The 115343-nt window shown below is 41.3% G+C and carries 121 protein-coding genes and 8 pseudogenes (2 of these 129 only partly in view); 37 read left to right on the top strand and 92 right to left on the bottom strand.

The features are described from left to right. The 4 genes in view from C6W21_RS14540 to C6W21_RS14525 are tightly spaced (at most 41 nt apart) and all read right to left on the bottom strand, a layout consistent with a single transcriptional unit that may run on beyond the window. Positions 1-454, bottom strand: partial view of a LysM peptidoglycan-binding domain-containing protein gene (locus C6W21_RS14540; RefSeq protein ID WP_106050925.1) — the 5' portion only. It extends 215 nt beyond the left edge of the window; the window shows 454 of its 669 coding nt (coding positions 1-454); it begins with the start codon at positions 452-454; its stop codon lies beyond the left edge, outside the window. Then, on the bottom strand, positions 447-4613 hold the full coding sequence (locus C6W21_RS14535; RefSeq protein WP_411266032.1) for a transglycosylase SLT domain-containing protein: 4167 nt from the start codon (positions 4611-4613) through the stop codon (positions 447-449). Before C6W21_RS14535 ends, C6W21_RS14540 begins: the two co-directional genes overlap by 8 nt. Continuing rightward, a complete protein-coding gene (locus C6W21_RS14530; RefSeq protein ID WP_095285871.1) occupies positions 4614-4751 on the bottom strand; it encodes a hypothetical protein in 138 nt (45 codons plus the stop codon). A 41-nt stretch (positions 4752-4792) separates the two neighbouring features. Beyond that, a complete protein-coding gene (locus tag C6W21_RS14525; RefSeq protein WP_012011040.1) occupies positions 4793-5233 on the bottom strand; it encodes a phage tail assembly chaperone in 441 nt (146 codons plus the stop codon). Positions 5234-5384: 151 nt separating this feature from the next. Here C6W21_RS14525 and C6W21_RS14520 point away from each other — a divergent pair, with 151 nt between their 5' ends. Continuing rightward, a complete protein-coding gene (locus C6W21_RS14520; protein WP_081311383.1) occupies positions 5385-5474 on the top strand; it encodes a putative holin-like toxin in 90 nt (29 codons plus the stop codon). A 287-nt stretch (positions 5475-5761) separates the two neighbouring features. Here C6W21_RS14520 and C6W21_RS14515 read toward each other — a convergent pair whose 3' ends face one another. The 18 genes from C6W21_RS14515 to C6W21_RS14435 all read right to left on the bottom strand — a co-directional run bounded on the left by C6W21_RS14515 (position 5762) and on the right by C6W21_RS14435 (position 17031). After that, positions 5762-6205: a phage tail tube protein gene (locus tag C6W21_RS14515; RefSeq protein WP_003213309.1), complete on the bottom strand. Its 444-nt coding sequence runs from the start codon at positions 6203-6205 to the stop codon at positions 5762-5764. A gap of 1 nt (position 6206) precedes the next feature. Next, positions 6207-7553: a phage tail sheath family protein gene (locus tag C6W21_RS14510; protein WP_106050924.1), complete on the bottom strand. Its 1347-nt coding sequence runs from the start codon at positions 7551-7553 to the stop codon at positions 6207-6209. A 3-nt stretch (positions 7554-7556) separates the two neighbouring features. Continuing rightward, positions 7557-7769, bottom strand: a complete 213-nt coding sequence (locus C6W21_RS14505; RefSeq protein ID WP_106050923.1) for a YqzN/YkzM domain-containing protein — start codon at positions 7767-7769, stop codon at positions 7557-7559. Then, positions 7756-8211, bottom strand: coding sequence for a phage tail terminator family protein (locus tag C6W21_RS14500; RefSeq protein WP_106050922.1), 456 nt, complete (start codon positions 8209-8211; stop codon positions 7756-7758). Before C6W21_RS14500 ends, C6W21_RS14505 begins: the two co-directional genes overlap by 14 nt. Before the next feature lie 4 nt (positions 8212-8215). Next, a complete protein-coding gene (locus C6W21_RS14495) occupies positions 8216-8713 on the bottom strand; it encodes an HK97 gp10 family phage protein (protein WP_106050921.1) in 498 nt (165 codons plus the stop codon). Next, positions 8710-9066 carry a YqbH/XkdH family protein gene (locus C6W21_RS14490; protein ID WP_106050920.1) on the bottom strand — a complete coding sequence of 119 codons (357 nt, stop codon included), beginning with the start codon at positions 9064-9066 and terminating at the stop codon, positions 8710-8712. The genes C6W21_RS14495 and C6W21_RS14490 overlap by 4 nt, the downstream gene beginning before the upstream one ends. Further along, complete coding sequence (gene yqbG / locus C6W21_RS14485) at positions 9063-9446, bottom strand: protein YqbG (RefSeq protein WP_106050919.1); 384 nt, start codon at positions 9444-9446, stop codon at positions 9063-9065. Before yqbG ends, C6W21_RS14490 begins: the two co-directional genes overlap by 4 nt. Positions 9447-9459: 13 nt before the next feature. After that, positions 9460-10383 carry a phage major capsid protein gene (locus tag C6W21_RS14480; protein WP_106050918.1) on the bottom strand — a complete coding sequence of 308 codons (924 nt, stop codon included), beginning with the start codon at positions 10381-10383 and terminating at the stop codon, positions 9460-9462. A 22-nt stretch (positions 10384-10405) separates the two neighbouring features. Continuing rightward, positions 10406-11494 (bottom strand): XkdF-like putative serine protease domain-containing protein, encoded by a 1089-nt coding sequence (locus tag C6W21_RS14475; protein WP_106050917.1) that lies wholly within the window; start codon positions 11492-11494, stop codon positions 10406-10408. A gap of 38 nt (positions 11495-11532) precedes the next feature. Beyond that, a complete protein-coding gene (locus C6W21_RS14470) occupies positions 11533-12990 on the bottom strand; it encodes a phage portal protein (protein WP_106050916.1) in 1458 nt (485 codons plus the stop codon). After that, positions 12987-14300 (bottom strand): PBSX family phage terminase large subunit, encoded by a 1314-nt coding sequence (locus tag C6W21_RS14465; RefSeq protein ID WP_106050915.1) that lies wholly within the window; start codon positions 14298-14300, stop codon positions 12987-12989. The genes C6W21_RS14470 and C6W21_RS14465 overlap by 4 nt, the downstream gene beginning before the upstream one ends. Further along, on the bottom strand, positions 14297-14941 hold the full coding sequence (gene terS / locus C6W21_RS14460; protein ID WP_106050914.1) for a phage terminase small subunit: 645 nt from the start codon (positions 14939-14941) through the stop codon (positions 14297-14299). The genes C6W21_RS14465 and terS overlap by 4 nt, the downstream gene beginning before the upstream one ends. 152 nt (positions 14942-15093) lie before the next feature. Then, a complete protein-coding gene (locus C6W21_RS14455; RefSeq protein ID WP_106050913.1) occupies positions 15094-15612 on the bottom strand; it encodes a sigma-70 family RNA polymerase sigma factor in 519 nt (172 codons plus the stop codon). Between the two features lie 131 nt (positions 15613-15743). Further along, positions 15744-15950: an XtrA/YqaO family protein gene (locus C6W21_RS14450; RefSeq protein ID WP_106050912.1), complete on the bottom strand. Its 207-nt coding sequence runs from the start codon at positions 15948-15950 to the stop codon at positions 15744-15746. Then, the gene (locus C6W21_RS14445; RefSeq protein WP_106050911.1) at positions 15947-16348 is read right to left on the bottom strand and encodes a RusA family crossover junction endodeoxyribonuclease; all 402 of its coding nucleotides are present in this window, start codon (positions 16346-16348) and stop codon (positions 15947-15949) included. Before C6W21_RS14445 ends, C6W21_RS14450 begins: the two co-directional genes overlap by 4 nt. Before the next feature lie 50 nt (positions 16349-16398). Further along, a complete protein-coding gene (locus C6W21_RS14440; RefSeq protein WP_223249588.1) occupies positions 16399-16641 on the bottom strand; it encodes a hypothetical protein in 243 nt (80 codons plus the stop codon). Then, entirely contained in the window at positions 16619-16771 is a 153-nt protein-coding gene (locus C6W21_RS19080) for a hypothetical protein (RefSeq protein WP_189318195.1), read from the bottom strand. Before C6W21_RS19080 ends, C6W21_RS14440 begins: the two co-directional genes overlap by 23 nt. After that, positions 16768-17031 carry a helix-turn-helix transcriptional regulator gene (locus C6W21_RS14435; protein WP_106050910.1) on the bottom strand — a complete coding sequence of 88 codons (264 nt, stop codon included), beginning with the start codon at positions 17029-17031 and terminating at the stop codon, positions 16768-16770. The genes C6W21_RS19080 and C6W21_RS14435 overlap by 4 nt, the downstream gene beginning before the upstream one ends. A 159-nt stretch (positions 17032-17190) precedes the next feature. Between C6W21_RS14435 and C6W21_RS14430 the strand changes: the two genes are divergently transcribed. Then, complete coding sequence (locus C6W21_RS14430; RefSeq protein ID WP_106050909.1) at positions 17191-17568, top strand: helix-turn-helix domain-containing protein; 378 nt, start codon at positions 17191-17193, stop codon at positions 17566-17568. A gap of 234 nt (positions 17569-17802) precedes the next feature. Next, complete coding sequence (bioB, locus tag C6W21_RS14425; protein WP_106050908.1) at positions 17803-18798, top strand: biotin synthase BioB; 996 nt, start codon at positions 17803-17805, stop codon at positions 18796-18798. A 40-nt stretch (positions 18799-18838) separates the two neighbouring features. On the opposite strand, the gene C6W21_RS14420 is transcribed toward bioB, so the two are convergent. From C6W21_RS14420 to C6W21_RS14405, 4 genes are all read right to left on the bottom strand, one after another. Continuing rightward, positions 18839-19312 carry a hypothetical protein gene (locus C6W21_RS14420; RefSeq protein ID WP_003212767.1) on the bottom strand — a complete coding sequence of 158 codons (474 nt, stop codon included), beginning with the start codon at positions 19310-19312 and terminating at the stop codon, positions 18839-18841. A gap of 172 nt (positions 19313-19484) precedes the next feature. Beyond that, the gene (locus tag C6W21_RS14415) at positions 19485-20318 is read right to left on the bottom strand and encodes an undecaprenyl-diphosphate phosphatase (RefSeq protein ID WP_106050987.1); all 834 of its coding nucleotides are present in this window, start codon (positions 20316-20318) and stop codon (positions 19485-19487) included. A gap of 127 nt (positions 20319-20445) precedes the next feature. Next, positions 20446-21588 (bottom strand): AI-2E family transporter, encoded by a 1143-nt coding sequence (locus C6W21_RS14410; protein WP_106050907.1) that lies wholly within the window; start codon positions 21586-21588, stop codon positions 20446-20448. Positions 21589-21651: 63 nt separating this feature from the next. Beyond that, positions 21652-22044: a DoxX family protein gene (locus C6W21_RS14405; protein WP_106050906.1), complete on the bottom strand. Its 393-nt coding sequence runs from the start codon at positions 22042-22044 to the stop codon at positions 21652-21654. Positions 22045-22245: 201 nt separating this feature from the next. Here C6W21_RS14405 and C6W21_RS14395 point away from each other — a divergent pair, with 201 nt between their 5' ends. Then, positions 22246-23250, top strand: coding sequence for a Gfo/Idh/MocA family protein (locus C6W21_RS14395; protein WP_106050905.1), 1005 nt, complete (start codon positions 22246-22248; stop codon positions 23248-23250). 59 nt (positions 23251-23309) lie between these two features. Here the strand turns inward: C6W21_RS14395 and C6W21_RS14390 are convergent, their stop codons facing one another. From C6W21_RS14390 to C6W21_RS19475, 9 genes and pseudogenes are all read right to left on the bottom strand, one after another. Beyond that, entirely contained in the window at positions 23310-23834 is a 525-nt protein-coding gene (locus tag C6W21_RS14390; RefSeq protein ID WP_106050904.1) for a type 1 glutamine amidotransferase domain-containing protein, read from the bottom strand. Positions 23835-23924: 90 nt separating this feature from the next. Continuing rightward, the gene (locus tag C6W21_RS19510; RefSeq protein ID WP_411266041.1) at positions 23925-24878 is read right to left on the bottom strand and encodes a methyl-accepting chemotaxis protein; all 954 of its coding nucleotides are present in this window, start codon (positions 24876-24878) and stop codon (positions 23925-23927) included. After that, a pseudogene (locus C6W21_RS19505) lies at positions 24873-25913 on the bottom strand (HAMP domain-containing protein); the annotation flags it as partial. The gene C6W21_RS19510 and the pseudogene C6W21_RS19505, both read right to left, overlap by 6 nt. Positions 25914-26078: 165 nt before the next feature. Further along, on the bottom strand, positions 26079-27026 hold the full coding sequence (locus tag C6W21_RS19500; RefSeq protein WP_411266040.1) for a methyl-accepting chemotaxis protein: 948 nt from the start codon (positions 27024-27026) through the stop codon (positions 26079-26081). Continuing rightward, a pseudogene (locus tag C6W21_RS19495) lies at positions 27018-27914 on the bottom strand (HAMP domain-containing protein); the annotation flags it as partial. The pseudogene C6W21_RS19495 and the gene C6W21_RS19500, both read right to left, overlap by 9 nt. A gap of 317 nt (positions 27915-28231) precedes the next feature. Next, entirely contained in the window at positions 28232-29182 is a 951-nt protein-coding gene (locus C6W21_RS19490; protein WP_411266039.1) for a methyl-accepting chemotaxis protein, read from the bottom strand. Then, a pseudogene (locus C6W21_RS19485) lies at positions 29174-30067 on the bottom strand (HAMP domain-containing protein); the annotation flags it as partial. The pseudogene C6W21_RS19485 and the gene C6W21_RS19490, both read right to left, overlap by 9 nt. 283 nt (positions 30068-30350) lie before the next feature. After that, positions 30351-31178, bottom strand: coding sequence for a methyl-accepting chemotaxis protein (locus C6W21_RS19480; RefSeq protein WP_411266038.1), 828 nt, complete (start codon positions 31176-31178; stop codon positions 30351-30353). A 114-nt stretch (positions 31179-31292) separates the two neighbouring features. Further along, a pseudogene (locus tag C6W21_RS19475) lies at positions 31293-32159 on the bottom strand (cache domain-containing protein); the annotation flags it as partial. Positions 32160-32498: 339 nt separating this feature from the next. Here C6W21_RS19475 and C6W21_RS14365 point away from each other — a divergent pair. Continuing rightward, entirely contained in the window at positions 32499-33239 is a 741-nt protein-coding gene (locus C6W21_RS14365) for a protein-glutamine gamma-glutamyltransferase (protein ID WP_106050899.1), read from the top strand. 21 nt (positions 33240-33260) lie between these two features. Here the strand turns inward: C6W21_RS14365 and C6W21_RS19275 are convergent. The 6 genes and pseudogenes from C6W21_RS19275 to C6W21_RS14335 form a co-directional block, all read right to left on the bottom strand. Then, positions 33261-33508: pseudogene (locus C6W21_RS19275) on the bottom strand (hypothetical protein). 24 nt (positions 33509-33532) lie between these two features. Next, on the bottom strand, positions 33533-34564 hold the full coding sequence (locus tag C6W21_RS14355; RefSeq protein WP_106050897.1) for a nitronate monooxygenase: 1032 nt from the start codon (positions 34562-34564) through the stop codon (positions 33533-33535). Between the two features lie 17 nt (positions 34565-34581). Beyond that, entirely contained in the window at positions 34582-34983 is a 402-nt protein-coding gene (locus C6W21_RS14350) for a secondary thiamine-phosphate synthase enzyme YjbQ (protein WP_106056551.1), read from the bottom strand. 135 nt (positions 34984-35118) lie between these two features. Further along, complete coding sequence (locus C6W21_RS14345) at positions 35119-36411, bottom strand: hemolysin family protein (RefSeq protein WP_106050895.1); 1293 nt, start codon at positions 36409-36411, stop codon at positions 35119-35121. Positions 36412-36459: 48 nt separating this feature from the next. Further along, positions 36460-37134 (bottom strand): zinc metallopeptidase, encoded by a 675-nt coding sequence (locus tag C6W21_RS14340; RefSeq protein ID WP_034660681.1) that lies wholly within the window; start codon positions 37132-37134, stop codon positions 36460-36462. A gap of 81 nt (positions 37135-37215) precedes the next feature. Then, positions 37216-37440: a YuzI family membrane protein gene (locus C6W21_RS14335; RefSeq protein WP_106050986.1), complete on the bottom strand. Its 225-nt coding sequence runs from the start codon at positions 37438-37440 to the stop codon at positions 37216-37218. Between the two features lie 126 nt (positions 37441-37566). Here C6W21_RS14335 and C6W21_RS14330 point away from each other — a divergent pair, with 126 nt between their 5' ends. Further along, positions 37567-38553 (top strand): potassium channel family protein, encoded by a 987-nt coding sequence (locus tag C6W21_RS14330; protein ID WP_106050894.1) that lies wholly within the window; start codon positions 37567-37569, stop codon positions 38551-38553. Here C6W21_RS14330 and C6W21_RS14325 read toward each other — a convergent pair. From C6W21_RS14325 to C6W21_RS14305, 5 genes are all read right to left on the bottom strand, one after another. Beyond that, positions 38550-38951 carry a YugN-like family protein gene (locus C6W21_RS14325; protein ID WP_012011078.1) on the bottom strand — a complete coding sequence of 134 codons (402 nt, stop codon included), beginning with the start codon at positions 38949-38951 and terminating at the stop codon, positions 38550-38552. The genes C6W21_RS14330 and C6W21_RS14325 overlap by 4 nt on opposite strands. A 32-nt stretch (positions 38952-38983) precedes the next feature. Beyond that, a complete protein-coding gene (locus C6W21_RS14320) occupies positions 38984-39202 on the bottom strand; it encodes a spore germination protein (RefSeq protein WP_106050892.1) in 219 nt (72 codons plus the stop codon). Positions 39203-39314: 112 nt separating this feature from the next. Further along, the gene (locus C6W21_RS14315) at positions 39315-40670 is read right to left on the bottom strand and encodes a glucose-6-phosphate isomerase (protein WP_106056549.1); all 1356 of its coding nucleotides are present in this window, start codon (positions 40668-40670) and stop codon (positions 39315-39317) included. Positions 40671-40796: 126 nt separating this feature from the next. Beyond that, positions 40797-41969, bottom strand: coding sequence for an iron-containing alcohol dehydrogenase (locus C6W21_RS14310; protein ID WP_106056547.1), 1173 nt, complete (start codon positions 41967-41969; stop codon positions 40797-40799). Positions 41970-42089: 120 nt separating this feature from the next. Beyond that, positions 42090-43253 (bottom strand): iron-containing alcohol dehydrogenase, encoded by a 1164-nt coding sequence (locus C6W21_RS14305; RefSeq protein WP_106056545.1) that lies wholly within the window; start codon positions 43251-43253, stop codon positions 42090-42092. A gap of 144 nt (positions 43254-43397) precedes the next feature. On the opposite strand from C6W21_RS14305, the gene C6W21_RS14300 reads away from it, so the two are divergent. Continuing rightward, a complete protein-coding gene (locus C6W21_RS14300; protein WP_106056544.1) occupies positions 43398-43634 on the top strand; it encodes a DUF378 domain-containing protein in 237 nt (78 codons plus the stop codon). A 266-nt stretch (positions 43635-43900) separates the two neighbouring features. Here the strand turns inward: C6W21_RS14300 and yugI are convergent, their stop codons facing one another. The 3 genes from yugI to C6W21_RS14285 form a co-directional block, all read right to left on the bottom strand. After that, positions 43901-44293: a S1 domain-containing post-transcriptional regulator GSP13 gene (gene yugI / locus C6W21_RS14295; protein WP_007500519.1), complete on the bottom strand. Its 393-nt coding sequence runs from the start codon at positions 44291-44293 to the stop codon at positions 43901-43903. Positions 44294-44491: 198 nt separating this feature from the next. Further along, entirely contained in the window at positions 44492-45685 is a 1194-nt protein-coding gene (locus C6W21_RS14290) for an aminotransferase (protein WP_106056542.1), read from the bottom strand. Beyond that, positions 45686-46186, bottom strand: coding sequence for an Lrp/AsnC family transcriptional regulator (locus C6W21_RS14285; protein ID WP_003213765.1), 501 nt, complete (start codon positions 46184-46186; stop codon positions 45686-45688). A 176-nt stretch (positions 46187-46362) separates the two neighbouring features. On the opposite strand from C6W21_RS14285, the gene C6W21_RS14280 reads away from it, so the two are divergent. Beyond that, the gene (locus C6W21_RS14280; protein ID WP_106050887.1) at positions 46363-47187 is read left to right on the top strand and encodes an alpha/beta fold hydrolase; all 825 of its coding nucleotides are present in this window, start codon (positions 46363-46365) and stop codon (positions 47185-47187) included. Here the strand turns inward: C6W21_RS14280 and C6W21_RS14275 are convergent. After that, positions 47184-47444, bottom strand: a complete 261-nt coding sequence (locus C6W21_RS14275; protein WP_106050886.1) for a YugE family protein — start codon at positions 47442-47444, stop codon at positions 47184-47186. The genes C6W21_RS14280 and C6W21_RS14275 overlap by 4 nt on opposite strands. Positions 47445-47527: 83 nt before the next feature. Between C6W21_RS14275 and C6W21_RS14270 the strand changes: the two genes are divergently transcribed. Both C6W21_RS14270 and C6W21_RS14265 read left to right on the top strand, forming a co-directional pair. Next, positions 47528-48703, top strand: coding sequence for a MalY/PatB family protein (locus C6W21_RS14270; protein WP_106056540.1), 1176 nt, complete (start codon positions 47528-47530; stop codon positions 48701-48703). 133 nt (positions 48704-48836) lie between these two features. Continuing rightward, positions 48837-50129 (top strand): ATP-binding protein, encoded by a 1293-nt coding sequence (locus C6W21_RS14265; protein ID WP_106043640.1) that lies wholly within the window; start codon positions 48837-48839, stop codon positions 50127-50129. Here C6W21_RS14265 and C6W21_RS14260 read toward each other — a convergent pair whose 3' ends face one another. After that, positions 50130-50309 carry a hypothetical protein gene (locus C6W21_RS14260; RefSeq protein WP_034659795.1) on the bottom strand — a complete coding sequence of 60 codons (180 nt, stop codon included), beginning with the start codon at positions 50307-50309 and terminating at the stop codon, positions 50130-50132. It lies immediately after the preceding gene. Between the two features lie 90 nt (positions 50310-50399). On the opposite strand from C6W21_RS14260, the gene kapB reads away from it, so the two are divergent. Continuing rightward, positions 50400-50792 (top strand): kinase-associated lipoprotein KapB, encoded by a 393-nt coding sequence (gene kapB / locus C6W21_RS14255; RefSeq protein ID WP_034659797.1) that lies wholly within the window; start codon positions 50400-50402, stop codon positions 50790-50792. On the opposite strand, the gene kapD is transcribed toward kapB, so the two are convergent. Continuing rightward, the gene (gene kapD / locus C6W21_RS14250; protein ID WP_106030428.1) at positions 50789-51406 is read right to left on the bottom strand and encodes a 3'-5' exonuclease KapD; all 618 of its coding nucleotides are present in this window, start codon (positions 51404-51406) and stop codon (positions 50789-50791) included. The two genes, kapB and kapD, sit on opposite strands and share 4 nt — an antisense overlap. 218 nt (positions 51407-51624) lie before the next feature. Between kapD and C6W21_RS14245 the strand changes: the two genes are divergently transcribed. The 3 genes from C6W21_RS14245 (at position 51625) to C6W21_RS14235 (ending at position 55242) form a co-directional block, all read left to right on the top strand. Continuing rightward, complete coding sequence (locus C6W21_RS14245) at positions 51625-52803, top strand: MFS transporter (RefSeq protein ID WP_317615083.1); 1179 nt, start codon at positions 51625-51627, stop codon at positions 52801-52803. 108 nt (positions 52804-52911) lie between these two features. Next, positions 52912-54813, top strand: a complete 1902-nt coding sequence (locus tag C6W21_RS14240) for a transglycosylase domain-containing protein (protein WP_106050880.1) — start codon at positions 52912-52914, stop codon at positions 54811-54813. Between the two features lie 18 nt (positions 54814-54831). After that, the gene (locus C6W21_RS14235) at positions 54832-55242 is read left to right on the top strand and encodes a thiol-disulfide oxidoreductase DCC family protein (protein ID WP_106050879.1); all 411 of its coding nucleotides are present in this window, start codon (positions 54832-54834) and stop codon (positions 55240-55242) included. A 244-nt stretch (positions 55243-55486) separates the two neighbouring features. Here C6W21_RS14235 and C6W21_RS14225 read toward each other — a convergent pair whose 3' ends face one another. Further along, positions 55487-56044, bottom strand: a complete 558-nt coding sequence (locus tag C6W21_RS14225; RefSeq protein ID WP_106050878.1) for a YufK family protein — start codon at positions 56042-56044, stop codon at positions 55487-55489. Positions 56045-56229: 185 nt separating this feature from the next. On the opposite strand from C6W21_RS14225, the gene malK reads away from it, so the two are divergent. From malK to C6W21_RS14190, 7 genes are all read left to right on the top strand, one after another. Then, positions 56230-57831 (top strand): malate sensor histidine kinase MalK, encoded by a 1602-nt coding sequence (gene malK / locus C6W21_RS14220; protein ID WP_106050877.1) that lies wholly within the window; start codon positions 56230-56232, stop codon positions 57829-57831. Next, the gene (locus tag C6W21_RS14215) at positions 57824-58531 is read left to right on the top strand and encodes a response regulator (protein ID WP_034659808.1); all 708 of its coding nucleotides are present in this window, start codon (positions 57824-57826) and stop codon (positions 58529-58531) included. Before malK ends, C6W21_RS14215 begins: the two co-directional genes overlap by 8 nt. 394 nt (positions 58532-58925) lie before the next feature. Beyond that, positions 58926-60008, top strand: coding sequence for a BMP family lipoprotein (locus tag C6W21_RS14210; RefSeq protein ID WP_034659810.1), 1083 nt, complete (start codon positions 58926-58928; stop codon positions 60006-60008). A gap of 159 nt (positions 60009-60167) precedes the next feature. Next, complete coding sequence (locus tag C6W21_RS14205) at positions 60168-61703, top strand: ABC transporter ATP-binding protein (protein ID WP_106050876.1); 1536 nt, start codon at positions 60168-60170, stop codon at positions 61701-61703. Next, positions 61696-62742 carry an ABC transporter permease gene (locus tag C6W21_RS14200; protein WP_106050875.1) on the top strand — a complete coding sequence of 349 codons (1047 nt, stop codon included), beginning with the start codon at positions 61696-61698 and terminating at the stop codon, positions 62740-62742. The genes C6W21_RS14205 and C6W21_RS14200 overlap by 8 nt, the downstream gene beginning before the upstream one ends. Beyond that, a complete protein-coding gene (locus C6W21_RS14195; RefSeq protein WP_060597207.1) occupies positions 62743-63702 on the top strand; it encodes an ABC transporter permease in 960 nt (319 codons plus the stop codon). Positions 63703-63876: 174 nt separating this feature from the next. Beyond that, positions 63877-65214: a 2-hydroxycarboxylate transporter family protein gene (locus C6W21_RS14190; protein ID WP_003213451.1), complete on the top strand. Its 1338-nt coding sequence runs from the start codon at positions 63877-63879 to the stop codon at positions 65212-65214. Positions 65215-65284: 70 nt separating this feature from the next. Here C6W21_RS14190 and C6W21_RS14185 read toward each other — a convergent pair whose 3' ends face one another. Continuing rightward, positions 65285-65494, bottom strand: coding sequence for a hypothetical protein (locus C6W21_RS14185; protein ID WP_106050874.1), 210 nt, complete (start codon positions 65492-65494; stop codon positions 65285-65287). Between the two features lie 219 nt (positions 65495-65713). On the opposite strand from C6W21_RS14185, the gene C6W21_RS14180 reads away from it, so the two are divergent. Genes C6W21_RS14180 through mnhG form a run of 7 tightly spaced genes read left to right on the top strand, consistent with a single transcriptional unit; the run spans position 65714 to position 71484 of the window. Then, positions 65714-68119 carry a Na+/H+ antiporter subunit A gene (locus C6W21_RS14180; RefSeq protein ID WP_106050873.1) on the top strand — a complete coding sequence of 802 codons (2406 nt, stop codon included), beginning with the start codon at positions 65714-65716 and terminating at the stop codon, positions 68117-68119. After that, positions 68116-68547, top strand: coding sequence for a Na(+)/H(+) antiporter subunit B (locus C6W21_RS14175; protein ID WP_106043633.1), 432 nt, complete (start codon positions 68116-68118; stop codon positions 68545-68547). The genes C6W21_RS14180 and C6W21_RS14175 overlap by 4 nt, the downstream gene beginning before the upstream one ends. Beyond that, entirely contained in the window at positions 68547-68888 is a 342-nt protein-coding gene (locus C6W21_RS14170) for a Na(+)/H(+) antiporter subunit C (RefSeq protein ID WP_066030469.1), read from the top strand. Before C6W21_RS14175 ends, C6W21_RS14170 begins: the two co-directional genes overlap by 1 nt. After that, entirely contained in the window at positions 68881-70359 is a 1479-nt protein-coding gene (locus C6W21_RS14165) for a Na+/H+ antiporter subunit D (protein WP_106050872.1), read from the top strand. The genes C6W21_RS14170 and C6W21_RS14165 overlap by 8 nt, the downstream gene beginning before the upstream one ends. A gap of 6 nt (positions 70360-70365) precedes the next feature. Further along, the gene (locus tag C6W21_RS14160) at positions 70366-70845 is read left to right on the top strand and encodes a Na+/H+ antiporter subunit E (protein WP_106050871.1); all 480 of its coding nucleotides are present in this window, start codon (positions 70366-70368) and stop codon (positions 70843-70845) included. Next, positions 70842-71126 carry a Na(+)/H(+) antiporter subunit F1 gene (locus C6W21_RS14155; protein ID WP_223249599.1) on the top strand — a complete coding sequence of 95 codons (285 nt, stop codon included), beginning with the start codon at positions 70842-70844 and terminating at the stop codon, positions 71124-71126. The genes C6W21_RS14160 and C6W21_RS14155 overlap by 4 nt, the downstream gene beginning before the upstream one ends. Next, positions 71110-71484, top strand: coding sequence for a monovalent cation/H(+) antiporter subunit G (mnhG, locus tag C6W21_RS14150; protein WP_106050869.1), 375 nt, complete (start codon positions 71110-71112; stop codon positions 71482-71484). Before C6W21_RS14155 ends, mnhG begins: the two co-directional genes overlap by 17 nt. Before the next feature lie 98 nt (positions 71485-71582). Here mnhG and C6W21_RS14145 read toward each other — a convergent pair whose 3' ends face one another. The 6 genes and pseudogenes from C6W21_RS14145 to degQ all read right to left on the bottom strand — a co-directional run bounded on the left by C6W21_RS14145 (position 71583) and on the right by degQ (position 76453). Continuing rightward, positions 71583-71972 carry a hotdog fold thioesterase gene (locus tag C6W21_RS14145; RefSeq protein WP_034659822.1) on the bottom strand — a complete coding sequence of 130 codons (390 nt, stop codon included), beginning with the start codon at positions 71970-71972 and terminating at the stop codon, positions 71583-71585. Between the two features lie 23 nt (positions 71973-71995). Beyond that, a complete protein-coding gene (comA, locus tag C6W21_RS14140; RefSeq protein WP_058013793.1) occupies positions 71996-72637 on the bottom strand; it encodes a two-component system response regulator ComA in 642 nt (213 codons plus the stop codon). An 80-nt stretch (positions 72638-72717) separates the two neighbouring features. Then, positions 72718-75026: pseudogene (locus C6W21_RS14135) on the bottom strand (sensor histidine kinase). A 56-nt stretch (positions 75027-75082) separates the two neighbouring features. Continuing rightward, positions 75083-75250 (bottom strand): competence pheromone ComX, encoded by a 168-nt coding sequence (gene comX, locus C6W21_RS14130; RefSeq protein ID WP_081311380.1) that lies wholly within the window; start codon positions 75248-75250, stop codon positions 75083-75085. Then, positions 75247-76161: a polyprenyl synthetase family protein gene (locus tag C6W21_RS14125; protein WP_106050867.1), complete on the bottom strand. Its 915-nt coding sequence runs from the start codon at positions 76159-76161 to the stop codon at positions 75247-75249. Before C6W21_RS14125 ends, comX begins: the two co-directional genes overlap by 4 nt. A 151-nt stretch (positions 76162-76312) precedes the next feature. Continuing rightward, positions 76313-76453, bottom strand: a complete 141-nt coding sequence (gene degQ / locus C6W21_RS14120) for a degradation enzyme regulation protein DegQ (RefSeq protein ID WP_003213123.1) — start codon at positions 76451-76453, stop codon at positions 76313-76315. A gap of 505 nt (positions 76454-76958) precedes the next feature. Between degQ and C6W21_RS14115 the strand changes: the two genes are divergently transcribed. Further along, on the top strand, positions 76959-77312 hold the full coding sequence (locus C6W21_RS14115; RefSeq protein WP_106050866.1) for a YuzC family spore coat inner layer protein: 354 nt from the start codon (positions 76959-76961) through the stop codon (positions 77310-77312). Positions 77313-77343: 31 nt separating this feature from the next. Here the strand turns inward: C6W21_RS14115 and C6W21_RS14110 are convergent, their stop codons facing one another. The 9 genes and pseudogenes from C6W21_RS14110 to C6W21_RS14070 form a co-directional block, all read right to left on the bottom strand. Continuing rightward, positions 77344-78570 (bottom strand): EAL and HDOD domain-containing protein, encoded by a 1227-nt coding sequence (locus C6W21_RS14110; RefSeq protein ID WP_106050865.1) that lies wholly within the window; start codon positions 78568-78570, stop codon positions 77344-77346. 141 nt (positions 78571-78711) lie between these two features. Beyond that, positions 78712-80181, bottom strand: a complete 1470-nt coding sequence (locus tag C6W21_RS14105) for a nicotinate phosphoribosyltransferase (RefSeq protein ID WP_003212630.1) — start codon at positions 80179-80181, stop codon at positions 78712-78714. A 16-nt stretch (positions 80182-80197) separates the two neighbouring features. After that, positions 80198-80749 (bottom strand): cysteine hydrolase family protein, encoded by a 552-nt coding sequence (locus tag C6W21_RS14100; RefSeq protein ID WP_106050864.1) that lies wholly within the window; start codon positions 80747-80749, stop codon positions 80198-80200. Between the two features lie 60 nt (positions 80750-80809). Next, complete coding sequence (locus C6W21_RS14095; RefSeq protein WP_106050863.1) at positions 80810-81217, bottom strand: YueI family protein; 408 nt, start codon at positions 81215-81217, stop codon at positions 80810-80812. A gap of 27 nt (positions 81218-81244) precedes the next feature. Beyond that, positions 81245-81493, bottom strand: a complete 249-nt coding sequence (locus C6W21_RS14090) for a YueH family protein (protein ID WP_034660684.1) — start codon at positions 81491-81493, stop codon at positions 81245-81247. Between the two features lie 160 nt (positions 81494-81653). After that, positions 81654-81807 (bottom strand): annotated as a pseudogene (locus tag C6W21_RS14085) (spore germination protein); the annotation flags it as partial. Positions 81808-81906: 99 nt separating this feature from the next. Next, positions 81907-82128, bottom strand: coding sequence for a spore germination protein (locus tag C6W21_RS14080; protein WP_106050862.1), 222 nt, complete (start codon positions 82126-82128; stop codon positions 81907-81909). Positions 82129-82194: 66 nt separating this feature from the next. Then, complete coding sequence (locus C6W21_RS14075; protein ID WP_106050861.1) at positions 82195-83298, bottom strand: AI-2E family transporter; 1104 nt, start codon at positions 83296-83298, stop codon at positions 82195-82197. A 184-nt stretch (positions 83299-83482) separates the two neighbouring features. Beyond that, entirely contained in the window at positions 83483-83719 is a 237-nt protein-coding gene (locus tag C6W21_RS14070) for a YuzF family protein (protein WP_003213721.1), read from the bottom strand. A gap of 182 nt (positions 83720-83901) precedes the next feature. Between C6W21_RS14070 and C6W21_RS14065 the strand changes: the two genes are divergently transcribed. Further along, positions 83902-85389, top strand: a complete 1488-nt coding sequence (locus C6W21_RS14065) for an esterase/lipase family protein (protein WP_106056538.1) — start codon at positions 83902-83904, stop codon at positions 85387-85389. Here C6W21_RS14065 and C6W21_RS14060 read toward each other — a convergent pair. The 8 genes from C6W21_RS14060 to C6W21_RS14025 form a co-directional block, all read right to left on the bottom strand. Next, the gene (locus tag C6W21_RS14060) at positions 85386-85919 is read right to left on the bottom strand and encodes an HD domain-containing protein (protein ID WP_060597222.1); all 534 of its coding nucleotides are present in this window, start codon (positions 85917-85919) and stop codon (positions 85386-85388) included. The two genes, C6W21_RS14065 and C6W21_RS14060, sit on opposite strands and share 4 nt — an antisense overlap. Positions 85920-86064: 145 nt before the next feature. After that, a complete protein-coding gene (locus C6W21_RS14055) occupies positions 86065-86808 on the bottom strand; it encodes a (S)-benzoin forming benzil reductase (RefSeq protein ID WP_189318204.1) in 744 nt (247 codons plus the stop codon). Positions 86809-86906: 98 nt separating this feature from the next. Further along, complete coding sequence (gene essA / locus C6W21_RS14050; RefSeq protein ID WP_106050858.1) at positions 86907-87392, bottom strand: type VII secretion protein EssA; 486 nt, start codon at positions 87390-87392, stop codon at positions 86907-86909. After that, the gene (gene esaA, locus C6W21_RS14045) at positions 87382-90291 is read right to left on the bottom strand and encodes a type VII secretion protein EsaA (RefSeq protein WP_106050857.1); all 2910 of its coding nucleotides are present in this window, start codon (positions 90289-90291) and stop codon (positions 87382-87384) included. Before esaA ends, essA begins: the two co-directional genes overlap by 11 nt. Then, entirely contained in the window at positions 90288-94763 is a 4476-nt protein-coding gene (essC, locus tag C6W21_RS14040) for a type VII secretion protein EssC (RefSeq protein WP_106056536.1), read from the bottom strand. Before essC ends, esaA begins: the two co-directional genes overlap by 4 nt. 51 nt (positions 94764-94814) lie before the next feature. Next, positions 94815-96119, bottom strand: a complete 1305-nt coding sequence (essB, locus tag C6W21_RS14035) for a type VII secretion protein EssB (RefSeq protein WP_106056534.1) — start codon at positions 96117-96119, stop codon at positions 94815-94817. Positions 96120-96133: 14 nt separating this feature from the next. Then, positions 96134-96373, bottom strand: coding sequence for an ESX secretion system protein YukD (gene yukD, locus C6W21_RS14030; protein WP_003213579.1), 240 nt, complete (start codon positions 96371-96373; stop codon positions 96134-96136). Positions 96374-96468: 95 nt separating this feature from the next. Next, complete coding sequence (locus tag C6W21_RS14025; protein WP_003213769.1) at positions 96469-96762, bottom strand: WXG100 family type VII secretion target; 294 nt, start codon at positions 96760-96762, stop codon at positions 96469-96471. Positions 96763-97168: 406 nt separating this feature from the next. Between C6W21_RS14025 and adeR the strand changes: the two genes are divergently transcribed. The 3 genes from adeR to C6W21_RS14010 all read left to right on the top strand — a co-directional run bounded on the left by adeR (position 97169) and on the right by C6W21_RS14010 (position 100357). Then, the gene (gene adeR / locus C6W21_RS14020) at positions 97169-98398 is read left to right on the top strand and encodes a sporulation transcriptional activator AdeR (protein WP_106050854.1); all 1230 of its coding nucleotides are present in this window, start codon (positions 97169-97171) and stop codon (positions 98396-98398) included. A gap of 110 nt (positions 98399-98508) precedes the next feature. Next, complete coding sequence (gene ald, locus C6W21_RS14015) at positions 98509-99645, top strand: alanine dehydrogenase (protein WP_106056532.1); 1137 nt, start codon at positions 98509-98511, stop codon at positions 99643-99645. Positions 99646-99757: 112 nt separating this feature from the next. After that, complete coding sequence (locus C6W21_RS14010) at positions 99758-100357, top strand: biotin transporter BioY (protein ID WP_411266031.1); 600 nt, start codon at positions 99758-99760, stop codon at positions 100355-100357. A gap of 67 nt (positions 100358-100424) precedes the next feature. Here the strand turns inward: C6W21_RS14010 and C6W21_RS14005 are convergent, their stop codons facing one another. From C6W21_RS14005 to C6W21_RS13995, 3 genes are all read right to left on the bottom strand, one after another. Next, on the bottom strand, positions 100425-101201 hold the full coding sequence (locus C6W21_RS14005; protein ID WP_106056530.1) for a sporulation protein: 777 nt from the start codon (positions 101199-101201) through the stop codon (positions 100425-100427). A gap of 158 nt (positions 101202-101359) precedes the next feature. Beyond that, positions 101360-102688, bottom strand: a complete 1329-nt coding sequence (locus tag C6W21_RS14000) for a Na+/H+ antiporter family protein (protein ID WP_106050851.1) — start codon at positions 102686-102688, stop codon at positions 101360-101362. Between the two features lie 141 nt (positions 102689-102829). After that, on the bottom strand, positions 102830-104320 hold the full coding sequence (locus C6W21_RS13995) for a leucyl aminopeptidase (RefSeq protein WP_106050850.1): 1491 nt from the start codon (positions 104318-104320) through the stop codon (positions 102830-102832). 326 nt (positions 104321-104646) lie between these two features. On the opposite strand from C6W21_RS13995, the gene C6W21_RS13985 reads away from it, so the two are divergent. Continuing rightward, positions 104647-105123 (top strand): divergent PAP2 family protein, encoded by a 477-nt coding sequence (locus C6W21_RS13985; protein WP_106050848.1) that lies wholly within the window; start codon positions 104647-104649, stop codon positions 105121-105123. Between the two features lie 40 nt (positions 105124-105163). On the opposite strand, the gene C6W21_RS13980 is transcribed toward C6W21_RS13985, so the two are convergent. The 4 genes from C6W21_RS13980 to C6W21_RS13970 all read right to left on the bottom strand — a co-directional run bounded on the left by C6W21_RS13980 (position 105164) and on the right by C6W21_RS13970 (position 107779). Beyond that, a complete protein-coding gene (locus tag C6W21_RS13980) occupies positions 105164-105808 on the bottom strand; it encodes a 3D domain-containing protein (RefSeq protein WP_106050847.1) in 645 nt (214 codons plus the stop codon). Between the two features lie 99 nt (positions 105809-105907). Beyond that, positions 105908-106228 (bottom strand): YuiB family protein, encoded by a 321-nt coding sequence (locus C6W21_RS13975; RefSeq protein WP_039181171.1) that lies wholly within the window; start codon positions 106226-106228, stop codon positions 105908-105910. Between the two features lie 81 nt (positions 106229-106309). After that, complete coding sequence (locus C6W21_RS19075; protein WP_008346797.1) at positions 106310-106435, bottom strand: YuiA family protein; 126 nt, start codon at positions 106433-106435, stop codon at positions 106310-106312. A 126-nt stretch (positions 106436-106561) separates the two neighbouring features. Beyond that, positions 106562-107779: an NAD(P)/FAD-dependent oxidoreductase gene (locus C6W21_RS13970; protein WP_161808666.1), complete on the bottom strand. Its 1218-nt coding sequence runs from the start codon at positions 107777-107779 to the stop codon at positions 106562-106564. Positions 107780-108170: 391 nt separating this feature from the next. On the opposite strand from C6W21_RS13970, the gene yumC reads away from it, so the two are divergent. Beyond that, positions 108171-109169: a ferredoxin--NADP reductase 2 gene (yumC, locus tag C6W21_RS13965; protein WP_106056528.1), complete on the top strand. Its 999-nt coding sequence runs from the start codon at positions 108171-108173 to the stop codon at positions 109167-109169. A gap of 46 nt (positions 109170-109215) precedes the next feature. Here the strand turns inward: yumC and C6W21_RS13960 are convergent, their stop codons facing one another. The 5 genes from C6W21_RS13960 to C6W21_RS13945 all read right to left on the bottom strand — a co-directional run bounded on the left by C6W21_RS13960 (position 109216) and on the right by C6W21_RS13945 (position 112180). Next, the gene (locus C6W21_RS13960) at positions 109216-109422 is read right to left on the bottom strand and encodes a hypothetical protein (RefSeq protein WP_106050846.1); all 207 of its coding nucleotides are present in this window, start codon (positions 109420-109422) and stop codon (positions 109216-109218) included. A 428-nt stretch (positions 109423-109850) separates the two neighbouring features. Further along, a complete protein-coding gene (locus C6W21_RS19070) occupies positions 109851-110027 on the bottom strand; it encodes a hypothetical protein (RefSeq protein WP_189318194.1) in 177 nt (58 codons plus the stop codon). Between the two features lie 356 nt (positions 110028-110383). Continuing rightward, positions 110384-110746: an iron-sulfur cluster insertion protein ErpA gene (gene erpA / locus C6W21_RS13955; RefSeq protein ID WP_106050845.1), complete on the bottom strand. Its 363-nt coding sequence runs from the start codon at positions 110744-110746 to the stop codon at positions 110384-110386. A 73-nt stretch (positions 110747-110819) separates the two neighbouring features. Further along, positions 110820-111674 carry a diaminopimelate epimerase gene (gene dapF / locus C6W21_RS13950; RefSeq protein ID WP_106050844.1) on the bottom strand — a complete coding sequence of 285 codons (855 nt, stop codon included), beginning with the start codon at positions 111672-111674 and terminating at the stop codon, positions 110820-110822. 269 nt (positions 111675-111943) lie between these two features. Further along, positions 111944-112180: a YuzB family protein gene (locus C6W21_RS13945; RefSeq protein WP_106050843.1), complete on the bottom strand. Its 237-nt coding sequence runs from the start codon at positions 112178-112180 to the stop codon at positions 111944-111946. A gap of 255 nt (positions 112181-112435) precedes the next feature. Between C6W21_RS13945 and C6W21_RS13940 the strand changes: the two genes are divergently transcribed. After that, entirely contained in the window at positions 112436-113503 is a 1068-nt protein-coding gene (locus C6W21_RS13940) for an NAD(P)/FAD-dependent oxidoreductase (protein WP_106050842.1), read from the top strand. Between the two features lie 50 nt (positions 113504-113553). On the opposite strand, the gene C6W21_RS13935 is transcribed toward C6W21_RS13940, so the two are convergent. Both C6W21_RS13935 and C6W21_RS13930 read right to left on the bottom strand, forming a co-directional pair. Then, on the bottom strand, positions 113554-113784 hold the full coding sequence (locus C6W21_RS13935; RefSeq protein ID WP_106050841.1) for a WYL domain-containing protein: 231 nt from the start codon (positions 113782-113784) through the stop codon (positions 113554-113556). 101 nt (positions 113785-113885) lie between these two features. After that, on the bottom strand, positions 113886-114215 hold the full coding sequence (locus tag C6W21_RS13930; RefSeq protein ID WP_106050840.1) for a YuzD family protein: 330 nt from the start codon (positions 114213-114215) through the stop codon (positions 113886-113888). Positions 114216-114336: 121 nt separating this feature from the next. Here C6W21_RS13930 and C6W21_RS13925 point away from each other — a divergent pair. Continuing rightward, positions 114337-114636, top strand: a pseudogene (locus tag C6W21_RS13925) (NifU family protein). 50 nt (positions 114637-114686) lie between these two features. Here the strand turns inward: C6W21_RS13925 and C6W21_RS13920 are convergent. After that, a protein-coding gene (locus tag C6W21_RS13920) for an alpha/beta hydrolase family protein (protein ID WP_106056526.1) crosses the window boundary here: on the bottom strand, positions 114687-115343 show its 3' end. Its footprint extends 1314 nt past the window's final position; the window shows 657 of its 1971 coding nt (coding positions 1315-1971); its start codon lies off the right edge, out of view; its stop codon occupies positions 114687-114689.

Below are 115343 nucleotides of genomic sequence, written 5' to 3'. Positions count from 1 at the left end.
TCGTTTGTTTTGCTTTTTTCTTTCGTTTGATTTTCCTAGGCGATGCGGTTATATATTCCTTTAACTCAATCGTAAACTCACGATCCCCAATATCATATGACCCTTCTTTGTGGGTGAAGCTTTCAATGCTGCACGTCATATTGATTTTTGTCCCAGTTACAATCAGCCGCACAGACTTCTTTGAACGCATCATTCGTTCAATTTTCGCTATCGCATTCTCTGGTGATGGAATGCTTTTATATTCAGCAATTGGCGAATATTTCTTAGGAAATAATGAAGTGAATGATACTTGCTTAGCCGATGGGACATCAATAAAGGTCAGTTCTCCAAAAGAGGCGACCTTTACCGTTTCATTTTGTACGTTGTTTGTGATTTCAAGTTCGGATGGAAGGACAGGGAATCGCAACTTGTCCTTTCCTTGGGAAATCCACAATTGATACACTGATTTACCCATCGATCACGACCCCCTTCGTCCCTGTATGAAGCTCTACTTCCAGTTCATCTACGAGCATTTGTCTAATTTTTTCAACAAGCGATTGCTGATCTTGTCCATTATGGAAATGCTGATCCCCATTGAATTGAATGGTGATTTGCTTATTACCTGACGCTGTTGTACTACTAGAAGACTGAGCTGAGGTGACTTGCTGCATCTGTGATTCTGGTAAAGGAGCAGGCGCATTTGCTGGATCATATACTTGCATTCCAAGTGCCTTGGCTGCCTGCGTTAATAAATACCTTCCGCGAATACCTCTTTCTTCAGGAATAATCCATTCGCGTTTGTTTCCTTCACCGACTCTAGCTACCTGCTCCTGAGTAATCAGTCCACCATTTGCGTATCCCTTATAAGGCCCGCCTCTTCTCATACTTCGTAATCCTGGTGTGTTAAAGACTGTTCCATATCTGCCCTTAATGTAGTTAATGGCTGCTACGGCATTATGAATTGGGTTCCAAATGTCATTCATGCCTTTGCCTTTATTAGAATTAAACGTCGGTCCAATGGTCTGCATTAACCCTTTAGAAGGCGTTCCCTTCTTGGCGTTGGAATCCCATAAGTTGATTGCTCGCGGATTTCCATTTGATTCATGCTGTGCAATGGTCATAAGACCTGGAAGCCAGTTCATAGATGTGCCAGTTGCCATCAAAGCTGCCATGAGCCATTGCTGAACACTAAGACCTGAAGCTCCCATACCACTGAAGGCACCAATTAATGAACCAGCCTGATTTTCAGCAAACTTTTTCACATCAACTGAGTCGAGCCCTTTGACGACACCAATCGATGCAAATTTCCCAAGACTCATCATGACACGTGAAGGTGAATGAATATCTAATTCCTCTCTAAACGCCTGCTCTACTTTCTTCGCCATTTCTTTGGCGGCTTGTGTGACTTCACTTGCTTTCGAACGCATGCCGCTATTGAAGGCATCTATCATTCCTGAGCCCCAGCTTGGTGATTCTTGTTTTGCTTGCAGAAATGGTTGTTTGATGTGCTGATCTACGTATTGGCTTGTACCAATTGATGTGGCATTTTGACCTGTGGCAAAACCACTAACCGTTCCAGAGCCCCAAGTTGGTGATGCTGTCATCACTTGTTGGTATGGTGCTTTTACACGACTTTGCAAAAAGCTGTCTGTTCCTGTTGATGTCATCTGCTGACCATTCGCAAAAGCAACAACTGTTTGCTGACCATACTTACCTGAGTCTGAGGTCAATTGACCAAAAGGCTGCTGAATATTCTTTTGTTTCCATTGATCTAGTGAAATCACTTTTTGATTTAATCCTTGTTCAAAATCGTTATTAAATTGCTCGCCTATGCTAGAGGCTTGAATGTTCCCAGTCATCGAGACCGATCCGTCTATTGAACCGCCAGAAGATGATGAAGCTACAGCTGGAGAAGCTGGAGAAGCTGGAGAGCTTGATACTTGATTTCCTGCTGCTCCGCTTGGCATAACAGACATTCCAAGATGAGAAGCAGCCTGGGCAAGCAGCATCTTCCCTCGCCCTCGGTTATTTTGTGTTGGAATAACAAATTCGTTACCAGCTTCTCCGACCCATGATAAGGTTGGCTGGGTGATATAGCCGCCTGTGGCATTGTTATCAGGTTTTTTCTTCCCAACAATCCAATTTATGACTACATCTACAATACCGCCTGCTTTGTCAAAAATCTTTTTAACCCAACCAAATGCTGCAGAAAACCCATTACTAATGGATTCTGCTACTTTTACAATCGGCTTTTGAATGTTGTCCTCAAACCATTTGGATAATCCATCCCATATATCTGTCACGACTTTATACGCTTCTTCAAACTTTTTCCCGATGCTATCTTTAATAGTTCCTACTGTATCTACAAGTGGATTCCACACATTTTCCATAAACCAAGACGATACAGCTCCAAAGATTGATTGTATCGTTTTCCATGCATTTGATAATGCTGTCCAAATCCCTGTAGCGACTGTAACGACTGTGCTGCTTAGCGGTGTCCAAACGTTTTCGATAAACCAGCCTGCAACTGCACTAAATGTTTCTTGAATCCATGTCCAGGCATTCACTAGGCTCGACCAGATGGTCGTTGCTACCGTAACGACTGTGTCGCTTAGTGGTGTCCAAACGTTTTCGATAAACCAGCCCGCAACTGCACTGAATGTTTCTTGAATCCATGTCCAGGCATTGACTAGACTTGACCAGATGGTCGTTGCTACCGTAACGACTGTGTCGCTTAGTGGTGTCCAAACGTTTTCGATAAACCAGCCTGCAACTGCACTGAATGTTTCTTGAATCCATGTCCAGGCATTGACCAGACTTGACCAGATGGTCGTTGCTACTGTGACAACTGTACCGCTTAATGGCGTCCAGACATTTTCGATAAACCAGTCCGCGACCGTTGACCAAACTTCAACAATTTGATCTTTAATTTCTATGGCTTTTTGGCCGATCTTTTCAAATCCGCCTCCATCAAACCATTTTCCAATCGTTTCACCGATAGATTCGCCACCCATACTTCCAGCGATGCCACCTACTAGACCGCCGATGGCTGTACCTATCCCTGGAACTACGCTTCCAATAGCTGCACCTGCTGCTGCACCTGCCATCCCGCCGGCGATTCCGCCTCCAGTCGTACCGATCTTTTCACCAGCATTCTCTTTGTTCATACCGATTAGATTTGTTGCACTAAGTATACTTCCTAGAATAGGTACTTTCTTTAATAACTTGCCGCTCCCTTTACCTATATTTTTCACTGCATCCCCTAATCCACTTAACCCCTTGCTACCTTTCACTAAACCCGTAAGTCCGCCAACTGAAGCTGCGATACCCGCACCTTTCTTTAGTCCACTAGGGATTTTTCCAAATAATTTACCTGCATTTGTTTTCAGTTTCCCTAATTTACTTGGAGGCCTTCTATTCATTTCGGTTCTTGTTGTGGCATTTGGATTTGTAGATTGTCTTGGTGATTGACCATTTCTATTTTTAGTTTTAGTAGATCCTCCCCTGCTTAAACCTCTTGCACAACAGGGGCAACAGCTATTGCGAAACAAGCCTTTTCCACCTCGCGGCTGAGGTTTCGTTTTGGGAGCTGGATTTGATGGTGTTGATGTTGGTGCTGTTGTTGGTGCTGTTGTTGGTGCCGTTGTTGGCGCCGTTGTTGGTGCCGTTGTTGGTGCCGTTGTTGGCGCTGGAGTGGCACTTTCACTTGATTGATCACTTGCACCAAAGAGACGATCTAATCCAGTCTTCACCAATTGATCTAGTTTTTTTTCAGGATTAAATTTAATCTTTTCTTTAATTCTTCCGATCACATCTTGTTTGTAATCTTCCATTTTATTTTCAACCCAAGGAAGTGCTTTTTCGTCCCAAAATTTTCTAGGACTCAATTTTTCCTTCACTTTGTCTGCAACGTCACCTGCATATTTTTGAATTTCATTTAATCCTTTATTGGCAAGGTTTTGAAGCCAACTCTGTTTAGGTTCATCTGTTTTCACTGACGGACTAACAGCCTCAGGCTCTTTTTTTATGTTTTGTTCTTTCACAACCGACTCTGACTGATCTCGTTTTTTCAACTTACTCTTTGCATTGTCTTGAACCGACACTCTGATTTCGTGTTTAGACATTGTCAAGCTTTTAAGTGTCTTTTTGATTCGTTGAATTGCAGCGGTCGCTTGGTCAACCATGTTTAATCTCATATAGTACGTTCTGTTCATGAGCTGAAAAATAGATTTTTTAATCGATGACATTTTACCTGACAATTGATCGTTTAGTTGAAACGTCAGCAGAATGGGGCTTGTCCCCGCTTGTTTTAAACGATTTATGCTGGATGTAATAACATCTAGTCCCTTTGCTTGAATGGTTATGACCAGATGATTTGGGAGCATATTTAACTGATTGTTTAATGCTTTTAAATCACGATAGATTCCCTGATCCAGTCTCATGGAAAATACTGAAATTTTTCGAAGCGATAAAGTGAGATTTCTTAAATTCTTTTCATCCATTTCCAAGCTTATTTTTACCGGTTTTCTAAATGGTTTGAGCTGCTTCTCAAACGTTTGAAATCGTTTTTGAATGCGCATAAGCTTCTTCGATACTTTGTCCTCTAATTCAAATCGTGCAGTGAGTTTCGCCAATTATTTCCCTCCTTTCTTTGCTTCTTTTTCTAGCATGTCTAGCTTGTAGCTGATGAGTCCGAATAGGAATGCTTTGAACGGTCTTGGTGATTCGTATAAATCTAGGAGTTCAGATGGGGAGTAGTGAAGCTCGTGCATGGCGTAATATAAAAACACCGCTTCTTTATCCCCATCCTTTATTAGTTTTTTGCTGCTTCTTCTAAATCTTCAATTTCATCTTCGAATCCATTGATTTCGATGGCTTTGTTTAACCAGTTTGCATATTCACCGCCAACTGACAGAACACGTTTTGCTACTTCAACTGGATCTTGTGTGCTGTAGGCTTCCCTTAATTCTTTTGAGCGGAAATCTGGATAAATGGTTGATTCAATCGCAATTCGTGCGTAGAAGCGCTGACTGTCTAAGTCCTTTACGCGGCCTCTGCCTTTGACATTTTTGAAGGTCGTATTTTCTTTTTCCAGTTCATCAATGCGTTCAGTTGTAATGGCTTTAAAGACAAAAGGAATGACATTCCCTTTTTTATCAACAAAACGCTTAGAGATCGGTACTTTGACCTCTTCCGCTTCTACTGTTTGTCCTGGCATAAAAAATGAAAGATCAAATGTTTGTTTTTCGCTCATGTTTAAAAACTCCCTTTGTTATGTTTTTTTAATGCAAAAAAGCACATCCATTTTTTGAATGTGCTTTCCAATCTTTTCATGTATAATTTAGGTTGTACAATTGAACGGCTTGCTCAAGGGTGTCTGGCTCATCCCCGATAGGAAGGGGGTGATGCTCATGTCAACATTTCAAGCGCTTATGTTAATGCTTGCATTCGGGTCATTTATCGTTGCCCTGTTGACGTATATAGACAAAAAATAGACTCCCCCTTGAGCTTTGGTAGGTAAAAGGGAAAGTCTATCCTGAACATCCTATTCGATTAGCCAGCCCCTTGAGGGCCAAATTGTACATTGCCGGGATGTTGACGCATCCTGGCTTCTTTTTATTTTATGCAAAGTACTTTGCATGTAAACATATTTCTAAGAAACTTTTTGGGGTTACACAGTAACTCTTTTGTAGCTACTCTGTAACTATGAAAAATTATACCATATCGTCGAATAAAATAAAAACAACATATATTTTCGTCATTCGTAATGCCTTTTTCTTAATTAGAAAGAATTCTTCAGCTTTTCAGGCAGATCAAAGTCTTCAAATGTAAACGGAACTTCTTCTTCAAGTGCCTCTGAATCGACATCCAGTCCAGCGATTTTAGCTGAATCAAAGTTGACATCAAATAATGTCACACGCTCAGTGCCTCGGCCTGATGACTTATCGTCAATTACAGCCTGAAGAGTGAAATATGGGTCTTCCCCTTTTTTCACATAGTTGAGCATTAATTGAACGAAACGTGAAGTGACTTTATAGAATGTTGCTGTTCCTGTTCCGTTTGCCCCTGTTGTTTTATGACCAGTCATTCGGCGGCCCATTACGTTGACTTCTGATTTGTTTTTCTCCACGTTTGCTTCAAACGTTTTGATAAAGGCAAGCTCCTCACCTTCTAAGAAAAGACGACCCTCTTTACCTGAAATTGTATTTTGCGCTTTAAAAGCCATCTTACTTCACCTCCACATTGAAATAGAATTTTTCTGCTGCATCTACTGGTTGAACAGCTAGATCGATGATAAATCCATCACGATCTTCATTGAGACCGATCACGATATCTGTTTCTGAGTTAAAGCCTGTAATGCCGCTGCCATCTTGAAGCTGTGTGAGATACTGTGTAATCAGTGTTTTCACAAGCTGCACCCCATCATCAGATGCTGGAATGTCATTGCCATTGGCTTTGCGTAATTTAATCAGATTTTTTAATTCGAACGTCAAATCATTGTTGATTGCATCAAGCACACGAATGATTTTGTTTTTCGCCATTTGCTGATTCTTTTCAGCTGTAAAGCTTGTCAAGGAGTTAATATCTTTTTCAACACTCACCGTACGATCTCTCGCATCAAAGGTGAAGAGGAACTCCCCTTGTGATAAACGGTATTCTACTTGATCATTATCAAGGCGTTCTAATGTATCCACTGCTCCTTCGTATTCAACAAATGTCAGTGACTGATTGAAGTTTGCTCCTGCACTTGCCCCTGCGACCCATGCTGTTGCTTGAGCAGGCGTTAGTTCTGTTCCGTCTTCCAGCACAACACCGCTTGTCACATTGATGATGCCTTCTTGGTCAGCTGCATAGTTGGCCACAACTCCTTGCACCTTACGTCCTTGCTTATCACGTAAACGCTCGATAAAGGAAGCGAATGTTGCTTTTAATTGCTCACTATTATCGATTGGGAGCGCAATGACATCAAAGTATTCTGTTTCAGCCGCTTCTAGGAAAGCTGTATAATCTGCGACACTTGCCACACCGTTTTTCCCGCCGCTTAGTGCCACACCAGCTGTAATGACTGCTTCACCTTTACCAGAAAATTGAACATATTTGTTTTTCACAAGATCTTTGACATCCGTGACAACCTGCTTATCGACAATATCTGTTCCAAGATAGGTGATGACGTCACGCTTTGTGCTGTCGAGTACATTTTCTGCCACTTGGATGGTGATCTCATTTCCTTTTAGACCGCCATAATTTGCTGTGACCACAAAGTTTTCTGCGATTTCAGCTTTGGCTGTCTCTCCTTCATTTAGGCGGTAAAGCAAGACAGTTTGTGCTTTTTTCTTTGCTTCACGGAACAGAAGAAGCGACTTGTCATCAATATTGAGTCCAACCTTTTTATTTAAGTCTTCCATATTTGAAACGGAAATAAAGGTTTTTGGTTCTCCCCAGCTCATCACAAGAGGAAGTGCCACCGTACCTCGATCGCCTAAAGTAATTCGCTGCTCTGCTGTTGTTTTAAAATTAAAGTAAATGCCAGGACGCTTTTTCTCTGTACCTGGTGTAAATGTGCCTCCGTTCATCCTTTAAACCTCCTTGGACAAAAAAGCATCAATGTGCTTTTTCGCTTCTGTTTTTGTAATTGGTTGATGTTTGATATAAAAAAGAGCACCTTCAAGGATTTCTGGTTTAACCCCAAAAAGATCCTTACTGTGCTCCTTTAAGGCTTCAAATGAAAAGCCAAATTCTTTTTCTTCGCCAGCTGTTTGAGCGAGCTGTGCTTTTTTAGTCTTGCTCACGTTTGATCACCCCATCTGAAAAGTTGATATCTTCAAGGCTTGCTTGTTTGTCTCGGTTGTACCAATAACTGCTATCCCACGTCAGGACAATCGCTGCTACGCCCTGATCTATCATTCTTGTTTCCACTCTTTTTATGCGGACATAATCATCAAGCACCTTTCCATCTTCACTCATCACCTGAATCATTTGACGATCAGCAAGCAATGCATCAACAATTGTTTCTGCCGCGTCATGCGCTTTTTCTGAATCCATATGAAACACTTTCACTTGCAGCGAATAAGATTTCATAAAAGTAGATACCGTATCTGGACCGCTGATGACTGTTACGGGCGGCACATAAACGGATGGTACTTGAAAACGCTCTGGCAAAAGTCGATCATACATTGTCACAGGAAAGTATGTGTAAATATAATGCATGATTGCCCCGACTTCTTGATTCATTTCATCACCTCCCAAAATGTCGATCGAACCAGCTTTGAAGCTTTCGATCCAGCGACTGTTCAAACATTTGCTCATAGAGCATGACAGCATGATCCCAGTAGCCATTTCCATCTATCCATTGTGAGGCAAGCATCATCCCTGTCTTTGCATTCGGATCATATTCAAAGCGGCTGCCAGCCCATCTGCCGGGCACCCATCTTCGCTCTCCACTTGAAGAAGTAGCATGTCCGTCATTGACATAGGAGGCATATTCAAGCTGCGTCCCCACTTCAAGTGTGAGACCGCCTCTTGAAATCAGAAAATGATTCTCCTTGTCTCCTTGCGTAAAGGAGCTTAGAAGCCGGCCTGTATCGACAGCATTCTTCTTGATTAACTCATCCTGAATGATGTCCAAAAGCTCTAGACCCATGTCCTCTAGCCAATCTTGATATTCTGCCTTTAAGCCGCCGGCACACGCTGTTTCCAGCTGTGAAAGCAGCCGGTCAAGACCATCAATTTTCATAGATTTTCCTTCCTGACTGCCATCACTTCAATGTGATGATTTTTCACTGTTTTAGGCTGCTGTAATTTAAATGAGATGCCGTTCCACACCATTTTGTCATGTAGGCGAACATCACTTGCTAAAGGAAAATGGACAAGATAGGATTGATAAATGACTGTATTCGGCTCTTCTTGCACGAGTGACTGATTTTTTTCTATGACATAACAAGCAAGATCTGTCAGGCTGGGCGCATCGGGATAAGAAAGGGTCGTTTGTAAATCACCAGCTGGAACCCCGAATTTCCCGCGGGACGCCTCTTGATGGTCAAGGTGAAAAAGATCACAGCGATCAGTTAAGAGAGATTGATAGCTCATAATGATCTCACCTTTAATTTGGTACTTCCGCCAGTTAATGATGGTTCAATGTAATCGACAAGCAGGGCATATACATAAGGTTTGCCTTTCACTTGATCAGCTGCCTTCGCATATGAATAATCACCCATTTTTTCTGACGTAAAGCCTTTCATCATAGATTCGTCATCATTCAGCATGGCAAAATATTGGGCCATTTTTAATAATGCGATTCTTGCTTTTTCAGGAAGGGGCTGATATTTTTCGCTTGAGAAATCATGACCTACGATCTGAAATACCGCAGCTTCTGCTTCGATAATATCTGCTGTCAGTCTTTCTACAGATCGACTTTTCACACGCTCAAATACAGAATAGGCTTGCAGTTCTTCAGCAGAAATAATCATAGCCTGCCGTCACCTACTCTTTCACTTTCATCACTTTTGCTACAGCATCCTCTTCCTCAAATTTGCTGTCTAGCTTCGCTGTCAGGACAATAATAAATTTACGGCTGCGAATATCTTTTTCTACTTCAATTCGAATATTACGAGAAAAACCTACAATAATATTTTTAGGGTGTGTCAGCAAAATATCTGATACGTCTGTTCCCGCTTCGTCATATGGCTGCATATTGGCTAGACCTTTGACCGGCACACCGAATGCAGAAGAAAGTCCGCCTTGAATGACCGCATCCCCGAGACTTGTCTGACGGTTTGCTACTTGATCCTTCCACTCAACCTCTAAACTTGGGGATGTGTAGAAACGGAAATCCTGAGGTACACGTAAGTATTTTGACGGCATCGCTTTATAGGCTTGTTTAAACATTTGGCGGCTAATTTCCGCTCCATTTGCATCGACAATATGAGATACTGCTTGTTTTCTCACGCCATCTATTTGAGCTAAAAATGGATCTGATGAAGTCGTATCCCCATTGACGATGAGCTCTTCAATATCGACCGCCGCTCGTTCAGCCAGCATTTGCATAATCGTCTGCTGGATTCCGTCTTTTTCAATATTGTTTTCAATGCTGTCGTAGGTCATATGAATCTCTGCAATGACCTCTTTCGCATTTAGCTGGACAGTGCTTGTCGCTGGGACAACACGGTCTTTCGCATCAAGCGCTTGGCCTTCCTCTGCCGGGCGCAAAATACGCTGGCCAAAGCCGATTTTTTCGATTTTTTGTGAATCACTTTCCATCGGAATGATGCGTGCATCATTTAAAACGGTTGGTGTGTTTTGCATCATTCTAATGAATGTGTTGGATTGGGTTGCGTTCATGAGACCGCCGGTTTTTAAGCTGGCAAGTGTCATTTCAGCCTTGCGAATCAACTCTTGATTTCTCACACTGTTTCCTCCTTATTTAGGCTTATAGTAAGCCATCCCATATGGGTTTTGTCGTGTCGTTTTGGGTATCATGGATTGTTTGTTTTGACATACCCCGCGCCTTTTCAAGCATGTGAATTCGCTCTGAAATAGGCAAAAGCTGCTGCTGAAGCACTTCCTGCATCGCTGCTTTTTCTCTGCTGGCTGATTTCTCTAAGAAAGAGAGCTGATGACGAATCGGTGCAACGACTTGCTCGAGCACTTTTTGGACAGGTTCTTCCTCAGTTTGATCTGTTTCCTGTTGTTCAGCCTGCTGTAAGACGTTTTCGATGGCCATTTTTGCTTTTTCGAGCTCTCGTACTTGATCCGTCGTTAAAGCGGCATCTTCCTTTTGTACGGCTGCTGGCCTTTCACCAATCGTTTGAAGTACATCCTCTGTCTTCAGGATGTCTTGCATGATTGGAATGAGCTGTTCTAAGGCAGCTCTTACATCCGCCTCATCACCATCACTTGACTGTAAGGTTTCCAGCAGATGGTCTAAAACGTTCCAAAATGGTTGTGACATGTTTGCACCTTCCTCTTTTAAAAAGAAATTTTTCAGCAAAGAAAAAAGCCCTCTCTCATTCGTGCCTTGAGATAGAAGCTCATCTTGTTCTTCTATGGCGACGATGTCCGCCGTTCCAGCCATTGAATAGCCTGTAATGTGGCCCTTCTGAATTTGGTCCCAAATCTCTTGGGAAGCCTTTGTCACAAGCACCCACGATCCTTTTCGAATCAGCTCCCCGCCTACCTCTACATCAGCCGGAGCAATATACGATTCAACCACTTCGCCAACACCATCCTGAAAATCATGCTGCTTGTCAATATGGCGGGCATCCTTCATAAAGCCGTGTGCCGCTCTTTCAATTTCCTTGGCTGTCATAAAATCTTGATGTGCATCAGGCGTATTCGGCTCATACACGACACCGTACACGAGGCGATGAGCATCTTCAGCCTTTGTCAGGACATTGACCTCCTTTTGAAAGTCAGGCCGCTTTTTCTTTGCTTTCATCAAAAAGAATTTCTTCTTGTTCGCTGCTCTGTCCACGTAGGAAACATGCGTAATTTTAGCGTTTTTTAGTTCTCTTGGCATATGTTCACCCCCTTTCAAAAAAGCTCACGCGCTTCTGTTTATTTCGTCAGCTGGTCAGGCTCTGATTGAGGCTGTTCTTCAGCTGATTTCATGCGGTTTTCTAAAGGTCGGTGATAGAGTTCCTCAGGCCATTCCTCTAGCGTTTTTCCGAGAATTCGTCCTGCTAGATCGCGCAAATCGTTAGGTGACACTGCCCCAGCCTGAATAAATGGCGTCAGAACCTTGGCGATCTCTAATGGGTCTCTAAAATCAGGGCCATTTAATAGAAATCGGACATGCCAAATATCAAGATCCGGCAGGAAAAGAGTATTGAGTTTTCCTGTGATGAGATACCGTTCCGGCTGAAATACCTGCTCTTCTGTTGTTTTACGCGCTGTATCTGCTGTCGCTTTGTTATAGTCTTGAGACTCACCTGTGTAAATTGGCGGCAGGCGAAACGCAGAGCGGATTTTGTTTCTTGTTTTTTCATCGTATTCTAAAAAGAGCGCATCTTCTTGCAGGATCTCAGCTAGGGATTTAAAGTTCACTTTGACATTTGAGACATCTTCTTCTCCCGTTAACCCTTTTTCTGTCGGTAGACCTTCAACTTCAAGCAATAGAAACTTATGTGCATGATCAGATCCTTCAATATCGTCCATATAATCTTGAAGCTGCTGATAGGATGACTCTGACAGCATGCCATTTTCGACAATGATGGCACCTGGTACATGCCGTCCTTGTTTAAAATAAAGATAGTTCAGCTCTTCTGCCTTGCGTGCTCCGTACATATTGACGATGTTGCCAATCCAGCGGGGAATCCCATACGTTCCACTGCCAATTTTAAAATGAATCACTTCTGTTGCGCGAAGTGCCTCTGGTGTGGTGTCATCGTATTTGCCTGTTTCACAATGCAAAATGCGCGGGTCACCATACTCCTTGAAGAAGACTTTCTTTTCGTTGATGACCTGCACATATTTTCGGAATCGTTTCTTTCGATTCATTGTCTTCATTTCGCCGTTTTCTGTGTACCTGAATTCGACGTCGACTGGCTCACTAAGCTTGCAAATGCGGATATGAAGCGCATCTAAATACTCAATTCCTGCCGGCTTTCCTTGTCCATCTCGCAGCACCTCTAAAAAACCATTGCCCGTTTTCTCTCGGTCTTCGAGGACATAGCCTAGAACCACATCGGCAGACTCATCATAGTTCATGTACTTCGTAAACTCTTCAAGTCTTGTCCATTCCTTCTCTGCGGCTTTCTTTTTTGACGGTTTTACACCTTCTGCATTAAAGTCAAAGGCATATTCCACCCCAAACCCAAAGCCTAAAATATTGGTTTTGTACGCATCAATACACTGCTGAAGAATGGTTGAATATTCTGCCATGCTTTTTAATTCATTGATGTTGTAAGGCGGGGGAACAATGTCATCTTTTTCATAGGAAAATTCATCTGCATACATTTGTTTTGTATGATCAGACATGTTTGCCTTCATAATCGTTGCTTTCAATTGTTTCATTGTATGGACCTCCTCTCTCTGTTTGGACGGACACGCTCAGAGGCGGTCTGTTTTAAATCCGTCACTTCATAATCATCCAGCGCATACCAGATGGCTGATAATGTGTGCGGATCGATTTGAAATGCATCTTCCTCTAAACGGCCATCCTTATCTGCCTTATAGGTCAGTGATTGAAGTTCATAGATTGTGTACGGACAAGCATCAGAGCAAATGATTTTCTTAAACCGTTTGATCTTTTTTGTATATTGCAAACGTGAGCCTTGAAACTTATGTGCTGCCACCATTTGAAATCCACGCTGCCGAAAATAGTGAATGGTTTTAGGCTCGGCTGCATCAGCTTTGATGAGTTCCTTTGATTCAATGAACTCTATTAGGTCGACGGCTGTTTCATCATCTGTTTTTCCGCGGTCGTAATATTCCCAGTAAATATATAAGTACTTTTTTTCATGATCAACGGCTAATCGAATGAGCGCATTGTACGATTCAACAAATCCAAAATCCATGCCTGCTCGTTTCAGCGGCCGGTCAATCTGCTGAATCGCTTCTAATACGTCAGAATGGTTTCTTACCTCAAATTGAGGAAAAACCTTTGTGCCATTGATGCCGAAATAGCCCTTCCTCGCAATTCGATAGAGGTCTGGGTCGTATTCTTTCAGCTCATCCAGCTGCTTCACATAGCTTTTAGGGAGAAATAGGTTATCTTCCGCTGTGGAGTGATGGTAGTACGTATCCTTGATGACCACGGTTCGCTTTTTATATAAGGTCTCGTCATCTAGGACAAATCGCTTCAGCTGTTCATCTCGAAAGAAATGTCTGTACGTCCAATTATCTTGACCAACAGGATTGGTCGATAACATCATATAAAGCGGTAAGGACGGATGCCTCAGCCTTCCAAGCAGCTCTTTAAAGCCTTCATAAGAAACCTCTGAACACTCCTCAATCCAAATGATCGAGATGTTGTTGATCGATTTCAATTTCTCAGGCTTGTCCAGCCCTTTGAATAAGATGCTGCTGCCATTTCGAAACGTCAAGGCAAGCGGCGAACTACGGCACTTCACCACATGGTCGATGCCAAGATCGCTGACGATCTCTTGTAATAGAGAAAATGTTGATTCGCGGTGCGTATCATATACTTCTCGAATGACAAGTGCTGTCCGCTTTTCTTCCAGCAGCTTTAAGATGAGCTTTAACGCAATGTGATAGCTTTTGGAGGAGCCGTAGCCGCCTACTAAAAATTGAAACTTTTGATTCCAATCGAATAGAAAGTGTTCAAAATGAGGATTGACTTCTTTTTCAATCAATGGCGTCATGAGTTATCCTCTTTCCGCTTAATCATGATGTGAAGATCTTCCTCTTTTTCTTCACGCACTGCTTTTTTTGTTTTTTCGATGGTCAGTTCAATTTGCTTCAGCCTTAATCTTCGTTCATCCTTCGCATGTGCGAGCTCTTCAAACTGTTTAATGAGACGCCTGAGTTCTCCCATTGCACGGGATTGGGCATTTAAAAACGTGGCATGCCGGTCCCATGAAAATTGAAACGAATATTCTTCTGTGCTGATTTCTGGTTCTGGCTGAATTCCTTCTACTGTTTCTTCTAACGAAGAAGGCATGTATGCTGCCTTTTTCAGCTCTTTGATCATGTCCTCTTGATCTGACACATACATGATTCGCTGCGCCCGAATAATGGCAGCATATTGAATTTGAATTTGATCCCAGATTAAATCAAGCGATGTACGCCCGTCCATTTTCTCCATGATTTCAATCGTTTCATCTGAAAGAAATTGATTGAAAATCGAGTGTGCCTGCTTTGACGAAGTTTTTTGTCTTTGCCATCCGTATCGTCTTTTCCATGATTTCACGGTATGGATCGAGACATTGTAATGATCAGCAATTTGCTGGTACGTCATCCCTTTCAGATAATCCTGCTTGGCCTCTATCCGTTTATCTTTCATTTACATTCACCTGCCGCCTCCTTTTAATTCGAACGATTCCCTGTGAAGGAATCATTTGTGTAGGGCTAGCAAACATCCGTTTGGTCTTTCTAACTATAGGTGGCAACTGTAAGACAAGCGCTGCTCCATTTATTTTGTAAAAGAAAAAACGCCTATTCAGCTGCTTCGAATAGGCGTTCTTGTACTTTTTTGGACATCTTTGCCCGAGCTCTTTCCATATGTTTTTGGACAGTTCCCTTTTTGACATCCAGCATGACCGCAATCTCGCTAAACGATAATCCTTGTGTTGTGTGCATAAAGAACACGTCCTTTTCTCGATCTGTTAAAACGGACAAGGCTTCGTCAATTCGTTTCTTGTCCCGCTCACTGACTTCTCTTTCATTTTCTTGGATGAGGGTATATTCATGTGATAAAGCCTCTAACACTTCTGGATTTGCCAGGATGGTGCGCTGATAGACTGAACGTCTGTCTAATCCTCTGCGTGCGCCTGGCTGCCTGCCGATTTGAAGCCATTCCACGACGTATTCGAGATCGCTGACCATACTGGCGATAATTTTCTTATCATGCTTCTCTTGATCTGACAGCTGTTTGTCTTCTTTTTCTCTATATGGTTCATATCTTTTTCTAGCATCCTTTAATGCTCGTTTATATTCAATGAGTAAATCTTGCATGTTCGCTCTCTCCCTTTTTTAAGAAAATAAAAAACGGACACCAATCAGTCCCCTTTTCATAGGGTCTTGATCAGTGTCCGCAGGCTTTCCGTCTTGGACGTATTGTATTGTGTTGTGATCTGCTCAGCGATCTAGCTGATTTTAAAACCAATCTCATGATCTACTCTGGCAAAGTGACCTTTTGCCGTTTGAATAATGGTTTTTCCATGTTCAGGTACATCTATCTGATAAGCCGTTCCTACATTCCCATCTAACACGATGACTTGAATTTTTCCTCTTTCCATCTCACCGACGAATGTCTGGTTTTCTTGAATGAATAATTGTTTTGGCTCGTTCATATGCTTGTCTCCTTATTTGGTGAAGACTTCGTGCCATCACCTATCGTATTTAAAATGATTTCAATTCTTGGACGCATACTATAAAACTGGGAAACTCTTAAATCGACAATCTGTAGAGGGACTTTATCCGCAATGGAATGAAGTGCTTCTTGAATATGTTGTAGTCTTGGCTGAAAGATGCTGACGTGCACTGGACGTATCAAACCTTTTTCTGCGTATGTACGCTTGTTTTGACAGTCAGCTATGTCAAGCGGCATGTCGTCAAATAAGCGAATCTCAAGTGATAGTGCGCCTTTTATTTTGTGCGGGCATTGCGCTTTTGCAGCTGCTCGTATTCTTTTTATCAATCTATCTTTTGTTAACAAAAACTCTGCATCAATGATGAAATGGATGACCATGTTATGAGCTCCCGTCATCCTTTTCCCACTGACGGATGTCTTGTTCGTTTTTACTCGCTTTGAGCAAGCATTTGAGGATTGTCACGATTTGCTTCCATCGTTTCACGTCGCCTTGATTCCTCCTTTTTTGCTTCAGCGAATTTTTCCGCCAAGAGGGTCATGTATGTTTGCTTCCCTTCTGCTGTGGAAAAAACAAACACCGGTTTCTGATGATGAAAGGTGATCCAGCCGCCAGCTTGGACTAAACAAAGCTGCGCTTCCTTTCTGGCATCAAACGTCATCTGATGTTTCATCTTCTTCAAATCCCTCCTGACTGTCCTCAATCTCTGTTTGATATCCATAACGCTTCATGTCATATGACCAGTAGCTTTTTGGATATCCAAAGTCATTCATCTGCGCTACCATTGGATGTTCGATATTCATTTTGTTCGTCTCCCCTTTTCTAAGAGATGCTCTTCCTTTAAAGTGTTACTCATTTTGTGTAACTTTTGGTCAAAAAAAAGCTCTTGAACACCCCTATTCAGCAGATCTGCAATATGCTTTGCTATTTCTAAGCTAGGCTTCGTTCTGCCCATTTCTATATTTGCATAGCCGCTCGTGTACTTATATCCTAACTTTTTCGCCATATAGGTTTGTGTTTTTCCTTGTAAAATGCGTTCTTCTCGTAAATTTTCAAGTTTCATCTTTCCACCTCTTACTCAATATGTGTAAGTTATATTCATTATGATAATATACACGAAACGAGTAAGTCAATCACTTTTTTATTCTTTTTGTGTAATTAATTATCTTTTCCGTGTAATTCATGATAAAATTTACTCATAACATGAAAAAAGGTGTTTCCAATGGATAATTTGACTGGAAAGATTTTAACTGAATTAAGAGAGAAGCATGGATGGAGCAAGTCAACAGTTGCTAAAAAGCTCGGATTAAAGGCGATGTCCACCTATGCAAATTGGGAATATGGCTTGAGAAAGCCCGACGGTGAAATGATTGTGAAAATCGCCGAGTTATATGGGGTCTCAACGGATTATCTTCTCACAGGTAAGGACAAAGGCGGAACTGATGACGACCTTGCAGACGATCCTGATTTGCAAATTGCGTTTAAAGCTGCCTCCGATTTTTCCGAAGAAGCACGAAGACAAACCATCGATTTCATTAATTACATTAGAGAAAAAGAGAAGCAAAAAGGCCGTCAGCCAAAACAGCGTGACGACGATTGATGATCTCTTTTCATAAAGCTTTACATTGCTGGGATGAGCCCAGCTTTTTTTTATGCCTCTTTTTCCCCTAAAAAAGAAGTGTTACCGATGAAATAATTAATGAAAGCTCGTACGATGACTTCATGATCATCGCCTTTTTGGTATATTTATAAACTTCATTTATCCAATGCTTGCCAACGACAATCCCTTATGTTAACTTTTAATAAAAATAAGTTAACATAAGGAGAGCTTATGATGGGAAAACAAATATCTTTGTCTTGGGAAGCGATAGCGGAGAAAGCGCTGAAAAATGAACCGATCACCATGCAAGAAGGTCTAGACATTCTTGCAGCTGACGATAGAGAATTATTATCTATCATGCATGCAGCCTATCAAGTACGATTTCATTTTTTTCAAAACAAGGTGAAATTAAATATGATTTTTAACGCAAAAAGCGGTTATTGCCCTGAAAACTGTGGTTATTGTTCACAGTCGATCATTTCAAAAGCACCTGTTGAAAGATATACAATGCTTGATCAAAAAACGATTGTGGCTGGCGCGCGTGAGGCGCTCAAGAGAAAAGCGGGGACTTATTGTATTGTGGCAAGCGGGAGAGCGCCTTCTCATAGGGAATTAGATGAAGTCACGGCAGCAGTAAAAGAGATCACTGAGACCATGCCTTTGAAGGTGTGTGCATGTCTTGGGTTATTAAATGAAGACAAAGCGAAGCGGCTGAAGGAAGCGGGTGTGCATCGGTATAATCACAATATCAATACACATCAAGAGCATCATGCTCACATTACGACAACTCATACATATCATGATCGTTTGTCGACCCTTGAGGAGGTCAAACAGTCGGGCATGTCACCTTGCTCAGGGGTTATTATTGGGATGGGTGAAACCAACCAGCAAATTGTTGAAATGGCTTTTGCGCTCAGAGCCATTGATGCGGATTCCATTCCAGTCAACTTTCTTCATGCAATCGAGGGAACACCGCTTGAGCATCAAGAACGAACACATCCGATCAAAGCATTGAAAGTGTTGGCACTCATGAGGTTTGTCAATCCAACTAAGGAAATTCGAGTATCTGGAGGCAGAGAGTTCAATTTACGGACGCTTCAGCCGCTTGCCCTTTATGCGGCAAATTCCATTTTCGTAGGCGATTATTTAACAACAAAAGGCCAGCAAGTCCAAACGGATCATCACATCATTGAAGATTTAGGTTTTGAAATAGAAGAATGTGCGTTATAAAAAAGTCTGCCGATTCACCGGCAGACTTTTGACAATAAGATTAGAATCTTTTATGGAAATCGACAGTGCCGCTTCCTTCCTCACGGTCAAAGCTGCCAACAAATGTCCAGTTAATATAGCCGCCGTCACCATTATTGACGAACGTACCATCTTCAAATACCCAAATACCAAACGTAATACCATCATATTCAACACTATCATAGTAGACAACATTGTTCAGTCCGCTAAAGTCATGATCTTGGCTTAAGTTTTGGACAACAACGTTGTAGTTTTGACCTGCTTCATAGAAGGCACTGTACGCCGCATTTTTTACGAATCCATCACGATTTTGAGATGATTTTACTGCTTGTTCAATTTTATCGGCAATGGCTACTGGATCAATAGAGACACTTCCATCAACACCTGTTGTCGTAGCAGCTTCAGCCGTTTGACCAAAAGTCGTAAGAGATAGAGGGGCAGCAACCATTGACGTAGCGATCACAGAACTAACAAAAAATTTGCTTGTTTTTCTCATTATTTCTAACTCCTCCTTTAATTGGTATGTTTATGTACTACCCCTCCCTCTGTCTCTTAAACACTAATTTATGAAAAAAACTTCTTTTTCTACCAATTAAGAGGGTGATTTTACTGTTTAAAAGAGCTGAAACAACAAAAAAACTACTCTTCTAAAAGAGTAGTTTACAGCATTACATGAACAGGATAAATAAAATCACACCTAGGATAATTCGGTATATCGCAAAAGGCACCAGTTTGATTTTATTGATCAGTTTTAGGAAGAATCGAACAACAAAGAGAGCCACAACAAATGCACTCACAAAGCCGACGATAAAGAATGGCAGCATGTCTGTTGTTAAATATTCGGCATTTTTCACAAGTGTTAACAAGCTTGCCCCCGCCATAATCGGCATTGCCATAATAAATGTAAAGTCAGCCGCAGCACGGTGATTCAACCCAAGAATAACCCCGCCTGCGATCGTCGAACCTGAGCGAGAGAAGCCTGGCCATAATGCCAAACATTGAAACAGTCCGATATAAAGCGCCTGTTTGTACGTCATGTTATCGACAGAGCTTGTTTCTGTTTTACGTTGATTGATCCAGTCAGCGACAAGCATCAGCACTGCACCTAAAATCAAACCGACAGCGACTGTTCTCACGTCAAACAAGTATTTATCAATATAGTCTTCAAATAAGAATCCTAAAATGACGGCTGGGACGAGTCCTACTGCAATTTGAGCAATGGTCAGCTTATGCCCGCTGCGCTTCTGTTCTTCGGTGATATTTTTCTTTAAGCCTAACAAGTTCAAAATACGATCCTTGAACACAATCATCACAGCTAAAATAGAACCTAACTGAATCACGACTTTAAATGTGTTTGCCGCCTCTGGCGTAATGATTTCCTTTGATTTTAACCATAGATCATCGACAATGATCATATGACCTGTAGATGAGACAGGTGCATACTCTGTTAATCCTTCGACAATTCCTAAAACCAGTGCCACGAATAAATCCCATAGATTCATGATTTTCTTTCCTTTCAATTCTGATCTTTTGAACAGGCCAACCATCTATGTCCACATAAAGACAAGCTTCCTTCATCGAAAGCTCGTCTTTATGATACTATATTTTTTTCAAAAAAAGATTATGACATTAAACCTTTTCTTCTTTATACAAATTGGATCGCATTTTGAACCAATCAAATAAGTGGGTCGTGATAACTTTCAGAACGGCGTACGTCGGAATAGCGACAATGATGCCGATCACGCTGAAAAGTTTACCGGCTGTTAAAAGAACAAAAATGATGGTAACCGGATGGATATGAAGGTTTTTCCCCATAACCTGCGGAGAAATGAATTTCCCTTCAATCAGCTGGACAACCGTCCAAACAATGATCAATTTTAACAGCATAATTGGTGACGTGACAAGGGCAATCACAATCGCTGGTGTAATGGCAATCGTTGGACCCAGATAAGGAACGACACTTGTACATGAGGCAATGAGGGCCAGCAGTAAGGCATAGTCTAAACCGATAATCATGTATCCAATTAAGAGAAGAATACCAATACAGAAGCTGACAATGATCTGTCCTAGAATATATGAGCTCAGGCGATGATTCATTTCATGCAGCACGATATGTGTATGCTCTCTTAGATTATTCGGAATAAATTTCAGGAAATAATCAGGTAATTTTTTGCCGTCTTTTAATAGGTAAAATAGAATGAATGGGACTGTGACAATCGAGATGATGATTTCAGTCAGCGCACCCAAAAATGTCCCTACACCGGTGAAGGTGCTTTCCAAAAGACTTGTCGCTTGGCTTGACGCTTTACTGACTAATTCAGACACATTAAAGTTCATCGTATTTTGCACTTGATTAATGAAGTTGCTGCCTGTTAATTGTCTAATTTGATCTTCTACCGTATCGACGTATTTCGGAAGGTTATGAAACAGACTCATGGTTTGTGCTTGTAAAAAAGGAATAATGGACACAATGGTCACTGTAATCACGCCAATAATGACAAGATATAAAAGCAAAATCGAATAGATCCGCTTGACTTTAAACCTCTCTAACAAGTTGACAACCGGATTTAATAAATAATACACAACCCCCGTTAAAATAATCGGTAAGGCGATGGTTTTGACGAGTACAATGAGCGGTGTGAAAATAAAAGATGTTTTCATGAAAACAAGGATATTCAATCCGATTAATAGCAGGACGAGTAAAAAGAGAACAAACTTGTTATCAAGAAAAAAATTTCTAAATCGACTGCTCCACATTTGCATAGAATTCATATCGTTCCTCCAAACTCGGGCTATTTTATTTAAATTGTACACTACTTGATCATGATATGGTGATCATTGTTTCAGCTTTTTTTCCCATTTCGCAATGGACATCGCCCATAAAATCAGAATCGGCTGTCCAATAAGCCTTATCCATAGAAAGGCCTGCTCTGTGCTTTCTTGACCTGGAAATGGAATTCCCTCTCGCGCCGCAAAGAGGTTTGCAGGGAAAATGAGTACAAGATAGACAGCCATGATTTTCGCTGCTGCAATCCTGATATTTGGCAGAAGCAGCAAAACAGCCAGCAGCCATTCAAGGCATGCAGTCGCATAGACCATCACATATGGAAATGGCCAGCCTGGCATCATACGGGCAAAGCCGCTCGGCTCTATCACATGAAAAATACCGGCTGCTATGAATAAAAGCGCAAAGACGTATGTACTTCCTATATGCAGGGTGCGCTTCATGTTCATTTCCTCCTCCCCCTTCTATCAGAGTATTACCCGAATGAAGGAAGAAACTACCCACTTTTCGTACATTTATATCCTTTATGTAAGACGCATCAGCCTATATAAAGGTTTCATCCGTTCTTCAATAAAAAGAATGTTCTTTCATACAAACGCTTTCAAAGGATGTATAATCAGAGAAAAGCAGAAGGAGGGAATGACATGATTCGATTTGCTGTCATCGGAACGAACTGGATTACAGATCGATTCTTACAGACCGGTGAAGGAGTAGCTGATTTTACATGTACAGCCGTTTATTCACGGTCCGCTGAAAAAGGCCAGGCATTTGCCGAAAAATACGGGATTGATACAGTTTTTACGAACTTACATCAAATGGCGGAAAGTGATGCGTTTGATGCCGTGTATATTGCGAGTCCAAATGCCCTTCATAAGGAGCAGGCCATGTTGATGATGGAGCACCAAAAGCACGTTTTATGCGAAAAACCATTCGCCTCTCATCGAAAAGAAGTGGAAGAGATGATTGCTGCAGCGAAAAAACATCAAGTGTGTTTGATGGAAGCGATGAAAACGACATTTCTGCCAAACTTCCTTCAAATTAAACAGCATCTTGATCAGCTCGGGCCCATTCGGCAAGTGGTCGCTCATTACTGTAAATATTCCTCAAGATACGATGCCTACCGAAATGGCGAGATTCCAAATGCGTTTAAGCCTGAATTATCCAATGGTTCTTTAATGGATATCGGTGTGTATCTTGTCTACCCGGCGATCTATTTATTTGGTCTGCCGAATCAAATCACCGCGAGAGGCTATAAGCTTTCTTCTGGTGTAGATGGGAGCGGCTCTGTCCTTTTACAATATGACGGGCATCAAGCACTTCTTTTTCATTCTAAAATTTCAACGTCTCATTTATCTGCGGAAATTCAAGGAGAGGATGCCACGATGGTGATTGATCAATTCCACCGTCCTTCGCGTATCACGATCCATGATCGTCATGGACACCAAACCGATCTCTCTCTCAAAGATGATCAGCCAGCCATGTATTATGAAATCTGTCATTTTATTGAGTGTATTCAGCAAGGAATGGGTCAGTCTCCGGTCAATACATTTGCCTTATCTGTCCAAACCATGTCCGTCATGGACGAGGCGAGAAAACAAATGGGCGTAATGTATCCTGCCGACAGACAAAATGAATGGGGCATGAAATGATGAACAAAGGGCGAACATGATGTGTAAGTTCGCCCTTTGTTTCGTTTTGGTTCAATTGTTTAAATTGCCGCTAACACATCCGCAAATGCTTTCACATATGGAGGAAGATCCGGCGGACGTCTGCTCGAGACGAGGTGACCATCTGTGACGACTGCTTCGTCAAACCAGTCCGCTCCAGCATTTGTCATATCATCTTTAATACCAGGCGTGCTTGTCACTTTTTTGCCTTGCAGGATTCCTGCTGAAATCAGCACCCAGCCGGCATGGCAAATTTGCCCAATTGGTTTCGCCTTTGCATCAAATGTACGAACGATGTCTAATACTTCTGGATAACGGCGCAGTTTATCTGGCGCCCATCCTCCAGGGACAAGCACAGCATCATATTCATCCGCTTGAATGGAATAAAAATCTGTATCAGATACGGCCGGCACACCGTATTTTCCGATGTACTCATGGTTTGCTTTTTCTCCTACAAGATGGACAGTTGCTCCTTCTTCTCTTAAACGCAAAACCGGATACCATAGCTCTAAATCTTCAAAATCATCACTGACAAACGCAATGACCTTCTTATCTAATAAACGCATAACATCTCTCCTATTCTTTCGATTTCCTCTATTGTACGAGATGACCTCTTAAAAAGAAAAGCGGTTCCCCTTGAGGAGAACCACTTGATCTTATTCGCTGATCTTGAATTTTTTAATTAAATCACGTAATTCTTCCGCCATTTGGGAAAGAGTCGTAGATGAAGAACTAATCTCTTCCATAGAAGCAAGCTGCTCTTCAGCAGATGCGGCGATATCTTGGATGCTTGCTGAACTCTCTCGTGATACATCTGCAATGTCATTCACTGCTTTAGAAATTTGCTCGGATCCTTTTGAAAGCTCGCGTACTGTTGTATTCATTTCATTGATTCTTGTTGCGATTTCCGCTGTTTGCAGATTAATTTGTGAGAAGCTTTCTTTCGTTTGATCTGTAATGGAAAGACCATTCTTCACTTCTTCATTCACTGATTTGAACATATTTTGAGATGTTTCGATTTCAGATACGATTTCTTTCACAAGCTTTTCAATCTCTTTTGCTGAATCTGATGATTGAACTGCAAGTTTACGCACTTCTTCTGCGACAACAGAGAAGCCTCTGCCTGACTCACCTGCACGTGCTGCTTCAATGGCAGCATTGAGTGCAAGTAAATTCGTTTGATCCGCAATGCCATTAATCACGCCTAGGATGTTTGTGATATCTTTTGATTTATGCTCCAGCCCGTTGATCACCCCTTCAGCTTCTTTCACTGAATGGTCGATCGTCTTCATTTGGCCAACGGTTTGCTCCACAAGCTGTCCGCCTGATTCCGCAACTGTTTTTGATTGAATAGATGACGCTGTGATGACATCAGACGTTTTTGCGACTTCGTTCAATCCTTCGTTCATTTGTTTTAAATGAGACGCACTTTGTTCCACCATTTCGCTTTGATTTTCGTTGCCGTTTGAGAATGATTCAATAGATGATGTAATATGTTCGGTTGCTTTTGTTGTTTGACCTGCACTTGCCGTCAGTTCTTCAGATGAAGAAGCCACGTTTTCTACAGATGTTTGTACAGCTTGAATAACACCTCTTAATGACTCACTCATTTCATTAAAGCTTGTGCCTAACTGTCCAATTTCATCTTTTGACCGGACATCAATTTTTTCTGTTAAATCTCCCTCACTGATCTTCTTTGAAGAAGAAACAAGTATAGAAAGTGGTTTTGTAATGGAACGGATGATCAAGAAGATCAAAATCCCGCCAATGATGAGCGCGCCAGCTAAAATAATAGCGGCCATGTTAAAGACTGGCTGTGCAGCTTCTTCTACTTCCGTTACAAACATCGTACCGACAATTTTCCAGCCAGTCGCTTTGTTTGTGGTGAACTCCATTTGCTTTTCTTTTCCTTCAAACATATAACTCATAGAACCTTCATCTTGTGAATAAAGCTTTTCTAACCATTCACCAGATAATTTTGTTCCAGCTTTTTTCGTTGGATGGGCAACAAAGGTACGATCCGGACTTCCGATAAAGGCATAGCCTTGTTTCCCAATGTTTATACTATTTGATTCTTTTACTAGATTCGCAATGTCTAAGTTCATTGCAATGACTCCTGATCCGTCCTCTAACTTTTTAGAGATTGTGACCACAAGCGTACCGGTGGAAGCTGTTGGATACGGTGCTGAAACAGACAGCTCCCCGTTTTTCGCCCAGCCGTCTTTATACCAATCCCGCTCCGTTGCGACATAGTCAGCTGGCATTTTTTTATTAGGATATCTTGAAAACACTTTGCCATCATTTGAAGCGACAAAAATGCCTTCTGTGTCATCATTCATACTCATGAACTGCTCAAAGCGTCCTTGAATATCTGTCGTGCCTTTTTGCTTGAGCTTTTTCTCCGTGATCCATTTGCTAAAGAAATCGGCTGCGTCTGTTTTCACTTTTACAACCTTCGTAATATTTTTATCTAGCTGCTCTACGTTCTCCTTGGCGCTTTGCATGATTTGATCATTTAAGGAGGTGCTCGCCGTATGATATGAAGAGAATGCCAATACAATGATTGGGCATAAGAGAATAAATAAGAAAGAGAATACGAGCTTTTTTGAAATAGATGGCTTTCTGAAATACTGTATGAATTTCATAAAAAAGAAAACTCCTTTTAGTAAGATAGTATATATATCGGAAGTACTACTAGGTTGTTTACTTTTTTAACTTATTAAAGTCTAAATAAGTCCAAAATACCCAATTTATATGCATTGAATGGAAAAACACCTGACGCCAAAACGTCAGGTGCATCCCTATATCTCTTACATTTTAAATTGTTTAATGAGCTCTCTTAGCTCTTCTGCCATCTGAGATAACGTGGCAGAGGATGAGCTGATCTCTTCCATAGATGCCAGCTGTTCTTCTGCGGATGCTGCGATATCTTGGAAGCCTGCGGAGCTTTCTCGTGAAAGCTCTTTGATTTGGTTCACCGCATGTGAAATATCATTTGAGCCATGCGAGAGTTCTTTTGCCGTTCCGTTCATTTGTTTCATTTGATCTGTCATTTCTGATGTTTTATCGGAGATTTTCTCAAAGCTGACTTTCGTTTCATCTGTAATGTTTAATCCAGATTGTACTTCACCTGCTACTTGTTTAAACATTTTCTGTGATTTTTCAATTTCCTCTACAATCTCGTTCGTCAGGCTTTCAATTTCCTTTGAAGAGCTTCCTGATTGCTCTGCCAGCTTCCGAACTTCTTCTGCAACAACAGAGAAGCCTCTGCCTGCTTCTCCTGCCCGCGCGGCTTCTATCGCAGCATTTAAAGCAAGGAGATTGGTCTGGTCAGCAATGCCGTTAATGACACCCAGAATGTTTGTAATATCCTTTGATTTCTGTTCTAAGCCTTGAATAACAAGCTCTGCTTCTTTCACAGCCTGCTCGATGGTTTGCATTTGACCTGCTGTTTTTTGAACAAGTTCTCCACCAGCCTGAGCCGTTTTGCTCGAATCAATCGACGATTCCATCATATGAGAGGTCGTATCGACCATATGGGATAAGCTGCGATCCATTTCGTTCAACTGGACTGAGCTTTTTTCGATCATATCATTTTGATGTTCAGTGCTGTTTGAGAACTGTTCAATAGATGATGTGATATGCTCAGTCGCTTGGGCTGTCTGTCCCGCACTTGCTGTTAATTCTTCAGAAGAGGACGCCACATTTTCAATGGAATTCTGAACAGCTTGAATGACTTGTTTCAGCTTTGCTGACATCTCGTTAAAGCTCTGCGCAAGCTTCCCGATTTCATCGTGTGTACGAACTTCAATATGCTGGGTCAGATCACCCTGACTGATTTTCTCAGCCGATTCAGAGAGCTCTATCAGTGGCTTTCGAATCGATTTAATCATAAAATAAATCGCGATTCCACCTATAACAATCGCAGCTGCCAGTATGATCATGGTTAAGTCGAGCACTGGCTGTGCAGCTTCTTTGACTTCGCCCATATACATTGTTCCGGCAAGCTTCCAGCCTGTTGCTTCATTTGTGTCAAAAAACATTTGCTTCGGCTGTCCATTGTATTCATATTTGAAGCTGCCTTGTTTTTTATCATACAATTTCGAGATGAAATCACCTGTCAATTTTGTCCCAGCCTTGGTTGTTTTATGGGCAACATAATGCTGATCTGCAGTCGCGACAAACGCATAGCCTTCTTTGCCAATTTTGATGCTGTTTGTATCTTTCACGATCGTGTTCAAGCGCACATTGATTCCAATCACACCAGAACCATCTGATAACTGTTCTGATATTGTGATGAACAGGTCATCTGATGACTTGTCGACAAAAGGATCTGAAATGATGAGTTTCTCATCTCCCATCGATTGTTGAAACCACGGTTCGTTTTTTGCGCTCGCTTCACTACCTTTATGAATCTTGGAATATTCGGTTAGTTTACCATTTTGATCTGCAATGAATACTTCCACCACATCTTCATCTGTTTCCGATAATTGCTCTAATTTCACCTTGAGTAGATCTTTGTTTGTAGAAGCGAATTCACTCTTTTTCACCGATTTGGATAAATAGGAAACGATATCAATTTTAGGCTGTACATCTTTATTAATGAGTTCGTTTAATTGCTGAACACCATTTGCAGCACTAGACATAATCTCATCATTGAGAGACTTTGATGCCACTTCATAAGAAAATGCTGCCAATACGAGAATTGGCACTAGGAGAATCGCTAAGAATGCAGTAATTAATTTCTTTGACATTGTAAAGTGCTTAAAAAAGTTGATTTTTTTCATGACTCTGCTCCTTTTGAATTATGATTTGTGGTCTTTCCCTTCTATTCTTAGGTAATACGTATTATTTTTCAAGACTTAATGTTCGAAAATTAATTAAAATGAGTAAATTTACCTATTTCTTTTGATTTACTCAATCAAAAAAGAGCCCTTTAGCTGAAGGGCTCTTTTCATGATGTCTATTCGACTTTAAATTTGCTGATCAAATCACGCAATTCTTCTGCCATTGATGAGAGTGTAGCAGAGGATGAGCTGATTTCTTCCATTGATGCCAGTTGTTCTTCCGCTGAAGCCGCAATGTCTTGAATGTTCGCGGAGCTTTCACGTGAGACGTCTGCAATCTCACGGACAGCCTCTGACACATGTGCAGAGCCATTTGAAAGCTGGATCACCGTTTGATTCATCGTTTGAAGCTGGTCTGAAATTTCTTTTGTCATTTCGAAAATATTGTGGAAGCTGACTCTTGTTTGTTCAGTGAAGCTTAAGCCTGATTGAACTTCTCGATTCACCGCAGTGAATACTTCCTGTGATACATCGATGTCTTGAACAATCTCTTTAATCAAATTCTCGATTTCTTTCGCCGAATTGGCTGATTGAACAGCCAGTTTTCTTACTTCTTCTGCTACAACAGAGAAGCCTCTGCCAGATTCCCCAGCTCTTGCTGCCTCGATTGCTGCATTTAGCGCAAGTAAATTCGTTTGGTCGGCGATTCCATTGATAACACCTAGAATTTGTGTAATGTCTTTTGATTTACTTTCAAGAGCGCTGATGACATTCTCTGCTTTTTTCACGGACTGATCAATCACATTCATTTGAGAAGCGGTTTTTTCCACAAGCTGTCCGCCTTCCCCTGCGATATCTGTTGATTTGATCGATGAAGCAGTAATGGATTCAGCCGACTCATTCATGTGCTGAAGGCCTCGGTTCATTTCCTCTAACTCGTCTGAGCTGGATTCGACTTTGTCATTTTGACTTTCATTTCCATTGGAGAATTGTTCAATGGCTAGTGTAATATGCTCTGTTGCTTTACTTGTTTGCCCTGCGCTGGCGGTCAGTTCTTCTGATGAAGAAGCGACATTTTCGACTGAGGCTTGAACGGCACCAATGAGGGCTCTTAATGAGTCGATCATTGTATTAAAGCCTTTCCCCACTTGGCCAATTTCGTCGTCTGATTGGATCTCAAGCTTATCGCGTAAATCACCTTCGCTGACTTTTTTCGAGAAGCGGGCAAGATTGGATAATCTTTTAGATATAGAGCGGACGATAAAGAAGATGAGGGTACCTGCTACGATAAGTGTCACACTGAACACAATAATGGCTGTATTGAAAACGGGCTTTGCTGCATCTTCTACTTCTGATACGAGCATCGTTCCACCGATTTTCCAGCCGGTTAATTCATTGGTCACATACGCAACCTTTTTATCTATTCCTTTGAGTGTGTAGCTGCCGTTTCCTTCTTTGTTTTTAAAAATAATATTCGCCAGATTTTCATTGACCTGACTTCCTGGCTTTTGGGTCGGATCTGCTAAAACTGTTTTATCCTTCTCCATAATAAAGGCATAGCCTTTTTGCCCAATTTTGATTTCTTTTAACTTTTGAAGCAGGGTGTCAATTTCCATATCAATTCCAATAACACCTGAACCATCTTTCATTTTTTGAGTAATGGTGATCACCATTTTGCCTGTGGAGGCTGCTACATATGGTTTTGTGATGACTTGTTTACCGTTTTCTGCATTGAGCGCTTCTTGATACCACGGACGCTCTCTTGGATCGTAGCCATCAGGCATCTTTTGAACAGGATATTGCATAAACAATCCTTTTTCGGAGCCTGCATAGATAGCAGAAACATCTTTTTCATTAATTTTTCCAAATTGCTGCAATTCTTTAATGATCGCATTTCTATTTTTTTCTTGAAGATTAGACGCTTTGAGTGAGTCTGTAAACAGGGCCACAGCATCTGCTTTATTTCCTATATTCTCATTGATTAAGGTATCAAATGCATTGACTTGACTCATTGCACTGCCCATAATCTGTTTGTCTAGCTCTGTCTTTGATGTAAAAAACGCACTAATTGTCAGTGCAGTAGTTGGCAGGATAAGGACTACCAAAAAGGCAATAATTAATTTTTTTGAAATGGATGGTTTTTTTAACCATTGAATCATTTTCCCCATTTTTTTCTTTCCCCCTTTACTTCTCTAAAGTTATTATCGGATGAAAGGTTTATTTTTACAGGCTAGAAACGATGTTTAAACATAAAAAAAAATACCCAGACAATTTTGGGTATTTTTTCATCATTTTTTAATCAATTTTAAATTGACTTGTGAGTTCTTTTAGTTCCTCTGCCATGTTAGCAAGTGTCACTGAAGAAGATGAGATTTCTTCCATAGATGCCAGCTGCTCTTCAGCAGAAGCCGCAATGTCCTGAATGTTTGCCGCACTTTCTCTTGAGACTTGGCGCATCTCCTGCATAGCTTGTGAAACTAGCTTTGAACCGCTCGATAGATCAATGGCTGTATCGTTTAATTGAGTCAGTTTTTTCGACATTCCTTCTGCCGCCTCATAAATGTTCTGGAAGCTTTCTTTTGCCTCTTCTGTCATGCCGAGTCCTGCATTTACTTCTCGATTGACCGCTTTGAACATATCTTGAGATTTAGCAATTTCTAACACAATTTCTTGAATCAGCTTTTCAATTTCTTTCGCTGAATCTGCGGATTGGACAGCTAGTTTTCTCACTTCCTCTGCAACAACGGAGAAGCCACGCCCTGATTCACCCGCTCTTGCTGCTTCGATTGCTGCATTAAGCGCAAGTAAATTCGTTTGATCCGCAATGCCGTTAATGACATTTAAAATGCTCGTAATATCTTTAGACTTGTATTCTAATTGCTTCATGACTTGTTCTGCTTCTTGTACAGATGTATCAATATGTTTCATTTGGCTCGCTGTGCTTTCAACAATGCGTCCGCCTTGACCAGCAGCCTCCGTCGATTGAAGTGAGACAGTAGCCACTTCTGATGAAGTATGTGACATGCCTTGTAGTCCTTCATTCATCGCCACAAGCTGATTCGTACTAGATTCGACTTTCTCGTTTTGTGCTTCATTTCCATTTGAAAATTGTTCAATCGACATCGTGATATGCTCTGTTGCTTGACTCGTTTGGCTGGCACTTGCGGTCAGCTCCTCTGAAGCCGAAGCCACATTGTCGACAGATTGTTGTACAGCTCGAATGACTTCACGAAGGGATTCACTCATCTTGCTAAAGCTTCTTGTCAGATCCCCTATTTCATCCTTCGATTTGGTTTCAAGGGTTTCGGTTAAATCGCCTTCACTCACTTTGTTTGAGAAATCAACAAGCTTTCGAAGTCCAATTGTGATGGAGCGAACGATAAAGAAGATTGCAACGCCGCCAAGGATAAATGAAGAAATTAAAAGAATAATGGCAGAATTCCAAACTGGCTGTGCTGCTTCTTCTGTTTCTGATACAAACATCGTTCCAGCAATTTTCCAACCTGTTAAATCATTTGTCACAAAAACGAGACGTTTTTGTTCTCCTTTATTCTCATAAGTTGATGTTCCTTCTTTTCCGCTGTAAAGGATAGATGAAATATTTTCAGTGACCTTAGATCCTGACTTTTCTTCTGGATGAGCCACAATTTGTTTGTTTTTATTTGCAATAATTGGATAACCTTCTCGTCCAATTTTAATTTCCTTTATTTTATCAACAATGTCCTGAACATCGATATCGATCCCGATCGCTCCCGACCCGTCCTTCAGGCGCTGGGCAATCGTGACAACCATGCCGTTTGTTGTGGCAGAGATGTATGGATTGGTAACAACTGGATTACCACTGTCATCCTGCATAGCTAGTTGATACCAATCGCGCGTTGTTGGATCATAGCCTTTTGGCATGTCTACTTTAGGAAACTGAATGAAATCACGCTTTTTACTTGCTGCATAAAACCCAACCACATCATCTTCATTGATTTTGCTGTATATCTCAAAATGCTCATAAAGTTCATGCTGATTTTTCTTTTTAAAGTCGTCTGCAGTGGACGTTTCGGTAAAGAGTTTCACCGCGTTTTCTTTGTTCAAAAGCTTTTGCTCGATCATGTCATTCAACTCATTGACTCTTGCATTCGCTCCGTACATGATTTCATGATCTAATTCTTCTTTGGCAATCTGATATGAAATCGTACTGAGTGTAATAATTGGCAAAACGAGAACGAGCGTGAATGAAATAATCAGTCTCTTGGAAATCGATGGTTTTTTCAACCATTTTATTGCATTTTTCATGTTTTTCCTCCTTTTAAACGATATGTTATATATCGGACAGCTTTATATTATTTTCATGTTTTTCAAATAAAAAGGATGCCTTTTTATATATTTTCACAAATTGATTCCTTGCCCAAGCACCCTGCATACGCTAATACAAGAGGGGGCGCTTTTCATATGATTATCCTTTCAGGACAGCCAGTGACAAATGAGCAGCTGGCTTCATTTCAGCTAGAGGGACAAAAGCGGATCATTTTGATGCAGTTACAAGCATCAAATGATACGTTCCGCTACAGGCAAGCATCTGATTTGTTATTTGAGGTCACATTGAGATCGAACATTATGAATGCTGCAAGAGATTTGCATAAAAGTGGTGCCTCATTTGCCATCTTCCAAAGGTCTCGTGCAAATGATGCCTTTTGGCGTGTATCGGAAGCAGGAGCACTAGAGCTGCGCTATCAAGTCGAACCATCTAGAGGAATTAAAGACATTTTTGAAAATGGCTCGCAATATGCATTTGAATGTGCTACCGCCATTGTCATCGTGTTTTATATGGGGGTCTTGCAAACGGTAGGAGACGAGAAGTTTAACCGAAGGCTTCGCAGCTTAACCCTGTATGACTGGCATTATGATACATTGTCGATTTATACAGAGCGCGGGAATGACTTTATCTATGGGGATTGCTTATATTTCGAGAATCCAGAGTTTAGCTATCAGCAGTCACAGTGGCGCGGGGAAAATGTGATTTACTTAGGAGAAGATCAATATTACGGACATGGACTTGGGATTTTAACAGCGGCAGAAATGATCGACAAATTGAATAAGAGAAGGCGGCCAGGTGCTGTTCAATCTGCTTATCTATTGCCGCAGACCACTCGGATGGATGTGATTTATCTCAGGCAAATGTTTGGCAGCTAAAAAAAGCCTCTTGTCTATTGGTTATGACAAGGGGCTTTTGTATGCCTTGCGTTTACGATAATCTTGCAACGTGCCTAGCATCGTGTTCACAAGGATCTCCATTTTTTCTAAATCTTTTCTTGTAACCGGCGGATCATGCCGGCTCCATTTTACGTAACGAACAAAATAGTAATGACGAATGGGCGTAAGGACAGCAGGAGAGTGCGGAAATTCATCAAACCAAAATTCAATTTGTCCTTTTTTTGGTATGAATGTTTTAAGATGTCCATCCTGTCACACCACCCAACATGATTTTATATGTGCGTCAGTTCGTGCATGATCTCTTCAACGGTTAAAATCGAGTGAATACGGCCAACGCCCTGTCCTGCCCAAAGAGCCATTTGATCCGGGTTTACCGCGGCAGCGGCTGCTTTTCGCATCGGCGTCGTCCATACATGCTGAACCGGATAAGGAAGAACCCTATCTTCATTCTGTCTTTCTTCCTCCATCCACTGATTCACAATACCTCTTGCTCTTTTCCCAGAAAAAAGCCTCGTGATCTTTGTTTCACTGCTTTCTGCCTGTAAAATCGCCTTTTTGTATACGTCTGCCGCAGCACTTTCCTGGCTGGCTAAAAATCGTGTGCCGATTTGAACCGCATCCGCTCCAAGCGCTAGAGCGGCTTCCACGCCTGCTCGATCTGTGATCCCGCCTGCGGCGATCAATGGCACATGACAGAGCGTCTTGACGTCAGAGATCAGACTAAAGAGTCCCATCAGGGCATCTCCTTTTGCAGGTAAAAAGGTACCTCGGTGACCCCCTGCTTCACTTCCTTGCAGAACAATGGCATCCATCCCTTTTTCCTCTAAAAGCAGTGCTTCCTCTTTTGTTGTGGCGGTTCCAATTAAAAAGACCCCCTTTTGTTTTAAGCGATGTATCGTTTGTTCATTTGGACAAGCGAAGGTAAAGGAAACAACCGGTACGTCTTCATCCAAAAGAATGTCGATTTTCTGTTCAAAATCATTCCACAATTCCTCTTCGCTCGGCAGCCTATCAGCGGCTGGTCGTGCAGGCAGTCTCTTCTCCCAAAATGCCACATCCTCTTTTTTGACTTCAGGAATTGGCTCTGGTACAAATACATTGACCTGAAACAGGCAAGTTGTCAGCTGTTTGACCTGTCTAATCTGCTTCCTCAAATTGTCAGGTTGCACATATCCACTTGCCAAACTGCCAAGTCCCCCGTACTGTGAAACAGCGGCTGCCAGCTGAGGTGTCACGGCACCTCCTGCCATTGGCGCTTGAATAATCCCATATTTGATTTGCAGTAATTTCGTAATATCCCCCATTATTTTCCCCTCATCTCTTACTCGTTTGATGACACCTGTATATAAAAATGGCGATGTCTCGGCCCGTCAAACTCACAGAAATAGATTCCCTGCCATGTGCCAAGTACAAGATCACCATGATTGATGAGAATATGCTGTGAGGCACCCATATAGCTCGCTTTCATATGTGCGGCTGTATTTCCTTCCATATGGCGGTCCTTCGGATGTTCCCACGGAAAGACTTCATCAAGCCGGCGGAGCATATCTCTTTTCACATCTGGGTCCGCATTTTCATTAATGGTCATCCCTGCTGTCGTATGAGGACAGTAGACGATGACGGTTCCGTTTTGAACACCAGTTTCCTTGACATATTGATGAACCTCGTTCGTCACGTCGATCATCTCATCGCGTCTGTATGTTTGTACATTGATTTTTTTCATATGAGCGGCTCCTTTTTGTCATTTGTATAAGACCATACCCTTTTTATGTGAAACAAATCACTGCTTATCGGCAGAAGGCATTCTCTCACCTAAAGTTTACCAAGTAAAAAAACCTCGTCAAGCGTTACGAGGTTTTTAGAAAAAGTGGACCTTTTTGATTTCAATGGTCCGAATATGATGGTCTTCTGCATCTATGATGGTAAATTCACAGCCTTCTGCTTCAATCGTATCTCCAATCTCAAAATCAAATTTATGTGTCATCATCCAGCCAGCAATTGTATCAACATCATCATTTTCAATGGCTAAATCCAATAAATCATTTACTTCATCAATCAAGGCTTTCCCATCCATTACATAGTGGAAGTCATCTTTTTTGACGATGTGAGGTGTTTCATCCTGATCATATTCATCCCGTATTTCGCCCACGATTTCCTCTAAAATGTCCTCCACTGTGACAAGTCCGGCTGTTCCTCCATATTCGTCTACGAGCACTGACATATGAATTCGTTCCTTTTGCATCAAAATGAGCAATTCTTGAACAGGAGTACTTTCAATCACCCGAATCACCGGACGCATTAAGTCTTCAATCGTCACATCTTGATTCAGGAAACTCGCCTTAAACACATCTTTGCTATTGATAACACCAATCACATGATCTTTGTCTTCTTTAATGACAGGATAACGTGTGTACCTTTCGTTCAGCATATAATGCGTCATGTCTTCAAGCGTCTGTTCAATCTCTATGGCTGAAATTTCTGTACGAGGGATCATGATCTCTCTCGCCACCCGATTATCAAATTCAAAGATTTTATTCACATATTTGTACTCAGATTGGTTAATCTCGCCCTTTTCATAGCTTTCAGATAAAATGAGACGCAATTCTTCCTCACTGATCGCCACTTCATGTTCTTTGACAGAATGAAAACCGAATAATTTCACAATGCCTCTCGCCGCCCCATTTAATGCTTTAATAAACGGGTACATGACTTTATAGAAAAAGATGAGTGGCTTTGCTGTCACAAGGCTGACCGCCTCTGCCTTTTGAATGGCAATCGTTTTAGGCGCCAGTTCTCCCACAACGACATGTAAAAACGTAATGATCACAAATGCGATGATAAACGATAGGATGTCGGTTAATGCGGAATGAAGCCCTAATTCCTCAAACAGCGGATGCAGAAAATGCTCCACCGTCGGCTCTCCCAGCCACCCTAAGCCTAAAGCGGTGATGGTAATGCCGAGTTGACAGGCGGATAAATATTCGTCGAGATTTGATATGAGCTTTTGTACGTGGATGGCTCTCTTATCCCCGCTTTCAATCAGCTGATTGATTTTAGAGCCTCTAATTTTCACAATCGCAAATTCAGTGACAACAAAAAATGCTGTCGCAGCAATGAGTAATATGACTAAAAATACGTTTAAAATATACAAAAAAACCCTTACCTAACAATGGTAAGGGCTCACCTCCTCTGGCATCAATTAATCATTACGGCCATTTAGGAAGATCATTACAAAACGGAGCAATTCAAACAAGGAGACAAGGGCCGCTGCGACGTACGTAAGAGCTGCAGCATTTAACACCTTGTTCACGCCTCTTTCTTCACTGCTTCTAATGATTCCTTCTGAAACAATGATATCTTTTGCACGAGAACTTGCATTAAACTCGACAGGCAATGTCACAAGCTGAAAAAACACAGCCGCTGAGAACAAAATGATCCCAAGCCCGATTAAGTTAAGGCTGCCAAGCAAGATTCCTCCAAGGAAAAGAAGAGGGGCAACACCAGATGCAAAGTTCACGACAGGAAAGATCTTATGTCTCAAAACAAGCGCACCATAGGATTCCTGATGCTGCAAGGCATGTCCAACCTCGTGTGATGCGACTGAAATGGCCGATATGGAATGGCCGTAGTACACAGGTTCAGATAAGCGAACCACACGCTGCGTAGGGTCGTAATGATCAGTCAAAGTTCCTCTTACCGGTTCAACAGGCACGTCGTATAACCCGTTGCGATCTAAAATATATCGAGCGGTTTCCGCACCTGTTTTCATACTAGATGCTTCAACCTTTGAATACTTTTCAAAATTATTCTTTACTTTAAATTGTGCCCAAAATGATAATCCCAATGCGGCAAATGTTAAAAAATAAAAAAACAGCATGCTCATCAGCTTCCTTTTTATTTTATATATTTATTTACAATTTTAATGACTTTTATGTAACGTGTACAGAAAAAAGCACTAGGTCTTTTTAAGGGGAACAACTGCGCCAATAAAAAAGAAGAACACACCTAAGCATGCTGTATAAAAGGTCACCGTTCCGTATAGGTCTTGAAAAAAGTGCAGCCATGAAAAATCATTCATAAAATGATTGACAGTATTCAAGTCAAACACAAGTAAAATGACAGCTGATGATAAAAAGTGCGCACCGATAAAAAGAAGTACGGTCTTTTGAACGAACGACATTCGAATTCCCTCCTTCTTCTCTTTTATTTTAAGATATGGGATCTGTTTCAATACATGACGAAGATGAAAAAATGTTTCCTCAATCGGGCATACTGACATTAGCAGTCTCCTGAAAGGAAGAGTCCAATGAAATCAAATCGTATCTTTATCGCTTGGCTAAGGTGGCCACTGTATCTTCGAATTGCCATCATCATCTGTTTCTTGCTTCTCTTTTTTGGACAATTAATCGTTTTACTTGAACCGAAGCAGTATCATACGATCTTTGATGGGATCTGGTGGGCCCTCATTACAGTCGCAACGGTCGGCTACGGTGATTTTGTGCCGCAAACCATGCCCGGACAAATCGCAGGTATGGCGCTGATTCTGATCGGGGCAAGCTTTGTCACGGCTTATTTTGCCACACTTGCCGCCGCTGTGTTCAGCAAGCAGCACCATTATGTAGAAGGAAAGGTCTCCTTTAAAGGGAAAGGACATCTCATTATCGTCGGCTGGAATGAGAAAACGAACAAACTGCTTCAGTCGTTTCAAACAATTGATCCAGCTATGACGATTGTGCTGATTGATGACTCCTTGAAGGAAGGGCCGCTTTTAGAGAATGTTCATTTTATTAAAGGACATGGCACCGAAGATGTCACACTTCGCAAAGCCAATATTACCGGTGCAGATGCACTGATGATTACCGCAGATCAGCACGAAAATGAAGTGACAGCTGATATGCAGAGTGTTTTAACATTACTTGCAGCAAAAGGATTAAACCCTTCACTATACTGTTTAATTGAAATCTTAACAGATCGTTACGTGAAAAATGCCGAGCGTGCTGGCGCCAATCAAGTCATTCATACCTCTGATGCAGTCAATCATTTAATGGTTGAACATTTTCTTTTAAAAGAACAGTTCAAAGCGTTAAAGAAAAAACGACATATGACCTTGCATAAACACGTCACCATCATACCGGTTCCAGCTTCGTTAGCCGGAGAAACATTCTTAACAGCGCTCCACCACTTTTTAGAGCATCATGTGATCATTGTCGGTGTACAAAAAAAAGAAGGACCCATGATGAATCCTCCCTTTGGCTATGAGCTTCATGCAGAGGATGAACTGATCAGCCTTTAAAGCAGTGCGTCTTCTAATTCCTTGACGAGTGAAAAGCCAATCTCAGTATAAGCTTTTGATACATCTCCATCTTTCTCTTTTGGTTCTTGGAATTGGTTAAAGGATGCTCCCACATTTCCAACCATCGCATGATCATCTAACTTATCTTGATATACATGCTTTAAGAGAAATGGATCTCCCAGTTTCACCACAACGCCTGGCTGATCCAGCTGGCCTTTTTCGGCTGTAAAAGGAACTCTGAGAAAGGTATAGCCATCACGGTTATCAATTTTATAATCAAAATACCCGTGATCATAATCCCAGTTGCCATTAATGACATAACCGAGCGGCTTCATGGTCTCTTCTAAATGGTAAAGTGAAAAGCTTTCACCAGGCAGCCTGGATGGTACATGAATCATACGAAACCCTCCTTTTTGTATAATAGGGTTCGTTAAAGAGAGGAATTCATACATCTGCCTCTCGTGATTTGTACATTGTTTGTAAAAGCGGCATCAAATAAGCTTTGATTGAATGATTGATTCGTCTCGTTCCCACTGCCAGCGCCTTCTGTATCCTTCACAGCACTCTTAGGACAAATACGTCCGACATTGCCAAAATTGACGATTGCCTGACCAGAAATATCATGAATGTAAATATGATTCGTTCTCATGTTTCACCCTCCTCCACTCATTATTCTATGTGCAGAACATAGGGGGGCTTGCACAGGAACCATGAGAAAACAAAAAAGGCACACCCTTATCAAAAGGTGTGCTTTTTCATTCTTACGATTGTTTTAGACGGCTTTCAAGCTCGGCTTTTTTCTCTTCGAAGCCTGGTTTTCCTAATAAAGCAAACATATTCATTTTATAGGCTTCTACTCCAGGCTGGTCGAATGGATTGACGCCTAGTAGATATCCAGACATCGCACATGCTTTCTCAAAGAAGTAAACGAGGTATCCGAATGTATAAGCATCCATCTCAGGAATTGTGACGATCAGATTCGGTACTTTTCCATCAGTATGAGCAAGCATCGTTCCTTCAAATGCCTTTTTATTAACGAAATCAACCGTTTTTCCTGCTAGATAGTTCAAGCCGTCAAGGTCTTGTTCTTCTGCTTCAATGATAAGCTCATGACGAGGCTTGTCTACATTAACGATTGTTTCAAACAAGTCTCTTCTTCCTTCTTGGACATATTGACCAAGTGAATGAAGATCTGTTGAGAAGTTCGCAGATGAAGGGTAGATTCCTTTTTCATCTTTCCCTTCACTTTCACCGAATAATTGTTTCCACCATTCTGCAAAGTATTGCAGTCCTGGCTCATAGTTAATCAGCATTTCAATCGTTCTGCCTTTATTGTAAAGGACATTACGGACGACAGCATATTGGTATGCCGCATTCTCAGAAAGCTCAGATGAAGCGAAGTCTTCGCTTGCTTTTGCCGCGCCTTCCATCATCTGATCAATGTCTGCACCGCTCACAGCGATTGGCAATAGACCAACTGCTGTTAATACAGAATAGCGTCCACCTACATCATCAGGGATGATAAATGATTCGTAGCCTTCTTCAGTTGCTAATGTTTTCAGTGCACCGCGTGCTTTGTCAGTTGTCGCATAAATACGTTTTTTCGCTTCTTCAGCACCGTATTTTTCAATGAGGAGCTTTTTAAAGATGCGGAACGCAATCGCTGGCTCTGTTGTTGTACCAGATTTTGAAATGACGTTAATAGAGAAATCTGCATCTTCCAATAGATCCATCACATCTGTTAAATAAGAGGAACTGATGTTGTTCCCAATAAAGATAATTTGCGGCGTCTTGCGTTTGCCTTTTGGCAGCGTGTTATAGAAAGAATGGTTCAAAAATTCAATCGCCGCACGTGCACCGAGATAAGAGCCGCCGATTCCGACAACAAGCAAGACATCAGAGTCAGACTTAATTTTATCTGCACTTTTTTTAATGCGAGCAAATTCTTCGCGATCATATTGCTTCGGTAAGTCAACCCAGCCTAAATAATCACTGCCTGCACCTGTTTGTTCATGAATATTATGATGGGCCACCTTCACAAAATCTTTTAAATATGTAAGCTCATGTTCTTGAAAGAAAGGTAACGCTTTCGAGTAGTCAAATTGAATATGTGTCATCGCTTGTAAGCCCTCCATTACGTTAGTTCTGTCCCTTTCACTTTAGCGGAACTAGCTATTGAAATCAAGTGATCGTCACTGGCATAGCAAAAAGCCGTTTCTCTCTATGAGAAACGGCCATCTAGATTATAAAGAAGTTTTCAAAATAGAAAGAATGTCATCACGACCAAGTTTCATAAAGTTACCAAAACCACCATATTCCATTTCTTTCGCCGCAATGTCGGCAATTTTGTCGAGCTGATCTTCACCAATGTCATAATCCGCTAGACGGCTTGGTGCACCGAGACTTGTCCAGAAAGCTGACAGCTTGTCGATTCCTTCTAATGCGATATCACGATCTGATTTTCCTTCTGTCTCGATGTCAAACATGTTCAGCATAAGGTTTTTAAAGCGTTCCACATTGTGATCGAGTGTATGACGCATCCAATTTGGGAAAAGGATGGCAAGTCCGCCTGCATGCGGAATGTCATAGACAGCCGATACCGCATGCTCAATCGTATGGGACGCCCAGTCGCCAAAGTAGCCCATTTGCAGTGTGCCATTTAAAGCGATCGTTCCTGCATAAAGGATCGTTTCGCGGTGCTCATAGTTTTGTAAGTCTTCAAGCAGCTTTGGTGCTGTCTCGATGACTGTTTGAAGAACAGCAAAACACATTCGATCCTGTAGCGGCGTGTTTTTGACATTATGGAAGTATTGCTCGAAGACGTGGCTCATCATATCGACCATGCCGTACACCGTCTGGTTTTCTGGCACAGAATAAGTATGCTCAGGGTCTAGAATGGAAAAAGCAGGATGAGTGACTGAACTGCCCCACACATATTTTTCATTTGTTTCCCAGTTTGTGATGACAGAGTCTGGATTCATTTCTGAACCAGTTGCTGCAAGTGTCAGCACTGTGCCAAACGGCAATGCTTTTTGAGCGATTGTTTTCTTTGAAATAATGTCCCACACATCTCCGTCATACTCTGCTCCAGCTGCGATCGCTTTTGTACAGTCGATTACACTGCCGCCGCCAACGGCTAATAAGAAATCAATTTTTTCATTTTGGCAGATGTCGATTCCCTTTTTCACCGTGGTGAGGCGCGGGTTTGGTTCAACACCTGACAGCTCAAATACTTCAGCTTCTGCTTCATTTAACGCGCTGATCACATTGTCATAAAGACCATTTTTCTTAATGCTGCCTCCGCCATATACAAGTAACACTCGTTTTCCATAACGAGCGAGTTCGCTTTTTAGTCCTTCTAGTTGTCCTTTTCCAAACATTAATTTCGTTGGATTATAGTAAATAAAATTTTCCATCTGTTGATACATCTCCTTACAGCGTATATATCCAAAAACATGAAAGACTACTTTAACATATGTACACGTTGAACTCAAAAAAGATAACTGCTCGAAAGCAGCTATCTTATGGTTGTTCGATTATAAAGAAGCATTCAAAATGGCTAGAACATCTTCTTTGTTTAGCTTTTTAAATTGACCAAATTCACCGCGTGCCATTGCACGATCTGCAATTAAATCAATTTTTTCATCGTTGATATCATAATCCGCTAAACGGCTTGGTGCGCCAAGACTTGTCCAGAAAGCTGACAATTTGTCGATTCCTTCTAAGCCCACTTCTTCGTCTGTTTTGCCCGCAGGATCCACATCGAATACGCGTACCGCTAATTGGTTAAAGCGTCCTGGGTTTTCTTGAATGACATGCTTCATCCAGTTCGGGAACAAGATCGCAAGTCCGCCTGCATGAGGGATGTCATAAACAGCTGATACCGCATGCTCAATATTGTGAGATGCCCAGTCACCACGCGCGCCCATTGACAGCATACCATTGAGCGCAATGGTGCCAGTGAATAAGATGGTTTCACGCAGCTCATAGTTCTCTAAATCGTTGATCAGCTTCGGTGCTGTTTCAATAACGGTCCGAAGAAGTCCTTCACACATACGATCTTGGTAAGGTGTATTTTCTGTATGATGGAAATATTGTTCGAACACGTGGGACATCATGTCAACCATGCCATAAATCGTATGGTTTTTCGGCACAGTGAATGTGTTCACTGGATCAAGAATAGAGAATTTAGGGAAAACTGCTGGACTTCCCCAGCCATATTTCTCATTTGTTTCCCAGTTTGTGATCACTGATCCAGAGTTCATTTCAGAACCTGTTGCAGCAAGTGTTAACACAGTACCGAACGGAATTGCTTCCATTGGGACATGCTTACGCGTCACGATATCCCAAGCATCTACATCGTACTTCGCTCCGGCTGCGATCGCTTTCGTTGCATCAATGACACTTCCGCCGCCAACTGCCAAAATAAAATCAACGTTGTTCTCTTTGCAAAGCTCTACCCCTTTTCTTACTGTTGTTAAGCGCGGGTTTGGCTCAACACCAGCAAGTTCAGTGATTGCAGCTCCTGATTCTTTTAGGATGCTGACAACTTGGTCATAAAGGCCGTTTCGTTTAATACTGCCTCCACCATATACAAGTAATACGTTTTTTCCGTAGTGTTTGAGTTCATCTGAAAGGGTTGAAACTTCTCCCTTTCCAAATATTAATTTCGTTGGGTTCCAATAAGTAAATCGATCCATTTGATCTCCTCCTCGCGCTACATTATGCGCCTCAATCATTCCAAAAGTAAAGTAATTTGCTTTAATCCATTTTCTTACGCATAGTTTAGCTAAAAATCTGCAAAATATAAATGTATTGATGCTGTAGCGAAAGGAGGAATCACGATGAGTGCTATTCAGCGTATTGCCCTCGTGCTCACGATTATCGGTGCTATTAACTGGGGACTAATCGGCTTTTTTCAATTTGACTTAGTAGCAGCGATCTTTGGCGGACAAGGCTCTGCATTATCACGTATTATTTATGGTCTTGTTGGAATTGCAGGTCTTGTTAACCTTGGTCTATTGTTCAAGCCAAGCGAAGAATCTGTTCGCCGTGACGAGCCGAATCCAGAGGTTCGCTAAACAAAAAGACATAAAAAAGGCCGCCTATACGAGGCAGCCTAAGGCACCGTTTGAAGCGGTGCTTAGCGTGTAGACAAACCCTCGCATTCTTTGTCAGGTCTGCGCTCCGGTGCTCACGAATGTCAAATTCGCTCCGCTCCGGTACTCGTCCTTCCTAGACTTCAAAGGTTTTCTATCACGCTGAAAAGAAGAAGACAAAGGGCTAAAATAAAGATCATTTTAGCCCTTTGTCAACAATCTGAGCACCGTTTGAAGCGGTGCTTTTTTTATTTCTTGATAAGATCTTTACGGTTAGATTGCTCAATCCACTCTTCAAGTTTATCTTTAAGTGTATTGAAACCTTGTGGTGCAGCAGCTTCTTCTTTCACTTGCTGTGGTCTTTGTTTCTTTGGTTTGCTTTCTTTTCTTTCAGGTGCATCTTGTGTAGCACGGATAGAAAGGCTGATTTTACCTGCATTTTCATCTACAGAAAGAACTTTTACTTGTACTTCGTCACCAATTGAAAGATGCTCGTTGATGTCTTTTACAAAGCCGTGTGTTACTTCAGAAATATGCACAAGTCCTTGAGTTTCTTCATCTAATGCAACAAACGCACCATACGCTTGTAATCCTGTTACTTTACCAGTGTAAACACTGCCTACTTCAAACTTTGTCGCCATGATAACAACTCCTAAATAATTGTTTTAATATTCGTTTATACGCAATTAAAAACTATATCATAGAACGGTCAGTTACGCAAAATATTTTTTGATTGGGTTTAGATCAGTTCAAAAGGGGGAATACCTGAAAACAAGAATGCTTTCTAGTATTCCCCCCTAATTTGAGAGGCATGAGTCCTAATGGATTGATGCCTTTTTTTATTTTATGATGACAGGTGCTTCTTCTTTCACTTGTCGTTCCTGCAAAAAGCGCTGGATTCTTGAAAGAGATTCCTGCAGATGGTCGAGAGACGAAGCATATGAACAGCGAATATGACCTTCACCACTCGGGCCGAAGACATTACCAGGGACAACGGCTACTTTTTCATTTAGGAGCAGCTCCTCAGCAAATTGTTCTGATGTCATGCCCGTGCTTTTAATGGACGGAAAAGCGTAAAATGCGCCGTTTGGCTGGTGGCATGCGAGCCCCAGTTCATTCAAGGAGCCTACAAACAAATTTCGCCGCCTTCTGTAGCTTTTCTTCATTTTCTCTACATCTTCAAGCCCATTTTTCAAAGCTTCTTCTGCTGCATATTGTGCCATAGCGGGCGCACACATCATAGAATATTGGTGTATTTTCAGCATGGCATCGCGCAGTACAGGTGGAGCTGCCACATATCCTAAGCGCCAGCCTGTCATGGCAAACCCTTTTGAAAAGCCTGAAATCAGGATGGTTCTTTCCTTCATATCTTGAATAGCCGCCACGCTTGTAAAAGCTTCATCGTACGTCAGCTCTGCGTAAATCTCATCCGTGATAATGAGAAGGTCATGCTCTTTTGCAAATTGAGCAATATCTTCAAGCTCTTCCTTTGAATAGACAGAGCCAGTTGGATTTGATGGAGAGCAAAGCAGAATCGCTTTTGTCTTTGTCGTCAGCTTCGTGCGAAGATCCGCCGAGTCTGCTTTGAAATCTTTTTCAGCCGATGTACTTAAATAAACAGGTACTCCGCCTGCAAGTGTCGTAAGGGCCCCATATGCTACGAAACAAGGCTCTGGAATAATCACTTCATCCCCACTGTTTAAAATCGCACGAAAGGCCAAATCAAGTGCCTGGCTTCCGCCAACTGTGATAATCAGTTCTTCTTCAGGGCTGTAGTCAATGTGAAACCGCTTATATAAATAGTGGCTCAATTCTTTTCGCAAAGATAACAACCCTGCGTTCGCCGTATAAGAGGTAAGCCCTTGTTCTAATGACATAATACTTGCTTCTCTGACATTCCAAGCTGTCACGAAATCTGGCTCGCCGACACCAAGGGAAATGACCCCTTCCATTGTGGCTGCCAAATCAAAGAATTTTCGAATACCTGACGGCTGAATGCTTTGTACCGTTTCAGATAAATAAGACTTTTTCATTTAAGGTGACACCACGATTCTTTTGTCATCGTCTCCTGTTTCAAACACTTTCCCATCATGTTTATATCTCTTCAAAATAAAGTGGGTAGTTGTTGAAACAACGGAATCAAGTGTCGATAATTTTTCAGACACGAAGCGGGCAATATCAGACATAGACCTTCCTCGGATCACAACAGATAGATCATAAACGCCTGACATGAGATAGACAGATTCCACTTCCTGAAAGCGATAAATACGTTCAGCAATTTCATCAAAGCCGACGCCTCTTTTGGGTGTCACTTTTACATCAATCATTGCTGTGACGCCTTCGTGACCATCCACTTTACGCCAGTCAATCATGGTTGAATAATCAATAATGACTTTTTGATCTTCAAGTTTTTGAATAATCGCTTCTGCTTCTTCTGTTGTCACGCCTGCCATTTTTGCAATTGTATTTAAATCGGCACGGCTGTTTTCATCTAAAATCTCTAATATTTCAGTTTCTTTTTCTGTTAGTTTCATTTGATTTCACACCTCAGATTGTAAAAAGCTAGTTTTAAAAAATCTTCTGAACATTATAGCACGTTTTTCCCATTATGCTAAGCAGGGAAAAGATGCTAACCATAGCTTAAAATCCACTTTTTAGGGTACAATACAGTCACCTAACAGAGAGAGTATCAAATATCGGAGTGATGAGTGTGGACATTGTTCAGCCAGCTTATATGAAAAGTAAATTCGGTTTAGATATCTATTACGAGCACTATCCAAATAAGGGGAAGAAAACATTGATCTTAATTCACGGTCTCTTCTCTTCTACCTTCAGCTATCGAAAGCTCATCCCGCTTCTGAAACAGGACTTCAATTTAATCGCGATCGACCTGCCGCCATTTGGACAGTCCGAGAAGTCGAATACGTTTATTTACAGCTATCGCAACATGGGAAAGATCATTATCGAGCTAGCTGGTTACTTACAGATTCAGCATGCGATCCTAGTGGGTCATTCGATGGGCGGGCAAATTGCTTTATACGCTGCATCTGAACGGCCAGACCTATTTGAAAAGGCGGTACTTTTGTGCAGCTCAGGGTATTTAAATAAATCAAAGAGATCGCTTGTTTACAGCACATATATTCCTTATTTTTATCTCTATCTTAAAAGAAAGCTCTTGAAGCAAGGCATAATGAAAAATTTAACGGCTGTTGTGCATGATCATTCCATCATTGATCAAGAGATGGTGGACGGATATTTAAAGCCTTTTTCTGATGATCAAATTTTCCGAGGGATTTTCCGCTTGATCCGGCACCGGGAAGGCGATTTGACTTCGGATGTCCTAAAGAAAATGGAGACACCAGTGCTGCTCATTTGGGGTGAGGAAGATCGGATCGTTCCCATTCAAATAGGAGAAAGACTGCACAAGGATCTGCCAAACTCGACCTTGCATGCATTAAAAAAAACCGGGCACCTCGTTCCTGAGGAAAATCCGGTCTTTGTGTCTGATCAAATCGGGCATTTCAGCCTGTCTTAGCGTGTGCAGGAGCTACTGTCTCGTATGACGAAAAGCTGATTCGCTATATGCTGACAGCTCTCGAAAGGCAGGAGCTGCTCAAATGAGTGATGATAAATGGCTTGAATCTCTTTTGCTAAAGATAAAGGGTTTTCTGCGTCGTATAATGCACTGATGACGTCAGCAGGCTCCGTTTCATAAAAATCCTCTCCATATTGAAAAGGGTCCCATGCCTTAATGAGTTGAATCATCTCTTCTACAGCTTGACTATCTTTCATCGGTATCACCGCTTATAATAAATTTTGTGATGTTTATTTTAGCACAACCAACAATGGTTGAAAAACGGCTAGAGGTGGGTTTCATGAATTTCGACGAACAGATCATACGTAAAGGTTCAAAATCAGTGAAATGGGACCAAGCAGAGTCTTTGTTCCTGACAACAGATGCGCTGCCGATGTGGGTGGCAGATATGGATTTTAAAGCGCCGCAGGTCGTCCTTGATGCATTGAAAAAACGATTGGATCATGGTGTATTTGGCTATGCCTTTCAAGATCAGGATACGCAGCAGGCAGTAGCTGAATGGCTCAAAAGAAGACATGGATGGACTATTCAGACAGATGACGTCACCTTCACACCTGGGATCGTCACGGCACTTAGTTTTGCAGTCCAAGCCTATACAGAACCAAGTGACGAAGTCGTCATACAGTCACCAGTGTATACACCTTTTTATCAAATGATTGAGCGAAATGGACGTACAGTCTCAACCAACCCTTTAAAAATAGAAAACAACCGCTATTTCATGGATTTTGATGATTTAGAGAAAAAGCTAAGCAGACCAGAAGCGAAGCTCATGTTCCTATGTCATCCGCATAATCCATCCGGAAGAGCGTGGTCAAAAGAGGAATTAAAACGAGTAGGAGACCTCTGTATCAAGCACGGTGTCACAGTCGTTTCGGATGAGATTCATTCTGATTTGATGCTAAACGGAAAGCCGCATGTGCCATTTGCTAGTCTTTCTGACGACATAGCACATATTACAGTGACGTGTATTGCACCAAGTAAAACATTTAATTTAGCTGGCCTCCAAGCATCTGCCATTATCATTTCCGATGAAGAAAAAAGAACCCTTTTCAACAATGAATTGCAACGAAACGGACTGGCCAAACTGAATGCATTTGCGATCCCTGCGATGGAAGCAGCATACCGACACGGGGATGAGTGGCTCGATGCCCTTGTTCTTTATCTCGAAAACAATATGAAAATGGCGATGGACTATATTGACGAACACCTTCCAAATATGCGTTATATGAAACCAGATGCTTCTTATTTATTGTGGCTGGACATTCGGGATTATCAATTCAGTCAAGCGGAATTGAAACGGAATCTGCTGAAAAAGGGCAAAGTGATCCTTGAGCTTGGTCACGTGTACGGACTCGAAGGAGACGGCTTTATTCGGATGAATCTCGGCTGTCCTGCTTCAACAGTCAAAGAAGGATTGAAACGCCTTCATCAAGCGTTCACGCGATCATCTGAATAAGCCCTATACGATCGAAAGAACATCCTAACGGGTGTTCTTTTTAAAGAAAAAAACCCTCCTTTTATCATATCTACTTTGTACATGAGATGATATAATGAGAGGAATTACAATTATTTACGAGGAGAGCATTTAAATGGAAATGTTCAAGGATTTTCTGCTCCATGTATCTTTTATTCTATTTCCAATCTTTTTATATCATGCGCTATGGCTAAGCCGGACCCCTGCTCATTTCCCAAAAACGAATAAACTGCTCATCACAGTATTCGCATCCATCTCTTCAGCACTATGTATTATATATCCAGTTGGTTCGATTTTAGATTTGCAGACTGGGCTTCAATCCATTCCTCTTGTACTTGCCATTTTATACGGAGGGTACACTGCTGGGATCATCGCCATCTTGATAAGTTCCATGGTCAAATTCGTGATGTATGGCTCCTTCTTATGGGTTGGACTCATTGTTGTTCCGATTTACTTTTTCATCCCATTTCTGTTCTACCGGAAATGGCGTCAATATTCGAAGCTGAAAAAGCTGATGTATGGAGTGCTTATCGGTTTTTCCAAAGGATTCTTTATTTACATTGGACTGTTTGCGGTCAGCTTAATGGAATACAGCCCAGCCTTTATTATGCAGCAAAAGTTACTTGAGTTATTTTTCTCAACCCTTTACTACATATTCTTTCTTGTGCTAAGTATCTATTCCATTGAATTCGTCAAAGAAAATGCGCAAATGAGAACACAGCTCGTCCAGTCAGAAAAGCTGACCATTGTAAGTGAACTCGCTGCAAGCGTTGCCCATGAAGTACGCAATCCGCTGACAGTGGTGAGAGGCTTTATCCAATTGCTCTTTTCTAGTGACAATACAAAAGAGCCGTCAACCAATAAAGATTATAAAAATCTCGTTCTGTCCGAGTTAGACCGGGCGCAGGATATTATCACGAGTTATCTTGACATTGCGAAACAAAATTATTATCAAATTGAATCTCTCAATCTATCTAAATTACTAGAGGAATGTGCATCACTGATGACATCCTATGCGAATTTCAAATCGGTCACGATTCATCAATCCATTGAACCAGACTTATACATTCAAGGGGATGAAACGAAGATCAAGCAAGTCATGATTAATTTAATCAAAAATGCGATTGAAGCAGCCCCAGAACACGAAGGGGAAATTGAACTTTTTGCTTCAAAAGAAAATCATAAAATATGCCTTTGTTTCGTGGATAACGGTGTAGGAATGACAGAAAGCCAAATGAAAAAGCTTGGCGAACCATATTACACCCTGAAAAATAAAGGGACTGGACTTGGGCTGACAGTGACATTTTCTATCATTGAAAATCACCATGGAACCATTCGTTTCAAAAGCTCGCTGCAGTCTGGTACAACCGTCACCGTGAAGTTTCCTGAAGATACAAGAAGAAAATGATCAATCCATTTTTTTTGTCCTTTTTTCATCTATCCGCTCCTGCTTCTTAGACGCACGAACGATCAGACGAAAGCAAATAAATGCAGCAATAAAGAAAATCACCGTGGTGATTGCCGCTGGGATGTACTCCCTTTTATCTTCAGGAAAATACAGTAGAAAGAGTGCGATGAACGACAGCATTCGCCATTCCCCCTTTTGCTCGTTTACTTCACTATATTGGCTAAAAGAAATGAAATACCTTCCTGCGAGAAGGAAATGGAGGAATTTCACATGACAGACATTCAAATTGGACAAGTTGTGAAAGGATTTTACAAAACAGGTGTTTACGTTGGGGAAGTGACAGCAGTGAAACCATCGACCTATCTCGTTCAAGTAAAAGCCGTTCTGACACATCCCACTCAAGGCGACCTGCATCACCCAAAAGAAGCAGACGTGCCTTTTTTCCAAGAGAGACGGGCTTTGGCCTATCGTGAACAGACGAATATCCCTCATCATATGGTGAAGCCTTATGATGGCGGTATACCAGATTATCAAGTATCACTAAAAGAAGCTGTAGATAAATTAAAACAAACGCTCCATGCGGATGATTCCAAATGGGCTGAAAAATCAAGAGCGTGCCTATCTTCTCTCGAAAAAGATTATTTTCCAGAAGACGCCCGCTAATCAGCCGAATCAAAAAAGTGTGAGAAATCGATCAGCTCACCAATTTTGGTTGTTTGCGGATTTTCCACATAAGCTCTGTCTTTTTCAAAAAGGGTTAGCAGCTGATAAGTCGTCATAGCATCATCAAGTGCTTTATGATGCTTACCAGCTCCTTCACTGCCGTATTCCTTTGCCGCTTTGCGAAGCCCTGTCAGTGTACGATCACCAAAAAAGGTTTTATACTCAAAGGCAAGGTCCCTCAGCTTCCCCTTAAAAGGAAAGGCAATGTGATTCAGCATACAGTTTTGCTTCAGCACCTTCATGTCCATATTGCCCCATGTAATAATCTCACAATCCTCTCCCTCATCAAGCGACACGAGCTTCTCGATAAACGCCTCAAAGGAAATTCCGCTCTCTACATCCTGCTGCGTAATGCCGAGGAACGATTTACAGCGCTTCGTCAGCTTCGGGAACTTTTTCGGTTTGACGTAGCTAGAGAACGTGTCTATAATCGTTTCACTTGCCGCTTTCACTACCCCAGCTTCAATAATTTCAGGAAAAAAATTTTGTGGATGATACTTTCCATCAGGCATCGTAAATTCAAAATCGACCACAAGCACCGCCTTCTGTTCCACCAGTCCCACCTCACTTTCTCGTCAGTTTTTCATCCTGATATCATTATATTAAGACGGACCTTGAAATCACTTCATTTTCTTGAAAATAATGCAGATTCACTATGCCCAACCTATTCATCAGATGAAAGATCGTTTATTTTCCTTTATAATTATTAAGGAACACGAAATAAATAAAGAAGGTGGTCTCTATCACAAACAGGAAGAAAAACTTGTACATCATGTGGTTTGTGAACTTTTTTGTATCGGCCAGCATTACAATGATCGTCCCTTTTTTATCACTTTACATAGAATCTCTTGATAGCAGCTATTCAAATGAATTTGTCCAAAGGTGGAGCGGCTATGTCTTCGGGGTCACGTTTTTAACGGCCTTTCTGATTTCTCCGATTTGGGGACGGATTGGTGACCGGCATGGCTATAAAAAGATTTTGCTCATTAACGGAATTGGAATTGCAACAAGTATTCTATTAATGGGGCTTGTGCAAACTGTTTATCAGCTATTCGCACTGCGGCTCTTCATGGGGCTTGTCACAGGCTTTATCTCGACTTCGATGGCATTGATCTCTGCACAGACGGAAAAGGCAACTGCAGGTAAAACCCTTGGAACGATGCAGATGAGTAATGTCGCCGGAGGATTGTTTGGTCCATTAATGGGCGGCTTCATGGCAGACAGCGTCGGATTTATTTATACGTTTTTCCTCACAGCGGCTGTCATTTATGCGTCAGCAATTGTGATTATTTTCGGAGTGAAGGAACAGCCCATTCGTTCAAAAGAAGCAAAGCGCGTTTCTTACTCACGGAAGGATGTGCTCGTTCATATTTTCAAACAGCCTTTGCTTGTGGTCACGATGCTTTTAACGTTTATTACACAAGTAGGGAACTTTAGCATTCAGCCACTTTTGGCTTTATACATTCATGATTTACACGGCCCTGTTAATCTCGCATTTTATGCGGGGCTTGCATTTTCTGCAACTGGACTTGGCAATTTGCTCTTTACACGAAAATGGGGAGATCTCGGAGATCGAATTGGTCACGACAAGGTGCTGCTTGCCCTTCTCATCCTCTCCTCTATTTTATTCATCCCGCAAGCGATGGCGGATTCCTATGTGATGTTAGTACTTTTCCGTTTTCTATACGGGATGGCACTTGGCGGGATTATTCCTTGTACGACGGCGTATATTCGGATCAAAGCACCTGCCTCTATGCAAGGGGAAGTGCTCGGATACAATGTCAGCTTCCGCTTTCTTGGGAATGTCGTCGGTCCGGTGATTGGCGGCATAGTGGCGAGTCATTACGGAATTCCAGCTGTCTTTTATGTCACTGCCGGTATTTTTCTGTTTGGCGCATTATTTTTATGGGCGGTCCGCTCGCATGCGAAGACAAAAGAAAGGAGTGTCTGATCGAGCATCAGATACTCTTTTTTCTTGTATAGAAGCCTTATTCACTAGACTTCAAGCCCATTCTTTTCTAAAAATAACCTTCTCGTATTCGCAAAAGAATGGTACGATATGGCTAGAAAATTGAAGAAAGTGAGTGACCTCATGTTTCGTGCAATCATTGGTTGGTTATTACTTGCTGCCCTCATTCCATTATTTGCTCTGACTTTTTATCTATCAAAGGAAGAAGCTGCAAGTGTCAAGCCTGTTAACGAAGTGCTTGATCAAAAAATCAAGCTGGAAAAGATAGATTTTTCCCAAAACAGTTATATGTATGATCGGGATGGTTCTCTCATCTCCGAGATCGTCTCAAACGATGAGAACCGAGTGTTCGTAACGTATGATAAAATTCCTGATAATGTGAAGGAGCTGTTCCTCCGCTCAGAGGACCGAAACTTTTATGACCATAAAGGCATTGACTTTATGGGGGTTGTTCGTGCGCTTGCCTCAAATGTCAAAAACCATGGCATCAGCCAAGGCGCTAGTACGATCACACAGCAACTATCCCGTAACTTATATTTAAGCCATGAACGTTCGTTCACCCGAAAGTTTACAGAGCTGCTCTATTCCTATGAACTAGAGCGGAAATTCTCGAAAGATGAAATTCTCGAAAGCTATTTAAATACGATTTATTTCAGTAATGGTGTTTACGGTGTCGGTTCTGCGGCTAATTACTATTTTGATAAGCCGCTTAGTTCTTTAACACTTGCACAGATGGCATTTATCTCTGCGATTCCAAACAACCCAACACTGTATGACCCATTGAAGCAATTCAAGCACACGAAGAAACGCCAAGAACGACTGCTTGGTATTTTAAAGAAAGACGGTGTCATCACCAAAAAGCAATACAAAAAAGCCGTCAAAGAAAAAATCAATCTGTCCTTAAGTGAAAAGAAAAACCTTTACCCTGACTATGTGACATATGCAAATGAGGAATTTACCGATCTTGTGTCAGATCAGGAAGGCTTTACAAAACGCTTGAAGAAAGCCAAAACAGATGGAGCAAAAAAAGCCATTCAAAAAGAATTATCTGAAAAAGTCAGTGCCCTGCTTCAGGATGGTGTCAAAATTTATACGGCACTTGATCCTTCCTTACAGCAACGAGCCGTCTATCAGCTCAATGCACAATTGCCTTACCAAGGTGTAGAAGGCGGCTCAGCGGTCATTAATCATGAAACGCATCAAATTGTCGCACTTGCTGGCGGAAAGAACTATAAGAAGTTTGATTTCAACTACGCCTATCAAGCACAAAGACAGCCTGGTTCTGCGATAAAGCCGCTTTTAGACTATGGTCCATATATCGACCAAACCGGTGCAACGGCTTCAAGCAAAATCAGTGCGGGCAAGTTTTGCAGCAGCGGATACTGTCCGCAGAACTATAATCATAAAACGTATGGAACCGTCACACTTGAAACAGCCTTTAAGAACTCTTACAATACACCTGCGATCCGAATGCTGGATACAGTCGGTGTCAAAAAAGGCTTCAGCTATTTAGAGAAATTCTCATTCGAACATATGGTAGCGGATGATTACCGCCTTCCTTCTGCCCTTGGTGGATTTACGAAGGGCTTCTCACCGCTAGAAATAACAGATGCGTATACCGTCTTTGGTAGTCAAGGAGCTTACACGCAAAGTCATGCGATCACAAAGGTAACAGACTTAAACGGTAAGACCCTTTACAAGTGGAAAGAGTCACCGAAGCAAGTGTATTCTCAGCGTACAAATGACACCATGCGTAAACTGCTTGCCTCCGTTGTAAAAAGCGGAACAGGGAAAAAAGCGAATTTCAATTCCCCTTACATCGGTGGTAAAACAGGGACATCCAATGACTACAAAGACATTTGGTTTGTTGGACTGACAGATCAATATACAATGGGTGTATGGGTTGGAAGAGATAGAGGAACGGTTGAATCGATTTACAGCTCAAGCCCGCACTTACGTATTTGGAAAAATACGATGCAATACGCCAGATAAACAGGAGGTTTGATTGCGATGCATTCAACACATCCACCCCATTTAATTTTATTTGACGGTGTCTGCAACGTGTGCAGCGGCGCTGTTCATTTTGTGATTAAGCGTGATCCAGATGAGCGAATGATGTTTGCTTCGTTACAATCAGATACAGGGCAGCGCATTTTAAAAGAAAATGATTTGCCTTTAGATGAGTTCAATTCATTCATTTATATTGAAAAAGGCACCCTTTATACGAAGTCGACAGGCATCTTAAAAGCCACGCGGCATTTAAAAGGGATCTACAGATGGAGTTATTTATTCATTGCCATTCCGCGTCCTATCCGTGATTGGTTTTATGAGCGGATAGCGAAAAATCGCTACAAATGGTTCGGTCAAAAAACATCTTGTATGATGCCTACACCTGATATTCAAAAACGGTTTCTTTCATAAAAAAAGCATCCTCCGATGATGGAGGATGCTCACATTGTTGACAAAGGGCTAAAATGATGTTTATTTTAGCTCTTTGTCTTCTTTTCAGCGTGACATGAAAACCTTTGCAGTCAAGGAAGGACGAGTACCGGAGCGGAGCGAATTGAATATTCGTGAGCACCGGAACGCAGACCTGACACCGAATGCGAGGGTTTGTCTACACGCTGAGCATCCTCCGATGATGGAGGATGCTTTCTTTGTCTGTTTAAGCAGGCAGACTCGCCATAACACTATTATAAAGCTTAATAAATAAGTACAAAATGCCGATTAAAAACGTGGCCCAAAACAGCAGAATAAACATCATAAATCCAATTAAATTCAGCATGGAAAGCGATTGATAAATGCGGACCACAACCCAGATAAAATAGACAAGGCCTGCTAAAACAAATAGTCCGACAAGCAGAATCAGCTGCTGCGTCAGCAGAAATGCAAGCAAGCTGGCAAATAAATAAACAACGGATGCAATCCGAATTTTCTTTAAGTTCTCCCCTTCAGGATCTTTCGCGAAAAAGAGCAGTGCCAGCTCTAACACCGTATCTGCAATCAGTTTCAAGGCAGATAAAATCATAAAATAAACAAGTGCAAAAGCAGCAAAAAGAGCAAGCCGGATGCCCTGTTCCGAGAAAAATTCCAGCATTCCTTTTAAAATACCTGCTTGAGTCAAAAAATCAGTCATGATCCCTACTGTGAAAATCGAAAAAGCAGAGCTGAATAGTAAAATCGAAATCAGCGGAAAATATCCAGTCAAATATGTATTTTTCATAAATAGATCCTTTCTCATAAGCTCACATTTATTATGGCTCACTTAAAACGGATTGACAAGATGCTTTCAAAGTAAACTGGCAGCAAAATCAAATTTGTGATTTTGCACGTACATTCCTTCACAAACTTACATTTTCCCGTTAAAGTATTACTATTACGAAAAAATCGTGCGTTAGGGGTATACTCGTGAAAAAAACATTAAGACTGCAAACACGGCTGACGATTTTTGTTTGTATCGTTGTCCTGATCTCCCTTTGTATCACATTCTTTACGATCTGGTCGGAAACAGCTAAGAACATTCATCAGCAGGAACGTGACATCGCACTCTCCACTGCCAAAATGGTCGCAGAGGCTCCGATCACAGCGAAATCATTAGAAGAAAATCGATCGTATTCAGCACTGCGTCAATATACAACAAGTGTTCAGCGAATCACCAAAACCGAATTTGTGGTTGTGATGGATATGAACGGTATTCGCAAAACCCATCCAAATCCGCAGAAGATCGGGAAACGGTTTGCTGGCGGTGATGAAAAACTAGCATTACAGGGTAAAGAACATATTAGTACGGCTTCTGGAACACTTGGTAGATCCATGCGTGCTTTTGTTCCTGTTTATGATCAAAATGGGAAGCAGCTCGGGGCTGTGGCAGTAGGGATTACGTTAAAGGAAATTGACTTGATTATTCATCAAAGCTTACTTCCACTCTACTTCGTCATATCGCTCAGCCTTCTTTCTGGTATCATCGGAGCACTCATTGTGGCACGAAAAGTGAAGAAAATTATGTTTGGACTAGAGCCAGATGAGATCGCTACATTATTAAAAGAACGAAGCGCCATGCTAGAATCAACAAAAGAAGGGATTCTTGCGGTCGATCAGCACGGTAAAATCAAGCTGGCCAACGCTGAAGCCAAACGGCTCTTTCATAATATGGGCATTATGGTTGATCCTAGAGAACAAGATGTTCAGGTGCTCCTCCCTTCAAGCGGCTTAAAGCAAGTCATTGAAACACGCAAGCCGCTGCTTGACCGCGACGTGAGAATGAACGGACTGGAGCTCGTCTTTAACGAGGTCCCGATTACGGTAAAAGGCGAGATTGTTGGGGCAATCGCCACCTTCCGTGACAAAACAGAAGTCAAACACTTGGCTGAGCAGCTGAGCGGAGTCAAGATGTATGCAAATGCCCTCCGTGCCCAGTCACATGAATTTATGAACAAGCTACATGTCATTTTAGGATTGGTTCAGCTCAAAAACTACGATGACCTTGGCACTTATATCAAAGATATTGCGATCTATCAGCAAACGGAAACAAATGAAATCATCAACCATGTGAAAAACTCTGTTTTAGCAGGATTTTTACTAGGAAAACAAAGCTATATCAGGGAACAAGGTGCGATCTTAGAAGTCATATGCAGTACACAAGTCCCAAATACGGAGGACCCGGCAGTGACACATGATCTCATTACCGTAATTGGCAACCTGTTAAATAACGCACTCGATGCTGTTTCTCATACTGAGACGAAAAACATCTCGATCTCATTCCGATACGTTCAGGAGCAGCTTCATATTGAGATTACGGACACAGGTGTTGGTCTCACAAAAGACGAACAAGACATCATGTTTGATCAAGGCTTTTCAACGAAAGGAGAAGACAGAGGATTCGGTCTGTACTTCGTTGACCAAAGCATCAAAAAAATGAACGGACACCTGATTGTCACGAGTGAAAAAGGAGAAGGAACGACCTTTAGTCTCCGCATTCCGTATAAACAAAAGGAGGATTCACATGATTAATGTGTTAATAGTAGAAGATGACCCAATGGTTGGGGAGCTGAACAAACGCTACCTGACCCAAATAGACGGCTTTGAATTAAAAGGGATTGCCACCTCTTTTCAGCAGGCACTGGACATCTTAAAAACAGAAGCCATTCACCTTGTACTGCTCGATATTTATATGCCTGGACAAAATGGACTGGTCCTATTATCAGAAATACGCAAGCAAAATCATTCTGTTGATGTCATTGTCATTTCAGCTGCCAATGAAGTCGATGTCATCCAGCAAACGATGCGAAACGGGGCCGTTGATTATTTAATCAAGCCATTTGAGTTTGAACGTTTCCAATCAGCGCTCTCAGAGTATAAACGAAAACACGCCTTGTACCAAACGATGAACAGCATCTCGCAAAATGATTTAGATGCGAAGCTCTTTCATAAAAAAGCAGAGACAGAAAAAGTCCTACTGCCAAAAGGCCTGACCAAAAGCACACTCAAACTCATCTGGACAAGTATTCAATCATTCGGTCATCAGGCTTTCACGACCGAAGACCTAGCGAATCATACAGAAATCTCTCAAGTCTCCATTAGAAAATACTTGAAATTCCTTGAGGACATCGAAGTAGTTGATGTTGAAATGGCATACGGGACAATTGGACGTCCTGTTTTCCAATATAAACTCAGTACAACAAATATGAATTTAATTCAGCAATATCTATAATTTGACACATCTGACCTTTTACAGAGGCCAGATGTTTTTTAATGGAACACGATGTAACAAACCCCTTGATATCAGCGGTTCCACTGTAGTAGAGCACATCACAAAAGCGGCATTATATCATATTTCAGCAGATAAAAAGACATCGAATTTAGCCTTTTAACATTTTTTTAAAAATAAAACAAATTTCTATTTATTTATTCGATTGGAAATGATAAATTATGATTGATTAGTTCAACGAGATATAAGTCTGATGTCTTACATCTTCTCTCCTTCCCTCCAAAAGTTTCAGGAGAAAGCAGGATAAAATGCCCTGTTCAGAAGGGTGAGAAGAAGTAGATCGGTCTTTTTTCGCGAGACTTTTCTGAAACTTTTAAATTTTATAGGGGGTTATGTTTTGAAGAAGCGCAAAATTGGACTAGCATTGTCCTTAGTCGTAGCAGCAGGAACCATCCTTGGAGCATGCGGCAACTCTGGCTCAAACAGCGGTGAAAGCAAAAAAGATAAAGATCAATTCACTGTTGCAATGGTAACTGACGTCGGTGGTGTCGATGACAAATCGTTTAACCAATCCGCTTGGGAAGGTTTACAAGCATTTGGAAAAGACAACAATCTAAAAAAAGGTAAAAACGGCTTTGATTACTTACAATCTAAATCAGACGCTGACTATACAACGAACTTAAACACACTTGCTCGTGAGAAATTCGACCTGATTTATGGAATTGGTTTCTTAATGCAAGATTCTATTAGTGAAATCGCAGATCAACGTAAAAATAATCACTTTGGTATTGTTGATGCAGTTGTGAAAAAAGACAACGTAGCCAGCATTATGTTTAACGAAAATGAAGGATCATTCCTTGTAGGTGTTGCGGCTGCTCTTTCTACAAAATCGAACAAAATCGGTTTTGTTGGCGGCGTTGACTCTGAATTAATCAGAAAATTCGAAGTTGGATTCCGTGCAGGCGTTGAAGCAGCTAACCCGAAAGCAAAAGTGGAAGTGAAATATGCTGGTGCATTTGATAAAGCAGACATCGGTAAAGCAACAGCTGAAAGCATGTACAAATCTGGCGTCGACATCATTTATCACGCAGCTGGCGGTACTGGAACTGGTGTCTTCACAGAAGCCAAAAACCTGAAAAAAGCTGATCCTAACCGTAAAGTTTGGGTTATCGGTGTAGATAAAGACCAGTATGACGAAGGAAAAGTACCTGGAACAAAACAAAGTGTCACTCTTACTTCTATGATTAAGAAAGTAGACACAGCGGTACAAGACTTAACGACGAAAGCAAAAGAAGGTAAATTCCCTGGCGGCGAAGTGATCACTTACGGTCTGAAAGAAGGCGCTGTTGACATTTCTCCATCTCAGGACAACCTTGATAAAGATGTATTGAAGAAAGTAGAAGAATGGAAACAAAAAATCATCAAGGGTGAAGTCAAAATCCCTGCAACACGTGATGAACTAAAAGATTTTAAAGCTTAATTTGAGCATCGGGATAAGACTGCCTTATCCCCTTGCCTCTCCTTTACCTCCTCTTTATTCGTAAAAGGTGGTAAAAGAAAAGCTGCAGCCTCGTTTTGCAGCTTTTCTTTTGCTAGTTTTTATCTTCATCAGCACCCTAAAAAAGGAGCGGTTAAACCTGTGGATTATGTCATTGAAATGTTGAATATACGCAAAGAATTCCCTGGCATTGTAGCAAACGACAACATTACGCTACAGCTAAAAAAGGGCGAAATTCATGCGCTGCTTGGTGAAAACGGCGCTGGAAAATCAACGCTCATGAACGTGCTTTTCGGTCTTTATCAGCCTGAAAAAGGTGAAATCAAGGTACACGGAAAACCTGTGACCATCTCTAGTCCAAATGATGCAAGTGATTTAGGCATCGGTATGGTGCATCAACACTTTATGCTTGTCGATACATTCACCGTCGCTGAAAACATCATCTTAGGAAAAGAGCCTAAGAAGTTTGGAAATATCGACAAAGAACAAGCCATACAGCAAGTACAAGAGCTTTCTGACCGCTATGGTTTAAAAATAGACCCTGCCGCAAAAGTATCTGACATCTCTGTCGGTATGCAGCAGCGTGCAGAAATTTTAAAAACTCTTTACCGCGGCGCTGACATTTTGATCTTCGACGAACCAACAGCCGTCTTAACACCTCAAGAAATTAAAGAACTCATACAAATTATGAAAAACTTAATCAATGAAGGCAAATCCATTATTTTAATTACCCATAAACTGAAAGAAATTATGGATGCCTGTCACCGTGTGACCATTATCCGAAAAGGCCAAGGCATTCGTACACTTGATGTGGAAAGCACAAATAAAGATGAGCTTGCAAGCCTCATGGTCGGCCGTGAAGTTTCATTTAAAACAGACAAAAAAGACGCCTCTCCTGCTGAGGAAGTACTTCAAATTCAAGATCTTACGGTAAAAGACGCGCGAGGAATTGAAGCGGTCAAACATCTCAACCTCTCAGTAAAGGCTGGAGAAATTGTCGGTATTGCTGGAGTAGATGGCAATGGTCAATCTGAATTAATTGAAGCCATTACTGGTCTAAAAAAATCAGATTCTGGCACGATCATGCTAAACGGGAAAGCCATTCAAAATCTTCCGCCTCGTAAGGTGACCGAATCTGGAATTGGACATATTCCTCAAGACCGTCATAAACACGGACTGGTGCTTGATTTTTCAATAGGAGAAAATATTTCCTTACAAACGTATTATCAGCGTCCATACTCAAAATTCGGCTTGATGAATATGAAAAATATTTACCAAAAAGCCAAACGAATCATTGCGGAGTATGATGTAAGAACACCGAGTGAATATACAGAGGCGCGCGCCCTGTCAGGCGGGAACCAGCAAAAAGCCATTATTGGCCGTGAAGTTGACCGCAATCCTGATTTATTAATTGCCGCTCAGCCGACACGTGGACTTGATGTTGGTGCAATTGAATTTGTTCATAAGCGTCTCATTGAGCAAAGGGACTCAGGCAAAGCCGTCCTGCTCATCTCATTTGAGCTTGATGAAATTATTAATGTCAGTGATAAGATTGCTGTTATTTTCGAAGGCAGCATTATTGCCATTGTTGATCCAAAAGAAACAACAGAGCAAGAGCTTGGTCTATTAATGGCTGGAAGTAAGCAACAGGAAGTGGGGAAAGAAGCAAATGTCTAATCGCTTAACAAATCTGCTAATTCCGCTTATAGCCATTGTACTTGGTCTTTTTGTTGGGGCCATTATTATGCTGGCAAGCGGTTATAGTGTCATCGAAGGCTATGGCGCCCTTTGGAATGGCGTCTTCGGTGAAACCTATTATATGGGAGAAACCATCAGACAAGTCACACCTTACATTTTATCAGGACTTGCTGTTGCTTTTGCATTTCGGACAGGTCTCTTTAATATCGGTGTAGAAGGTCAAATGCTGATTGGCTGGGTAGCTGCTGTATGGATCGGTACAACTGTCCATGCACCTATGTATATCCATCTGCCGCTTGCACTCATCACTGCAGCTGCTGCTGGTGCATTATGGGGCTTTATTCCTGGGTTTTTAAAGGCTCGTTTTTATGTTCATGAAGTGATTGTCACGATCATGATGAACTACATTGCCCTTCATGTTACAAACTATCTGATCTCCAATGTCTTAACAAATAATAAAGATAAAACAGAAAAAATCGATGCCACTGCCTCGCTTCGCTCTGGCTTCTTTGAACAAATCACCGATTTCTCCCGGATGCATAATGGGATTTTTGTTGCCATTATAGCTGCGGTCGTGATGTGGGTCATTATTCAAAAGACCTCTAAAGGCTTTGAATTGCGGGCTGTTGGAATGAACCAGCAGGCATCCCATTATGCCGGTATGAACGTTCGCCGCAATATCATTTATGCGATGCTCATTTCAGGTGCTTTTGCAGGTCTTGCAGGCGCAATGGAAGGTCTTGGCACATTTGAATATGCTTCAATTAAAGGCTCGTTTACCGGTGTAGGTTTTGATGGAATCGCCGTCGCTTTACTAGGTGGAAATACTGCTGTTGGTGTTGTTCTTGCTGCGCTGCTGCTTGGTGGATTGAAGGTCGGTGCTTTAAATATGCCGCTTGAATCTGGCGTACCGACTGAGGTCGTTGATATTGTCATTGCGATCATTATTCTTTTCGTCGCCTCAAGCTATATTATCCGTCTTGTGATTAACCAAATGAAGAAAAAGGGGGGAAAATAAGTGGGATTTCTGCAAATTCTTGAAATCATCGTCCCAGCAACACTTGTCTATGCTGCACCACTTATTTTAACCGCTCTTGGAGGCGTCTTTTCAGAAAGATCAGGGGTTGTGAATATCGGTCTTGAAGGTTTGATGGTCGTCGGAGCATTTTCCAGTATCATCTTTAACTTATTTTATGCTGATACGTTTGGGGCCTTGACCCCGTGGCTTGGGCTCCTCGTCGGAATGGCGATTGGCGGATTGTTCTCTTTGATTCATGCAGTTGCGACCATTACATTCCGTGCAGATCAAACGGTCAGTGGTGTTGCTATTAACATGCTGGCACTTGGCGCTACGCTGTTTGTCGTGAAACTCATTTACGGGAAAGCACAAACGGATAAAATTACAGAGCCTTTCTATAAAGGTGATATTCCCCTTTTAAGTGACATTCCGATTATTGGCGATATATTCTTTAAAGATGTTTATTATACGTCCATACTCGCATTAGCGCTTGCGGTTGTTGCTTGGTTTGTTTTATTTAAAATGCCGTTTGGTCTTCGTCTTCGTGCAGTTGGAGAGCATCCAATGGCTGCTGATACAATGGGAATCAAAGTGTACCGGATGCGCTATATCGGCGTCTTTATTAGTGGACTGTTTGGTGGCCTTGGCGGAGCTGTTTATGCGTCGACCATCGCGCTTGATTTCTCACATGCTACCATTACTGGACAAGGCTTCATCGCACTAGCTGCACTTGTTTTCGGTAAATGGCACCCATTTGGCGCAATGGGCGCTGCCTTATTCTTTGGATTTGCTCAAAGTTTAAGCATTATTGGCTCTCTCCTGCCGCTATTCCAAGATATACCGAACGTGTATATGCTCATTGCACCATATGTGCTTACCATCCTAGCACTCACTGGCTTCATCGGCCGGGCTGATGCACCAAAAGCACTTGGGACACCTTATTTAAAAGGAAAACGATAAAGACGATGTATGATCAATCCCCTGAAGGATAAACTACCTTTAGGGGATTTTTGTATGATAAAAACATAAAAACTCCTGTTTATTTTACTTTTATTACACTTAATTTAGTTTAATAAATAGATGAGTGTCACAGAATCTTCTACAATTGAGTCAAATAGATTTGGGGGTGTTTATGTGGCTAATACACAACAATTGAAATCGATTACAGATGATTCTGACAATAATAAAAGCGTTTTCCGTAAGATCATGTCTTGGAAAATTGGTGTTATTGACTTACCTGTGTATTTAGTACTTGCAGCGATCATTTTAACTGCCGCTTATTTTAATAAAATTCCAGCAAATATGCTTGGTGGTTTCGCTGTTATTATGATTTTGGGGATTTTCCTTGGAGATATAGGACAACGTATTCCGATCTTAAAAGATATTGGTGGACCGGCGATTCTTTCTCTATTCGTACCATCGTTCCTGGTCTTTTTTCATGTTCTGAATCCGAACTCGTTGGAAGCGGTTACGTCTCTTATGAAAACGTCGAACTTCCTTTACTTCTATATTTCTGCTCTTGTAGTAGGTAGTATTCTTGGGATGCAGCGAACTGTTTTAGTACAAGGCCTTATTCGTATGTTTGTTCCTCTTGTTGCAGGTACAATTGCAGCTGTGACTGCCGGAATTCTTGTTGGTCTTTTAGTTGGTTACACACCGCATCATTCGTTCTTCTTTATTATTGTTCCGATTATTGCCGGTGGTGTTGGTGAAGGGATTTTGCCATTATCTATTGCTTATTCACAAATTCTTGGTGTATCAGCAGAGTCATTAATTTCTCAATTAATTCCTGCTGCCGTCATTGGGAACGTCATTGCCATTATCTGTGCTGGCGCAATGAAGAAGCTTGGTGAAAAACGTCCTGAACTAAACGGGAATGGCCGTCTTGTAAAATCAAAAGAGGCAAATGAAATTTTTGAACAGCCTGATATGGATCCAAAAGTTGATTTCGGATTAATGGGTGCTGGTGTACTCGTTGCTTGTACAACGTTCATTTTTGGTGGTTTGTTAGAAAGCTTTGTTCATATTCCAGGTCCAATCTTAATGATTGTTCTTGCCGCTTTAATCAAATACTTAAACGTGATGCCTCAGCATCTGCAAGATGGCTCACAGCAGTTCTACAAGTTTGTATCAAGAAGCTTTACATGGCCGCTTATGGTCGGTCTAGGGATTCTATACATTCCACTTGATGATGTAGCAACAGTCATTTCTATTCCATTTGTTTGTGTATGTATCGCTGTCGTTCTTGGAATGGTTGGTTCAGGTTACTTCGTTGGAAAATTGATGAACATGTACCCGGTAGAATCTGCTATTGTGACAGGCTGTCACAGCGGACTTGGCGGTACAGGTGACGTTGCGATCCTTTCAGCTTCTGGAAGAATGGGTCTGATGCCTTTCGCACAAGTCTCTACACGTCTTGGCGGAGCAGCAACTGTCATTTGTGCAACGATCTTACTTAGAATGTTTACTTAATCAAACAATAAAAAGCATGGGCTCTATTACGGGCACATGCTTTTTTATATTCCTTTTCTCCTATAAGGTTTTATTCTTCAGCAGAGACTACTCTTATATATTCTCTTGGCTGGAATGGATATTGTCTTGCCTCTTGATAAGTCATATATAGAAGATGTTCTGAAAACAACGGCCATTCACTTTCCGTCTGCCACCTTTTTTGATCATTTCGTTCTATGAAGAATGCTCCTCCTAAAATCGTGCAGAATATGCTTAAGCTGATGCCCGCTTTTAGTTTCATGTAATCAGCTCCTTTAAGAAAAGCATGTACGAAATACAAAACAATATACAATGAGTTTCATTTTTGATAAAATATTTTTTGTGGTCAAAAGAACTCAAAACAAATACAGTTTGCTGTAAATCAGTTCAAACCAATGCACTATGTCTGTATTTACGCTATAATTTTATTTACCAGTTCTTTAGAACGTGAATTTATATTGATTGAAGGAGGTTTATTTTCTTGCAGCTTATTCACTTCGCCATCCTATCGCCTTTTTTGCTTGCGTTTGTTGTGCCTTTTCTTTTTAAATACGTAAAGCGTATACATACAGGGTGGTTTGTTCTTATCTTGCCTATTCTATTATTTAGCTATTTTGTCCAGATGATTACGATGACATCAAATGGACGAACGTTGTTTTCACAGGTCGAATGGATTCCTTCTCTTGGAATGAATTTCACTGTGTATGTAGACGGTCTTAGTTTATTATTTACCCTATTGATTACAGGTATTGGCGCACTTGTCGTCTTATACAGTATTTTCTACTTATCGAAGGAAAAAGAACAACTCGGCTCTTTTTATACGTATTTGTTAATGTTCATGACCGCTATGCTCGGTGTCGTTCTATCTGACAACATGGTGGTTCTTTACTTGTTTTGGGAGCTGACAAGTATTTCTTCCTTCCTGCTCATTGGATATTGGTATAAGCGGGATCGTTCACGTTACGGAGCGACAAAATCACTGCTGATTACCGTTTTTGGCGGATTAGCTATGCTCGGTGGTTTTATCCTCCTCTATCTGATTACTGATTCATTTAGTATTCGTGAAGCAGTCAATCAGCTTCAGCTCATTATGGCATCACCTTACTTTATCCCTGCCATGATCCTGATCTTACTAGGTGCCTTTACGAAATCAGCGCAGTTCCCATTTTATATCTGGCTGCCTGATGCAATGGAAGCACCTACCCCTGTGAGCAGTTATCTGCATTCTGCTACGATGGTGAAAGCTGGTATTTATCTTGTTGCCCGCTTCAGTCCAATCTTTGCTATATCAGAGGTGTGGTTTTGGACCATATCCATCGTTGGACTTGTGACATTATTCTGGGGATCATTCCACGCCGTCCGTCAAAACGATTTAAAAGCCATTCTTGCCTTTTCTACCGTTAGTCAGCTCGGGATGATTATGCTTATGCTTGGAGTAGGGACAGCTGCAATTCATGAAAACAACCCCGCCTTTTTTGGCGCGGCGGTTCTCGCTGCGATCTTCCATTTAATCAACCATGCCACGTTTAAAGGCAGTCTCTTTATGGCGGCTGGTATTATCGATCACGAAACAGGCACCCGGGACATTCGGAAGTTAGGTGGTTTAATGACCATCATGCCGATTACCTTTACGATTACGTTAATCGGTACATTCTCCATGGCTGGACTTCCGCCATTTAACGGCTTCTTAAGTAAAGAGCTGTTTTTCACAAGTATGCTGCGCATTTCTGAGATCAGTTTTACTGACATTTCAACATGGGGCGCTATTTTCCCAGCCATTGCTTGGCTCGCTAGTGTCTTTACGTTCATTTACAGTATGATGCTCCTCTTTAAAACATTTAGAGGTCGTCTGAATGTAGACAAATTGGAGAAAAAACCGCATGAAGCACCGATTGGCATGCTCATTCCGCCAATCATTCTCGCTGCACTTGTGGTCACTTTCTTCTTTTTCCCTAATATTCTAGCTTATTCTGTCATTGAACCTGCGATTGCATCCATTATTCCTGATGCCATTGATCCTGGAAAACGTTTTGTTATCAAAATTGAAGCATGGCACGGCTTTGAGAAAGAGCTTTATATGACAATAGGTGTTGTAGCTTTAGGGATCATCGGATATTTGACGTTGTCAAAATGGCGTCCAATATACAATATCTTCAAAGAAAAATGGTCATTTAACTCATTATATGACCGGTCACTGATCGGCTTAGAAAAAGGCTCCTATCGCCTGACAAACAGTTATATGACCGGTTTCCTTCGTGATTACCTTGTCTATGTGTTTGGGTTCATGATTATCGTGCTTGGGAGTGTCATGTTTTATCAGAATGCCTTCTCATTTAATATGGAGCATGCTGCACCAATCGGCACGTACGAGGTCATTTTGTCATTAGTGATGATAGCAGCAACCCTCACGACTGTATTTGCTCGTTCTCGCTTAACAGCCATTATCGGACTAGGCGTAATGGGGTATACGCTGTCACTATTTTTTGTTATTTTCAGGGCACCTGATCTTGCCCTCACTCAGCTAATTATTGAAACGATTTCTGTTGCACTGTTTTTACTTTGCTTCTATCACTTGCCAAAACTGAGCATGAAGCAAAAAACGAGGAGATTTAAAATGACCAACCTCATCATTTCAGTAGGTGTTGGTGTCATTGTGACATGCCTTGCTTTCGCTTCAACTAGCAATCAGTCACTTGATACGATTGCGTCTTACTTTATTGAAAACAGCTACAAGCTTGCAGGCGGAGACAACATTGTCAATGTCATCCTTGTTGATTTCAGGGGCTTTGATACGCTCTTTGAAATTACCGTGCTGGCGATTGCGGCTCTTGGTATTTATGGATTATTAAAGACACAAGAAAAACGGAAGAGAGGAGTGCGTCGATGAGAAAAATTGATACGAATGATATGCTTTTACAAGTTACAACCAAAATCACTGCATTCATCATCCTGCTCTTCTCCCTTCACCTGTTTCTTGCGGGACATAACAATCCAGGCGGAGGATTTATTGGAGGCTTAATGAGTGCGAGCGCTGTCGTCCTTCTACTTTTAGCTTACGATCTGAAGACAGTAAGACGCATTCTGCCGTTTAATTTCATCTATGTTGCAGGTGTGGGGCTGCTCATTGCGCTATTGACTGGTATGGGATCTTTCCTGTTCGGTGCCCCTTTCCTATCCCATACCTTTGGTTATTTTCAATTGCCGATTTTAGGGAAAACAGAGCTGGCAACAGCCGTCCTGTTTGATATCGGTGTGTATTTGGTTGTTGTCGGTGTCACCATGACCATTATTCAAACGATTGGAGAGAAGGAATAATGGAATTTCTAATGTCTATTCTCGTCGGAATTATCTTTATGACGGCGACCTATTTACTGCTTTCAAAAAGCCTTTTGCGGGTCATCGTTGGGACTGCTGTTTTGAGCCACGGTGTCCATTTACTCCTATTAACAATGGGCGGTTTAAAAAAAGGAGCTCCTCCCATTTTAACTGAGGGAATTACATCCTATGTAGATCCATTGCCACAAGCATTAATTTTAACGGCTATTGTCATTTCGTTTGGTGTGACATCATTTCTACTCGTCATGGCCTTCCGAGCCTTCCAAGAGCTGCGAACAGATGACATGGATCAAATGAGAGGAAATGATCAGCATGAATAATCTCGTTATATTACCTATTTTAGTACCAGTTCTATCCGCTACATTGCTGATTTTTATGAATAAAAATATCATGCTGTCTAGAGGTTTTAGCGTTTTTGCGTCTCTTACAGCGATCGCGTGCAATCTATTTTTGGTCCAAACGATTTTCACAAATGGGATTCAAACACTCTATTTGGGCGGCTGGAAAGCACCATTTGGCATTGCGCTTGTGGCCGATCAGTTTGCTGCACTGCTCGTACTGACCGCTTCCATTGTTGGGCTTGTCACAGTGCTTTTTTCCTTTCGAACAATTGGAAAAGAAAGAGAGCGGCTGTTCTATTATTCTGGCGTACAGTTCTTGTTAGCTGGCGTGAGCGGTGCCTTTTTAACAGGAGATATCTTCAACCTGTTTGTATTCTTTGAATTGCTGCTGATGGCGTCATACATGCTCATTGTGCTAGGCGGATCAAAACCGCAGCTTCGTGAATCACTCAAATACATTGTGTTTAATATCATCTCATCGGCTTTATTTATCGTCGGTGTCGCTTGTTTATATGCAGTCACTGGTACACTGAATATGGCTGATTTAAGTGTGAAGATCGCTGAATCAGGGCAAACAGGATTAATCACTGTCATTTCCATTCTGTTCATGATTGTATTTGGCTTAAAAGCTGGGATCTTCCCGCTTTATTTCTGGCTTCCAGGGTCGTATCATGCACCGCCAGCAGCGATTTCCGCTCTATTTGGCGCTTTGCTGACAAAGGTTGGCTTGTATGCGATTGCCAGAGTCTTCACGCTAATTTTTATACACGATACAGGGTTCACTCATACATTTATGGCGTGGCTGGCCGCACTGACGGTGATATTCGGTGTGATTGGCTCGATTGCCTATTCAGATGTGCAAAAGATCGTGATTTATAACATTGTGACAGCGGTGGGGGTCATTTTATTTGGAATTGCTGCCAATACTCCTGCATCGCTCCAAGGGGCCATTTATTATCTCATTCACGACATGGTCATCAAAGGAGCTTTATTTATGCTGGCAGGTGCACTCTTTGTGTACGCTGGCACAAACAATCTGAAAAAAATGGGCGGGCTGATTCAATCACAGCCACTTCTCGGCTGGATGTTTTTCATATCCGCATTATCCCTTGCAGGAATTCCGCCGCTTAGCGGGTTTGTAGGAAAACTGAAAATTGTGGAAGGCGGCTTTTCAGCTGGGCATATGACTTTTTCTATCCTTGTCTTACTATCCAGCCTTCTTGTCCTCTATAGTGTCATGAGGATTTTCACGCTCGCATTTTGGGGCGAGGAACAGGATCTGCCAAGAAGAAAACCGTCAATTAAGGGAATGGTGTATCCAGGCGTACTGCTTGTCGTCTTATCGCTTGCGATTGGATTAGGAACAGAGTTCATTGCTCCTTACATCAATCAAGCTGCGGAAATGCTTTCAACACCAGAAAAATATATTCAAGCTGTGCTGAAGGAGTAGATGAACATGGCCTTTCAAATATTATTAAACGCTCTCCTCGCCTTTACCTGGATGTTTATGAATGATACATACACGGCCTCAGGCTTTGTATCAGGATATATACTTGGGGTGGTCGCCATTTTTATGCTGCGGCGTTTCTTCCCGCAACGTTTTTACGGCTTTGCTCTTTATTCCATTTTCAAGCTAGTGGTCATTTTCATTCGTGAACTGCTTCTTGCCAATTTAAGTGTGCTAAAGACGATTTTGTCTCCGAAGCTTCAAATCAAGCCAGGGATATTCGCCTTTCGTACAGACTTAAAACGGGATTGGGAAATTACTGTGCTGGCTAATTTAATTACGTTGACTCCAGGAACACTCGTAATCGATATATCAGATGATCGATCGATTTTATACATTCATGCGATGGATATTGAAGATGCTGAAAAAGCCATTCATGATATTCGTGTATCATTTGAAAAAGCCATTCAGGAGGTGAGTAGTAAATAATGGAAATCATCTTACAAATATCACTCGGCATTCTCGCCTTGTCTACTTTGCTTTTTGTCATACGGGTCATTAAAGGACCCTCCGTTCCAGACCGTGTGAGTGCACTTGATGCGGTAGGGATTAATTTAATTGGGATGACAGCCATTGTGTCACTCTTACTGAAGACAACTACGTTCTTTGAGATTGTTTTACTGCTCGGGATTCTTGCGTTTATCGGCACCGTCGCTTTTTCTAAATTCCTTGAGAAAGGGGAAGTGATTGAAAATGATCGTCATCGCTAAAGCCATCGTGATCTTTTTCATCTTGCTTGGCGCCATTCTGTGTCTCGTCTCAGCTATTGGTTTACTTCGTTTGCCAGATGTTTATACACGTATGCATGCTGCGTCAAAAGCTTCAACACTTGGTGTTGTTCTTATATTAGTTGGGGTATTCTTTCATGAATGGTTTCTTACCGGCATCATCTCTGCGAAGATTCTGCTCGGGATTGTCTTTATCTTCTTAACAGCTCCAGTCGGCGCACACTTGATCGGAAGAGCCGCCTACAATACCGGGGTCAAGATGGACAAACGAAGTGTACAAGACGATTATGGCGGTTTTCGTAACTTTGTGATTAAACGAAAAGAAGACTCGTACCTATAAATCTTTTGTCAATTGAATGAAGGACCTCACATGTGAGGTTCTTCATTTATTTCTACCGCTAAACCTAAAAAAAAGCTTCCGCTGCACCGGGAGCTTTTTTATATGCGATCAATGACAGCAAGTGTGCATCTTGACGTACAGATGTGCCGGTCTCGATCATCTTTAATATCAATTTGAAATACCATTGTACGGCGCCCTACATGTACAGGAACAGCCGTCGCTGTCACTACTCCATCACGTACAGATTTTAAATGATTGGCATTGATTTCAATCCCTGAACAAACTTGCTGAGTTAAGTCTAAATGAGCCGCAGCCCCCATGCTTGCCACTGTTTCTGCTAGAGCAGCAGATGCTCCTCCGTGCAGCAGTCCAAATGGCTGTTTTGTTCTGTGATCGACTGGCATTGTCGCTACGCATCGTGACTTATTACACTCTACAATCTCAATCCCAAGTGCCTCAAGCAGTGTATTTGATCCACTCACTTCCATCAGGGTTCTCTCCCTTCACACGTTTACAGCACACTTTCAGATTTTGCAATTAACACCGCTTCGGTTCGAGAGCCAACATTCAGCTTATTAAAGATGGACGTCAAGCTGTATTCAATCGAGCGTTTGCTCAAATGAAGCACATCGGCAATCTCTTGGTTCGTGTATCCCTTTTCCACTTCTCTGAGGATCAAACACTCTCGCTCTGTTAACAGCTCGTGATCGGTCTGCTGCGCCTGTTCTGGCTTTTCTTGCTGCTGTGAAATTAATTTCTTTAAATAGGATAGCTGAATGACAACTTCTCCTTGCAATGTGCGGTGTATGTATTCAATAATTTTGTCTTTTGTCTCTGTTTTACTAATTGCACCGTGCAATCCAGCCCGAATGGCCTCTTCAAAATAATCATCTACTTCATACCCTGTATAAATGATAATTTTCACTTGTTGGTTGGTTTCTAGAATTTGTTTCGCAATGTCCATTCCATTGATATCCCCGAGATTTAAATCCATCAAAATCACATCATAGATGGAAAAGTCATGCGTCTTTAAAAAGGCGGCTTCTGCATCAGGACTTAAACAATCGACTGATAGCTGCTGATCTGATTCTAATATGCTTTTTGTCCCTTCCATGACAGCCGGATGATCATCAATGACCAATATCTTCTTCATGTCTTCCTCCCTTTAAATCACTCACTTCCATTTTATATAAAAGACTTGGCAGATGCCAAGTCTTATTCCTTAATAAATCGTTACAATTCCATTTCAATTTTCACCTTCAGTCCTTTTTCTGGGGCTGTGTGAATGTGAAGCTTCCCATTTAACGCCTTGACTCGTTCTCTGATTCCCGAGAGGCCCATGCTCATGGTGTGCTGATCAAGATGGCTTGCATCAAAACCGACTCCATCATCCTCGTAGTGAAGAACAACCTGATCTTTAATACAAATCAGCATCACCAGCACTTGACTGGCTTGTGAATGTTTCAAGGCATTGGATAACAGCTCCTGAACAATCCGGTAAATATTGAGCTGGGAGTCAATATCAATGTCCAGCTCCTTATCAAAGCGTGTCGTATTCAGCCGGATATGAAACGGTGCTTCCTCCTGGATTTGAGAAGTCAGCTTCGATATCGCCTTCACTAAACCTAAATCGTACAGCAGCTGCGGCCGAAGTTCATGACATGTTTCTCTCGTGGTTTGAATCACTTTAGACATTTGATCATTCCATGAGATAAGCGAATGTTCAATAGACGTTGGGCATTGATCGTTTTGGAAATTCGTTAAAAACATCTCTGACTGTCTTTTCAGCGATATCAAATCCTGCAGCACGGAATCATGAAGATCCCTCGCTAAATCGGAGCGCTGCTTTTCTTCCATCGCAAACATGACTTTTTTCAGCCAAGCAGGGTTCGCTTCACGCTGCTTCAAATCTTCAAGATGCTCCATCAATTCTTCAATCTTGACGACATTTTCTAAACTGACACTTGTGTAAAATGCCAATGTTTTCAGCCAAGAAATCTCATCACGTGTCAATTTAGGTGTCTGTAAATTGGATAAACAGCATATCACAAACGAGTGACCGCCCCGCTCGCCAATTTTCATCATAAACCCTTTATCAAGCTCAATGATTTTCCCGACTTCCCCTAAAATATCCTGAAATTGATCCACATACTCTTTCCATAGATTGCCATCCCCAGATTCATCAATCTCTTCAATCTGTCCATCTGGCTTCACTTCAAGTACAAAGGCTTTATTAACAACAAGCACTTCTAAAATGGTGTATTTCAAATGATACAGCACTTGATGAAGTGATGACGCCTCACGAATGAGCTGAGTAAATTTAAACACACTGTCCTGATAATTATGCTTCTCTGAAAATCGTTTCAGCCGGAAGCGGAAATCTAGAATTTCTTTAAAATAAAAGACAGCAAGCATGAGCGCATAGGTGATTAATGCGAGCTTCAGAGTGTACTTCAAATCTTCTGGTTTTTGCAGAATGTAAAACGTGACGACAACAAAAATGGTCGGTGTGATGGCTAGAAAGCCATAGTACCTCAGTCTGCTAATCAAAAAATCCATATTGTAAAGTTTGTTCGTCATGAATTGGTAGACGAGAGAAAAAGGAATTAACAAAACGATTGATGTCAAAATAAAAGGATCAATCAAATACTTATCAAAAAACACATAGGGAATAACAAAAAAGAGAATGAATGGACTGAACGACAAAACATTCATAAGGGCAAAAAACTTTAAAACTGAACCATGTGCTGTTTTTTTATATTTCTTCATTCCCCTGACTATTAAATAAAGAGCTATTAAAACTGTTCCGAAAAAAACAGCAAACTGATACTAGGAACATATTTTCTCAATTCAGATGACACCGAAACCCCGCTATGTACGGCAAGGTTAAAAATAGGGATCACATATAAGTACTTGATGAGCTTTGGATTCGTTAAATGCACATCAAATTCCTTGAAATATTGATAGATAAAATGAATATATAAGATAGACACACTTGATAAACACAATAAGAGAACATAATGGCTAAATCTATCACCAATTCCTGACGTACCCGCACTTAGATATCCAATACAAATTGACAATAAGAATAAAATTAATAAAAATGCAGATTTTCGTTGCGGTTCTTTGTTAATTTTAATAATAAAAAAGATACAGAATAAGCATATTGAATATAGAAGAAGAGGGATTAAATAGACAAATAAGCTTTCGCGACCAATCAATGTCTTATTTTTAAGTGATATAATTTGGTTGCCTCTTTGTATATCAATTCTTTGTACATTTCTAAGCTTACCATTGATCATGTGGTCTTGAATTAAATTAGATTGTCCATTTATCTTTAGTATAATATCTCCTTCTTTTAACCCCGACGAATAAGCTAAAGAAAGATATTCAACGTCAACAACTTCCGATTGACCGTTTTCATTCTTTTCTACACGTGCACCATTAAAAATATCAAATACATAGATATATGAAATATAGATCACAAATAAAAAAGATAAAAATACAAGAAACGTGGACAATTTTGTATAGGTAAGCTTCATGTTTAAAACATCCTTAAGAAAGATCATTAAATCATCATACAGGTTTGAACTTTAAATTAATACTCCCAGATGTATTTTGCATTCATGTATTCTTTTTTTACCCCCTGTATAATGGCTGCAGTTGTTTGTGCGTCAGCATGAATTAAGCTTGCATTTCCAGATATCAATTCATCGACCACACCTGGGTTTTTTATTAGATATGCAATGATATTTTGAATGTTCAATCATTGCCCTCCTTTGTCATAAATGCATACAATTGTTCCTTCTTTGTTTTAGGTAAATCAAGTTGTTCAATCCCTTGCCTCATTTTTAACAGCATAATCTCTCTCATTGATACCATGTACTGAGTCAAACCAGCTTCAAGTAATTTCTGCTTCAGCTGAAATGACTTTTGTTCTGACTCATCTAGACGACTAGAAAAGAACGTAAGAAGCTCTTGACTGGCATCGTTAAAACCTCTTTGTAAATAGCTAAATGCCAGCGTTTGTTTTTTTAGAAAATCTCCGTTTGTTTTCGAAAATAACGCAAAAAAATCGTTACTGATCTGTTCAGCAACACCATAACATATTGAATAAGATTCCACAGTTGAGTTGATTTTTCTCGTCGCTAAATAAACACCCAGTACACTAGAAAGAGCTGTTAATGATCCTGATTTTTTCCTTAACACCTCTACACACTCTTCTTCTGTTCCGTGCATATGACGCAAATCCTCATGTTGTCCTTCCATTGACATCTTGATGAGATGGAACAGTTTCTCAATTAATTGAGAATCATTTTCACCTATTGATGTAATGAATTGGATACTCAGCGTATACAAATACGTAGAAGCATTGATGGCCACTCCTTGGTTGACGTTCATCCAAGGATACGAATCTTTATCCTGATCTTCAATATCATCTAATATATCGGCTGATAAAATGAGAAGTTCAATCCCTGCTGCCAATTGTGTAATCGCTTGCTTGTCTTGTCCGCCAAATGCCTCATAATGCTTGTAAGCCAATTGCCCAAAGGGAAATTCATTCTTTATATCCGTAAATTCTAGAAGCAGTTGTTGTAAATCCTTCTGCCTGACTGCATGTTGAATAAAATCAGACATATTCTGCTTGATTTTTGTATTCTCTAGATAGTTTAGCATACTCGGTCTTGTACCTCACCCTTCCGCCTTTTATTTTACTAAAAAGACATGAGCAAATGTCCGCTGACATCACTATTTAACAATTATATAATAATATATCCTTTTTTTGTATGTATTTGGATAAAAAAAAGACTTGATGATTATCAAGTCTTTAAGAAATTTTCACATATTCATATTTGTCGTATTGATCAATGCTTTTGTTAATGTTATGAAGAGAAGCCGTTGTTTCTCTAATTTCGTTTTCAAGTTTCCATAATAATTGTTTAAGTTCTTCGATTTCATACTTTTCCATCGATTCCACTCTCCTTTTTTGGAAGATCAATGTATTTGTGTATGGTGATTGGGTCATAAGTATTTGATCTGTTACTAACAGTGTAAATGTAATTGAGTATTTTTTCACCGAAAAGTATGCACAAAACGTGTGCGTGATACCGCAAAATTCAATAGGTCTTTTTTCATCATTTTCTGACTTTTCAAATCATACTTTTATCTCAATTTCAAAGGAACTGCGTCATTTTTGCGACAAGAATAGGCATCATTCGTCACACTTCTCTCACAAAAGAACATATGATCCCTTCCGTATCCACGATTTTGCGTGTTATAGGTCAGACGACAGACCCTATTGTGGACACCGCAATTTTTTGGCGACATTCACCGAAATTGACCGCAAAAGTACCTATTTTTATGCTGGGTTTATAAAGGTAGAAAGATCATTTTGATTCTTTATTCTGATTTTCTACATACATTTAGAACAGATATCCGTCCAATTTCACGTCAATGAGAGAAGAGGTGGCCATATGTTTTACTATGTTCCTTATCCTGCTTTGCAGGTTCCCGCAATGAGCCGTGCATACCCGCGCACGCCTATGACTTTTCCTCCAGTAGATGCCCACTCGTTTCAACGAGCCGCAAAGGAATCAGCCCAACTTGTTGCTGATGCTTCACTCATTACTCAGCAGATTTCCAGCTCGCTTTCGTTTGCACAGCGCATCATGGAGGCTGCTGAGCGCTCTGATTCGACAAGTGTTATCCGAATGCTGAAGCAAATCGGTGTGAAAAGTGGCATTGATATCCGCTTTAGTCCAGAAGGCATTCGTATCTACTTGTCTCTCGCCTCTAGCAGACTTTTTCTTCTTTTACAGTGGGCATAACAAAAAAGCCGCTCTGACTGGGCGGCTTTTCTTAAGATTCAAACATTTTATGACACCATTCAATGGCTTCTATATAACATCCGTAGGCTTCTTGCTTCGGGAAATTCCCATCTAACATCTCATCATCCCATTCATTTCGTTCAATCCGTTTTGCTACACCTAGTACAAATGAATAATCATTTTCATAGCCAAGCAGTGCCTCGCCAACTTCATCCGAAAGCGGCAGCTCTTTCACAAGTTCTGTGATATCTGCCCTGACAAGCGTATCAATGAGAGAAAACATGCCTGTCAGCATATAAGAGGCTGGGTTCTCTCGTTCAGTACGACTCGCAATCAGTTCACACGTTTTCGCCCGAATGAATGACATTTTGATAATTTCTTTTTGGCTTGAGTTGGCTTGAACATTCAGTTCTTTAAATGAAAGAATAAAGATCCAGCGCCGAATTTCATTAAACCCAAGCAGGATAATCGCCTGCCGGATACTTTTGATTTGATAAAGACGTCTCATGCCGCCTGAATTCAGCATTTTTAATAATTGGTATGATAGCGAAAGGTCACTTTCAATAAAATGGGTCACGACCTGGATATTCGGCTGTTCCTTGCTCAGCTCATTTAAAAGCTGGTGGTACGCATGGAAGCTGGTCGATAATGCTCGTCCTGATATGACATGCGGCTCACTAAAGAAATACCCTTGAAACAAATGGAAGCCGGCTTCTAGCGCTTCTTCATATTCTCTTCGCGTTTCCACCTTTTCTGCAAGGAATCGAAGTCGATATTTTTTATACGTATGTAGAATATTTCTACGTTCTTTCAATGTGGTCTTTAGAAAGTCAATTTTTAAAATATCAATGCAATAGAGGAGTTCGTCAAGCAACTTATCACTAAAATGTGTTCCGCTTACAAAAAAATCATCAAGCGCAATCGTATATCCCCATTTTTTTAACTGCTTACATCTCATAATAAGTGCCGGGGTAATCGGTACATTTTCTAATATCTCGATCACAAGCTGATGCGGATCAAAATAGGTGAGCAGATCAGACGAAAGTAAGCTTTCGGTGAAATTAATGTAGCATCGTTTGCCTTCTGTCAATGTTTCGATGCCGATATTTAAAAAACTGTTAATAATGAGGTCCGTTGTCGCTTGGTCACCATCTTCAGCGCTATATGTATTGGTTTCACTATCTCTATAAAGCAGCTCATATGATACGACTTGTTCTTTTCTGTTAAAAATAGGCTGTCTCGCAACAAACACCCTCAACTGCTCCAATCCTCCTTTATGCAATGACAAACAAGATGTGCTTTCAGTATACCAAATGATTGCGCTTATGGTTCACTTTGAATCGGTCAAAAAATAAAAAAAAGAGATCACCTGGCTTGGTGATCTCCTTTTCTTCAAAAATTAGCTTTCATAAAGCTCTAGTTTAATTTTATTTTTCACGTCATGGATAAACTGCATCTTGTTATCCCAGCATTTTTGACTCAAATCGACTGGATATTCTTCTGGTTTGCTGATTCGTTTATATTCCTCCCAGAAAAGTCCGAGGCTATCCTGCACATAGGCTTGAATCGTTTGAATATCCGGATTGTCATATACAAGTTTTCCTTGTTCAAAAATCGGGACATGAAGATCCTTAGCCACAAAGTTTGTGACAAATTTGCTGATAAATGTATGCACAGGATGGAACATTTTCAGTTTATCCTCACTATGAACATCTTCCTCTTCGAGCGCAATGTAGTCACCCTCAGAATGATGATTCAATTGATTGATGATGCGGTACACACGTTTACGGCCTGGTGTTGTCACTTTCTCTGGATTGGATGAAATTTTGATGGTGTCATTCATCTTACCGTTCTCTTCAATCGACACAAGCTTATACACAGCACCAAGGGCTGGCTGATCAAATGCTGTGATCAGTTTTGTTCCAACACCCCACACATCAATTTTGGCACCCTGTGCTTTTAAATTCATGATGGTATGTTCATCAAGATCACTTGATGCAATGATTTTTGCGTCATGGAATCCTGCTTCATCCAGCATCGTTCTAGCTTTTTTAGACAAGTATGCAAGGTCACCGCTATCTAGTCTGACACCAATAAAGTTGATCTTGTCTCCGAATTCTTTCGCTACCTTAATGGCATTCGGAATACCGGATCTCACGGTATCATACGTATCGACTAAAAAGACACAGTCTGTATGGGTTTCAGCGTATTTTTTAAATGCCGTATATTCATCGCGGTATGCTTGTACAAGCGCATGGGCATGTGTTCCTGACACTGGAATGTTGAAGCGCTTCCCAGCACGAACATTACTTGTCGCCTGGAAGCCGCCGATGAGTGCCGCTCTTGCTCCCCACATCGCTGCATCCATTTCATGTGCACGTCTTGTCCCGAATTCTAGTGCTGTCTCGTCTTCAATGATTCCTTTAATCCGAGCTGCCTTTGTTGCGATCAGCGTCTGGAAGTTCACAATATTCAGCAAGGCGGTTTCAATTAGCTGCGCTTCTACAAGCGTTGCCTCAATGCGCATAATCGGCTCATTTGCAAAGACAATTTCGCCTTCCCGCATTGAATGAAGGGAGCCTGTAAAGGACAACCCGCTTAAATAATCAATGAAATCGCTTTTATAACCGAGTTCATCTTTTAAATACGCTAGATCACTTTCGGTGAAGGAGAAGTCCGATAAATATTCAATCGCTTTCTCTAAACCAGCAAATACAGCGAAGCCATTGTCAAATGGAAGCTTTCTGAAGAAGAGTTCAAAAACTGCCTTCTTCTCATGAATGCCGTCTCTCCAATACGTTTCTGCCATGTTAATTTGATAAAGATCTGTATGTAGTGATAAACTGTCGTCAATAAACCGATGCTCCAACTTCCATTCTCCTTCCTTACTTAACCACTTTCGCACCAAGCGACTGCTCAAAGTGAGAAAGTGCCCACTCGTGCCCCGCTTCATTAAAACTCGCTACAGCATTCTCGTGAATCACAAGTTCGAAGCCTTTATTGTACGCATCAACAGCTGTATGAAGTACACAAATATCGGTACATACGCCGGCTAAATGAAGTTCAGTGATGCCGCGCTCGCGCAGTTTCATTTCTAATTGAGTGCCTGCAAAAGCAGAGTATCTTGTTTTTTCCATATAGTAGACATGCTTTAAATGCTTTGACGTGTGAAATAGTGAACTTAGTTTGCCATAAAGTTCAATTCCCTTTGTCCCGCGAATATTATGGGGCGGAAATAACTTTGTCTCTGGATGATAAGGGTCTTGCTGTTCATGATGATCGACTGCAAAGACGACAAAGTGTCCTTCTTCAATAAATGAAGATGTGATCTCTGTGATCTTAGGCTCAATCGCCTGTCCAGGCTTTCCGCATGTCAATTTTCCATCGTTTGCAATAAAATCAACGGTATAATCAATACAAATCAATGCTTTGCCCATCCGCATCTCTCCCATATGCTCTTTTGACTCATTATAGCCTATTCATTTCACTAGGGAAACCTATTCAACAGATTCGTGAGAAAAAGCCTTTTGAAACAGCTCATCTTCTATATAGATATGCTCTTGATTAACCGCATTTGGCAGCTCTATCACAAGACCAAAAGGAGAATGTGCCTCATGATGATTCACCACTTTAAAGGAACATCCAGCGGCATTAGCCATTTTCACATATTGAGAATAAGAAGCATAGGACAACTCACCGTTTAAAAGAACAGTGGCCTGACGGTTGGCCTTTAATACTTGTTCTACCTCTTGATACGGTTTATTTCGTAATACCTGTCCCTTTGTCAGGGCGAGAAGCGCTCGTTCCCTTAAGGAACCGAGAAACATTCTTCTTTCATCGGGTTTTGTTTCAGCATGTCCAAATATCCCTTGCTGCAAATAAAAGTCTACGGATTCTTCTTTCATCGCTGTTTTCACTCCTGGTTTTTAAATTTACATTTCTGTGACCCAGTGCACAATCTTTAGTGCAAGTTCACGGGCTTCGTCTGTTTCTGCTCTTTCCATTAAGGATTGCTCGAGCGTATGAATCAGCTGCTCTTTTTCGTCCTCGTACGCAATGGATATACTCCATTCAATGTCAGGTACGGCAACAAGCGTTTTATATTCTTTTTTATTTTCATGTAAATATACATTGTAGGTCTTTGGTTGCCGGCTTGTGATGTGTGCTTTTCTAATTTTCATGACTCTGTTCACACCTCTTTTTTCTTCTTACATCCATATCCATTGTACCATAAAAAAAGACAGCTTCTGAAAAGGAATTCCCTTTCAAAGCTGGCTACGGATTGAAGCTCTTTTGCTGACTAATAAGATTTGAATCCCAAACAAATGTGACGTTTGGACTGTTAAAAAATTGAACGAGGTCCCCTGCATTATAGGTACCTGAACCACCGGCGGTGATCAACACTTTTTGGTGAAATAGCAAAAACATCACCGAAATGTGCCTCCCCATTTCCGTAAACACGATCTATATGAATAGGTCCAACAATCGCTGGCATTGCTCCACCACTTTTTCTATCCACATCATATGCCCAGTTCAACAATACGTGTATCACAAATAAAAAAAGACAGCTGATATTTGATCACCAGCTGTCTTTCTATGCATTAAATGATTGAGACTGGTCAAACAATGTGAAGTCCCAAAGCATCGTCGCATTAGGATCACTTGTAAGAGACATATAATCACCTGAATTAAAGGCTCCCGCCCCGCCAGTGGAGTGGTTTACAGCCAAAGGGGCAATGGCCAGTACATCACCGAAAGTAGCTGCACCGTTTCCTCCTAATGACTCGATATGAATAGGCCCAACGATTGCAGGCATCAGAATCTCCCCCTATCTGCTTATGTCAATCATCTTATGCAAAAAGGGAAAAGTTGTGCATCTGTCCTATACGTTTAAATGCTGTTCTTTGCGAGACCGCTGACGCAGCTGAACCAATCTGACAATATTCAGGGTGATGGCTTTAAGCAGTGCATAGACAGGAACCGCAAAGATCATGCCAAGGATACCGCCAAAGCTTCCTGCCCCAATTAATAGCAGGATAATGGTCAAAGGGTGTGTGTTAAGGCGTTTCCCAATGATCAATGGAGAAATAACATTCCCGTCAATTTGCTGCACGATAAGAATCACAATCACTGTCACCACTGCTTTTCCAGGCGAATCAAGAAAGGCAATCAGCACAGCTGGTGCCGCGCCAAGATATGGTCCAAGGTACGGAATCACATTTGTGACCGCAATGATAATACCGAGAATAAGTGCATATTTCACACCAATTAATAAGTATCCAATAAAACAAGCCACTCCAACGAATAAACAGACAACAATCTGCCCCTGTATATAAGCCGCAAGTGTGTCGTTTAACTCTTTAAAAATCTTCAATCCTTCCTTACGGTAAGGCATTGGCAAAAATTGAACGAGCTTGTCCGGAAACTTATGCCCGTCTTTCAGCATATAAAACAAAATGAACGGAACTGTGATGACAGCTAAGGCAATATTGGCAATCACACCAAACACCGCAGACATACTTGAAGCGATATTTTCCGGCAAATCTTTTAATGTCGAAACGATCGTCTGTTCAAACTTTGAGACAGATACATAATCTTGGTTCATCATCCAAGTAAATGTTTTAGAATGCGAAAATTCATTGATAAATTTCTGCATGTCCGTCACATAACCAGGGAAGCTTTTGACAAGTCCACCGACCTGCGAGACAATCACCGGTCCAGCAGCATTGAAGATGAACGTGATGAGTCCAATGAACAGGAGATAAATGATCAGGATAGCGAGTGTCCTAGGAATTTTCTTGGACAAAAATCGAACAATTGGATTAAAGATGAAAAAGAGAATACCCGCCAGCAAGATAGGGACAAACAGTGTTGATGCAAATAAAATAATCGGCTGAAATAAAAACGAAACCTTTGTTGATACATACACAATGAGTAAAACAAGTAATATTTGGAATGTCCAAAAATGAACTTTAGATTTTAACAAAGATGCTCCTCCTGTTACGTATTGATCTTATTAAAAAACTACTATTCAACCCACCTTCTGTCAACTGCTTCTTGTTTTAGAACCTCATTTTTTGAAAAAAAAAGAACAATTGGTATATCATGCACTTTTTCCAGATATACATTCTATAAGCATGAAAAAAAGCAGACACCTATGCGTCTGCTTGTTACACTCTTTCACTGTGATCAGGCATCACCGACACGATTTGCTGGATCCGCACATAAAAAACTGATTTCGCCCCCGCTTCAATCACAATATGATCCGGCATGACTTCCTTCAATTTCCCACGGACCGTATCTTTCACTGTTTGCACAATTAATCTCATACCGACCACTTTCTGCAATGTTTGATAAACATATGGATCAACTAATGAAACAAGCTGTGGACTTCCTTGTTGTGCCATCCTACCTGCCCCTTTACTTGTGTATTTACCCACAGCGTATGCATGAACCCATGTGAATGTCACTCAAGGCAAATCTACAACGTTAATACCATATTTTTACAAATAGTGTGTTTTTACATTTTTAAGAAGTATAATAGATTGGTGCTGCCAACAATTTAAATCATTTGAAGAGGTGAATTGTCTTGAAAAAACTCATCTGTATTGTTTGTGTCATGCTCTTTCTATCCTCTGCAAGTTATGCGTATGCAGGCACAATTGGAGATCCACCTGGGACGCCGGGGAAGTGGTTTAAAGGAGAAGAGCCCGTTCAAAAAGACGAGTCAAAACCACCACTTGTTTTTGTTCATGGCATTAACAGCTCCTCCTCCACTTGGTCCGATCGAAACGATATGGCAAAGCAGGCTGTTCTGAACGGATACGAAAGCGCATTCATAGATTTGTATCCAGATCAGGACATGAAAAAGAACGGCAAACTATTAGCAGAAAAGCTCAAAGAAATCTATGATGCGTTTGGTAGAAAACTCATTGTGATTGGTCATAGTAAAGGCGGGGTCGATACACAGTCCGCACTGGTGTATTTCAAAGCCCATCCCTATGTGGAAAAAGTCATTACTCTCGGCTCTCCTCATAACGGGACACCGCTTGCGGATCTAGCGTATAGCAAGGGCGGAAGCTGGCTCGCACAAATTCTTGGACAAAAAAGCGACGCGCTTTATTCTTTGCAAACCGGTCTGATGGCGGCTTTTCGAAGTGAAACCGACCAACTGGAGACATTTCCCAATAAATATGTCACCTACTCTGGCTCGGAATGGGGAACATTTGGCGGTGTGCTATATTTAGGCGGCATGTATTTAAAGAGCTTTGGTGCAAATGATGGCGCTGTCACAGTAAACAGCACAAGACTGTCGTATGCAAACAATATTTTAACGGGAAAATGGGATCACTATTCAATTAAAAACGGCACAAGTATGTTTCCTGTGTTCCAGCATCAGCTGCTGGCAAATGTCGCAAGCGCTGAAAATGAAAATAAAGAGGAACAAGAACCCGTTTCTACTGAGCTGAATACAGATGTTTATGTGAAAGGCGGAGAAAATGAAAAGGATAAAACAGAAGCGTTCTATGTAGAGGAAGGAACGAATGGCTTATCGATTCAGTGGTTAAATGAAAGGCAGGAGACGCGGCCTGAAATCATCGCCCCAAATGGAGACGTCTTCACAAATCTTAAGACATCGGAAGCATCTTTCCCATATGAAGGCGCATATTCACACCATGTACAAATCAATAAACCCGTTCCTGGAGAATGGACGATTCGATCGAATTCAGGAAAAAAGGCTCCCTATTTGCTGCTTGTATCCTTTGATTCACCATTAAATGATGAAATCAAAGCAGCTGCATCGAAGTCAGGGGATGATGCATCGACCCATTCAAGCGGTCTGATTAAACGGTTAAGCAGAACGGTGGAAACCACTTACTTTCAAGATGCCAAAAAAGATCATCCATTGAAAACAAGTACCTCATCAGCCGTTCAATTGAAAAAAGAAGGTGCATATTCCGTCACGGTGCATTACACCGGACTCACTGCGTCAGGAACATCTGCGTTTAACCGTACCGTTATTCGCACATTGTATGTCGATCAGCAAGGAACAATTCATGGAGACATTCCATACTAAACAGAGCGTTTCATAGGCTGGAGTGCCTGCTGCACTTTCTGATCCAAATCGGCAATCTTTTTCATTGCCAATGATTCGTCTATTTGTCTGTAATGGTGATGTCCGCCAGGCTCTTCATCCATTTCATCTGCTTTCTTCACAATTTGTTGGAGTGTGTCCTTATGGAGGTCGCCCTCTGGCAAATATGAATCCGTATGAAGCAGAATCGCAAGTGCAATATCTTTGGCTGCTTTTGGTTCCTCCCCGAGCCGTATGAGCAGTTTGTGTGCCCGCTCTGCACCTTTAATGGCATGAATATCATTTCGTCTATATGTCTCATAATCCCATTCTCCGCCGGCTGTATACCATTCATAGTGACCGATGTCATGCAAAAGAGCTGCTTTCACAGCCAGATCTGGGTTAATTCCCGCCTGCATCGCCAGCTTGAATGCGTGATAAGCACAAGCAATCGCATGGGCTTTTCCTGAACGATTTAAATACTTTTGAGCAACTGGATGGGTGTAAACATCCATTAATGTAACCTTTCTCATGGAAACCCCTCCTTATCTATATTTTTAGCATCCTAACATATTCTGAAAAGAAACTCAAATGTTCTGTTATATTTTCTATGAGTCTCAAAATTAGCTTATGTCAAATCAGCCGGTTTTGCTTGTACAAGACGAAAAAAAGCAGTCGTTATGACTGCTTTTTCACATACTCACGTGCATCGTATACGCATCCGCCAGCTGGATCATCCGCTAAAAGATCGAGCAGAATTCCTACGACTTCATCTGGACTCTTCAGCGTGCCTGTTTCATATAATTGCTGAAAACGGTCAATTTGTTCGAAGTCCTGTTTTGATGATTTCCTAATCTCTCCCTGCATATCTGTATCAATCGTGCCGGGGGAAAATGAAAACGTGATGATTGGATACGCCTCGTCCTGCTGTTCCTCATGCAAAGCCCTCATAAACATATCAAGTCCTGCCTTTGAGCTGCAATACGCACTCCAGCCTTTATAAGGGTTTTTCGCCGCTCCAGAAGAAAGGTGGACGATCGTTTTCTTCCCGCTATATGATTGAGTCTGCTTGGTAAAAACATGGCTCAGCAAAACAGGGATGACAAGATTCAACGTATAATGCTGATGAAGCGTATCCTGTCCGCCTTGCCCCACACGTTTGATAGGTGTCACCATGCCTGCATTATTGACGAATAAAATGTCATCAGCAGCTGCCAGTGTTTGCGGCGTGAGACTATCTTGAAGCCATTTGGCTGCTGCTTTCTCATCTGTCAGGTCGACCTGTGTATGTGTAAGCTTCGGATGAGAAATCGGCGACACGCTTCTTGCTGCCGTGTACACGTGATCTCCGCGTGAAAGCAGCCGGTTCACAAGTGCTAGGCCAAATCCTTTTGATCCGCCTGTAACAATTGAAATTCGAATAACAATCTCCTCCCTTGATAACCCTATTTTACGTAGTGAAACGGCATGACATCAAGCAATCTGCATAAGAAAAGCCTGCCTCTTTTTAAAGAGACAGGCTATTTCTTTTCAGCCTTCACATTCACCTTTGGAATCAGAATGAACATCACGACGATGCCAAAGACGATCAAGAAACCAAAGATGATCGGAAGCAGTGCTGATGACTGCTTCTTGTGATCATCGCCAGAAGGTGCTGATACAGCCGCATCACGAAAAGAGATATTCATCTCTTCCATCATATGAGCTGATGTTTTGGGCGGATTCTCTTTTAGATCACTGAAAAGCTGCGGAGAAAGAGACCCTCCCGGATTTTTAGGCGGTTCAGCAAAATGAATGTCTGTTTTGACTGTTGATGTCTTTTTACTTTGTTCGTATTTCGTTTGATCCCTCAATATGCTTGAGTTAATATTGAGTTCTTTTTCCTGATATTCATTCGGCTTGACATTTGTATCCGTATCTTCACTAGCAGCGAAAGCAGCAGGAATGAGGAGAAAAAGGGACATGACACCAAGTGCCACCCCTTTCACGAACAGATTAAGCCTCATGAGTCACATCACGTTCCTCCGTTTTATCTTTCCATAGCTTTGTCACAAGCGGGATGGCCATGAAGAGGACAGTTAAAATCACTAATCCTATAACACCCATACCAAAGTGATCTCCATTTCCATATTGGATGGACAGATACACGTCTGTCACTGGATTGGTAAAGTGGAAATTCGGCATCACCAAATCAATTAATGGTGCGACAAAGAAGAAAATAAGCACCGTTGCTGCCATCCATCCGGCAATAGAGCCGAAAAGGAACGCCGTGCGAATAAAGGCGGAGCAAGCCACTAATAGTAAGATCGTGAAAATGGACCATTGAATCGCTTGATCATCTGCAAGTTTGTAAATGTTCAGTCCAAACAAGCTGATCATGAGCCCGACTAATAGATTTAAGATGCCAAACAGTGCACCTTTAACCAGCATCGGAGCTGCCGCATAATACGAGCTGAAAAAGCCAATTAACAAACTGCTGATCATTACAATGACCAAAATGACCACTGGCGGTACAGTCTGCGTTTTTTCTTCTGGTACATCGCCGCTAATTTTCAGCGGATTAGCTAAATGGTTATACACATAGTTGCTGTTGCCTTGATCACTCAATGTGTTTCCTAAAATACCTTTCAAATCTTGCTGAACAAGCTTCGTGGAATTAACATTCTTGCTCCAGTTTTCATTTAGCGTATCCGCTTTTTCTTGAACCGTTGTCACACTCTCTTCAATGTTATTCGTATAATCCGCCACCCCTTTTTGGCGGTCGGTTAACGAACTCATATTTTCAGAAAGACGAAGCACTTCCTGACCAATTGAATCCTGTGCACTGACAACAATTGAACTGCCTGCAAGATCTGCCGTATACACTGCATCTCCTTGATCAGCCATTTGCTCCGCAACATTGTCCGCACTTTCAGAAATTGTGTTTAATTCCTGTTCCATGCTTGCCTGCTGTGTCGAAATGTATTCTGCATATCCATCTGAAAACTTCTGCATCTCATCAATAAAAGTAGACACATCATCGTTTGATGTTAGCATTTGGTTTTTGAGCGTATCCCAGTTTTTTGTTTCCTCTTTTTTGATGGAGAGGATGGATTCTATTTCCTCTTTCTTACTGTCTAGTAATGGGGAAGAATTTGTGTAGAAACTGTTAAGTAACGCTTCATACTGTGCTAATTCATTTGAATAATCTAATAAGTTAGATACAACTGTTGATTTTGTATTAAAATCTATAAGTTTCTCCATGCTAGATGTATAGTTATTTAATGGAGATTGATTTGTTTTTAACTCCTCTAATTTACGTGTAATAGAAGATTCTTGGTTTTGGATTTGTTTCTTTATCCTATTAATATCTTTATTAGATTTAGTTTCTAGCTCTATTATTTTCTTCTCTAATAAAATTATTTTATCTTTTAAAGAATTTAATTCCTTGCTCAATTGGTTTATTTTTCCATCTAATTGTTCATTATGAGCTGTTGTTTTTCCTTCTATATTTTTCTTAATATCTTCTAATTTTAAAGAAAGTGCTTTTAATTGTTCTTTCGATTGAGTTGAAATTGATTTTGTTTCAGATGTTTCGTCAGGGTTTATTTCCTCTTGTTGTTCAGTAACTGGCTCCTCGGGTTCTTCATTTTCTGTCATTTTGTCTGCCAATTGACTTATTTCTGTTGAAATTTCAGTTATTTTTTTTGTTTCGTCTTCAAGATTTATTTTTAAATCATCAGAGGTATTCTGAGGTTCTTCCTCTTTATTGTTCGTATCCTCATTTGGATCCTCTGGCTCTTCCTTTACATTAGTAATTTTTTTTCTTAAGGTTTTTATTTGTTCTTGCTGGTGATATATTTTGTTCCCCATATAAGCTAGATATTGTTTCTCATAATTACTAATCAGTTCTTCCTGAGACGCTATCACAAGTTCCATTAACCCCGTAGATTGCTTAGGAATAGCGTCCTCTCTTGACTTTTGAACAGATTGGATCGCGCTGTCCGTTGTGTTCAGCTGACTTTGTACCCCATTGATGTCTGTTTTTAGTCCGCCCATTTGATCACTAAAGCTGCGGGCATTTTGGTTTTGAATATCAGCGAGCTGTTTGAGCCCTTGCTGGATTTGTTTTTGGCTTGTCGATTGCGCATTGATCAAGAGGTCCTTTTGTTTGTCTTGATACTGCTGATATTGATCGACTACTTTCACAAAGTCCTTTAACTGGTTCTTTGCTTCTTCTGTTGTACTCAGACCGTCTTTATACTGCTTCTGTGAATCGGTCATCGCATTTTTTAATTCTTCTATTTGTTTCTTTTGCTGCTGAACGGCATCTGATAGTTTGTTGGAGTTCGGCTTATAGAAGTTATACATCGTGTTTTGGAATTCGACTTCCTTGCCGACAATATGCTCAAACTCTTCTCTGACATTGCCGATTTCCTGTGATACAAAACTCCAGTATAACGTCGACATCTGTTCATTCATTTTCTTTTGCGCATTTTCCAGCTCTCTTTGCACTTTCTCTTTATTGACTGAATTGAGCTGATCTTGGATAGAAAATTGAATGGATGCCTTTTCAGGATGGTCTTTATCATAGCTGAGCACATTTTTAGAGAAATCAGACGGAATATAGAGGACAGCGTCATACTTTCTGTTTTTCAGTCCATTTTCCGCCGCACTGCGATTCACTACGGTCCATGTATAATCTGGACGCTCTGATAATGCGGCCACGACATCCTGTCCGAAACGAGCGGTGTTTTCACTTTCGCTCGCTCCCATATCCTCATTGACCACAGCAATATTACGTGTGGCATTCTTTTTCTGTTTTGCCGGGTCATCTCCAATGAGGTGGAAAAATAAAACCGGCAGAACAAGAATCAATATCATGGTCGATACGATTTTGATGTAGCTTTTTTGCTGCTCTGTCATTGAACACTCTTCCTTTCTACCGCACATAAAGGAACCTGGATTTTCTTCTCTTTCCCGTTCTCAACCAGATAACCGAAGCCTGGCTGAATATCTGGTTCTTGTCTTGCATACGGAAGCGGTATGATGTTTTGCTCTGATTTTTTCATGAGTAACATGGCATGACGAACTTGTTTAATTTCATTTGTGAGGGCATCATAGCCTTTACTGAATTCGGTATGATTCCCTGATGCGATCAGGCTAAAGCCTAGGTGTGCATATGACTTCATGAAATCAGCCAATTGATCTTGAAGGCGCGGATCGATCGTCTGCTGAAAACGCGTGATGCCATCAATCACAAGCACAATTTGAGGGAACGACAACTGATCAGTCTCTCCCCGGCGCACAGCTTCGACATACATCTCTTCCCGCACCTTGAATAAACGGTCTATTTCCTCTGCCCATTCGGTGATATCATCCTTTGTTTCAAGGTAATCGATGTTCTCTTCTTTTGCATAATGAGAGAGACCCCGATCAATCGAATCAAACACGGCCAGTTTCTCAGGTTTTGCTGCTAAAAGCTGATCAAGCATCAGTTTTGTCACATTTGTTTTCCCTCGCTGCGTTTGACCGATGATGAGGCAGTGTTTATTCTTTATCAAGTCAAAGTAAACAGGTGCAACAGATTCCTCATCTAGTCCGACTGGAATGTCATAAGGCTGTTTTTGTTCTTCTAAACGACTCTCTAGCTCCCAAATGGTCAGTTTATCAGGAAGCATTGGCACAGGCTTTGGTTTTTCAGCTGATTCAAAGCGATCATGAAGAAGCTGTATCTCTTGTTTCAAATGCTCAAACAGTTCGAGATCGTTCTCTCCTTCAACTGGCAGGAACATTTGTGCAAAGTAAAGCTCTTCTTTATTGATAATGACTCGTCCTGGAATCGGTTCTAAGCTGAATTTCGGTCTGCCAATAATCGAGTACGCCTCTCCTTGATCCATTAAATAATGGACAACCTTTGTTTTCAGGTTGTTCATAAGAGATTGGCGAACTGCGTTTACCCGAGTCGCTGTAATCAAGAAGTAAATTCCTAATGATTGTCCATCACGGCTCAGCTGGATAAATTCAGATTCAAGTTCATGCATTTCGTCTTTGACAATGTCAAAGTTGTCGATCACGATGAAAATGAACGGGAGCTTTTTCTCATTTAAGGCGTTATACATTTTGATATGACTCATTTCCTGCTGCCTGAATAACCGCTTGCGGTATTCAACCTCTTCCCGCAAACGCGTCATCGACTTTTGGATCTTTCTCATTTGATCCATTAAGAAATAATCCGCCGTGTGCGGCAGCTTGGCTAACGGAAGCAATGTCCCGTTTCCGAAGTCATAAATATACGCATGCCATTCTTCAGGTGAATATCTCTCCGCAAAGCTCATGAGCAGTGTTGTCGCAGCAAGTGATTTGCCGTAGCCGGAGGAACCAAAGATGCCAATGTTCCCATCTTCCATCATTTGATAAGAAAGTGGATGCTGGCTTTGCTGATCTGGCTCATCGACAAGCGCAAAATGGAAGACATGCTCTTCACTCGACGCATAACGTGTTTTTGGAATCCGTTCTTCAAGCGGTGGAAGCCATGGACTTGGGAGCTTCTCAATCCCAAGCTCCTGCTGCATACGTTCAATTTCATCTACAACAGCAGAAATCTCTGACACTGTTTCTTTTTTCACAGCCGGCTCTGTGCTTACCCCTGATAACGGAATAAGTCCAGTATCTGTCACAATGGCAATGTCATCTTCTGATCCGTAGCCATCCTCCATATATGGCGCACCGCTCCATGCTGATTGGAACAATTCATAAATTTCATTGTTCCCCACTTGTAAGTAGCCGCGGCCTGTCACGGTAATGGACGCCGCATCACTATTTTTCAAAATTTCCTTACTGTCTGACGCATCTTGTACTTTTAATGCGACCTTAAAGCGGGAGTTACTCCAAATCTGATCATCGATGACCCCGCCTGGCTTTTGTGTAGCCAAAATGAGATGAACCCCGAGGCTTCGGCCGATACGTGCAGCACTGACAAGCTCTCTGATAAAGTCCGGCTCTTCACTTTTTAATTCAGCAAACTCATCAGAGATTAAGAATAAATGAGGCATTGCCTGTTCAGCCTTTTTCTCCTTATAGAGCTTCGTATAATCATTGATGTGATTCACATGATACTGATCAAACAACCGTTGTCTTTTCTTCAATTCACTTTTAATTGAGGCAAGCGCTCTTTCACTAAAGTTCTTGCTGCCTTCAATATTGGTGATGGTACCTAGTAAATGAGGAATATTTCGGAACGGCTGCGCCATTCCGCCTCCTTTATAGTCAATCAATAGGAAAGCGACTTCATGTGGGTGAAAGTGTACAGCGAGCGATAAAATGTACGTCTGTAAAAATTCACTTTTCCCTGATCCTGTTGTTCCCGCCAACAAGCCGTGCGGGCCGTGAGCTTTTTCGTGCAGATTCAGATCCACAATGTCATTTTTCCCTTTATAACCGATTGGCACAGATAGTGATTTTGCCGTTTCCGATGTGAGCCATTTTTCACGAATGCCAATGTCGTCTACCTGTTTGGCATGAAAAAGATCAAGGAAGGAGACCGTTTCAGGAATCGAGTTGGTCATTCCGACTTGATGATCTAATGTTCTCAGTGTTCTGGCAAACAGCTCATTGTCCCAGCGCTCATGTGTATCAAGCTGAAATGGAATTCGGACGGCTTTTTTGTGCTGAATGAGAATATCTCCTTCTTCTTCGTTAATATAACGGACAAGCGTCGAGATATTTTCAGCTAAGCTTTCCTTTGTTTCAGCAGCAAAGATAATTGAGATGCCAAGGTCAGTCCGGCTGCCTTCTAAATATTCTAAAATAACATGTTCAGCAATGAGCTCGTGATTTGTCACGATAAACACAAAGTGAGGCGTAAAGATCTTTTTCTCTTTTTCTTCTTCTAGATCACGCTCACGTAAAATTTCATAAATTGAGGACAACAGCTGATCGCGTGTTTGTTCGTTGTAAATAAACCCTTTGCCGTATGTATGAGGCAGCTGGAAATGCGGAAGCCATTTCATCCATTCCCAATTCTCATACTCCTGCTCATGAAAGATAAAAACAAATCTCAAATCGTGATAGCTGTGTGAGAAAGCAAGCTGTCCGACAAGCTGATGAAGCTCCTTTTTCACAATGGCTGGCTTTCCAATCAATCCTGTTGGTCCATCTGCAAGACCAAATGTAATGGGTACATCCTTCACTTCACGATAGACCTGTTGCATGTGCTGCGTTTGTTCCATTAAGTCATCAATGTCACGATTGGCCATATCGCCGCCGCTCATCGATAATTCATAGCTTGATGGGACTGCCCCCGTCCCAAGACGCAGCTGCAAGAAGTCATCACTCACAAGTGTTTTTTCCCAAATCCGGCCGCTAATTTCTGATGTTAAGTACTTCATTTGTTCAAATGACGGATAATGATACGTCAAAATATACTGCTGGCGGTCGTAAAGCTCTTGCAGCTCTTTTCGCTTATTTTCTAAGTAAAGAGAATAGACTCGCTGTCGTTTCTCTTCCCTTCTTTTGCGTTGTGATTTCTCTTTAAAGTATTGAACGGACGATGTGATTAATGTCATGATAAACATCGCCATCGACACGACAATAAAGATCCCGCGCGGCTGGACAAGAGCGACAATCCCCATCACAAGGAGCATCACAAGCGGCGGAAGGACAACAAGCCAAAGCCCTCTGCTGTTATTTTCACTCTCCTGCGAAGGAAAGCTAAAGGATACCCGGTCATCTGGCAGATCATAAATTAAACGCGGTGTTCGTCTATATAAAGGATATTTTTGTTTTGTTTCTGTGCTTGGTGCTCTTGTTTTTTCCAAACGTGTTTGAAAGGGTTCATATGCAGTCACCTGCAATAAATCATCATCTTTCAATGTCACCGTTAGAAAGTTCCAAAACAGCTCATCTCCAATATAAAGCTTCTCTGGACCGTGGATTTTTTTCCCATTCACATAAATCGTCTCGTCCTGAGGCATGACATACCAAGTTCCTTCGATTTTCTCCAAAGTAAACTGGCTGGCATCTTGAAACATGGAATGCGCTTGTTCTTTCCACACATCGATCTCATCTTTCTCCTCACGTGAAAAAGACAGCTCGACTCTATTTCCTAGGTAATAAATGTGTTGGTCATGATGTGCTTCCATTAACATAAGTGTAAGTGATCCAATTTTATATGGTTCATGTGGAAGTAATTTTCCTTCCTTCTCTTCACCCTGATAAATGGAAAAGCCATCATTCAGTTCATCGGGAGATAAACGGATGACCCCTTCATCAAACGAAAGTGATGGGATTGTCACCGTATGCTCTATTTCAGGTCCAATCACAGCTTCTCGATTGAACTGCTCGTCTAAACGGACGGTTTGATAATCCTCCTCATAAAAAACCCAAAGAAGACTCAAACGCTCCACCTCCTCATGGGACAGCACCAACTGTCAGTTGTGTCGAAAGCATTATTTCTTCTCATCTTTTTTCGTCTGAGAGGCTTTCTTTTTCGTTTCAGATTCTTTCTCTTGATCGGCTTTTGACTGCTCTTTTTGTTCAGCTGTTTCATCTGTTTGGCTGGCGCCCGAGGAGTCATTGGTGCTAGTCTCTGTTGTTTCTTTTTCTTCATATTTCGCCATTTCCTTAATGATCGGGTCTAGCTGTTTTTGTTTTTCTTCAGCGGAAAGACTGTCATCGTTTTGAATGTCATTGCGGTAGGCGACGAGTGCCGTGAATATGTACCGGTCGTCTCCAAGTACCCTTGCAATATCAAGTGCTTCCTTGCTATTGCCTTGTCCAATATGAATCCAGAAAAGGAAATATTGCGGATCAGTCTGTAATGTGTATGTATCTGTGATTTCTTTTTTATGCTGATCGAGTAACAGGTTGCCTTGATTTGTTTGTACATAGGAAATGGCCAGTTCATATTGAAGAGAGACCGGCATTTGATTGGCTGAATATTTTTCTAACGTATCCACCACTTGGCTGTACTGTTTGTTGAGATAATATTTGTTTGCCTCGACATACGCTTCTTGTTTCGGCATCGCAAAAAAGAAGGTGTAAATGGTGTACACCAATGCAGGGATTAACAGGACAAGCAGACCTAGTCCAATGTATCGTTCGATCTTCCATTTCTTTTTCGGAATGGTTAATAGCGTTTTCTCTTTCGTTTCAATCGCTTCGATTTTTTGTTGAATCAGTGCAGACAATTCTTCCAAAGTCTGCGTTTCGCTGATTTCTTTTGCCAGTTCAGATAATTTCAGCGTCTCACTGTAAAAGGCATATTCCTGAAACTGATATTCATGGTCTACCACTCGAAGAATGACGGCTTTGACCTCTTTTAACAGACGATGCTCATCCGTTTCATATGGCGGGATGCTTTCTTTGACCCCGTAATGCAAAAATGCAGGAGCTAAGCCTTGATGAAAAACAATGTTTTCAGGAGAAACAATAGGATGCAGCCGCTTCACGTCGTGTTTGCAAACTGCATCGACAAGCTGGTATGAAAAAATCCATTTGCTTTTTTCATCCTTCGCATGGATGAAACGAAATTCCTGATAGGCAGGAGGCGGTTGGATCGAAATGATGACCTCATCTTCAGTTAATTGAATCTCTTTTTTGAATGAAGGGTTGATGTCTTTGATTGGTGCCGCTTCTAAACCGTCTAAGAGTTTAATCGTCTCTCTTTGAAAAATGAAGCTGTAGGTGCCACCTTCTTTTTTCATGACTGCTTCTAATTGTTCTTCTAAATAGGAACTCTTTTTATCTGCCATTTACAAAAGTCCTTTCATAGTATTTCCAGCCTGTCACCTGTGGTGATGCCACAGTCTGACAGCTTATATTCGCCTGAAAACACAGCTTTCTTATTGACTACACGCACCCATCCGCCTTCTCGCTTAGGAAGTGAGATTTGTTTTGCCTGCCAGGCGATATGGATGACTTGTTTAATATGTAAATAATTTGATAGTCTCAAATCAAACACACTGCCATCGTAATTTTTTAAGTCGATGGTAATATCGATATACACAAATTTCCACCTCACAAAATAGAAAGAGCGCCGGCATCCATTGACACACTCGGCGCTTTTTCTGCTTTTCACACTTAGAAAGGAAATCCCTTTGATTAGCCGCGGATTTGGCTGGCGATGTCTTGGTCAGTGCTTTCAAGTGTATTTGCCGTTTGATCAAGCTGATTGCTGACATCTGTTAATAGATCAGACATTTTGATGAATGAAGGCTTTAACTGCTCGTATTGATCAGCAAATGCTTCACTAGAAGCACCTTCCCACATTCCTTTTAAATCAGAGATCATTCTATTTAGACGATCAACTTGGTTTAACACTTCTTGACTTTCAACACCATATTGCTTAGCGGTCGCTCTTAGTTCTTCTGGGGTTACGCGAATAATTCCTGACATATTCCTCATTACCTCCCGGGCATAGCCACCATATAATGGGCTAATCCACTTATTTTTTGACGTTATCATTATAAAAACAGAAATGATACACAGTCAAACAAATCTGTTTTTATTTTACAAAATGAGTCTATAGAATTACTGTTTTTTCGCTCTTTATCTAGTATTTTACATTTTTTTGGTCATATATTCTTAATAAGTGTAGACACACTTCACTGAATCTTTCCGCCTATTGATTTTTTACTACGTTATTATTGTACTATTTCTTTTTCGTCTTCATTCAACATCAATGTGCTCACTTCTCAGGACAATCTCTTTTTTTAAATTTTTGGCATTTTGTTATTGATTTACGTACCTCATTCTCTTCATAATGTAAGTACGTGAAATATTCGAAAAAGCAGGGGTTTTAATGACAAAAAGGACAGATCCATTTAAGTATAGTCTTGATCGTTTAGAGGATGTGGCAGACCAAATTAGTGATGTGCTCAATTGCCCTATTACTATAGAAGATACTCATCATCGATTATTGGCCTATAGCACACATAATGATTTTACTGATCCCGCCAGAACTTCAACCATTATCTCCCGCCGGGTACCAGAAAAAGTCATCAATCGGCTTTGGAAGGACGGTATCATTCCTACACTTCTTAAAACAGACGAACCGCTTCGTGTACCTCAAATTGCAGAGGTGGGTTTATCTAGCAGGGTGGCCATTTCAATCTGGAAGGACAAAGAAGTGCTCGGATTTATTTGGGCCATTGAATCCACACAGCCTTTTTCAGAAGAAGAAATGGACCTTCTGAAGATGGCAGCACATGCTGTTAAAAACAAATTACTTAACTTACAAATTCGCAAAACGAAAACAGAAGAACGCAATCAGGAGCTTTTTTGGAAGATGCTCACAGGTCATATTCATGAAAAAGATGAGATGCTAGACCTATTTTTAAGACTTGGCATCAGATGTCCAGACACGTATGCCATCATCATCTTCCGCCTTCGTGACGAACTCACAGAGGACACAGAAAAAAAGCTATCTTACCTGCTTGAAACAACGCAGCAAGTCCAAGTGCTGCTAACGACTGTTGATTTTCACGAATTCATTATTCTTGTCTCACCAAAAACGGAACACCCGCTGCAGGATATTAAACAATTCACAAGCGGCATGCTGCAGCAGCTGTCTGACCGTTATCATATCCATCACGTTCAAGCAGCGATTGGTGGAATTTACGATAACATCTCTCATATTCAGCCTTCCTATAAAGAAGCACTGGCTGTATTAAAAACAAAAGAGCGCTTTCCTGTTGAAACCGAACGTTTACACAGTTTTTCTGAACTCGGTATTTATCAATATTTAGATGTACTCGCTGAAAAACGAAGGGGCTCATCTTACTCCAGTTACTCTTTATCAAAGCTGGAAGATTACGACCTGAGGCATCATTCCAACCTAGTCGAAACCCTTGAACGGTTTATTGACTGTGACAGCAATGCCAATATTGCCGCAAAGCAATTAAACATCCATATTAATACCTTGAATTACAGATTAAAACGTATTACAGACATTGCAGAAATAGATTTAAAAAACATGAATGAGAAAATGACCATATACCTTGATATGAAGCTAAAAAACGTCCATTTGTGAAATTTCACAAAGAGGCGTTTTTTTATTTTTTATTTCAACCGAAGCATTTTTTAAACATTCAGGATACACTAGACATACAATATGAATAGATAAGCATGGGAGGAATAAACATGATCATCGGCATTCCGAAAGAGATTAAGAACAATGAAAACCGAGTGGCATTAACACCAGGAGCAGCTTCTCAATTACTTTCAGCTGGACATCAGGTTTTAATTGAAACAAACGCTGGTTTTGGAAGCGGATTCACTGATGACGATTATGTATCTGTTGGTGCAGAAATTCTTGATCAAGCGAAAGATGTGTGGGCATCTTCTGATATGATCATGAAGGTAAAAGAACCATTACCTGAGGAATATTCATATTTCAGAGAAGGACTCATTTTATTTACGTACCTGCATCTTGCCGCAGAGCCCTCCTTGGCTGAAGCTTTAAAACAAAAAGGCGTTACAGCTATTGCTTATGAAACAGTAACGGACGGAAAATCACTCCCTCTCTTAACACCAATGTCTGAAGTGGCAGGAAGAATGGCCGCTCAAATCGGTGCACAATTTTTAGAAAAGCCAAAAGGCGGTAAAGGCATCTTGCTCGCAGGCGTACCAGGGGTATCAAGAGGGAAGGTCACAATTATAGGCGGCGGCGTTGTTGGAACAAACGCTGCAAAAATGGCGATTGGACTTGGCGCAGATGTCACTCTTATTGACGTAAACGCAGAACGCTTGCGTCAACTGGACGATCAATTTGGCCATCAAATGAAAACGTTAATGTCTAACCCTGTCAACATTGCAGATTCAGTCAGTGAGGCAGACCTTCTCATTTGTGCGGTGCTGATCCCAGGTGCTAAAGCACCAACGCTTGTGACGGAAGAAATGGTGAAGCAAATGAAGCCTGGTTCCGTCATAGTAGACGTAGCCATTGACCAAGGCGGCATTGTCGAAACAGTGGATCATATCACAACACATGATCAGCCTACTTATGAAAAACACGGCATTTTACATTATGCAGTGGCCAATATGCCTGGAGCGGTTCCGAGGACATCGACTGTTGCTTTAACGAATGTCACCGTTCCATACGCGCTGCAAATTGCCAATAAAGGCGCCGCAAAAGCCATTCAAGAAAACAAAGCCATCGCAGAAGGCGTCAATATCATGAACGGACATATCACATATGAAGCCGTCGCTCGTGATCTCAGCTATGATTATGTGCCAGTTCATCAAGCGATCGATGCGTCTTCTATGACAGAAGCTTAATACAGACCCGCCCTTTTGATGGGCGGGTTTTATTGTTAACCAACAATAAAAACAGGTTGACAAATACTCCTCATCCCCTTAATCTATTTGTACAGATAAGACAGGGGGAAACATGATGCAACAGAAAACAAGAACTGCTGATTTTGTGCTAGTCGGAATGTTTGCCGCACTCATGGCTATTGGAGCCAATATCACATCGATTGTGCCGTTTTTGCAGGTCGGCGGAATTCCACTCACGATGCAGCCGTTTTTTTGTGTACTTGCTGGTCTCTTGCTTGGCAGACGGCTTGGCGCATTGGCTATGATTGTATATGCCTTAGTCGGAATTGCTGGTGCACCTGTATTCGCACAGTTCTCAGCGGGCTTTGGGGTCATTTTAGGCAAAAGCGGCGGTTTTGTATTATCGTATATCCCTGCTGCATGGCTAGCTGGATTCATTTTAGAAAAAAGAAAAAATCCTGGCTTTGGACGCTTTTTGCTTGCAGCTATTGCAGGTACGACCGTCATGTATGTGATCGGAACCACTTATACGTACCTCGCATTAAATGTGTGGCTGAATGCACCCATTTCCTATCAAACCACGTGGTTCTTTATGATCTGGTTTATGGTGAAAGACTACGCATTGACCATATTACTTGCGATGCTGGCACCTAAAATTTATCGATCTGTTTCAAAAGCCACGTCCTTTCGAAAACAACAAGCTGCGTCATAAGTGCAGACATCATCTTCAAGTGGATCATAGAAAAAAGAGCCTGTCTTCATTCAGGCTCTTTTCATCATTACTCAGCGTATTGATCTATGATTGCTTCTAGCATTCCTTCAAGCGCTTCTACATCTTCAAGATCTGATTGAGTGAAGCGGTAGCGAACAAGCTGTTCTCCGTCATTATACATCTCTTCCAGCCATCCTCTCAGGCCTCTTGCTCTGCGGTCGACTTCGAAAATGATGTCTAATCCGCCTTCATCTATCAGAAAAATCAGCTCTAACTCATCAAGCATATAGCGATAGTAGTCTGATGTTGGAATGAACTCAAATTCTTGAACAAATGGCAGACGACGCTGGAAGTAAGGCGCCTGTTCACAGTCCGCTTCGTTCAGGTGGAAGCCGAGATTTCTGGTGGCTTCCAGCACATTTTTTATCCAAGGATGTGCTTCAACAAAAATACGGTCATAGTCAGATTTATCGATTCCGCCTTGGATATCAAGGTCTGTCATCACTGCAATTTCTACTTTTCCGACAGTCATCGGGGTATCAATAGGAAGAATAAATGAAAACGGAAATTCATGCTTATCTCCAGGCTGGATGGTAAAAGAATCCGTCACCCGTAAAGAATAGATGTCCGCATATTTTCTACGCTCTTCATCATCTTTCACAATCACATACTGTGTTTGAAGCTTGACATCAATAAAACGGATGTCCTGAGAAATTTTTCCGCCCTTTACATGAACAGTTCCCGTTACTTCTTGTCCTGGATAATAAGCGTTTTTCTCTAAAATGGTATCTACTTTAGCCGCACCAATTCCTGCACTTGCCGCTAGCTTTTTAAAAAATGACATGTCACATCTTCCCCTTTTCATTTTTATCAGCATATATACGTAAGATAAGGGAAAAAAGATTCATTCAAGTCATACTTTTGTCCTAATTATTTTTTCACATGAGAACAACAAAAAAGCTTATAGAAAAACATCATCGTTTTCTCTATAAGCTTTTCATCTTACAGGATAATCGCCGCAAGCCAGCCGAACAGGACAAGCGGTACATTATAAAATACGAATGTTGGAACACAGGTACCCCAAATGTGGTGATGCTGTCCATCCATATTCAATCCAGATGTCGGTCCAAGCGTACTGTCACTTGCAGGTGAACCTGCATCCCCAACAGCCGCAGCTGAACCGATAATTGCAATCGTGGCTAATGGACTAAATCCTAGGTGCATGCATAACGGAACAAAAATAGTTGTGATGATTGGAATCGTCGCAAAGGATGAGCCAATTCCCATTGTCACAAGCAAACCAACTAATAGCATTAAAATGGCCGCTACGCTTTGATTGTTTCCAATGATCTGAGAAGATGCTTTCACTAGCTGTTCAATATCTCCTGTTTTCGTTAATACGTTGGCAAATCCTGCCGCTACAAGCATCACAAAGCCGATAAATGCCATCATATTCATCCCGGAGGTAATAAGCGCATCAGCTTCATCCCGTTTCATCATGCCTGTGACAAACAGAACGAGAAGGCCTGCCAGCGCACCGAAGATCATTCCTTCCACGCCAAGGCTTTGAGATAAATAAAGCTGGACAGTGAGTGATACAAGGATAGCCAGCGCTGCAAAGAATAAGCTCTTTTTTGTATAAGCTGATTTTTCTACGTCCGTGATATCTCGATCCTCATATACTCTTGGTTTCCGATACACAAAAAGTGAAACAAGCAACCCGAGCATCATGCCTGCTACAGGAATAAGCATGGCTAGTGGAACATCTGTTAATTGTACAGTTAATCCTGCCTCTTTCATGTTATCACGAAGCATCCCGTGAAAAATCTGTCCAAATCCGACTGGAAATAAAATATATGGTGCAGTCAGTCCGAAAGTCATCACACATGCTAGCAGTCTGCGGTCGATTTGAAGTTCATTGAACACTTTTAATAATGGTGGAATTAAGACTGGAATAAAGGCAATATGAACTGGAACGACGTTTTGTGAAAAACAAGATACGATCAAAATCACAAGAATGATGAGTACTTTTGATAATGTTTTTCTTCTTGAGTCGCCTTCTTTTCCTAGAAGCTTCACTGCTCCTTCAACCATGGCATCTGGAAGACCCGTTTTTGTCAGCGACGCAGCAAATGCCCCTAAAAGCGCATAACTAATCGCCACTGTCGCATTTCCTCCGAGCCCGTCAGTAAAGGCTTCCACTGTTCCTCCAAGGCCTAATCCACCTGCAAGTCCGCCAGCCAAAGCACCGAGTGCCAGCGCAATTACGACATTGACCCGCAGCAAGCTTAATATCAACATTAAAACAACCGCTAAAACAACTGCATTCATGGTGAAACCCCCGAAATCCTTTAGTTTACTAATGTAGTAGATAATTAAAGTACCAACGTATGTTACCATAGAAAAAATACTACGTCAAATGGCGTTTGTCCTACATAAAAAAGGCCCCGCCATTTGGCAGAGCCTGATCCTTTATTTCATTCCTTCAAATCGTTCCACAAATGTGGCCAATGATCTCACCATCACACCTGTCGCCCCTGTTGGCCCAAAGCATGAAGGCTTTTCAGTTGTTGCTGTTCCTGCAATATCTAAGTGAACCCAAGGGGTATTCTCAGCGAATTCACCAATGAAAGCTCCTGCCATGATGGCATGACCATCGCGGCCTGGTGAGTTATTGAGATCAGCCATTTTGCTGTTTCGTACGCGCTTTTTATCTTTTTCAGTGATTGGCAGCTGCCAAATCATTTCACCGCATTCTTCTGATGCCTCTTTAAACTGAGCATACAGTTCGTCGTTATTCGTCATGACGCCTGTTGTCTCATTTCCAAGTGCCACAATGACCCCGCCTGTTAATGTGGCCACGTCTATAAGGACAGAGGCACCGTGCTGCTTCGCATATGTCACACCATCTGCTAAAACAAGACGGCCTTCTGCATCCGTATTCAGCACTTCGATTGTTTTACCGCTAAGTGACACAATGACGTCATCCGGCTTCATGGCGTCGGCCGAGATCATATTGTCTGTCGAGGCAATGACAGCAATGACATTTTGCTCTGGGCACAGTTCACCGATGATTTCCATGGCGCCTAAAACAGAGGCTGAGCCGCCCATATCTGTTTTCATCCCAACCATACTGGCTCTTGGCTTTAAAGAATAGCCACCCGTATCATATGTGATGCCTTTACCGACAAGCCCGATAACGTCTGTCCATTCTTCCTTGCCTTGATATTTCAGAACGATGAGCTTTGGTGGTTCTGTTGAGCCTCTATTGACAGCTAGAATTCCGCCCATGCCGAGCTCTTCCATTTGTTCTTTATCTAAAATTTCAATTTCAAATTCGTATTTATACGCAAGCTCTGCTGCGTACGAAGCCAGATCAGAGGATGTGAGCATGTTCGGCGGCATATTCACAAGGGTACGGGCTGAATTGACGGACTGTCCGTAGACCTCGCCCACTTTCAGACTAGCCTGAATTTCAGCTGTATCATGATCCGTCGTTGCATAAACAAACTCGATGAAGCGATCCGGTTCATTTGTTTTATGTTTAAAATCTTGTAATTCATATGTAGCTAAAAGGCAGCTCTCAGAAAGGGCATGGGCAGCATCTTGGGCAGGCAGATCCTTTCCAATAAACGTGTCCAGCAAGACCGAAACCGCTTGCTTTTTATCTTGATGAAGCTTTTTAAATAAATGGGCAAACCCTTCTTTTGCCTCTTCAAACGTGTAATCTGATTCCTTCCCAAGTCCGACAAAATAAATGCGTTTGATGCCTGTCTCAGGGGATGGGAAAAACTTCGAAAGCTGATTTCGTTTAGATGAAATATCGCCTTCTTTTAATAATTCAGTGATTCGTCCTTCCAGTAATTCATCCATTTCTTTTGCTTTTCCTGATAATTGGCTCTTTTGAAAAAGTCCGATCGCCAGTGTATCTTTATGTTGCCATTCATTTGTCGAGAAAAACATATTTATCACACGCTCCTTCAATGAACTCCATTTTTCACATTGAACTTCTATTATATCAAAATTTGCGTGCCTATACGATCATTGCCAGGCTGTCTTTACTTGATGAACATTTATATTTTTACACGCGGAAGGGCATCATGAAAAAAGCGATGAAAACTTGTGCAGCTCGTCCTCATTCTCCTCGTTCCACATCTACTTTCTTTAATGTTATAATTGAACATGGACTTGGCAGCATTTGATACTGCTATCATTTTTTCATCTTACTAGGGTAAACAGTCCATTATTTCGCACGATATTTTTTCTTACAGAGAGGATGTTTCTTGTTCATGAGCGTACTGACGAATTTTCCGCTGCTTGCCAGCCTTGCAGCCATCTTTTTTGCTCAATTTGTAAAAGTACCGATTCAATTTATCATTTCTAGACGACTAGATTGGTCGCTCATTACAAGCACAGGCGGAATGCCAAGTTCACACTCCGCAGCCGTAACAGCACTCTCAACAGCAGTGGCTTTAGAGCACGGGCTAGATACATCTATTTTTGCCATTTCCGCCATCTTCGCCATTATTACCATGTTCGATGCGACAGGTGTGCGCAGGCAGGCAGGAGAACAGGCGACTGTACTTAACAAGCTGGTGACAGATTTTAACCGATTTGTTTCCGAAGCAAAGAATTTCCCAGGTGCGGAAGAAAAAGAGAAGCAAAAGAAATTAAAAGAGCTTCTTGGTCATAAGCCGATTGAAGTCTTCTTTGGCGGCTTAACAGGGATTTTACTGACACTCCTCTTAGATTATTACTTCATGTAAAAACGAAAAAGCTTTGGACCTCAAATGGCCCAAAGCTTTTTCATTCTTTATTGGCTTGAAACTGCTGACGGAAAACTTGCATCGATTTCGCTTCATTGAGCTGATTTAAGTCTTTTTCCGTTAACGTCCCTTCGCCCTTTTTGATGATATACACATCGAGCACTTTTTTACCCCATTCTCTATACACATCATCAACGGTTTCATAGTATAAATCAAGCTTATGTCCTTTAATGGCTTTCCCCGTATCTGCGACCACTCCGTATCCATATTTTGGGATAAATAGTACAGTTCCAATCGGAAATACTGATGGGTCTGCTGCCACGGTTGAATATAAGTCACGTTTCACTTTGACGCCTGAATATGTAATGCCATATGCATGGTGTTCCTTCGTTTTGCCTGTTGATTCCACACCTGCTGTATAGCCTGTGGCGACAACCTTTTGCTTCGGGTAATCATTCCAATTAAACGCTTCTTCTAGAGAAATAGCCCGCAAGTCATCACTTTTGAGTGCCGTCGTTTCCCTTTTTTGCTGTTGGAAAAAAGAAGATACTTGCTTGCCAGGATCAGTCTCTTTCACCCAGGCAGCTACATCACTTGGTTCAACTCCAGATATGCCCGTAAAGCTTGTCAAGAGAGCAAGCATGAAAAGGGCTGTCATGAACAATCGTTTCATCCATGTTTTCATCTTTATTTGTCACTCCTCTACCCATCTATTTGTTTCCAAACAAAATGGAAACTATGCAAAGGAGAAACAAAAAAACCCACTTGCATGTCTACAAGTGAGTTAAAACATTTGATACCCTCTTTTTCGAAGTGCATTGATGACAAAACCTGATGCAATTGCACCAATCAGACCGCTTAACAAGATAATGATATCTGCCGCTGCGAGAGAGACAATGCGGTCTCCTATTCCTGAAAAAGCGGTGCCCGGTTCTCTGACATAAGCGATCATCTTTTGATTATTGATAATGAAAAGGCATACAATTGGATATAAAATAGCCATAATCCATGACATTCTCAGCAGCATATTGAGCAAAAAGCCAATGCCGAAGAATAACACGAAAAATAAAATAACTGAAATGATAACGACTGGTAAACTGATCACTTCATCTCCACCCCCAAATATCCCATCATTAGTTTAACTTGGAAATAGAGATGAAGTCAATCAATGGAAAAAGCAAGGGGATTAATGCTTCTTTCCTGTCCCTTTACATTCCTCACATGTTTCAGAGCCGCCGAGCAATAGCTGAAAATATCCTTTCCCCGAACAATATTGACAGGTGGATTTTTTTTCTTTTGTTTGTGCATTCATATTGCTCACTCCCTTAATCTAAATTTTCTGATAATTAATCATAACATACTTTGCTCCGATGACCAAGTAAGAAAATATGCCAAAAAAACGTGTATCACGAGGATACACGTTTTTGTCTATGATGGTTTAGAAGAACTTGAATTTTCCTTTTTTCAGAACAAGTCCTGGTCCGCCAACCATGAATAAAGAACGGTTGTCGATGATTTTCTTCATTGCTGAAGCTTTTGTTCCTTGAAGTTTTTTACCAAACGCAACACCTACAGCATCGTGCTCACCAAGAGAAGCAACTGTTCCTTTGATGTCTGGCTTAAAGCTTTCAAGAGAACCACCTTTAACTAGTGCTGCAAGGTTTTTCGCTACTGTTTCACCTTGCTGCATAGCGATTTGTGCAGTTGGTGGGTATGGACGGTTGATCTCTTCATTGATAATCAATGAACAGTCACCAATGATGAATACATCATCATTTTCTGGAACACGAAGATCTGGAGATACTTTTACGCGGCCGCGCATGTTTTCAAATCCAGCTTCTTCAACGATTGGGTTACCGCGTACACCAGCAGCCCAAACAACCGTTTCAGCTTTGATTTCTTCAGTATCATCGTCTTTTCCAACAATGATGCCTTCAGGCGTACATTCTTTGATCGCTGTGCCAATTTTGAACTCAACACCTTTACCTTGAAGGTAGTTCATTGCATAGTCGATCAATTCAGGATCGAATCCTGGAAGAGCTGTTGGTGCAGCTTCTACGCAGATGATACGCACGTCTTTTTGATCAATGTCATACTCTTTGCAAAGCTCAGGCACACGGTTTCCAAGCTCACCAAGGAACTCAATACCTGTGAAGCCTGCACCGCCGACAACGATTGTCAAGCGCTCTGGACGTTTTTCAGCTTCCGTATTATACGTCGCAAATTGAAGCTCAATGTGCTCACGAAGCTGACGAGCCGAGTTGATGTTAGAGATTGAGAATGCATATTCTTTCAGTCCTGCAATACCAAATGTTTCAGGAACAGCACCCAGCGCAACAACAAGGTAGTCGTAAGAAAGTTCGCCATCTGAAGTCACAACTTTCTTCTCTTCCTTATTAATGCTTTCAACTGTTGCTTGTACAAAGTTGACACGGGAACTGTTAATCACATCTTTGATTTGATAACGACAGCGGTCATGATGAAGTGTACCTGCGCTTGCTTCATGTAACCATGTTGTTTCGTAATGATAATTATGCTTGTTCACAAGAGTAATGTCCGCATCATTTGTGCCAAGCTGTTTTGTTAATCTTGTTACAGTCATTAATCCGCCATAACCTGCACCTAATACAACGATTTTCGGTTTATTCACTGGAATCACATCCACCTTTTTTAAATTTGCTGTAAAACGGATAAAGAATTACATATCGTTATTCTCAACCGCTTTCCGGCATTTTATGAAATTTAAACAAAAAAATAAGTATGTGAAAATCTGAACTTTCACCTACATAAAACGAAAGCATTTGACCGTATCCGACAAAAATTCATAAAAAATTAATATTTAGTTCCCTTAACAATAATAGCGAGTTCTGATCCAATTTTCAAGGCTTTAAACTGAAAATCCTCATGATAAACGGTCTTTCTCGCTTTTTCCTCTTTTTCAAAGCGTCGGCATCAAAAAACGACAAGTTTTTCAAAACAAGTCAAACGACGATATGTGGTATGATATGATATAGTGATAACAATTTTCATTTGGGAGGATTAAAGGAATGCAAGAAGATTCTAAGGTATATGACATTACCGTTATCGGGGGCGGCCCAGTTGGATTGTTTACTGCGTTTTACGGAGGCATGAGACAGGCCAGTGTGAAAATCATTGAAAGCCTTCCTCAGCTCGGCGGTCAACTATCCGCTCTTTACCCTGAAAAATACATTTATGATGTGGCTGGTTTTCCAAAAATCCGCGCACAAGAATTAGTTGATAACTTAAAGGAACAAATGGATAAATTTGATCAAACCATTTGCTTAGAGCAAGCAGTTGAAACAGTTGAAAAACAGGCAGATGGTATCTTTAAACTTGTGACAAATCAAGAGATTCATTATTCTAAAACGATCATCATCACAGCTGGTAACGGTGCATTCCAACCGAGAAAGCTTGAACTAGATGCAGCAGAATCATTTGAAGGAAGCAACCTGCATTACTTCATTAATGATTTGAACCAATTTGCTGGTAGACGCGTGGCCGTTCTTGGCGGCGGAGACTCTGCGGTGGACTGGGCTCTGATGCTTGAACCAATCGCAAAAGAAGTATCCATTATTCACCGCCGCGATAAATTCCGCGCACATGAGCATAGTGTAGAAAACCTGCACAACTCGAAAGTCAATGTAGTGACACCATTTGTGCCAACCGAGCTCATTGGTGAAGACCGCATTGAACAGATTGTGCTCGAAGAAGTCAAAGGCGATAAAAAACAAGTGCTTGATGTGGACGACGTGATCGTCAACTTCGGTTTTGTTTCCTCCCTTGGACCAATTAAGCAATGGGGTCTTGAAATCGAAAAGAACTCAATCGTGGTGAAACCCACAATGGAAACAAACATTGAAGGCTTCTATGCGGCAGGAGACATCTGCACGTATGAAGGAAAAGTCAAATTGATTGCAAGCGGATTTGGTGAAGCACCAACTGCTGTCAACAATGCGAAAGCCTACATGGACCCGAAAGCCCGTGTACAGCCTCTTCATTCCACAAGCTTATTTGAAAACAAATAAAAGCGATCAAAAAAGGAGCTCCCACTAGCGGAACTCCTTTTTTCGTTTATTTAAAAACCCCAATATAGGCATTCGCCATCCCAAGTACCATTGCAGCAAGCAGCACCACAACAATCCCTGCCACAACCAAAATCACCCGATCCTTCACACGTTCCTTTTCCGGAAGCGGCTTCTCAATCCCGCAAGCTGGACACGTTTTGGAACGATACGGAATCAGTTCATGACAGTTCCTGCAATTGATTTGTTCACTCAAACCTCAGCAACCTCTTTTCTACCTACAGTTTATGTTTGGTTCTCATGATACTCTTTTCGGGTGGAAATAGCCAGTTGTGAGGGCAAGCTGTAACAAAATTGAGCGATTTACGAAAATAATAATTTTGGTTTCAATATCTATCACATATTGCATTTTTTGTTAACTAGGACACCAATTAGACAGAGAAAAGGGTTATCGCATAGCGACAACCCATCTATAGTTTGAGGAATGTTTAATGTCTGTTCACATTATTTTGATACAGTTAATTCTCAGCAAATAAAATTATCCTTACCATATAGTTAACACATATACATTTAAGATCTATCTAAAATTATTAATATTTTCAATTATAGTTATCACATACATCCCCCCTTTCATTTTTGTTTTTTAAAAGCTGAATTTAAAAAGCGGTACTAGGTAGCCCACTTTTAAGGTGTGCTACCACTGTCATGATATTTCGCTAACACCCAACTGCCTAAAAGACCAAGAGATGCTAGTGCGAAATCACTTAGTTTTACCCAATCAATGGTCATAAAACCAGAGAAGTAAGCAATAGATAGGACTATAAAAAACATAAGTCCACGTAGTTTTGTTTCCTTCATCATTAAACATTCCCCCGATAGATTTTTTCTCTAGCTATCGGAAGTAAGCTGTTAAGCACTTTTTAAATGCTAGCTTTTTAAGGCTACATTCTCCAAAATCCCCGCCATCTAAATTATACCAATAAATTAAACTTATGGGAATAAAACGTATTTATAAATTGAAACCTGAAATGTATTGATAATCTCCTCTCAATTTAATCTCCGATCCTTAAACAAGAAAAAGCCTTCTAGGAAGATAATGTATAATACATTATCTTCCTAGAAGGCATATAAAATTCTTCCTTAATTTCAGTTGGCTATTAAAACTTGATCGCCAACTTTTCAAGTGAATAATTATCTCAAAAAATCACTCAAATTACTTAACACTCTTCCGGTGAACCGGTATTCGTCGCTGTTCTGAAAGAAGAACCGCATCCGCATGACGCAATGGCGTTCGGATTGTCGATGGTGAAACCGCCGCCCATTAGTGATTGTTTGAAATCAATGATGGTGCCGTTCATGATATCAAGGCTTTCAGAGTCGACAAGAACTTGGATGCCTTGCTGTTCGAACTGCGTGTCTTTCTCTGAGACTTCATGGTCAAAGCCCATGCCGTACGAAAGACCGCTGCAGCCGCCGCCTTTTACGCCTACTCGTAGGAACGCATTTTCTTCTTCATGTTCTTTCATCATATCTTTAATCTGCAGTGCAGCAGCTTCTGTAATGGTTACTGGTGTACTCATGATCATCCCTCCTTTTGACTGGATGTTTCTTTTCAATTATAAACGTGATGGTGCCTTTTCTCAAATAAATGGTTTAGAGATAAAATGTGCCGTCACAAATCGTTTCAGCAGGTCCTGTCATGAGCACATGCTCATTGTCTTTCCAGCGAATGATGAGATCTCCGCCTGCTAAATGAACCGTCATGTCCGTTTCTTTTTTCGCCTGTCCATTCACAATCGTGGATACGGCCGCCGCGCAAGCTCCTGTTCCGCAGGCTTGAGTAATGCCAGACCCTCTTTCCCAAACACGAAAGTGCAGTTCTGTTTCACTGACAACTTCAACAAATTCTACATTAACGCCTTCTGGAAACATGTCGTGTTTTTCGATGATTGGTCCAAGTGTATCAAGCGGTGCCTTTGCAATGTCCTCTAAATAGAAAACGATGTGCGGATTTCCCATTGAAACAGCCGTTCCATTTAAGGTCGTCGTGCCAAAATCAAGCGGTTCATTGATCGTTGTGCTGACCGGTTCACCAAGCATCGGCATTGCTTCTTTTTCGAAACGTGGTTTTCCCATATCTACTGTCACTAATTGAACGTGATCATTTTGTACATGGACGGTAGCTTCAACGAGTCCTGACAATGTCTCAATCTGGAACGTTGTGTCTGTTACGATTTGATGCTCATACACATACCTTGCGACGCAGCGCAGCCCGTTGCCGCAGTTTTTTCCCTCTGATCCATCATTGTTGAAAATGCGCATTTTCACAGGTGCAACATCTGATGGGCAAATAAGGATCATTCCGTCTGAACCGATTCCTGTATAAACAGAAGAAACCCGGATCGCTATCTCTGATAGCTGCTCTTCTGGAAGCTGTTCCTTCATCTGATTGACGTAAATATAATTATTTCCTAATCCGTGCATTTTCGTGAATTGAAATGATGTCATGAGCTTCCTCCAAAAATGTTGTTTCTTTATAGTATAAAAGGAGTCGATCCAGGAGACAATCTTATCATCCCCCGTTTTTCATACATAGAAGCTCTTTGCTGCCATGGCAAAGGGCTTTTATTATGCATATGCCTCTTTTTCTCTCATGTGATGCTTCATTTTGATGATATTTTATTAGCATAACATATTGGATGCGCTTTCTATTCATTCTCCTTAAAAATGGAAGCTCAAAGTATGAAAAAATGCACCTCATGACCCATGTGGTGCATTTAAAACATCTCATTTTCCTCTATAAAAGCATAAATATGCTCGACTAGCTGCTCTGCATTTTCTCCGGAAACAAATTCTCCATTCACGAGTGCAAATGGGGAGTCCATACATTTGCCGCAGTAGCTTAAACAGCCGTATTCCATCACGTCTAGGTTTGGGTCTTTTTCAAGCTTCTCTTTTGCTTCTTGAGACCCTTGTGCAAGATTACTTACACAAAATTCGATCAGTGGAAACACTGTGCATCACCTCACATTGCCTTACCATCCTACCGAAATTCCTTCTATTAGTCAAAATATGAGCTTCATCTGTATCGTTACGCCTATTCCTCGTAAAATGTTTTACTATTTAGGACTAACTGATGAATATGTAGGTTATTTTGAAACAATTATTGTGGTTTCACAGTAAATTCGATATAATTTTATTTGGTATTTTAACTTAAAGTTTTTTAGTATAAGTGTTTTTCAATGTCTACGGGGAAAAGGAGAATCGTCATGAAAAATTTAGTCTTGATCGGCGGAGGTTACGGGAATATGCGGGTTCTCCACCGCTTATTGCCAAATCAATTACCTGATGATGTCACTATCACATTAATTGATCGAAATCCTTACCACTGTTTAAAAACAGAATATTATGCACTCGCTGCTGGAACGATCTCTGATCATCACATTCGAGTATCTTTTCCAGAGCATCCGAAGCTGGATATTCAATATGGGGAAGTAGAAAAAATTGATATTGAAAACAAACAGATCTTATTCAGCGACCGTGAACCTATTCCGTATGATGATACGGTGATTGGACTCGGCTGTGAGGACAAGTATCATAATGTCCCTGGTGCGAAAGAACATACATACAGCATTCAAACCATTGATCAGTCAAGACATGCGTATAACAAATTAAACAATTTGAGCGCAGGCGCAACGGTTGGCATCGTCGGTGCTGGACTTAGCGGGGTAGAGCTGGCCAGTGAACTAAGAGAAAGCCGTGCTGATTTAAACATTATTCTTTTTGACCGCGGAGAGCTGATTCTATCAAGCTTCCCAAAAAGATTAAGTTTATATGTGCAAAAGTGGTTTGAAGAAAATGACGTCAAGATTATTAACTGTGCCAATATTACGAAGGTTGAAGAAGGCGTTGTGTACAACCATGATGACGCCATTGAAGCAGAGGTCGTCGTGTGGACAGCAGGCATTCAGCCAAGCAAAGTGGTACGAGAGATGGATGTTGAAAAAGATGCGCAAGGCCGCGTCGTATTAACACCTCATCACAATCTCCCTGGGAATGAGCATGTCTATGTCGTGGGTGACTGCGCAAGCTTGCCGCATGCCCCAAGTGCACAGCTTGCCGAGGCGCAGGCAGAACAAATTGTTCAATCTCTGCAAAAACGCTGGAAAAATGAGCCGCTTCCTGAAGCTTATCCTCAGTTTAAGCTAAAAGGGGTCTTAGGATCTTTAGGGAAAAAATCCGGCTTTGGCTTAGTAGCAGATCGTCCACTTGTTGGCCGTGTACCAAGACTTCTAAAATCTGGACTCCTTTGGATGTACAAGCATCATAATGGCTAACATCATGTGAATTTTTTCTCAAAGCTCCTTCATGATGAGGGAGCTTTTTTCTATGAAACGGCATGTGCCGATGAACGGGTTAATTTGATCGGAGCAAGGGCAAGAATGCAGTCTTTACGAAAAGTTCTCATCGTTTTCTTCGATAAACAATATGCTTGGATGAGCTGGTCTGATTGACGGTGGACAATGATTTTGCGCTTCGTGCACTCTCCGTTTTTCTTCATATAAATCATCTCAATCGGTATTTGCTGATGAAGAGATTGCTTCAGTAAATAATTCATGATGCTCACGCTCCTTTTATTTTATTATAATCGAACAAACGTTCTTTTTCAAGTCGAAAAGGAACGTTTGTTCTGTTTGTTTACTCAAAAAAAGAACAGTTTTATTCACTGCTCTCCTTGTATCCGTACTTCTCCATTTCTTGATAAATGTCTTTTAACTTTGGATTGCCTTCTCCAACAATTTGATCCTCCACTAAGACAAGCGGATAAAAGAATTCATCCTCAAGAATTCGTTCAGACAATTCCTTTTGGTGTTCGTTTTCTGGCGGGTGCTCAATATCAATATATGTGATGCGAAATGGCTGATTCGGATATTTTCGTTTTAATGCTGCATCTAACCACTCAAATGTGTCTTTTGAAGAAGGCAGATTCACACAGCTAGCGCACAGTACATCTCTTCCATATACATAAAGATCAACGGTTTGATTCATTTGGCAAGCCCCCTATTCTTTCTTTATTTTAGCTGAATTTTCTGTATGAAAAAAGGCAAAATCACTTTTTGTTTCAAGATGAGATTGTGCTATAATGAGAAGGAAACTTTGAAACCAATCAATAGATTTTTATCGTCCAGATGAATATAATGGTGATATGTTGTGAAAGGAGCGATTGTATCTAATGACTGAAGTCGAAATGAAAGACCAAGTACAGGAAGTACTAGACAAACTTCGTCCATTTCTATTACGTGATGGTGGAGACTGTGAGCTTGTAGACATTGAAGATGGCATTGTAAAATTACGTCTTCTTGGTGCATGCGGCAGCTGCCCAAGTTCAACCATTACATTGAAAGCCGGTATTGAGCGCGCATTATTAGAAGAAGTGCCTGGCGTTGTAGAAGTTGAACAGGTTTTCTAATTCATATATGACATGAAAACGACCCGAATTTGGGTCGTTTTTTTTCATGATTAGCTTAACTTCTCTCTAAACCATTCCTTTATAAAGGTCAGTCTTTGAACACGCTGCCCGGGATGGCCGCTTCTTGATAAATCATGAGATGCCTTTGGGAATTTGACAAGCCTTGTATCTTTCTCAAGCTCCTTCAATGCTACAAAAAGCTGTTCTGCTTGATCAACTGGGCAGCGATAATCTTCATCGCTGTGCAGGATAAGAAGCGGCGTGTTCACTTGCTTCACGTACTTTAGCGGCGAACGATCCCATAGCTTATCGGCTGACTCATAAATATCCCCATCAATCTGCCACCTTGTGAAGTAATAACCGATGTCACTAATGCCATAAAAGCTAATCCAGTTTGAAATGGACCGCTGTGTGACGGCTGCGCGAAAGCGACCGGTCTGCCCGACAATCCAGTTCGTCATAAAACCTCCATAGCTGCCGCCTGTTACTCCGAGCCTCGTTTCATCAAGGAAATCATAGGCTTTAAGCACATGATCAACAGCCAGCATGACATCCTCATAATCAACGTCACCATAGCTTCCTTTCACACGATCGGAAAACATTTGTCCGTATCCATGACTGCCATGAGGATTGATATACACGATGGCATATCCTTCAGCGGCGAGCATTTGAAATTCATGAAAATACGTATAACCATACATCGCATG

It is taken from the genome of Bacillus sp. NMCN1, from assembly GCF_002998085.1.
Classification (GTDB): Bacteria; Bacillota; Bacilli; order Bacillales; family Bacillaceae; genus Bacillus.
This window is presented reverse-complemented; position numbering and strand designations above follow the sequence as displayed.

Excerpts from the sequence above, each read along its gene's own strand:
- C6W21_RS14530 (WP_095285871.1), bottom strand. The coding sequence starts at position 4,751 with ATGCACGAGCTTCACTACTCCCCATCTGAACTCCTAGATTTATACGAA.
- C6W21_RS14525 (WP_012011040.1), bottom strand. The coding sequence starts at position 5,233 with ATGAGCGAAAAACAAACATTTGATCTTTCATTTTTTATGCCAGGACAA.
- C6W21_RS14520 (WP_081311383.1), top strand. The coding sequence starts at position 5,385 with ATGCTCATGTCAACATTTCAAGCGCTTATGTTAATGCTTGCATTCGGG.
- C6W21_RS14515 (WP_003213309.1), bottom strand. The coding sequence starts at position 6,205 with ATGGCTTTTAAAGCGCAAAATACAATTTCAGGTAAAGAGGGTCGTCTT.
- C6W21_RS14510 (WP_106050924.1), bottom strand. The coding sequence starts at position 7,553 with ATGAACGGAGGCACATTTACACCAGGTACAGAGAAAAAGCGTCCTGGC.
- C6W21_RS14500 (WP_106050922.1), bottom strand. The coding sequence starts at position 8,211 with ATGAATCAAGAAGTCGGGGCAATCATGCATTATATTTACACATACTTT.
- C6W21_RS14495 (WP_106050921.1), bottom strand. The coding sequence starts at position 8,713 with ATGAAAATTGATGGTCTTGACCGGCTGCTTTCACAGCTGGAAACAGCG.
- C6W21_RS14490 (WP_106050920.1), bottom strand. The coding sequence starts at position 9,066 with ATGAGCTATCAATCTCTCTTAACTGATCGCTGTGATCTTTTTCACCTT.
- yqbG (WP_106050919.1), bottom strand. The coding sequence starts at position 9,446 with ATGATTATTTCTGCTGAAGAACTGCAAGCCTATTCTGTATTTGAGCGT.
- C6W21_RS14475 (WP_106050917.1), bottom strand. The coding sequence starts at position 11,494 with ATGCCAAGAGAACTAAAAAACGCTAAAATTACGCATGTTTCCTACGTG.
- C6W21_RS14470 (WP_106050916.1), bottom strand. The coding sequence starts at position 12,990 with ATGAAACAATTGAAAGCAACGATTATGAAGGCAAACATGTCTGATCAT.
- C6W21_RS14465 (WP_106050915.1), bottom strand. The coding sequence starts at position 14,300 with ATGACGCCATTGATTGAAAAAGAAGTCAATCCTCATTTTGAACACTTT.
- terS (WP_106050914.1), bottom strand. The coding sequence starts at position 14,941 with ATGAAAGATAAACGGATAGAGGCCAAGCAGGATTATCTGAAAGGGATG.
- C6W21_RS14455 (WP_106050913.1), bottom strand. The coding sequence starts at position 15,612 with ATGCAAGATTTACTCATTGAATATAAACGAGCATTAAAGGATGCTAGA.
- C6W21_RS14450 (WP_106050912.1), bottom strand. The coding sequence starts at position 15,950 with ATGAACGAGCCAAAACAATTATTCATTCAAGAAAACCAGACATTCGTC.
- C6W21_RS14445 (WP_106050911.1), bottom strand. The coding sequence starts at position 16,348 with ATGGTCATCCATTTCATCATTGATGCAGAGTTTTTGTTAACAAAAGAT.
- C6W21_RS14440 (WP_223249588.1), bottom strand. The coding sequence starts at position 16,641 with ATGAAACATCAGATGACGTTTGATGCCAGAAAGGAAGCGCAGCTTTGT.
- C6W21_RS19080 (WP_189318195.1), bottom strand. The coding sequence starts at position 16,771 with ATGAATATCGAACATCCAATGGTAGCGCAGATGAATGACTTTGGATAT.
- C6W21_RS14435 (WP_106050910.1), bottom strand. The coding sequence starts at position 17,031 with ATGAAACTTGAAAATTTACGAGAAGAACGCATTTTACAAGGAAAAACA.
- C6W21_RS14430 (WP_106050909.1), top strand. The coding sequence starts at position 17,191 with ATGGATAATTTGACTGGAAAGATTTTAACTGAATTAAGAGAGAAGCAT.
- bioB (WP_106050908.1), top strand. The coding sequence starts at position 17,803 with ATGGGAAAACAAATATCTTTGTCTTGGGAAGCGATAGCGGAGAAAGCG.
- C6W21_RS14420 (WP_003212767.1), bottom strand. The coding sequence starts at position 19,312 with ATGAGAAAAACAAGCAAATTTTTTGTTAGTTCTGTGATCGCTACGTCA.
- C6W21_RS14415 (WP_106050987.1), bottom strand. The coding sequence starts at position 20,318 with ATGAATCTATGGGATTTATTCGTGGCACTGGTTTTAGGAATTGTCGAA.
- C6W21_RS14410 (WP_106050907.1), bottom strand. The coding sequence starts at position 21,588 with ATGAATTCTATGCAAATGTGGAGCAGTCGATTTAGAAATTTTTTTCTT.
- C6W21_RS14405 (WP_106050906.1), bottom strand. The coding sequence starts at position 22,044 with ATGAAGCGCACCCTGCATATAGGAAGTACATACGTCTTTGCGCTTTTA.
- C6W21_RS14395 (WP_106050905.1), top strand. The coding sequence starts at position 22,246 with ATGATTCGATTTGCTGTCATCGGAACGAACTGGATTACAGATCGATTC.
- C6W21_RS14390 (WP_106050904.1), bottom strand. The coding sequence starts at position 23,834 with ATGCGTTTATTAGATAAGAAGGTCATTGCGTTTGTCAGTGATGATTTT.
- C6W21_RS19510 (WP_411266041.1), bottom strand. The coding sequence starts at position 24,878 with ATGAGTGAGTCATTAAGAGGTGTTATTCAAGCTGTACAAACATCTGTA.
- C6W21_RS19500 (WP_411266040.1), bottom strand. The coding sequence starts at position 27,026 with ATGTCAGCAAAGCTGAAACAAGTCATTCAAGCTGTTCAGAATTCCATT.
- C6W21_RS19490 (WP_411266039.1), bottom strand. The coding sequence starts at position 29,182 with ATGATCGACTCATTAAGAGCCCTCATTGGTGCCGTTCAAGCCTCAGTC.
- C6W21_RS19480 (WP_411266038.1), bottom strand. The coding sequence starts at position 31,178 with ATGTCGATTGAACAATTTTCAAATGGAAATGAAGCACAAAACGAGAAA.
- C6W21_RS14365 (WP_106050899.1), top strand. The coding sequence starts at position 32,499 with ATGATTATCCTTTCAGGACAGCCAGTGACAAATGAGCAGCTGGCTTCA.
- C6W21_RS14355 (WP_106050897.1), bottom strand. The coding sequence starts at position 34,564 with ATGGGGGATATTACGAAATTACTGCAAATCAAATATGGGATTATTCAA.
- C6W21_RS14350 (WP_106056551.1), bottom strand. The coding sequence starts at position 34,983 with ATGAAAAAAATCAATGTACAAACATACAGACGCGATGAGATGATCGAC.
- C6W21_RS14335 (WP_106050986.1), bottom strand. The coding sequence starts at position 37,440 with ATGTCGTTCGTTCAAAAGACCGTACTTCTTTTTATCGGTGCGCACTTT.
- C6W21_RS14330 (WP_106050894.1), top strand. The coding sequence starts at position 37,567 with ATGAAATCAAATCGTATCTTTATCGCTTGGCTAAGGTGGCCACTGTAT.
- C6W21_RS14325 (WP_012011078.1), bottom strand. The coding sequence starts at position 38,951 with ATGATTCATGTACCATCCAGGCTGCCTGGTGAAAGCTTTTCACTTTAC.
- C6W21_RS14320 (WP_106050892.1), bottom strand. The coding sequence starts at position 39,202 with ATGAGAACGAATCATATTTACATTCATGATATTTCTGGTCAGGCAATC.
- C6W21_RS14315 (WP_106056549.1), bottom strand. The coding sequence starts at position 40,670 with ATGACACATATTCAATTTGACTACTCGAAAGCGTTACCTTTCTTTCAA.
- C6W21_RS14310 (WP_106056547.1), bottom strand. The coding sequence starts at position 41,969 with ATGGAAAATTTTATTTACTATAATCCAACGAAATTAATGTTTGGAAAA.
- C6W21_RS14305 (WP_106056545.1), bottom strand. The coding sequence starts at position 43,253 with ATGGATCGATTTACTTATTGGAACCCAACGAAATTAATATTTGGAAAG.
- C6W21_RS14300 (WP_106056544.1), top strand. The coding sequence starts at position 43,398 with ATGAGTGCTATTCAGCGTATTGCCCTCGTGCTCACGATTATCGGTGCT.
- yugI (WP_007500519.1), bottom strand. The coding sequence starts at position 44,293 with ATGGCGACAAAGTTTGAAGTAGGCAGTGTTTACACTGGTAAAGTAACA.
- C6W21_RS14290 (WP_106056542.1), bottom strand. The coding sequence starts at position 45,685 with ATGAAAAAGTCTTATTTATCTGAAACGGTACAAAGCATTCAGCCGTCA.
- C6W21_RS14285 (WP_003213765.1), bottom strand. The coding sequence starts at position 46,186 with ATGAAACTAACAGAAAAAGAAACTGAAATATTAGAGATTTTAGATGAA.
- C6W21_RS14275 (WP_106050886.1), bottom strand. The coding sequence starts at position 47,444 with ATGAAAGATAGTCAAGCTGTAGAAGAGATGATTCAACTCATTAAGGCA.
- C6W21_RS14270 (WP_106056540.1), top strand. The coding sequence starts at position 47,528 with ATGAATTTCGACGAACAGATCATACGTAAAGGTTCAAAATCAGTGAAA.
- C6W21_RS14265 (WP_106043640.1), top strand. The coding sequence starts at position 48,837 with ATGGAAATGTTCAAGGATTTTCTGCTCCATGTATCTTTTATTCTATTT.
- C6W21_RS14260 (WP_034659795.1), bottom strand. The coding sequence starts at position 50,309 with ATGCTGTCGTTCATCGCACTCTTTCTACTGTATTTTCCTGAAGATAAA.
- kapB (WP_034659797.1), top strand. The coding sequence starts at position 50,400 with ATGACAGACATTCAAATTGGACAAGTTGTGAAAGGATTTTACAAAACA.
- C6W21_RS14245 (WP_317615083.1), top strand. The coding sequence starts at position 51,625 with ATGTGGTTTGTGAACTTTTTTGTATCGGCCAGCATTACAATGATCGTC.
- C6W21_RS14240 (WP_106050880.1), top strand. The coding sequence starts at position 52,912 with ATGGCTAGAAAATTGAAGAAAGTGAGTGACCTCATGTTTCGTGCAATC.
- C6W21_RS14235 (WP_106050879.1), top strand. The coding sequence starts at position 54,832 with ATGCATTCAACACATCCACCCCATTTAATTTTATTTGACGGTGTCTGC.
- C6W21_RS14225 (WP_106050878.1), bottom strand. The coding sequence starts at position 56,044 with ATGAAAAATACATATTTGACTGGATATTTTCCGCTGATTTCGATTTTA.
- C6W21_RS14215 (WP_034659808.1), top strand. The coding sequence starts at position 57,824 with ATGATTAATGTGTTAATAGTAGAAGATGACCCAATGGTTGGGGAGCTG.
- C6W21_RS14200 (WP_106050875.1), top strand. The coding sequence starts at position 61,696 with ATGTCTAATCGCTTAACAAATCTGCTAATTCCGCTTATAGCCATTGTA.
- C6W21_RS14185 (WP_106050874.1), bottom strand. The coding sequence starts at position 65,494 with ATGAAACTAAAAGCGGGCATCAGCTTAAGCATATTCTGCACGATTTTA.
- C6W21_RS14175 (WP_106043633.1), top strand. The coding sequence starts at position 68,116 with ATGAGAAAAATTGATACGAATGATATGCTTTTACAAGTTACAACCAAA.
- C6W21_RS14170 (WP_066030469.1), top strand. The coding sequence starts at position 68,547 with ATGGAATTTCTAATGTCTATTCTCGTCGGAATTATCTTTATGACGGCG.
- C6W21_RS14165 (WP_106050872.1), top strand. The coding sequence starts at position 68,881 with ATGAATAATCTCGTTATATTACCTATTTTAGTACCAGTTCTATCCGCT.
- C6W21_RS14160 (WP_106050871.1), top strand. The coding sequence starts at position 70,366 with ATGGCCTTTCAAATATTATTAAACGCTCTCCTCGCCTTTACCTGGATG.
- mnhG (WP_106050869.1), top strand. The coding sequence starts at position 71,110 with ATGATCGTCATCGCTAAAGCCATCGTGATCTTTTTCATCTTGCTTGGC.
- C6W21_RS14145 (WP_034659822.1), bottom strand. The coding sequence starts at position 71,972 with ATGGAAGTGAGTGGATCAAATACACTGCTTGAGGCACTTGGGATTGAG.
- comA (WP_058013793.1), bottom strand. The coding sequence starts at position 72,637 with ATGAAGAAGATATTGGTCATTGATGATCATCCGGCTGTCATGGAAGGG.
- C6W21_RS14125 (WP_106050867.1), bottom strand. The coding sequence starts at position 76,161 with ATGCTAAACTATCTAGAGAATACAAAAATCAAGCAGAATATGTCTGAT.
- degQ (WP_003213123.1), bottom strand. The coding sequence starts at position 76,453 with ATGGAAAAGTATGAAATCGAAGAACTTAAACAATTATTATGGAAACTT.
- C6W21_RS14115 (WP_106050866.1), top strand. The coding sequence starts at position 76,959 with ATGTTTTACTATGTTCCTTATCCTGCTTTGCAGGTTCCCGCAATGAGC.
- C6W21_RS14100 (WP_106050864.1), bottom strand. The coding sequence starts at position 80,749 with ATGGGCAAAGCATTGATTTGTATTGATTATACCGTTGATTTTATTGCA.
- C6W21_RS14095 (WP_106050863.1), bottom strand. The coding sequence starts at position 81,217 with ATGAAAGAAGAATCCGTAGACTTTTATTTGCAGCAAGGGATATTTGGA.
- C6W21_RS14090 (WP_034660684.1), bottom strand. The coding sequence starts at position 81,493 with ATGAAAATTAGAAAAGCACACATCACAAGCCGGCAACCAAAGACCTAC.
- C6W21_RS14080 (WP_106050862.1), bottom strand. The coding sequence starts at position 82,128 with ATGCCTGCAATCGTTGGGCCTATTCATATCGAGTCATTAGGAGGAAAC.
- C6W21_RS14070 (WP_003213721.1), bottom strand. The coding sequence starts at position 83,719 with ATGGCACAACAAGGAAGTCCACAGCTTGTTTCATTAGTTGATCCATAT.
- C6W21_RS14060 (WP_060597222.1), bottom strand. The coding sequence starts at position 85,919 with ATGAGAAAGGTTACATTAATGGATGTTTACACCCATCCAGTTGCTCAA.
- essA (WP_106050858.1), bottom strand. The coding sequence starts at position 87,392 with ATGAGGCTTAATCTGTTCGTGAAAGGGGTGGCACTTGGTGTCATGTCC.
- esaA (WP_106050857.1), bottom strand. The coding sequence starts at position 90,291 with ATGACAGAGCAGCAAAAAAGCTACATCAAAATCGTATCGACCATGATA.
- essB (WP_106056534.1), bottom strand. The coding sequence starts at position 96,119 with ATGGCAGATAAAAAGAGTTCCTATTTAGAAGAACAATTAGAAGCAGTC.
- C6W21_RS14025 (WP_003213769.1), bottom strand. The coding sequence starts at position 96,762 with ATGTCAGGAATTATTCGCGTAACCCCAGAAGAACTAAGAGCGACCGCT.
- adeR (WP_106050854.1), top strand. The coding sequence starts at position 97,169 with ATGACAAAAAGGACAGATCCATTTAAGTATAGTCTTGATCGTTTAGAG.
- ald (WP_106056532.1), top strand. The coding sequence starts at position 98,509 with ATGATCATCGGCATTCCGAAAGAGATTAAGAACAATGAAAACCGAGTG.
- C6W21_RS14010 (WP_411266031.1), top strand. The coding sequence starts at position 99,758 with ATGATGCAACAGAAAACAAGAACTGCTGATTTTGTGCTAGTCGGAATG.
- C6W21_RS14005 (WP_106056530.1), bottom strand. The coding sequence starts at position 101,201 with ATGTCATTTTTTAAAAAGCTAGCGGCAAGTGCAGGAATTGGTGCGGCT.
- C6W21_RS14000 (WP_106050851.1), bottom strand. The coding sequence starts at position 102,688 with ATGAATGCAGTTGTTTTAGCGGTTGTTTTAATGTTGATATTAAGCTTG.
- C6W21_RS13995 (WP_106050850.1), bottom strand. The coding sequence starts at position 104,320 with ATGTTTTTCTCGACAAATGAATGGCAACATAAAGATACACTGGCGATC.
- C6W21_RS13985 (WP_106050848.1), top strand. The coding sequence starts at position 104,647 with ATGAGCGTACTGACGAATTTTCCGCTGCTTGCCAGCCTTGCAGCCATC.
- C6W21_RS13980 (WP_106050847.1), bottom strand. The coding sequence starts at position 105,808 with ATGAAAACATGGATGAAACGATTGTTCATGACAGCCCTTTTCATGCTT.
- C6W21_RS19075 (WP_008346797.1), bottom strand. The coding sequence starts at position 106,435 with ATGAATGCACAAACAAAAGAAAAAAAATCCACCTGTCAATATTGTTCG.
- yumC (WP_106056528.1), top strand. The coding sequence starts at position 108,171 with ATGCAAGAAGATTCTAAGGTATATGACATTACCGTTATCGGGGGCGGC.
- C6W21_RS19070 (WP_189318194.1), bottom strand. The coding sequence starts at position 110,027 with ATGATGAAGGAAACAAAACTACGTGGACTTATGTTTTTTATAGTCCTA.
- erpA (WP_106050845.1), bottom strand. The coding sequence starts at position 110,746 with ATGAGTACACCAGTAACCATTACAGAAGCTGCTGCACTGCAGATTAAA.
- dapF (WP_106050844.1), bottom strand. The coding sequence starts at position 111,674 with ATGACATCATTTCAATTCACGAAAATGCACGGATTAGGAAATAATTAT.
- C6W21_RS13940 (WP_106050842.1), top strand. The coding sequence starts at position 112,436 with ATGAAAAATTTAGTCTTGATCGGCGGAGGTTACGGGAATATGCGGGTT.
- C6W21_RS13935 (WP_106050841.1), bottom strand. The coding sequence starts at position 113,784 with ATGAATTATTTACTGAAGCAATCTCTTCATCAGCAAATACCGATTGAG.
- C6W21_RS13930 (WP_106050840.1), bottom strand. The coding sequence starts at position 114,215 with ATGAATCAAACCGTTGATCTTTATGTATATGGAAGAGATGTACTGTGC.